Annotated in this window: 108 protein-coding genes, 1 pseudogene and 1 riboswitch (2 of these 110 cut by a window edge); of the genes and pseudogenes, 44 read left to right on the forward strand and 65 right to left on the reverse strand. The window is 37.6% G+C overall.

The annotated features are described in order from the left end of the window. Positions 1 to 340, forward strand: the 3' end of a protein-coding gene (locus tag FHY47_RS07490; protein ID WP_066104608.1) for a YkvI family membrane protein. The gene continues 758 nt to the left of window position 1, outside the view; 340 of the gene's 1,098 nt are visible here — the last part of the coding sequence; its start codon lies off the left edge, out of view; it ends in the stop codon at positions 338 to 340. A 71-nt stretch (positions 341 to 411) separates the two neighbouring features. On the opposite strand, the gene FHY47_RS07495 is transcribed toward FHY47_RS07490, so the two are convergent. Continuing rightward, a complete protein-coding gene (locus tag FHY47_RS07495) occupies positions 412 to 765 on the reverse strand; it encodes a DUF3221 domain-containing protein (protein WP_187393454.1) in 354 nt (117 codons plus the stop codon). Between the two features lie 109 nt (positions 766 to 874). On the opposite strand from FHY47_RS07495, the gene FHY47_RS07500 reads away from it, so the two are divergent. The 3 genes from FHY47_RS07500 to FHY47_RS07510 all read left to right on the forward strand — a co-directional run bounded on the left by FHY47_RS07500 (position 875) and on the right by FHY47_RS07510 (position 3,127). Then, a complete protein-coding gene (locus FHY47_RS07500) occupies positions 875 to 1,300 on the forward strand; it encodes an HIT family protein (RefSeq protein WP_066104612.1) in 426 nt (141 codons plus the stop codon). A 262-nt stretch (positions 1,301 to 1,562) separates the two neighbouring features. Then, a complete protein-coding gene (locus FHY47_RS07505; RefSeq protein ID WP_148630050.1) occupies positions 1,563 to 2,423 on the forward strand; it encodes a transporter substrate-binding domain-containing protein in 861 nt (286 codons plus the stop codon). A gap of 20 nt (positions 2,424 to 2,443) precedes the next feature. Continuing rightward, positions 2,444 to 3,127 (forward strand): amino acid ABC transporter permease, encoded by a 684-nt coding sequence (locus FHY47_RS07510; protein WP_066104616.1) that lies wholly within the window; start codon positions 2,444 to 2,446, stop codon positions 3,125 to 3,127. Between the two features lie 158 nt (positions 3,128 to 3,285). On the opposite strand, the gene FHY47_RS07515 is transcribed toward FHY47_RS07510, so the two are convergent. From FHY47_RS07515 to FHY47_RS07540, 6 genes are all read right to left on the reverse strand, one after another. Further along, positions 3,286 to 3,636, reverse strand: coding sequence for a VOC family protein (locus FHY47_RS07515; protein ID WP_066104619.1), 351 nt, complete (start codon positions 3,634 to 3,636; stop codon positions 3,286 to 3,288). A gap of 171 nt (positions 3,637 to 3,807) precedes the next feature. Next, positions 3,808 to 4,275 (reverse strand): inner membrane protein YiaA, encoded by a 468-nt coding sequence (gene yiaA / locus FHY47_RS07520; RefSeq protein WP_066104623.1) that lies wholly within the window; start codon positions 4,273 to 4,275, stop codon positions 3,808 to 3,810. Positions 4,276 to 4,588: 313 nt separating this feature from the next. Beyond that, positions 4,589 to 5,092 (reverse strand): DUF2798 domain-containing protein, encoded by a 504-nt coding sequence (locus FHY47_RS07525; RefSeq protein ID WP_066104627.1) that lies wholly within the window; start codon positions 5,090 to 5,092, stop codon positions 4,589 to 4,591. A 240-nt stretch (positions 5,093 to 5,332) separates the two neighbouring features. Then, positions 5,333 to 5,962, reverse strand: a complete 630-nt coding sequence (locus FHY47_RS07530) for a YkyA family protein (RefSeq protein WP_066104630.1) — start codon at positions 5,960 to 5,962, stop codon at positions 5,333 to 5,335. Positions 5,963 to 5,976: 14 nt separating this feature from the next. Next, positions 5,977 to 6,759: a polysaccharide deacetylase family protein gene (locus FHY47_RS07535; RefSeq protein ID WP_066104633.1), complete on the reverse strand. Its 783-nt coding sequence runs from the start codon at positions 6,757 to 6,759 to the stop codon at positions 5,977 to 5,979. A gap of 142 nt (positions 6,760 to 6,901) precedes the next feature. Continuing rightward, a complete protein-coding gene (locus FHY47_RS07540; RefSeq protein ID WP_066104637.1) occupies positions 6,902 to 7,876 on the reverse strand; it encodes a proline dehydrogenase family protein in 975 nt (324 codons plus the stop codon). Between the two features lie 532 nt (positions 7,877 to 8,408). Between FHY47_RS07540 and FHY47_RS07545 the strand changes: the two genes are divergently transcribed. Then, the gene (locus FHY47_RS07545; protein WP_148630052.1) at positions 8,409 to 9,563 is read left to right on the forward strand and encodes an endo-1,4-beta-xylanase; all 1,155 of its coding nucleotides are present in this window, start codon (positions 8,409 to 8,411) and stop codon (positions 9,561 to 9,563) included. Positions 9,564 to 9,731: 168 nt separating this feature from the next. Here FHY47_RS07545 and FHY47_RS07550 read toward each other — a convergent pair whose 3' ends face one another. Both FHY47_RS07550 and FHY47_RS07555 read right to left on the reverse strand, forming a co-directional pair. Next, positions 9,732 to 11,774: an ABC transporter ATP-binding protein gene (locus FHY47_RS07550; RefSeq protein WP_148630054.1), complete on the reverse strand. Its 2,043-nt coding sequence runs from the start codon at positions 11,772 to 11,774 to the stop codon at positions 9,732 to 9,734. Then, entirely contained in the window at positions 11,774 to 13,525 is a 1,752-nt protein-coding gene (locus FHY47_RS07555) for an ABC transporter ATP-binding protein (RefSeq protein ID WP_066104653.1), read from the reverse strand. The genes FHY47_RS07550 and FHY47_RS07555 overlap by 1 nt, the downstream gene beginning before the upstream one ends. A 593-nt stretch (positions 13,526 to 14,118) precedes the next feature. Here FHY47_RS07555 and FHY47_RS07560 point away from each other — a divergent pair. The 3 genes from FHY47_RS07560 to FHY47_RS07570 are packed head-to-tail and all read left to right on the forward strand — an operon-like array spanning position 14,119 to position 15,783. Further along, a complete protein-coding gene (locus FHY47_RS07560; protein WP_066104658.1) occupies positions 14,119 to 14,439 on the forward strand; it encodes a PadR family transcriptional regulator in 321 nt (106 codons plus the stop codon). Next, a complete protein-coding gene (locus tag FHY47_RS07565) occupies positions 14,436 to 14,996 on the forward strand; it encodes an HAAS signaling domain-containing protein (RefSeq protein ID WP_066104661.1) in 561 nt (186 codons plus the stop codon). The genes FHY47_RS07560 and FHY47_RS07565 overlap by 4 nt, the downstream gene beginning before the upstream one ends. Beyond that, positions 14,989 to 15,783 (forward strand): DUF4097 family beta strand repeat-containing protein, encoded by a 795-nt coding sequence (locus FHY47_RS07570; protein WP_139892417.1) that lies wholly within the window; start codon positions 14,989 to 14,991, stop codon positions 15,781 to 15,783. Before FHY47_RS07565 ends, FHY47_RS07570 begins: the two co-directional genes overlap by 8 nt. 53 nt (positions 15,784 to 15,836) lie before the next feature. Here FHY47_RS07570 and FHY47_RS07575 read toward each other — a convergent pair whose 3' ends face one another. Next, complete coding sequence (locus tag FHY47_RS07575; protein ID WP_225983600.1) at positions 15,837 to 16,145, reverse strand: hypothetical protein; 309 nt, start codon at positions 16,143 to 16,145, stop codon at positions 15,837 to 15,839. 319 nt (positions 16,146 to 16,464) lie between these two features. On the opposite strand from FHY47_RS07575, the gene FHY47_RS07580 reads away from it, so the two are divergent. Both FHY47_RS07580 and FHY47_RS19500 read left to right on the forward strand, forming a co-directional pair. Then, the gene (locus tag FHY47_RS07580) at positions 16,465 to 16,713 is read left to right on the forward strand and encodes a hypothetical protein (protein ID WP_066104667.1); all 249 of its coding nucleotides are present in this window, start codon (positions 16,465 to 16,467) and stop codon (positions 16,711 to 16,713) included. A 3-nt stretch (positions 16,714 to 16,716) separates the two neighbouring features. Next, positions 16,717 to 16,893 carry a 3-oxoacyl-[acyl-carrier-protein] synthase III C-terminal domain-containing protein gene (locus FHY47_RS19500; RefSeq protein WP_077248084.1) on the forward strand — a complete coding sequence of 59 codons (177 nt, stop codon included), beginning with the start codon at positions 16,717 to 16,719 and terminating at the stop codon, positions 16,891 to 16,893. 87 nt (positions 16,894 to 16,980) lie between these two features. On the opposite strand, the gene FHY47_RS07590 is transcribed toward FHY47_RS19500, so the two are convergent. Both FHY47_RS07590 and FHY47_RS07595 read right to left on the reverse strand, forming a co-directional pair. Beyond that, complete coding sequence (locus FHY47_RS07590; protein WP_066104670.1) at positions 16,981 to 17,775, reverse strand: SDR family NAD(P)-dependent oxidoreductase; 795 nt, start codon at positions 17,773 to 17,775, stop codon at positions 16,981 to 16,983. Positions 17,776 to 17,802: 27 nt separating this feature from the next. After that, entirely contained in the window at positions 17,803 to 18,762 is a 960-nt protein-coding gene (locus FHY47_RS07595; protein WP_066104672.1) for an MBL fold metallo-hydrolase, read from the reverse strand. A 403-nt stretch (positions 18,763 to 19,165) separates the two neighbouring features. On the opposite strand from FHY47_RS07595, the gene proC reads away from it, so the two are divergent. Then, the gene (gene proC, locus FHY47_RS07600; RefSeq protein ID WP_066104675.1) at positions 19,166 to 20,014 is read left to right on the forward strand and encodes a pyrroline-5-carboxylate reductase; all 849 of its coding nucleotides are present in this window, start codon (positions 19,166 to 19,168) and stop codon (positions 20,012 to 20,014) included. A 176-nt stretch (positions 20,015 to 20,190) separates the two neighbouring features. On the opposite strand, the gene FHY47_RS07605 is transcribed toward proC, so the two are convergent. After that, positions 20,191 to 20,577 carry an NUDIX hydrolase gene (locus tag FHY47_RS07605; protein ID WP_316245996.1) on the reverse strand — a complete coding sequence of 129 codons (387 nt, stop codon included), beginning with the start codon at positions 20,575 to 20,577 and terminating at the stop codon, positions 20,191 to 20,193. Between the two features lie 309 nt (positions 20,578 to 20,886). Here FHY47_RS07605 and FHY47_RS07610 point away from each other — a divergent pair, with 309 nt between their 5' ends. From FHY47_RS07610 to FHY47_RS07620, 3 genes are all read left to right on the forward strand, one after another. After that, a complete protein-coding gene (locus FHY47_RS07610; protein WP_077248053.1) occupies positions 20,887 to 21,003 on the forward strand; it encodes a YjcZ family sporulation protein in 117 nt (38 codons plus the stop codon). 126 nt (positions 21,004 to 21,129) lie between these two features. Continuing rightward, a complete protein-coding gene (gene namA / locus FHY47_RS07615) occupies positions 21,130 to 22,149 on the forward strand; it encodes an NADPH dehydrogenase NamA (RefSeq protein WP_148630056.1) in 1,020 nt (339 codons plus the stop codon). A gap of 412 nt (positions 22,150 to 22,561) precedes the next feature. Then, positions 22,562 to 24,235, forward strand: a complete 1,674-nt coding sequence (locus FHY47_RS07620) for a methyl-accepting chemotaxis protein (protein WP_395940466.1) — start codon at positions 22,562 to 22,564, stop codon at positions 24,233 to 24,235. Positions 24,236 to 24,561: 326 nt separating this feature from the next. On the opposite strand, the gene FHY47_RS18905 is transcribed toward FHY47_RS07620, so the two are convergent. After that, the gene (locus FHY47_RS18905) at positions 24,562 to 24,714 is read right to left on the reverse strand and encodes a hypothetical protein (protein ID WP_187393455.1); all 153 of its coding nucleotides are present in this window, start codon (positions 24,712 to 24,714) and stop codon (positions 24,562 to 24,564) included. Positions 24,715 to 24,836: 122 nt separating this feature from the next. On the opposite strand from FHY47_RS18905, the gene FHY47_RS07625 reads away from it, so the two are divergent. Continuing rightward, positions 24,837 to 25,271 carry a ferritin-like domain-containing protein gene (locus FHY47_RS07625; RefSeq protein ID WP_148630059.1) on the forward strand — a complete coding sequence of 145 codons (435 nt, stop codon included), beginning with the start codon at positions 24,837 to 24,839 and terminating at the stop codon, positions 25,269 to 25,271. Between the two features lie 191 nt (positions 25,272 to 25,462). Here the strand turns inward: FHY47_RS07625 and FHY47_RS07630 are convergent, their stop codons facing one another. From FHY47_RS07630 to rnz, 3 genes are all read right to left on the reverse strand, one after another. Continuing rightward, positions 25,463 to 25,939, reverse strand: coding sequence for a bifunctional (p)ppGpp synthetase/guanosine-3',5'-bis(diphosphate) 3'-pyrophosphohydrolase (locus FHY47_RS07630; RefSeq protein WP_139892422.1), 477 nt, complete (start codon positions 25,937 to 25,939; stop codon positions 25,463 to 25,465). 220 nt (positions 25,940 to 26,159) lie between these two features. Further along, on the reverse strand, positions 26,160 to 27,074 hold the full coding sequence (locus FHY47_RS07635) for a DUF4240 domain-containing protein (protein WP_139892423.1): 915 nt from the start codon (positions 27,072 to 27,074) through the stop codon (positions 26,160 to 26,162). A gap of 159 nt (positions 27,075 to 27,233) precedes the next feature. After that, a complete protein-coding gene (gene rnz, locus FHY47_RS07640; RefSeq protein ID WP_148630061.1) occupies positions 27,234 to 28,151 on the reverse strand; it encodes a ribonuclease Z in 918 nt (305 codons plus the stop codon). 232 nt (positions 28,152 to 28,383) lie between these two features. Between rnz and zwf the strand changes: the two genes are divergently transcribed. Together zwf and FHY47_RS07650 are read left to right on the forward strand one after the other, a co-directional pair. Beyond that, the gene (zwf, locus tag FHY47_RS07645) at positions 28,384 to 29,868 is read left to right on the forward strand and encodes a glucose-6-phosphate dehydrogenase (RefSeq protein ID WP_066104691.1); all 1,485 of its coding nucleotides are present in this window, start codon (positions 28,384 to 28,386) and stop codon (positions 29,866 to 29,868) included. Positions 29,869 to 29,899: 31 nt separating this feature from the next. Further along, on the forward strand, positions 29,900 to 30,517 hold the full coding sequence (locus tag FHY47_RS07650; protein ID WP_066104694.1) for a cyclase family protein: 618 nt from the start codon (positions 29,900 to 29,902) through the stop codon (positions 30,515 to 30,517). Between the two features lie 56 nt (positions 30,518 to 30,573). Here FHY47_RS07650 and FHY47_RS07655 read toward each other — a convergent pair whose 3' ends face one another. Continuing rightward, a complete protein-coding gene (locus tag FHY47_RS07655) occupies positions 30,574 to 30,963 on the reverse strand; it encodes a thiol-disulfide oxidoreductase DCC family protein (protein ID WP_139892425.1) in 390 nt (129 codons plus the stop codon). Positions 30,964 to 31,256: 293 nt separating this feature from the next. On the opposite strand from FHY47_RS07655, the gene FHY47_RS07660 reads away from it, so the two are divergent. From FHY47_RS07660 to FHY47_RS07685, 6 genes are all read left to right on the forward strand, one after another. Further along, positions 31,257 to 32,009, forward strand: coding sequence for a DeoR/GlpR family DNA-binding transcription regulator (locus tag FHY47_RS07660; protein ID WP_139892426.1), 753 nt, complete (start codon positions 31,257 to 31,259; stop codon positions 32,007 to 32,009). Next, positions 32,006 to 32,917, forward strand: a complete 912-nt coding sequence (pfkB, locus tag FHY47_RS07665; RefSeq protein ID WP_139892427.1) for a 1-phosphofructokinase — start codon at positions 32,006 to 32,008, stop codon at positions 32,915 to 32,917. The genes FHY47_RS07660 and pfkB overlap by 4 nt, the downstream gene beginning before the upstream one ends. 12 nt (positions 32,918 to 32,929) lie before the next feature. After that, entirely contained in the window at positions 32,930 to 34,849 is a 1,920-nt protein-coding gene (locus tag FHY47_RS07670) for a PTS fructose transporter subunit IIABC (protein ID WP_139892428.1), read from the forward strand. 434 nt (positions 34,850 to 35,283) lie between these two features. Continuing rightward, complete coding sequence (locus FHY47_RS07675) at positions 35,284 to 36,729, forward strand: peptidoglycan endopeptidase (protein WP_140462059.1); 1,446 nt, start codon at positions 35,284 to 35,286, stop codon at positions 36,727 to 36,729. A gap of 126 nt (positions 36,730 to 36,855) precedes the next feature. After that, positions 36,856 to 37,878, forward strand: coding sequence for a DUF2804 domain-containing protein (locus tag FHY47_RS07680; protein ID WP_148630063.1), 1,023 nt, complete (start codon positions 36,856 to 36,858; stop codon positions 37,876 to 37,878). 213 nt (positions 37,879 to 38,091) lie between these two features. Then, a complete protein-coding gene (locus FHY47_RS07685; RefSeq protein WP_066104710.1) occupies positions 38,092 to 38,721 on the forward strand; it encodes a nitroreductase family protein in 630 nt (209 codons plus the stop codon). A gap of 50 nt (positions 38,722 to 38,771) precedes the next feature. Here FHY47_RS07685 and FHY47_RS07690 read toward each other — a convergent pair whose 3' ends face one another. Further along, positions 38,772 to 39,581, reverse strand: a complete 810-nt coding sequence (locus FHY47_RS07690) for a class I SAM-dependent methyltransferase (protein WP_066104713.1) — start codon at positions 39,579 to 39,581, stop codon at positions 38,772 to 38,774. Positions 39,582 to 39,959: 378 nt separating this feature from the next. Continuing rightward, the gene (locus FHY47_RS07695) at positions 39,960 to 42,662 is read right to left on the reverse strand and encodes an ATP-binding protein (protein ID WP_187393456.1); all 2,703 of its coding nucleotides are present in this window, start codon (positions 42,660 to 42,662) and stop codon (positions 39,960 to 39,962) included. Positions 42,663 to 43,132: 470 nt separating this feature from the next. Here FHY47_RS07695 and FHY47_RS19505 point away from each other — a divergent pair. After that, a pseudogene (locus FHY47_RS19505) lies at positions 43,133 to 43,357 on the forward strand (ester cyclase); the annotation flags it as partial. Positions 43,358 to 43,528: 171 nt separating this feature from the next. Here the strand turns inward: FHY47_RS19505 and FHY47_RS07705 are convergent. The 3 genes from FHY47_RS07705 to FHY47_RS07715 form a co-directional block, all read right to left on the reverse strand. Further along, positions 43,529 to 43,924 carry a GNAT family N-acetyltransferase gene (locus tag FHY47_RS07705; protein WP_148630067.1) on the reverse strand — a complete coding sequence of 132 codons (396 nt, stop codon included), beginning with the start codon at positions 43,922 to 43,924 and terminating at the stop codon, positions 43,529 to 43,531. Between the two features lie 18 nt (positions 43,925 to 43,942). Further along, positions 43,943 to 44,422 carry a GNAT family N-acetyltransferase gene (locus FHY47_RS07710; RefSeq protein ID WP_148630069.1) on the reverse strand — a complete coding sequence of 160 codons (480 nt, stop codon included), beginning with the start codon at positions 44,420 to 44,422 and terminating at the stop codon, positions 43,943 to 43,945. A gap of 131 nt (positions 44,423 to 44,553) precedes the next feature. Continuing rightward, a complete protein-coding gene (locus tag FHY47_RS07715; protein WP_066104724.1) occupies positions 44,554 to 46,347 on the reverse strand; it encodes a M3 family oligoendopeptidase in 1,794 nt (597 codons plus the stop codon). 209 nt (positions 46,348 to 46,556) lie between these two features. On the opposite strand from FHY47_RS07715, the gene FHY47_RS07720 reads away from it, so the two are divergent. The 5 genes from FHY47_RS07720 (at position 46,557) to cydC (ending at position 53,643) form a co-directional block, all read left to right on the forward strand. Beyond that, a complete protein-coding gene (locus FHY47_RS07720) occupies positions 46,557 to 47,330 on the forward strand; it encodes a hypothetical protein (RefSeq protein ID WP_066104727.1) in 774 nt (257 codons plus the stop codon). 398 nt (positions 47,331 to 47,728) lie between these two features. After that, positions 47,729 to 49,120, forward strand: a complete 1,392-nt coding sequence (locus FHY47_RS07725) for a cytochrome ubiquinol oxidase subunit I (protein ID WP_066104730.1) — start codon at positions 47,729 to 47,731, stop codon at positions 49,118 to 49,120. Further along, the gene (gene cydB, locus FHY47_RS07730) at positions 49,117 to 50,127 is read left to right on the forward strand and encodes a cytochrome d ubiquinol oxidase subunit II (RefSeq protein WP_066104733.1); all 1,011 of its coding nucleotides are present in this window, start codon (positions 49,117 to 49,119) and stop codon (positions 50,125 to 50,127) included. Before FHY47_RS07725 ends, cydB begins: the two co-directional genes overlap by 4 nt. A gap of 2 nt (positions 50,128 to 50,129) precedes the next feature. Next, positions 50,130 to 51,869, forward strand: a complete 1,740-nt coding sequence (gene cydD / locus FHY47_RS07735) for a thiol reductant ABC exporter subunit CydD (RefSeq protein ID WP_217491082.1) — start codon at positions 50,130 to 50,132, stop codon at positions 51,867 to 51,869. Beyond that, positions 51,862 to 53,643: a thiol reductant ABC exporter subunit CydC gene (cydC, locus tag FHY47_RS07740; protein ID WP_148630071.1), complete on the forward strand. Its 1,782-nt coding sequence runs from the start codon at positions 51,862 to 51,864 to the stop codon at positions 53,641 to 53,643. The genes cydD and cydC overlap by 8 nt, the downstream gene beginning before the upstream one ends. A gap of 46 nt (positions 53,644 to 53,689) precedes the next feature. Here the strand turns inward: cydC and FHY47_RS07745 are convergent, their stop codons facing one another. After that, positions 53,690 to 54,664 (reverse strand): cation diffusion facilitator family transporter, encoded by a 975-nt coding sequence (locus tag FHY47_RS07745; RefSeq protein ID WP_066104742.1) that lies wholly within the window; start codon positions 54,662 to 54,664, stop codon positions 53,690 to 53,692. Between the two features lie 362 nt (positions 54,665 to 55,026). Between FHY47_RS07745 and FHY47_RS07750 the strand changes: the two genes are divergently transcribed. Beyond that, on the forward strand, positions 55,027 to 55,455 hold the full coding sequence (locus tag FHY47_RS07750; RefSeq protein ID WP_175354269.1) for a MarR family winged helix-turn-helix transcriptional regulator: 429 nt from the start codon (positions 55,027 to 55,029) through the stop codon (positions 55,453 to 55,455). A 14-nt stretch (positions 55,456 to 55,469) separates the two neighbouring features. Then, entirely contained in the window at positions 55,470 to 56,663 is a 1,194-nt protein-coding gene (locus FHY47_RS07755; RefSeq protein ID WP_066104746.1) for an MFS transporter, read from the forward strand. A 392-nt stretch (positions 56,664 to 57,055) separates the two neighbouring features. Here the strand turns inward: FHY47_RS07755 and FHY47_RS07760 are convergent, their stop codons facing one another. The 16 genes from FHY47_RS07760 to FHY47_RS07820 form a co-directional block, all read right to left on the reverse strand. Next, entirely contained in the window at positions 57,056 to 58,078 is a 1,023-nt protein-coding gene (locus FHY47_RS07760; protein WP_066104749.1) for a LacI family DNA-binding transcriptional regulator, read from the reverse strand. Positions 58,079 to 58,104: 26 nt separating this feature from the next. Further along, positions 58,105 to 58,920, reverse strand: a complete 816-nt coding sequence (locus FHY47_RS07765) for a carbohydrate ABC transporter permease (protein ID WP_139892441.1) — start codon at positions 58,918 to 58,920, stop codon at positions 58,105 to 58,107. Continuing rightward, positions 58,920 to 59,780: a carbohydrate ABC transporter permease gene (locus FHY47_RS07770; RefSeq protein WP_139892442.1), complete on the reverse strand. Its 861-nt coding sequence runs from the start codon at positions 59,778 to 59,780 to the stop codon at positions 58,920 to 58,922. The genes FHY47_RS07765 and FHY47_RS07770 overlap by 1 nt, the downstream gene beginning before the upstream one ends. 116 nt (positions 59,781 to 59,896) lie before the next feature. Beyond that, on the reverse strand, positions 59,897 to 61,186 hold the full coding sequence (locus FHY47_RS07775; protein WP_066104760.1) for an ABC transporter substrate-binding protein: 1,290 nt from the start codon (positions 61,184 to 61,186) through the stop codon (positions 59,897 to 59,899). 399 nt (positions 61,187 to 61,585) lie between these two features. Next, positions 61,586 to 61,696: a DUF6440 family protein gene (locus FHY47_RS19220; RefSeq protein ID WP_257469147.1), complete on the reverse strand. Its 111-nt coding sequence runs from the start codon at positions 61,694 to 61,696 to the stop codon at positions 61,586 to 61,588. Positions 61,697 to 62,219: 523 nt separating this feature from the next. Continuing rightward, the gene (locus tag FHY47_RS19565; protein ID WP_483861449.1) at positions 62,220 to 62,294 is read right to left on the reverse strand and encodes an alpha-helical endospore appendage domain-containing protein; all 75 of its coding nucleotides are present in this window, start codon (positions 62,292 to 62,294) and stop codon (positions 62,220 to 62,222) included. A 203-nt stretch (positions 62,295 to 62,497) separates the two neighbouring features. Beyond that, complete coding sequence (locus tag FHY47_RS18910; RefSeq protein WP_187393457.1) at positions 62,498 to 62,638, reverse strand: hypothetical protein; 141 nt, start codon at positions 62,636 to 62,638, stop codon at positions 62,498 to 62,500. A 23-nt stretch (positions 62,639 to 62,661) separates the two neighbouring features. Then, positions 62,662 to 63,579, reverse strand: coding sequence for a hypothetical protein (locus tag FHY47_RS07785; RefSeq protein WP_066104763.1), 918 nt, complete (start codon positions 63,577 to 63,579; stop codon positions 62,662 to 62,664). Between the two features lie 415 nt (positions 63,580 to 63,994). Next, on the reverse strand, positions 63,995 to 65,248 hold the full coding sequence (locus tag FHY47_RS07790) for a S8 family peptidase (RefSeq protein ID WP_066104766.1): 1,254 nt from the start codon (positions 65,246 to 65,248) through the stop codon (positions 63,995 to 63,997). A gap of 472 nt (positions 65,249 to 65,720) precedes the next feature. Beyond that, positions 65,721 to 66,947 (reverse strand): helix-turn-helix domain-containing protein, encoded by a 1,227-nt coding sequence (locus FHY47_RS07795; protein WP_066104769.1) that lies wholly within the window; start codon positions 66,945 to 66,947, stop codon positions 65,721 to 65,723. Positions 66,948 to 67,139: 192 nt separating this feature from the next. Then, positions 67,140 to 67,265 (reverse strand): hypothetical protein, encoded by a 126-nt coding sequence (locus FHY47_RS19225; protein ID WP_257469149.1) that lies wholly within the window; start codon positions 67,263 to 67,265, stop codon positions 67,140 to 67,142. A gap of 77 nt (positions 67,266 to 67,342) precedes the next feature. Then, the gene (locus tag FHY47_RS07800) at positions 67,343 to 68,824 is read right to left on the reverse strand and encodes a nicotinate phosphoribosyltransferase (protein WP_066104773.1); all 1,482 of its coding nucleotides are present in this window, start codon (positions 68,822 to 68,824) and stop codon (positions 67,343 to 67,345) included. 17 nt (positions 68,825 to 68,841) lie between these two features. Continuing rightward, on the reverse strand, positions 68,842 to 69,387 hold the full coding sequence (locus FHY47_RS07805) for a cysteine hydrolase family protein (RefSeq protein WP_140462051.1): 546 nt from the start codon (positions 69,385 to 69,387) through the stop codon (positions 68,842 to 68,844). Positions 69,388 to 69,545: 158 nt separating this feature from the next. After that, on the reverse strand, positions 69,546 to 71,177 hold the full coding sequence (locus FHY47_RS07810; RefSeq protein ID WP_148630073.1) for an ABC-2 family transporter permease: 1,632 nt from the start codon (positions 71,175 to 71,177) through the stop codon (positions 69,546 to 69,548). Positions 71,178 to 71,180: 3 nt separating this feature from the next. Next, complete coding sequence (locus tag FHY47_RS07815) at positions 71,181 to 71,966, reverse strand: ABC transporter ATP-binding protein (RefSeq protein ID WP_066104780.1); 786 nt, start codon at positions 71,964 to 71,966, stop codon at positions 71,181 to 71,183. 142 nt (positions 71,967 to 72,108) lie between these two features. Further along, positions 72,109 to 73,209, reverse strand: coding sequence for a methionine biosynthesis PLP-dependent protein (locus FHY47_RS07820; protein WP_066104782.1), 1,101 nt, complete (start codon positions 73,207 to 73,209; stop codon positions 72,109 to 72,111). 183 nt (positions 73,210 to 73,392) lie between these two features. Continuing rightward, positions 73,393 to 73,497: riboswitch (SAM riboswitch) on the reverse strand. A 133-nt stretch (positions 73,498 to 73,630) separates the two neighbouring features. Here FHY47_RS07820 and FHY47_RS07825 point away from each other — a divergent pair. After that, complete coding sequence (locus FHY47_RS07825; RefSeq protein WP_148630075.1) at positions 73,631 to 74,674, forward strand: M42 family metallopeptidase; 1,044 nt, start codon at positions 73,631 to 73,633, stop codon at positions 74,672 to 74,674. Between the two features lie 47 nt (positions 74,675 to 74,721). Here the strand turns inward: FHY47_RS07825 and FHY47_RS07830 are convergent, their stop codons facing one another. After that, the gene (locus FHY47_RS07830; protein WP_066104791.1) at positions 74,722 to 75,564 is read right to left on the reverse strand and encodes a patatin-like phospholipase family protein; all 843 of its coding nucleotides are present in this window, start codon (positions 75,562 to 75,564) and stop codon (positions 74,722 to 74,724) included. A gap of 205 nt (positions 75,565 to 75,769) precedes the next feature. Here FHY47_RS07830 and FHY47_RS07835 point away from each other — a divergent pair, with 205 nt between their 5' ends. From FHY47_RS07835 to FHY47_RS07855, 5 genes are all read left to right on the forward strand, one after another. Next, positions 75,770 to 76,141 carry a GntR family transcriptional regulator gene (locus tag FHY47_RS07835; RefSeq protein WP_066104793.1) on the forward strand — a complete coding sequence of 124 codons (372 nt, stop codon included), beginning with the start codon at positions 75,770 to 75,772 and terminating at the stop codon, positions 76,139 to 76,141. 12 nt (positions 76,142 to 76,153) lie between these two features. Further along, positions 76,154 to 76,843, forward strand: coding sequence for an ABC transporter ATP-binding protein (locus FHY47_RS07840; RefSeq protein WP_066104796.1), 690 nt, complete (start codon positions 76,154 to 76,156; stop codon positions 76,841 to 76,843). Then, positions 76,840 to 77,673, forward strand: a complete 834-nt coding sequence (locus FHY47_RS07845; RefSeq protein ID WP_066104800.1) for a hypothetical protein — start codon at positions 76,840 to 76,842, stop codon at positions 77,671 to 77,673. The genes FHY47_RS07840 and FHY47_RS07845 overlap by 4 nt, the downstream gene beginning before the upstream one ends. 13 nt (positions 77,674 to 77,686) lie before the next feature. Beyond that, positions 77,687 to 78,910 (forward strand): hypothetical protein, encoded by a 1,224-nt coding sequence (locus tag FHY47_RS07850; RefSeq protein ID WP_139892450.1) that lies wholly within the window; start codon positions 77,687 to 77,689, stop codon positions 78,908 to 78,910. A gap of 69 nt (positions 78,911 to 78,979) precedes the next feature. Next, positions 78,980 to 79,183 (forward strand): hypothetical protein, encoded by a 204-nt coding sequence (locus tag FHY47_RS07855; protein WP_066104806.1) that lies wholly within the window; start codon positions 78,980 to 78,982, stop codon positions 79,181 to 79,183. Between the two features lie 65 nt (positions 79,184 to 79,248). On the opposite strand, the gene lepB is transcribed toward FHY47_RS07855, so the two are convergent. Beyond that, a complete protein-coding gene (lepB, locus tag FHY47_RS07860; protein WP_254654709.1) occupies positions 79,249 to 79,797 on the reverse strand; it encodes a signal peptidase I in 549 nt (182 codons plus the stop codon). Between the two features lie 186 nt (positions 79,798 to 79,983). On the opposite strand from lepB, the gene FHY47_RS07865 reads away from it, so the two are divergent. Then, positions 79,984 to 81,633, forward strand: a complete 1,650-nt coding sequence (locus FHY47_RS07865) for a glycosyl hydrolase family 28-related protein (protein WP_139892452.1) — start codon at positions 79,984 to 79,986, stop codon at positions 81,631 to 81,633. Between the two features lie 84 nt (positions 81,634 to 81,717). After that, entirely contained in the window at positions 81,718 to 82,587 is an 870-nt protein-coding gene (locus tag FHY47_RS07870; RefSeq protein ID WP_066104814.1) for a hypothetical protein, read from the forward strand. 72 nt (positions 82,588 to 82,659) lie between these two features. Here FHY47_RS07870 and FHY47_RS07875 read toward each other — a convergent pair whose 3' ends face one another. Next, complete coding sequence (locus tag FHY47_RS07875) at positions 82,660 to 82,848, reverse strand: hypothetical protein (RefSeq protein WP_066104817.1); 189 nt, start codon at positions 82,846 to 82,848, stop codon at positions 82,660 to 82,662. A gap of 316 nt (positions 82,849 to 83,164) precedes the next feature. On the opposite strand from FHY47_RS07875, the gene FHY47_RS07880 reads away from it, so the two are divergent. From FHY47_RS07880 to FHY47_RS07890, 3 genes are read left to right on the forward strand one after another with little or no spacing between them, the layout of a single operon-like run. Continuing rightward, positions 83,165 to 84,478, forward strand: coding sequence for a TrkH family potassium uptake protein (locus tag FHY47_RS07880; protein ID WP_066104823.1), 1,314 nt, complete (start codon positions 83,165 to 83,167; stop codon positions 84,476 to 84,478). 16 nt (positions 84,479 to 84,494) lie between these two features. Further along, positions 84,495 to 85,148 carry a potassium channel family protein gene (locus FHY47_RS07885; protein ID WP_066104829.1) on the forward strand — a complete coding sequence of 218 codons (654 nt, stop codon included), beginning with the start codon at positions 84,495 to 84,497 and terminating at the stop codon, positions 85,146 to 85,148. A gap of 12 nt (positions 85,149 to 85,160) precedes the next feature. Next, positions 85,161 to 85,883, forward strand: a complete 723-nt coding sequence (locus FHY47_RS07890; RefSeq protein ID WP_066104834.1) for an MOSC domain-containing protein — start codon at positions 85,161 to 85,163, stop codon at positions 85,881 to 85,883. Between the two features lie 479 nt (positions 85,884 to 86,362). Here the strand turns inward: FHY47_RS07890 and FHY47_RS07895 are convergent, their stop codons facing one another. Beyond that, positions 86,363 to 87,124, reverse strand: a complete 762-nt coding sequence (locus FHY47_RS07895; RefSeq protein WP_140462046.1) for a glucose 1-dehydrogenase — start codon at positions 87,122 to 87,124, stop codon at positions 86,363 to 86,365. A gap of 706 nt (positions 87,125 to 87,830) precedes the next feature. Between FHY47_RS07895 and FHY47_RS07900 the strand changes: the two genes are divergently transcribed. Next, entirely contained in the window at positions 87,831 to 88,589 is a 759-nt protein-coding gene (locus FHY47_RS07900; RefSeq protein ID WP_148630076.1) for a hypothetical protein, read from the forward strand. A 1,410-nt stretch (positions 88,590 to 89,999) separates the two neighbouring features. On the opposite strand, the gene abc-f is transcribed toward FHY47_RS07900, so the two are convergent. From abc-f to mce, 6 genes are all read right to left on the reverse strand, one after another. After that, on the reverse strand, positions 90,000 to 91,727 hold the full coding sequence (gene abc-f / locus FHY47_RS07905; protein ID WP_148630078.1) for a ribosomal protection-like ABC-F family protein: 1,728 nt from the start codon (positions 91,725 to 91,727) through the stop codon (positions 90,000 to 90,002). A 421-nt stretch (positions 91,728 to 92,148) separates the two neighbouring features. After that, on the reverse strand, positions 92,149 to 93,564 hold the full coding sequence (gndA, locus tag FHY47_RS07910; protein WP_066104849.1) for an NADP-dependent phosphogluconate dehydrogenase: 1,416 nt from the start codon (positions 93,562 to 93,564) through the stop codon (positions 92,149 to 92,151). A gap of 87 nt (positions 93,565 to 93,651) precedes the next feature. Beyond that, complete coding sequence (locus FHY47_RS07915; protein WP_148630079.1) at positions 93,652 to 94,923, reverse strand: DNA polymerase IV; 1,272 nt, start codon at positions 94,921 to 94,923, stop codon at positions 93,652 to 93,654. A gap of 105 nt (positions 94,924 to 95,028) precedes the next feature. Continuing rightward, positions 95,029 to 96,156 (reverse strand): M20/M25/M40 family metallo-hydrolase, encoded by a 1,128-nt coding sequence (locus FHY47_RS07920; protein WP_148630081.1) that lies wholly within the window; start codon positions 96,154 to 96,156, stop codon positions 95,029 to 95,031. Between the two features lie 271 nt (positions 96,157 to 96,427). Then, positions 96,428 to 97,969: an acyl-CoA carboxylase subunit beta gene (locus FHY47_RS07925; RefSeq protein WP_375138418.1), complete on the reverse strand. Its 1,542-nt coding sequence runs from the start codon at positions 97,967 to 97,969 to the stop codon at positions 96,428 to 96,430. Between the two features lie 10 nt (positions 97,970 to 97,979). After that, entirely contained in the window at positions 97,980 to 98,393 is a 414-nt protein-coding gene (gene mce / locus FHY47_RS07930; RefSeq protein WP_066104864.1) for a methylmalonyl-CoA epimerase, read from the reverse strand. 157 nt (positions 98,394 to 98,550) lie between these two features. Between mce and prli42 the strand changes: the two genes are divergently transcribed. Beyond that, entirely contained in the window at positions 98,551 to 98,646 is a 96-nt protein-coding gene (gene prli42, locus FHY47_RS07935; protein ID WP_139063836.1) for a stressosome-associated protein Prli42, read from the forward strand. A 24-nt stretch (positions 98,647 to 98,670) separates the two neighbouring features. Here prli42 and FHY47_RS07940 read toward each other — a convergent pair whose 3' ends face one another. The 15 genes from FHY47_RS07940 to bcd all read right to left on the reverse strand — a co-directional run. Further along, positions 98,671 to 99,204, reverse strand: a complete 534-nt coding sequence (locus tag FHY47_RS07940; RefSeq protein WP_066105640.1) for a L,D-transpeptidase — start codon at positions 99,202 to 99,204, stop codon at positions 98,671 to 98,673. Positions 99,205 to 99,257: 53 nt separating this feature from the next. Then, on the reverse strand, positions 99,258 to 100,229 hold the full coding sequence (locus FHY47_RS07945) for an aromatic acid exporter family protein (protein ID WP_148630082.1): 972 nt from the start codon (positions 100,227 to 100,229) through the stop codon (positions 99,258 to 99,260). Between the two features lie 84 nt (positions 100,230 to 100,313). Then, positions 100,314 to 101,036: an amino acid ABC transporter ATP-binding protein gene (locus FHY47_RS07950; RefSeq protein WP_066104869.1), complete on the reverse strand. Its 723-nt coding sequence runs from the start codon at positions 101,034 to 101,036 to the stop codon at positions 100,314 to 100,316. Further along, positions 101,036 to 101,689: an amino acid ABC transporter permease gene (locus FHY47_RS07955; RefSeq protein ID WP_148630084.1), complete on the reverse strand. Its 654-nt coding sequence runs from the start codon at positions 101,687 to 101,689 to the stop codon at positions 101,036 to 101,038. Before FHY47_RS07955 ends, FHY47_RS07950 begins: the two co-directional genes overlap by 1 nt. Before the next feature lie 66 nt (positions 101,690 to 101,755). Further along, the gene (locus tag FHY47_RS07960; protein ID WP_139892466.1) at positions 101,756 to 102,541 is read right to left on the reverse strand and encodes a transporter substrate-binding domain-containing protein; all 786 of its coding nucleotides are present in this window, start codon (positions 102,539 to 102,541) and stop codon (positions 101,756 to 101,758) included. A gap of 342 nt (positions 102,542 to 102,883) precedes the next feature. Beyond that, positions 102,884 to 103,321: a BrxA/BrxB family bacilliredoxin gene (locus FHY47_RS07965; protein ID WP_139892467.1), complete on the reverse strand. Its 438-nt coding sequence runs from the start codon at positions 103,319 to 103,321 to the stop codon at positions 102,884 to 102,886. 191 nt (positions 103,322 to 103,512) lie between these two features. Further along, on the reverse strand, positions 103,513 to 104,556 hold the full coding sequence (meaB, locus tag FHY47_RS07970; RefSeq protein ID WP_148630086.1) for a methylmalonyl Co-A mutase-associated GTPase MeaB: 1,044 nt from the start codon (positions 104,554 to 104,556) through the stop codon (positions 103,513 to 103,515). Next, positions 104,543 to 106,723 carry a methylmalonyl-CoA mutase gene (gene scpA / locus FHY47_RS07975; RefSeq protein ID WP_148630088.1) on the reverse strand — a complete coding sequence of 727 codons (2,181 nt, stop codon included), beginning with the start codon at positions 106,721 to 106,723 and terminating at the stop codon, positions 104,543 to 104,545. The genes meaB and scpA overlap by 14 nt, the downstream gene beginning before the upstream one ends. After that, a complete protein-coding gene (locus FHY47_RS07980; RefSeq protein WP_148630090.1) occupies positions 106,720 to 108,549 on the reverse strand; it encodes a methylmalonyl-CoA mutase family protein in 1,830 nt (609 codons plus the stop codon). Before FHY47_RS07980 ends, scpA begins: the two co-directional genes overlap by 4 nt. Before the next feature lie 142 nt (positions 108,550 to 108,691). Beyond that, positions 108,692 to 109,147 (reverse strand): SAM-dependent methyltransferase, encoded by a 456-nt coding sequence (locus tag FHY47_RS07985; RefSeq protein WP_148630093.1) that lies wholly within the window; start codon positions 109,145 to 109,147, stop codon positions 108,692 to 108,694. A 233-nt stretch (positions 109,148 to 109,380) separates the two neighbouring features. Continuing rightward, the gene (locus tag FHY47_RS07990; protein ID WP_148630096.1) at positions 109,381 to 110,664 is read right to left on the reverse strand and encodes a dihydrolipoamide acetyltransferase family protein; all 1,284 of its coding nucleotides are present in this window, start codon (positions 110,662 to 110,664) and stop codon (positions 109,381 to 109,383) included. A gap of 28 nt (positions 110,665 to 110,692) precedes the next feature. Further along, positions 110,693 to 111,676, reverse strand: coding sequence for an alpha-ketoacid dehydrogenase subunit beta (locus tag FHY47_RS07995; RefSeq protein ID WP_066104899.1), 984 nt, complete (start codon positions 111,674 to 111,676; stop codon positions 110,693 to 110,695). A 3-nt stretch (positions 111,677 to 111,679) separates the two neighbouring features. Continuing rightward, positions 111,680 to 112,684 carry a thiamine pyrophosphate-dependent dehydrogenase E1 component subunit alpha gene (locus tag FHY47_RS08000; protein WP_139892477.1) on the reverse strand — a complete coding sequence of 335 codons (1,005 nt, stop codon included), beginning with the start codon at positions 112,682 to 112,684 and terminating at the stop codon, positions 111,680 to 111,682. Positions 112,685 to 112,718: 34 nt separating this feature from the next. Then, the gene (gene lpdA, locus FHY47_RS08005; protein ID WP_066104904.1) at positions 112,719 to 114,140 is read right to left on the reverse strand and encodes a dihydrolipoyl dehydrogenase; all 1,422 of its coding nucleotides are present in this window, start codon (positions 114,138 to 114,140) and stop codon (positions 112,719 to 112,721) included. A gap of 208 nt (positions 114,141 to 114,348) precedes the next feature. After that, positions 114,349 to 115,343: the 3' portion of a branched-chain amino acid dehydrogenase gene (gene bcd, locus FHY47_RS08010; protein WP_148630098.1), read on the reverse strand. Its footprint extends 103 nt past the window's final position; 995 of the gene's 1,098 nt are visible here — the last part of the coding sequence; its start codon lies off the right edge, out of view — the gene reads right to left on this strand; the stop codon is at positions 114,349 to 114,351.

The raw sequence follows: 115,343 nt of genomic DNA on the forward strand, positions 1-115,343 counted from the left end.
TTTAGCTAATAGTATCTCACCTTTAATCGGGAACCTGCTATCTATTATTCTATTGGCTATGATTTACAATACATGCGTGGGAATGTTTTATGCATTCACAGTGCGAATCATTCCTCAAGGACGCTTCTTTCATCCTTCAGTTGTGATATTCGGAGCAATTGGTTTTGGTCTTAGCTTTGCTGGTTTTACTACATTGGTAAACACCGTGTATCCAATCATGGGCTATGTGGGATTTATTTTACTGGCAGCAATTGGCTGGTCCTGGATTAAATCTAAGCACCATGCTCCTGAAATCAATCGCATAAACCCCGTAGCTGAAAAAGAAAAGAAAATAGTCTAGAACTTCAAAGGATTCTATCCCCGTACTATTTATGGCACGGGGCTTTTTTAATGTAATAAATGAAAATACTGCTACAATCTTTCCAGTTTTATCGCTTTAAAGATAGGGGGAGAGGATTCCATTGTTTGGCTCATCCATACTTTCACCCTTTGTCCGGTTTTTAGTTCACCTCTATAATCACTTTGATGGATGGATAGACGCCCGACATTTTTATATTTGGCTTGCAGCTCCTCAATCGGCAAATCCACGTCCTCATTCTCAAAATTTGAATCGAGCACAATGAATACAGCATCGGCTTCGCTAATGATAATTGTTCCTTCGATTCCAGGTGAGTCGATTTGTCGTTCAAGTTCATACAGATAAATAACGATGAGAAGCAATAAGGATAACCCGATATATAGGGAAACTTTAGTCGTAATCTTCAAGATTCCACCTCCCTTACCCACCTTTATCAATACCTTCATTCTGTCATTCCTAAAATTCCCCTCTGCACTTTTTTAATTACGTATATAATTTAATAAAGGGGGAGCTGTAATGAATTGTTTAGGCTGTAATTTAGCACATAAAAAAGAAAATGTTTATGTAGTTTTTGAAGATGATTATGTTTGTTGTATTTTAGATATTGATCCTTATAACGAAGGACACGTTTTGATTTTACCTAAAAAACATGTTCGATACTTTAATGAATTTGACGATAATACGGCAAGCTCCGTAATGATGGCAGCAAAGAGGCTATCAAAAGTGATAAAAATTTTGTTTAATCCGGATGGCATTACAGTCTGTCAGAACGGTGGAGCATTTGATGAATTAACACATTTTCATATGCATGTAGTTCCGCGGTATGAAGGACAAAATTTTGCAGATTTCTATTCTGAAGATGGAGAAACACTTGGAGAAAAGGAATACGACTTGGAAGAGACGAAAAGAAAGATCACCGAAATGCTAAAGGTTTTGGATTAATTTCCACTACCTTTTTTTATTCATTCCATTATACTACACCCGTTTATTTCTTTTTTATTGCTTTGTATACCAGACTAAACTTATTAAATTTAGTAAACTAGCATCACTCCTGCTATCCCCTTCATCTGTGCCCTCCCATTCATTAGTAATTTTGTTCCCTTTTGCATTTCTTCTACGCTCTATTTCGCGCGATACCCTTTCAAGTTTATTCCCAAATGACATATACATTTTTTTCAAATATAATGGTAGGCGAGGTGAAAATATGATAACCACAAATAGCTTTAAAAGACTTGTATCAATTCTAGCAATTGCAATGCTAGCTTTGGTTACTGCTGCATGCAGTAATAACAAAGGGGAAGAAAGCAAAAAAGAGGAAAAAACCGGCTGGGAAGCCATTAAAGAATCCGGCAAATTAAAAGTTGCAACTTCCGGAACCTTATATCCCGCTTCCTATCATGATTCTGAAACAAATGAATTAACCGGATACGATGTGGAAGTAACACGTGAAGTAGCTAAACGATTAAACCTAGAAGCTGAATTTACTGAAATGGCCTTTGATGGAATGCTAGCCTCCATCAACAATGGACAAACTGACATCGCTGTCAATGATATTACAGCTACTGAGGAAAGGAGAGAAAAATTTTCTTTTTCTGAACCCTATAAATATTCCTTCGGCGCTGCCATCGTTAGAAAATCAGATTTATCCGGCATTAAAGATCTTGATAGTTTAAAAGGGAAAAAAGCAGCTGGAGAAGCAACAACTACATATATGGAAGTGGCACGTGAACATGGAGCTGAAGAAGTCATCTATGACAATGCAACAAATGATCAATATTTGCGAGATGTTTCTACTGGCAGAACTGACATTATTCTAAATGATTATTATACCCAGCGTTTAGCTGTAGCCGCATTTCCAGAATTCGATATTACCGTACATCCTAATATAAAATACAATCCAAGCAATCAAGCCATATTGATGAAAAAGGATAACAGTGACTTGTTGAAAGAAATAAACAAGGTATTGGAAGAAATAAAAACGGATGGAACGATGGCTGAGCTCTCTAAAAAATTCTATGACAGCGCAGACGTTACAAAAGAAGTTCAGTTGGACTCAGTTAAATAAGTGATTGAAAGGGAATTTATATGGCAGATATTCAGTGGCAATATATATTTAACCCAGAATTAGCAATCGATTCATTGCCATATGTTCTTGAAGGCTTATCGAATACCCTCTTGATTTCATTTATCAGTATGGCTTTGGGATTGATCATTGGTTTCTTTTTGGCTCTTGGACGGAGTTCAAAAAGTAAATGGCTGCGCTGGCCAGCCAGCATGTACATCTCTTTTATGCGCGGTGTACCCATTCTTGTGATTATTTTTATTCTTTATTTTGGCTTTCCGATTATCGGAATTGAATTTACTGCCATGCAAGCGGCTATTATTGGATTCAGTTTTAACAGTGCAGCTTATATTGCTGAAATCAACCGTTCTGCTCTTGGTTCTGTCGATAAAGGACAATGGGAATCCTCACAATCATTGGGTTTATCCTATTGGCAAACCATGGGAGGGATTATCCTTCCGCAGGCTGTCCGAATTGCGCTACCACCTCTCTCTAATGTGTTGCTGGATTTAATCAAAGCTTCTTCATTGGCAGCGATGATAACGGTCCCTGAAATATTTCAGCATGCCAAAATCGTCGGAGGACGGGAATTTGATTATATGACGATGTACATACTTGTAGCGATGATCTATTGGTGCATATGTGCGGCTGTTTCTCTTCTGCAGCGCTATTTAGAAAAAAGAGCTGAGGTGTATTTGCAGAAATAGAATGGCTGCTAAAGCCACTCCTCACTCAATTTCTATTGTTCGGAGACATTTATATGAAATTCCGTAGGGCACAGTTTATTGGATAAAAAGGATAGAGAATCTATCCTTTTTTCATATTGATAGAAAATAAGCAGGGAACAAACCCTGCTATCAAGTCGTTATTCGTTAAATTGACAGAAGTTAAGAATATGACCATCCGGATCTTTAAAATCGAAGGTTCGTATATCCGGGTAATCAGCTATTTCGTCGGCATCTACTTCATTTTCTATAAAGAACTTATGTACTTCATCTATGTTAGTTGTAAAGAAATTAAATGGGTAGTGTTTTGCAGGTTTTGCGTCTGTTGATTGAACAAGGGTTAACGAGGTTTCTCCTATTGTGAAGGCAGCATACCCATTTCGATTCCATCTCATATTTAATCTTAATTTTTCTGAATACCATTTAATCGAGTAGTCTAAATCGCTTACCTCTAAAAATACGGTATCAATTCTCTTTACCAGTCCTTCCATTCTTCTACTCCTTCTAATTATTTTCCATAATTAAATTCCATCAAAGAAAGTGTATTTCCTATAGAAATTGAAATAACCCCCGAAAGTTAGAATTGATATCCGACTTTTGGGGGCCACTTCTGATAGCCCTTGAAACAAAAAGGAGTATCTGCTTTTGATTTCATAAATGACTCAATCTTTTTCTTTAGCCTTCTGTGTATCCCTAATATTTTTTTGAACAGTTATGGCAGCGAATACACTTAATACAAAGGACATACCATAAAATCCTTTCTCACTTAAATCAATACTTCCCGCATTATAAAGACCGATGCCCATCAAGGCGATTGCAACAATAAGAGCAAACCAGCTAATTCCATAATAGATGGCTGTCACAGGTATATCCTCATCTCGATCTCTAACCGCCTTTTGTAATGATACTGCTGAATAAAGTCCAAATACTAATACTGCGAAATAATACCCTTTTTCGTTTAATTCCATTGAAGCATTAAATAATCCTATTAGATAAGCAGCAACCCCTACCAATAAAGCCGCCCAGGTAGCACCTTTAAAAGCAGTCGTTGGTTCCCCAGGATGTCTTTCGACCTTCTTTTTTGGAACACTTTGTTCGTTATCTAATAAATATTCATTCTCATTCGACACTGAGTCTTTTCACCTCTCCTCTATATAAATAGTAATTATGTAAAGCGGAATTCCGCCTCTATATCTATTGTATAGAATATTCTTACAAATTAGTACATATTATCCTTTTTTCGTTATTCAATTGTCTTCACAAGGGCCTATTATAGCATGCGACTAATCAAGATTGTGGTGAATATCCTAGCCTTTTAACACCCAACATAAGTACCGACACAAAAAATATAATGAGCAAAATAAAAAGTTCAACCAGTCTTGTTCTGGTTGAACTTTATTATTTTGCAGATTGATCTCACAATCTCTGAGAATCTAACAGATCTTATACGTTAACTGTCTCTGCTCTATTCGCTTTTCTCTTATGGATTTTCTTCATTACAAATCTGGCAATTGGCTGTGCTACTATTAATTCAATCCAAAATGCCACACCGAAATTCCTAAACCAGCTCAAAAAGAAATTTTGAAAAGGTTCTAAGCTGATTTGTTTTGAGCCAACCCAGGTACCGATAATGGTTAAAAGGACGGATAGAACGGTTACATTGAAAAATGTATTCATTAAAACTCTTGCATTGAATCCATCTGTTTTACCTATGAATTTAGGCATTATTTTACCAACCACAGGTCCAGCAACAAATCTCACCAATAAAACAACAATGATCCACATAATTGGAATAATCTTTAAGGTTTCGATATAATTTTCTTTACTGAAACCACGTTCCAATCCCATAATAATTGGTGCAATCGTATTTACTGAGATGATTGAAATGATGAGCATAAATAATATGCCTTCTCTTGCGTTTTGTGGCAACCTATCTTCTCTATGCATATATACCCTCCGAAAAATGAAAAATTCAGATGGCAGACGTATCATCAAGACATATATTTTTGGCATATCAACTATACCAATATCTCTACACACTGATTTAAACATATTACCATGTTAGGAGAAAAATTTTCAATCACCAATTTTCTACTTATTAAAAGACTATTTGCTCTTTAATAGATTCCAATTTTACAAGTGAACCATTTCAAGAGTTTAACTGCAAATCAATGGAAGATGTCTGAATTAGATTTGTAGCTTATTGTAGGATACTATATAGCCGTTTAAATCCTTGATTGTACCAGATAATTCACCGGATGATTGATTTGCTTCATCTATAATAGCGGTTATTTCTTTTAAATCCTTTTCCGCTTTTAACGCTGAGTATATCTTTTGCTCCAAGTTAAGTACTTCTTCATATTGATCAAGGGCTTGATTATATGTTTGTAACAGGTTAATCAGTGAGTCATGGAGGCTCAACAATGTTTCCTTATGTACTTTTTTCTGATCTATTTTACTCAGTAATTCTTCTGATTCTTTCATTTGTATTAATTGGTTTTCTACCAATGATTTGTCCTCGTCAACCATTAGTTTACACTGATTGATTGTCTCTTCAGCCTTACTTATTTGGTTTTCAGCCTTTTTTAGGTTATCTGCTCCATCTTTTACTGTCATTTCGTATAGGGATTGCAGCTTATTATTTTCGGTATTAAAAAGCTCCCCATAATTCATATTAGACTTAAAATCCCATGCCACTTGATTATGAACCTTCAAATATTTTTCATCATACTTTTGTATAACTGGTAGAATTAAAACAGCCATTAACATACTGGTTACAATTAAAGCTAGATATATACCTATTTTCTTTCTAATCATACGATTCCTCGTCCTTATAATCTCTTATCTTTATGGAAGTTTGCCGGAAAATGTTTTGATTCTTCGTATCTTTCAAATTCATAGCCCGCTTCCTTTATACTTTTAATTATTCCTGGCAATGCCTCAATGGTACCTTTCTTTTCATGAATTAAGATAATTTCCTCAGATCCATTTAATTGCTTCAGAATTTCTCCTTCAATTTTTGAAGGATTCTCTTGCAGCTTCCAATCTTTTGAATCGATTGTCCAATCCCACATTTTCAATCCTGCGTGTGCAGCTTGATCTCGCAATTTCGTATTTAACCCTGGAGATGATCCATATGGACATCTGAATAAAATCGGCAAAATATTTACCTGTTCTTTGATTAATTGCTGTGTTTCCATCACTTCTTCTACAATTTTTCCCTTTTTGTACAATCTATTATAATCATGGCTCATTGAGTGCATTCCGATATAATCTCCACGGTTGACATATTCCTTGGCCATATCCGGGTATTTCTTCATATTATTTCCGATCAGAAAATGAGTAGCCGGTATTTCAAATTGATCGAGTATAGCAATTAACTCCTTTGTATAAAGACTTGGACCATCATCAATTGTTAAATAAACTACTTTTCTTTCTTTACCATTTAATTTTTCAGGCACTTTTTTTACGGTCCTTTCATATGTAACCATGTTCAGTTCTGGATGCCCTGATTGATCATTGGTTTTGTCAGCCAAACTGGAAGTCGGCTTGATCCAGCTCATTACTGTTATGGATACTATAATAGTAACCAAGATAATTGCAAAATTACGCATTCTTTAATCTTCCTTTATAAATCTCTATTTAACTCCTATTATATTACAATTCTTTTTCTATTGTAATATTTTAGTAATATTTCAGAAAAATAGATTAACTAAAAAGCCACTATCCTCTTGTAGGGTAGTGGCTCTTGCATATCTATTTTTTTCTCTTAGATAATCTGCCAAGTAAAAAGGCACCGGCTGCTATCGCAAGAGCCGTGTTTGTTTTTTTGGTGAATACTTGTTTCGTTACAAGGCTTATGTTTTGAGGTCTTTCAGCCAAACGTCTCATAAAGTATCCATACCAATCCGTCCCAAAAGGAACATACGTACAAAACTGGTAGCCCTCTTTAGCCAATTCCATTTGCATATCGAAGCGGAAACCATAGAGCATTTGGAATTCAAATTTTTCATTAGGAATTTGATGATCTTTTACAAATTGCTTCACATGGTTTATGACTTTATGATCGTGTGTTGCAATGGAGGTGAACTTACCATTTAACAGATGATATTCTATCAAATTGATATAATTTTTATCAATTTCTGCTTTTGTTTGATAGGCTAATTCAGCAGGTTCCTTATAGGCACCTTTTACAATACGAAGGCGGTAATTTTTATATTTTTGTATATCATTTTCGGCTCGATGAAAATATGCTTGTATAACTGTACCAATATTATCGTATTTTTCCGATATCTGATCTACTAAATCAAAAGAAGGCTGTAATCTGGAATGGTTCTCCATATCAATATTTATAAAAATATCATACTTTGCAGCTGCTTCAAAAATTTCCAACAGATTGTCTCTGCAGAAATCCAAATCTATATCCAACCCTAATTGAGAGGGTTTTAATGATATATGAGCATCGACTTTATTTTCATAAATGGCCTCAATAACCTGAAGGATTTGATTCTTCGCCTTTACAGCTTCATCTTTATCACTCACAAATTCTCCAAGATTATCCACGGTACAAGAAATTCCATACTTATTTAACTCTTTTATACTCTCAATTGTTTCGTCTATATTTGTACCGGCAACTACAGTTTGGGCACCCATTTTTAACCCATATTTTTGAGCTGTGCGGTTTAAAAGCTGATTTTCTGAAAGAGCAATGAAGAAATCTTTAACAATCATTAAGAACACCCCTTATGTTAGTTAAATAACATGAAATCAATAAATACAGAATAAATACTTGTAATCTTACACTATGGGTAGGCTAAAACTTATATGTTCATATAACCTCATTTGAAGCGCTTACTTATTTCAATATATTCATAATATAGTAAATTCCGAAAGATTTCTATAAGGAATATCTTTTTTTACTTCCGTAATAATAAGCCGGCTCCCCAATAGAGCAACAGCCTTAAATAATAGGCAATTAATCGATTTAATGACCTTTTCTATATCTTTAATTGAGACATAAGCAACTATAGTGATTGTTCTTTTAACAAGTGCAGGTATTGGCTTTAATCTATATACCGCACTCCATTTCTTTTATGCATTTAGCCCTATATTAACTAGTCAGCTAGTTTTCTCCCCGTGATTTATGGCCTATTTTTCTCACAACTTAGTTTGTTTCCTAGACTTACTAAGTAGATACCTTCTATAATAATGTTCAAATGCCCATGTAAACGCTTTCTATTTTAAATGAAAAGGAGATTAGGACATGTCACAAAAATTAGTACGTAAGTTTCTAAGTTTCGGATTAGCTATTGCCCTTGTAACTCCTGTCTTTTCCACTGATATTGCGAGTGCTAAGCCATTAAGTGCTTTAAAAGCTTCCCCTTTATATGAAAGGTACGAAGATTCTTTCACAATTGGGGCTGCTGTCGAACCCGATCAATTAATGGGTAAGAGCGGTCATGTATTAAAGCGTCACTATAACAGTATTGTTGCAGAGAACGTAATGAAGCCTATATCCATCCAACCCGAAGAGGGGAAATTCAATTTTAAAGAAGCAGATAAAATTGTGAAATTCGCCAAGAAAAATGATATGGATGTTCGTTTTCATACCCTTGTATGGCATAGCCAGGTTCCTGATTGGTTCTTTATTGATAAGAACGGGAATAAAATGACCGAAGAAACCAATCCAAAACAGCGGGAGAAAAATAAAAAGCTATTATTACAGCGTTTAGAAAAACACATAAAAACGATTGTCAAACGGTATAAAAATGATGTCGACTCATGGGATGTTGTAAACGAAGTGATTGACGAATATGCATCAAATGAGCAGAAGCTACGTGAATCTCCTTGGTATCAAATAACTGGTACTGATTATATTAAGGTAGCATTTAAAACAGCTAAAAAATATGCAAAAAAGAATGCAAAACTGTACATTAATGACTACAACACAGAGGTAGAACCTAAAAAAACCCATTTATATAACTTAGTTGTTGAATTGCTTGAACAAAAAGTCCCTATTGACGGTGTCGGTCATCAAGCTCATATTCAATTAGGCTGGCCATCCATTACTGAAACGGAGGAATCTATTAATCGTTTTGCTAGTCTTGGTTTAGATAATCAAGTAACCGAGTTAGATGTGAGCTTATACGGCTGGCCACCAAGACCTGCTTATCCTTCATATGAGGATATTCCAGAAGAAGAGTTCCAGCGTCAAGCTGCCAGGTATAATGAGTTATTTGAAATGTATGAGAGATTAGGAGATAAGATTAGTAACGTGACATTCTGGGGAATTGCAGATAATCATACATGGCTAGACGACCGTGCCAAGGAATATAATAATGGCGTTGGAAAGGATGCTCCATTTGTCTTTGATCCGGATTATAATCTTAAGCCTGCTTATTGGGCAATAATGGACTAGAATAGATACCAAGAATAATTTAGTATAAGAATACTTAGATATCTGCTTATACTATAGTAAAAGAGGAAGCTAATTGCTTCCTCTTTACCTTTTAGTTACAGGGTATACATTCTTTTAATTAATCTGGTCATTGTTTTAACTTAGATTGCTATTTGTTAACTTATAGTATTAACCTGCAAGTTTTCCAATCTGAAGCTCATACATTTGATAATATTTTCCTTTTAATTCCATAAGTTCATCATGGTTTCCTCTCTCCACAATTCTTCCTTTATCGAGAACAAGGATTTGGTCAGCACTTTTAATAGTAGAAAGACGGTGTGCAATAATAAAAGTGGTTCTACCTTTCTTTAGCACCTCCATTGCTTCCTGAATCAAGCTTTCTGTTTCTGTATCGATACTGGATGTAGCTTCATCAAGAATCAGGATGGCCGGATTAAAAGCCAAAGCTCGGGCAAAGGATATTAATTGGCGCTGCCCTGATGAAAGAGTACTCCCCTTTTCAACAACCGGTTCATCAAACCCATGTTCAAGATGGGCCAACACACGGTCAGCTCCCACATCACGTAACGCTTTTTCAGCTACTTCTCTCGAAATTTTTGGATCATCAAGTGTGATATTCGAAAGAATGGTTCCAGTAAACAAATATGGATCCTGTAGAACAATTCCCATATGCTCACGCAAGGTTTGATGTGGGATATCTTTCAAGTCTATCCCATCAATGCGGATAGCCCCCTCCTGATAGTCATAAAATCTGAATAACAGATTCATAATGGAACTTTTCCCAGAGCCTGTATGCCCCACTAGGGCTATTGTTTCGCCCTGACTAGCCTCAAACTGAATATCCTTTAATACTTTTTCTCCTTCTTTATAGCTAAAAGATACATGATCAAATTCAACATGCCCTTTAAAACGTGGCTTACGTTGATCCTCAACATCAATACCTTCCTCATCCAGAAGTGCAAATACGCGTTCACCGGCTACCATCGCCTGTTCAAAATTTGCAAACTGATTGACAATTCCTGATATTGGGTGGAACAGACGATTTAAATAATTCACCATCGCGTATAAAACGCCTAGACTGACGACTGATTCACCAGATGCTGCCATACCTCCGAAATACCAAATAAATAGCGTTAATGTAATAACACGCAAAGCACCTACAAGATTTCCATTTAACAAGGAATTTAATTTTTGCATTTTACTTTGGTATACATAATGCTCTGTGTTCAGTTTTTCAAATTCCTCTGTTGTTTCTTTCTCCCGCTTGAATGCCTGAATGATATTCATCCCATTTATGGATTCGTTAATCATGGCATTAATATCACTTATACGTGCCCGAATGACCCTATTATACTTTGTAGCAAATTTACGAAATAATAATGTCCATCCAACGAGCAGCGGCAGAATAATCAATGTCACCATTCCAAGCTTTACATTAAGCAAAAATAGGGCAATGATAATTCCGATAATATTAACCGTACTCGAGAAAAAATTAGCTAAAACCCTTACATACAGCTCCCGAATTGCTTCGGTATCATTTGTAATCCGTGCCACTACCTTTCCTGCCGGTAAATTATCAAAGTAGCGAATCGGCAGTCTTTGAATTTGAGCAAAAACGTCCTTTCGCATTGTTTGAATAATTCGATTCGCTGCTTTTTGTAAATAATAGCTCTGCCCATATTGAAAGAAGAATGCCACAACCATAATTCCGAAATACAGAGCAAGTAATTGCATTATACGGCTGATCTCTGGCTGATAAAACGCCATGATTTGTGCTCCTGACAATTTCTGAGCCTCATAGGTTGCTCTTTTTTCTCCACTAGTAATCACCAGCTGCCCATCTTTATAGGATCTCTTCCCATCAAACTCTATCGGTTGGTTTAGGAATAAAAACGTCGTCCCAACCTGTTGGATGGCAACCTCACTTCCGGTCCATTCCCCATCCTCTACATAGGCCTCACGTTTATATGTGCTCCCCTGATAGTGAACGGCATCCTTTGTATTCTTCGTTTCCACCCATGGAGATTCAATCCCCATGATATGGTTGTCTATCATGTTTTTCCCGATATAGGGTCCGATTAAGTCCGCCCCTACTGAGATGGATAACATCATTAGTGCTAGGATAATGGTTCCTTTACACTTCACTGCATATTGATATAAACGTTTTCCCGTCTTCCAACCGGATTCCGTTTGTTCCAAATGTTCGTTCATTAGGCGCTCACCTCCTTGTTCGCTTCAATTTGCTGGCGATCAAATTGTTCTTTATACCAGCCCTTCTTATTGAGCAGCATTTCATGTGTGCCTTCCTCAATCACCACTCCATCATCTAGTACAATAATCCAGTCTGCATGCTGTACTGCTGATAATCTGTGAGTAGTGATTATCGTCGTTTTGTCGCTTCGTTCATTCCGAATATTTTCGATAATCGTTGTTTCTGTCTTGGCGTCCACTGCAGAGAGGGAGTCATCGAGAATCAGAATCTCCGGATCTTTAATTAACGCCCTGGCTATTGAAATCCTTTGCTTTTGTCCGCCAGATAAAGCAATACCTTTTTCCCCAACCAGCGTCTCCAGTCTGTTCGGCAGTCTCTCTATATCTTTTTCAAAATCAGCGAGGCGAACTGCTTTCCAAAACTCTTCATCAGTTGCTTCCATTTTTCCAAATAAAATATTCTCCCGAACTGTTTTAGAAAATAAAACATGATCCTGCGGTACATATCCAATCCATTCCCGGACATCCTCAAGATTTTGTTTTTCAATCGGTACATCGGATAGGGAAAGAATTCCGTTTCCAGCAGGATATTCACGGAGCAATTGTTTCACAAATGTGGTTTTTCCGCTTCCTGTTTTTCCGACGATTCCAATGGTATCCCCGCTATCGATTTTGACATTGATATCGGCTAGATTATCCACCTTTGAAGAAGGATAACGGAATACTACTTGATCAAATATAACGTTCTCTAATTCCGGGACATCCACTGGATTCGGATCATTTTTTACATCCTCCTGAGAAGATAATGTTTCGTTCATGCGATCGAGAGAGGCATTTCCTCTTTGCATGACATTAATTAATTCCCCAATGGCGATCATCGGCCAAATCAGCATCGATAGATATACGTTAAAGGTCACAAGCTGCCCAATTGAAATGGCTTGAGCGAATACTAGATTGGCTCCATATCCAAGACTGATTAAATAACTGATACCAATAACGAATGTGATAACCGGATCAAACATGGCATCTACTTTCGTTACTTTCATGTTTTTCTCATATACATCTTCTGTCATCTCTTCAAAGCGTTTTTCATCCGCTCGTTCCTGTACATAAGCACGAATGACACGGACACCCGCGACTGATTCAAGGACCTTGTCATTTAGTTCACCAAAAGCATCCTGTGCTACTGTGAAGTGCTCATGAATTCGCTCTCCGCCCTTTTTGACTGCCCATGCCATAATCGGCAAAGGTAAGATGGCGGCAAGCGTAAGTTCCCAACTAATTGTAATGGCCATTGTTGCTAAAATCGCAATCATATATAAGGTAGAATCCATTAACGTTAAAATACCGAATCCTGCTGTAACGGATATAGATTTAAGATCATTGGTTGCTCTTGCCATTAAATCGCCTGTACGATTCTTTTCATAGAAGGTTGGTGTCATTTTTAATAAATGACCTATAAATCCTGAGCGCAGCTTCCGCTCTAAAACATACGCTCCACTAAATAACTGGTAATTCCATATATAGGTTAGTATATAGAGGGTGACCATTAACCCGATCATCCACCAAACATAGGTCATGAGTGTCTCCTGATTCATTTCACCTATACTCATGTCATCTATGGCCATCCCAACAATCATCGGTGGCAAAACCTCCAGCACATTTACGATATTCAATAACGCGATTGCGACTGTATACCGAATCCAGTGCTCTTTAAAAAACCAACCTAATTTCTTTAAAACCGAAAACATTCCATCTCCTCCTTTGTCTTAACCGAAGAACATTTTAATTGCTACGTACTGTTTGCCTGTATGTCCCTTGAGATTTTTACATTGACCACATTTGATTCCATTTTTCTTCCTCCTTTTTTGAATGCAACTTAAAATTACCAACAAAAAAAGACTGCAACGATTACGTGTTGATACTTCCTCCAATCAAAAGAAGATTCGAACGTAAAAACGTCCAATCTTTACATTTGAGTTAGACAAAAGTACTCACGGCAACGTGCAGTCTTTTCGTTTAAAACGAGTTAAATCATATTTAAACGGGAGGACTGCACAAATCTCATATCGACTCGATGATACGCTACAACAATCACTGATTTTTTCATCATACAGTCCTCCTTTCATTGATAAGTAAATTGGTAAGTCTTTACACAGATTACTACTATTTGAATTGTTAGTCAATTACAAATTTAAAATATTTTCAAAAATTTAATTGCATGTTCGCTCATTGAATTATTTTTACAAAAACATCCATACTACCTTGCATTAAACAGTACCTTGTGTAATACTATAGTTACTACTATACAATGTATAATAGCGAAGGAAAGGAGGCTTTACGATTGAATGTCCAATTCAAAAAGGGCGTTTTAGAGCTTTGCGTACTTGTTATGTTAAATAACAAGGATCGTTATGGATATGAGCTCGTTCAGGGGATTTCCGATAAATTTGAAATTTCCGAAGGAGCCGTCTATCCGCTTCTCAGACGACTTACCAAAGAAGAATATTTCACGACCTATTTACAGGAATCTACAGAGGGGCCCTCTCGTAAATACTATCATCTAACAGAAAAAGGCCGGGATTACCTGAAGCAGCTGGTAAGAGAATGGCAAGCATTTTCCACAGGTGTTAATCAAATTATTGAGGAAGGTGAAGTACAGTGAATCGGGAACAATTTTTGCAACAATTATCTAACCATCTTAGCGCCCTGCCTAAAGAGGAACGCAATGACATCTTAAATGATTATAATGAGTATTTTGAAAATGGTTTATTAGAGGGAAAGTCCGAGAGTGAAATATCAGATAATCTTGGTTCTCCTGAATTAATCGCAAAGGAATTAAATATATCGAATACATTTGCCGAGATAGACAGGAAGATGACCTTCTCAAACGTCTTTGGTGCGATTGGATTAACAATTGGACTGAGCTTTCTGAATCTAATTTTTGTCCTTGGTCCTGCCATAGCTCTTGGAGGTATATTGTTAGGCGGTTGGGGGGCAAGTATCGGTCTCATATTATCACCATTCCTCCACCTGATTGGTATTATATTGGGTTTCAATCAGGCCTATGCATTTGAAGTTTTTCTTTCAATCGGGTTCAGCGGTTTAGGAATTCTCCTCTTGTTTGGCATGTATTATGTAACCATCTTTAGTTCTAAAGTGTTTATTAAATATTGCAAATGGAATGTTTCAGTTGTAAAGGGAGGTATGAAGCATGTATAAAAAGTGGCTGATTGTAGCTGGAATACTCATCGTTATTGGCTTTTCAGGAGCATTGCTGACTGCAAAATCGTTTTTTTCACTTCAAAATGAGAATGACAAACAAACGAAGCAGTTTCAAAGTTCAGAGATACAATCGATTGATGTCAATAATACCGTAGGGACAATCAAGCTGGCAGAAACATCTGGAGATGAAATTATTGTTGAGACAATTGGGTCTAAAATGTCCAATCCCATAAAAATAGAAGAGAACGGTGAAACCCTGTCCATTACAAACGAGGCGGATCATACTATTTCTCTAGGTGTTAATTTTAAAAAATCATCAGAGAATATTACAGTCTATTTGCCAAAAAAACAGTATGACAGAATCTCAGCATCAAATGAAGTCGGTGAAATTACAATCTCTCAGATTAATGCAGCCCACTTAAATGCAGAATCAGAAGTTGGAAGCATTCATATAAGCGATGTATCCTCCACTTCAATAATCGCTTCTTCAGAGCTAGGGAACATTAAGATACAAAAATACAGCGGCAAGCTCCAGGTCGATAATGAAGTTGGCTCGATTGATATTTCGACCGATGAAATCACTGAACCGCTTATCGCCAAAAATGAACTTGGAGAAATCGACTTAACAATTAATCAGGATCCAAATAACATCTTAATTACAGCAGACTCTGAGATTGGCAGTAAACGAATCTTTGGCAAAAAAACCGGAAGTTATATGAGTGGGGATGGAAGCATTACAGTTCAACTGAGCACGGAGACCGGCAGTATTCGTGTTACTGATTAATGAAAAACCCGATAAAACCTTCAAGGGCTTTATCGGGTTTATTTTCAATTCTATCAAACAGCTGTTTTAGCCTGATTTTGAGCAGCATCCACAAGGATGAATACCGCTGACAACAAGTGCATAATCATTCCAATACCAGGAATGAAGCCAACAACGGACGTTACAATTCCCAGTATATTTCCGTTAGCTTTTATTCCGGCTTTATACGAAAAGACTACAATGATGATATGGAAAGCAAGCATAATAAATAAGGGTACCCATGCCATGCTTAGGATAATTGTTCCTCCAAGAACAGGTATACCTAATAATGCTTCCATACCGCCTGATACCCATTTTAAAATATTAATCATTTGACGACTCATTACTAGCCACCCTCTCTCTTATATATTTTTTAAAATATTATTCTATAATAACTATATTTACTATATACCCATTAATCTAAATATTATTAACTATATTTTTCAATAAATATGTATTATGTTTATATAATTTTGTCTTTCTTATCTTTATGTACATCCATTTTTCCAGTAACCATCTAACACGTTGCTGCTATTATAAACCTCCTCCTGCCCTACTTCATCAATAGAACTACTCCCCATCAATTAAAATTCCAAAAAAGATAACAGCACAAGCGGTATCGCCATACATAAAGAATACCTTTTAATCGTAGATTGCAAAGATATGAAAGTAATCAATCAAGATGTAGATAAGATTATTTATCAAAAGGAAGGATTAAGTAAATCCATAAATGCAAATGCTGACAGCCAATACATTCAATTTACCCCTTTCGATGCGAGTTTTTCTGCTCAGATTATTTTTGATCTATTTGACCGTATTTTGGAGCCGAATAGCTTGAGGATATCCGATATTGCTGCATTTTGTATTTCACAATTTGCATATGGAGATAAGTTAACCATTGAACAACACTAGGATATCCAAAGCCAAAAGGTCATTTATATTGGAGATCAATATGGCTATACAGGTTCGAGCAGTCCGTTCCTCGCTTTCCATGAAGGGATACAGGATGGGCGTATTAAGCGCGGAGATTATGTTATGTTTTGGACAGTTGGTGCAGGACATCAGTTCATCGCTATGTTATGGAAATACTAATCTCTTTATATAAAATGAAACGGATCTAGCATCAAGTCGTTGCAGGAACAAAAAATCCACCTTGTTTTTTAGGTGGATTTTCTCTTATCATTTTTTATTAAACTGACTTCGCCCGAGCGTTTCAACCGTCCTCGGAATTAAACTGTAAATCTTACTTCCCGCATTCATCCAGCCTGGTGCATTAATTTCCCGCTTATTTTTTAGCATGATATTCGTGATTTTTTCTGCCAGCTTGACCGGATCAATCATCAAGCGTTCAATGTTTTTGATATACGTACCTTCTTTATCTGCGATATTAAAGAAATTGGTTTTAATCGGTCCAGGATTGACGGATGTAACAAAAACATTCTCTGTATGCATTTCCATACGTAAGGCATTTGTAAATCCAAGTACCGCATGCTTCGTTGCTGAGTAAACACTTGATTTCGGCGTCGCCATTTTCCCAGCCTGGGATGCAATATTGATAATGTGGCCTGATTTCTTTTCTGCCATCGCAGGCAGTACCATTTTCGTACAGGCAATGAGTCCAACCACATTTGTATTGATCATGGATTCTGTATCATCTAAACTTGCGTCCAACACTTTCTCGAAAATTCCAAAGCCAGCATTGTTCACCAGAACATCGGTATCTCCCACTTCATTCTTGATGTGGGCAAATGTCTGTTCAACAGCATTCCGATCGGATACATCCAATGTATATACATAAACCTCGCAATTAAAATCAGTCATTAATTCTTTACGGATTTTTTCTAATTTGTCCAAACTCCGTGCGATTAAAACCAATTTTGCTCCACTTTTAGCAGCATGTCTGGCAATTTGTTCACCTAACCCGCCTGAGGCACCCGTAATCGTAACAATTTTCCCACGAATTCGTTCATTCATGTACTTCACTTCCTCATTAATGGTCCATTATTTATTATAATACCATACGACACCATCAACCATTTCACTTTCAATTTCATGAAGACTATCTAGATAATCGAGCTGGCCCAATGTCTCAAACAATGCCAGTGCTGGATCTCTCTTAACAGCCTTCGGAAATAATTGTATAGCTAATTCCAAGACGTTCCGACGGTCTTCCCCAATGAGGCTTTTAACATGAAATGCCCGCTCATGCTGATTTTTTAAACGTTTCTCTATTAGCTGGTATGGTTCAGTAATGTCCTTTCCATGCCCTGGATATACGATTGTCAGTCTTTCATTTTGCAATCGACGCAAGCTATCATTCAGTTGCAGTTGCGGCTTCAATCTCTCCTGCTCTGCCCTTTTCGGTACCTCCAGAATCGGGTTAGGTGAAATTTTACCCAATAATAAATCTCCGCCAATCAGTGTACCTGACTCTTCATGATAGAAGGATAAGTGACCCTGTGAATGGCCAAAGGTTTCCATTGCTCTCCAACCAGGATGGCCGGGAATCCAGTCTCCTTCTTTCAAAAAATGTGTGAGGGGTTTTGAACCCGAATACGTATATAGGGACTCTACATCATTGGCATATTTCATCAATTGCGGAGGTACGCCAAATTGCTTTGCCATACTTGTAAAATAATCTTTTTGTTCCTTCATAAATGCTGGATCCCTTTTAAGATACCGCTGGTTATCTTCATGTCCATACAATGGATCTTCTTGAAATACATCAATTAATCCACAGTGGTCAGAGTGGTGGTGGGTTAATATTACCTGTTCAATATCAGATAGCCTATATCCCAGTTCCTTTAACTGCCGTTCAAGTGCCTCTTTTGCTTCCTGTGTTTTAATTCCGGCATCTACCAGAGTTAAAGCATCTCCTTTTAGAAGATACGTATTTACATCTCCGACAGCAAACGGAGTCGGTATAATAATTTTTTCAGCTACCCTTGTAATCGAACTCATCTCATTACTCCCTGTTATGTATTTTAGTAATTATTTTTACATAATTTGTATGAAAATTCCATCATAAAGTTTGAATATTCTTGACACATGAGCTATTTTTTTGCATAATTTCTATTAATATCAAATAAATATACTTATACAAGCGTTCGAGAAAGAATAGTAAATCATGTATGGCGTAAGAGAGTGAAACCCGTTGGCTGTAAGGTTTCGCCGCCCACTGATGATTGAACCTGCCTTTCGAGCTGTCAGGAAAACCTGGCCGTCCGACCGGGCGTTATCCGGTATAAAGATGCAAGCATTCTAGAGCCGAATGCTCGTAAATTAAGGTGGTACCACGGAAGAATAGCCTTTCGTCCTTTACAGGATGAAGGGCTTTTTTTATTTTTACAAAGGAGGCAGGAGCATGAATAAAAAAATTGCTTTTCTTGGAGCCGGTTCTATGGCTGAAGCATTGATTGCAGGCATTGTAAAAAAAGGGGCAACTTCACCCGGAGATCTTTGGGTCTGTAATCGGAACAATGATCCTCAACTAGAACGCTTGAAAAAAAACTATGGCGTTATTCCATGCCGCAACATGTCCTCCCTTCTATCTGACGCAGATATCATCCTGATAGCCGTTAAGCCGAAGGATGTTTATACAGTCTTACAACAAGCCAAACCTTATCTAACCAGTAAGATGGTACTTATATCTGTTGCCGCAGGAATTTCTACTCAAAGCATTGAAGCCATTTTAGAGAATACTATGCCGATTATTCGGGCTATGCCAAATACATCTGCGGCAGTTGGAAAATCCGCCACTGCTATTTCAGGGAACATCTATATGAAACCAGAGCATCTTACACTGGCTAAAGACATTTTCAATACGGTAGGAATGGTCGTTTTTACAGAAGAAGAGAAAATGGATGCCGTCACAGGCCTCTCTGGAAGCGGACCAGCATATATTTATTACTTAATTGAAGCCATGCATCAATCAGCCCAACAAATTGGTCTTAATCATCAAGAAGCTCAAACTCTGATTATCCAAACGTTAATGGGAGCTGCCGAAATGGTCCACTCCTCCGATAAATCTCCTCAAATGCTGCGTTACGAGGTAACAAGTCCAGGAGGAACTACTGAAGCAGGTATCCAAATCCTTGAACAACATGGCGTTAAGGAAGCCTTTATTAAATGCATTCAAGAGGCTACCCTCCAATCAGAGCGTATGGGTAAGGAATTAGGAAGTAAAATCAAAGAAAAAATTCTATATGAGTAAAATAAATAGTTATATGATGCGCGTATCAATTACAGCACTTCTCTAAGCGCATTCAGAAAAATGGTCAATCATTAATCATCTAACGGGAGGATTATACTATCCTCTCTTTTTTTACTATCCCACTCCAGTAGGCTTTCAACATTCAGCCCAGCAAATGTTAGAATCCCGCTCTCCCCTCATACATGATGAAATAATGATTGAACTTTTAAGGCCACCTCCATTGGTCTTACGTCAATAGATGTTAACTTTTCAAGACCCCCCCATATTGGCAGGTACGTTCCTCTTCCCCTTGTTTTGTTTGTATATTCATCACCTTGCCCGGTGCCTATAGTTCCAGATAAAATTTTTGCCTTGTAGAAGTATTGGTTATTTCCGTTATATTTTACTTTTGAAATACATTCATTAACATTTACACCTACCCCCAATTCCTCGATGGCTTCCCTTTTAGCTGCAGCTTCAGGTGTTTCACCATTCTCTATGCCTCCTCCAGGAAAAACATAATAAACAGAAGCATTCAAACTTCTTTTAATGAGTACTATCTGATTGTTTTCTATAATTACCACGGAGCTCCGATCTCTCATAGCCATTCTCCTCCCTGTTTACGAGTATTGTTCTTGATATTTTTTATATAAAACCATGACTTATAGCAAAATAGCTGACCTTTTAACATTCGTAACATATTAATAAGGTAAATAGGAATTTTCATAAGCTAATTTTAAATCCATTAATTCTCGAGAGTAATGATTGCTGCAGAAATTTAGGCTGTCCCAACTTTAAATATTGTCCAATCCATCTATCACTTTAAACCATATGATGGCTATGTAATGGGAATTCGCTCCCATTATTGCAGCAATGAACAGGAGGTGTCTGTATTGAGTGATTCTTATGGTGGTAAAGGTGTAGGAAGCTTTGCTTTCGTTGTTGTTCTTTTCATCTTGTTAATTATTGTCGGTGCTTCTTATGTTGGAGGCGGCTACGGCGGTTACTAAGTAAGATAGGGGGCATGTACTCGGGGATTCCCGGGCCACATGCTCTCTTCCTTTTATTTGAAGCATTTGATTAGTCACCCCTTAATCCCAACTGTTATACTTGGTTACTGAAAGGAGTTGTCATCAATGACTAAATCATTATTATTTGAACCATATACAATTAAAAATATAACTCTTAAAAATCGGATTGTCATGTCACCGATGTGCATGTACTCCAGCTACGAACGTGATGGAAAAATACAGAACTGGCATATGACTCACTATACAAGCCGGGCTGTCGGCCAGGTTGGTTTAATCATCGTGGAAGCAACCGCAGTTACTCCGCAAGGTAGAATTTCTGATCAAGATTTAGGCATTTGGAGTGACGATCACATTGAAGGTTTACATACGCTAACTGCTATGATGAAGGAATATGGCACAGTTCCCGGGATTCAGCTCGCTCATGCAGGGCGAAAAGCTGAGCTTGAAGGTGAAATTATCGCACCTGTTTCTGTGCCTTTTAATGAAAAAATGAAAACTCCTAGAGAAATGACCAAAAAGGATATTGCCGATACAGTTGAAGCCTTCAAACAAGCCGCTATTCGTGCCAAAAAGGCAGGATTTGAGGTTATGGAGATTCATGGCGCACACGGATACTTAATCAATGAATTCCTAACTCCTGCCGTTAATACTCGTACCGATGAATATGGCGGATCGCCGGAAAATCGTTATCGATTCCTAAAAGAAATCATTACTGCTATTAAATCTGTTTTTGACGGCCCATTATTCGTCCGAATCTCCGCTAAAGATTATCACGAAGACGGATATGAACTGGAAGATTATATTCAATATGCCCGTTGGATGAAAGAAGACGGAATCGATCTTATTGATGTAAGCTCCGGTGGTGTAATGTCAGTACCGGTACCAAGCTTCCCAGGCTATCAGGTCCCAATGAGTGAGACAATCAAGCATGAAGCCAACATTGCAACTGGTGCCGTCGGATTAATCACATCTGGCGTACAAGCGGAGGAAATCTTACAAAACAACCGTGCTGATCTAATTTTTATCGGTAGAGAATTATTACGTGATCCATATTGGCCTAAAAATGCTGCCAAGGAACTGCGTGCTTCTGTTGAAGCTCCTGTGCAATACGGTCGCGGTTGGTAATTTCCTTCGATTAAATCATTGTTTTGATTTAATAAAGTACAGGAAACAAATTAAGAAAAAAGTATCGTTTCTATAGAAACGGTGCTTTTTCTTTTTTTGAACCTTAAAATTCGACAGGAGAATACAAAATAATAATGACGAGATCTTAAACTAAAATTAAATAATTACATATTGGAACAATTCGATGTAGCTGTAGATTAGTATTTTTCCTTCACATCCGTACCAAAGGGACAAACATTTCTTCAGTTTCTCTTATCAGAATTTATTTTTCACAACAATTACATTATTTTCATGTTAAGACAAAAAAATGAATGCCGATAGTTAATTGAAGACCATTGTGACTTTCCTAATTGATAGGAGGAAAAATATATTGAAAAAGAAAAAAGCTCGTTCAATCAAGATTAAATTATTGATGTTAACTTTAATAACGTTAATCATTCCTGTAATCGTTATCGGTATCAGCGTATTTTTTATCTCAAAAGATCAATTGATTGAAACAGAGAAAGAAAATCTCCAAACAAACACTGATATGACAATTGGAATGATCGGACTCTTACACCAACAAGTGAGTGCTGGTTATATTTCCTTAGAGGATGCACAGCAACAATTAAATGAAGAGATTCTGGGAGAAGAAGAGCAAGTTTATCAAGGTTATGATTTTGGAGAAGATGGAGAACTATCTGCAATCGACAAAGATGGCACTCTTACCTTACATACTAAAAACGCAGATACAAATTATAAAGACCTTAAAACAAACGGAGACAAAACAGTGGATCAGCTGATTCTTGAGAAAGGTGAGAACGGGGCTTTCATATCGTATTCTTCCAAAAAAGGTGATGTTGAAAAAATAGCTTATGTTAAAAGGGAACCTTATTGGGAATGGACGATTATATCCAGCAAACCCGTCGCAAAAATTACATCTAAATCATCTGAGCTTGCCTGGTTAGTAGCTGTAATATCAATTGGCTCTGTCATCATTGCCAGTTGTACTGCTTACTTCTTTTCTGCAAAAATAGCCAAACCGATTTCACAGGTTAGTAAAGGCCTAAATCGGATTGCGACCGGTGACTTTTCAATCTCTCCATTAAAGAATAAAAGCAAGGATGAATTAGGACAGTTGGCAAGTGATTTTAATACAATGGTGGACAATACGAAGATACTGATCACCCAGGTTAACCATTCAACTGAACAAGTTGCAAGAGCATCCGAAGAATTGACTGCAAGCTCGGAGGAAACAACTCACAGCACAGAAGAAGTATCCAATTCCATTAACCATGTTGCCGATGTGTCTGATTCTGCTAATACTCGACTTCAGGAAAGTGTACACGCTCTTGAGGAAGTGACAACCTCTATCCAGCGTCTGGCAGGTGTATCAAACGAAATCTCCGAAACAGGCAGCAAGGTCGTATCAAAAGCAAATCATGGGAATGAATTATTATCCAGGACCATTCAGCAAATAGAGTTTATTTACAAGAAAGCCACTGAAAGCGAAGAAATCCTGAAAATGCTGGATACCAGTTCCAGTGAAATCAGCAAGATTTCAGGAACTATTTCAGCCATTGCCGATCAAACAAACCTTTTAGCATTAAATGCAGCTATTGAAGCAGCCAGAGCTGGAGAACATGGAAGAGGCTTTGCTGTTGTCGCAGATGAGGTACGAAAGCTTGCTGAGCAATCTCAATCCTCGTCCAGCCAAATCGTCAACCTTATTAAAGAAATCCAGTCAAATATGGAAGGATCGATTTCATCCATGTATGAGGTAAAGGTCGAGGTTGAGGAAGGGATGTCTGTTATCAATAATACGGAAGAGGCTTTCAAGGAAATTGTGGCTTACATGGTTCAAATGGAACAAGAAGTGAATAGCATGGCCGCTTCAGTCCAACAGATTTCGGCCAGCTCCAACCTTGTATCGGATTCCATTAATCAAGTAGCAGAGGATATATCAAGTGTGTCAGTGCATACAACTAATATAGCTGCCTCTACTGAAGAACAGCTTGCAGCCACCGAAGAAATCAGCCTGTCCTCAAGCTCTCTATCCAAGCTCTCATCAGAGTTACAGGAGCAAATGGCGAAATTTAAGCTATAAAAATCTCTTATTACAATTGAAAACTTGGAGAAAATCCAATTTAAAGAAAGACCTTCAGAGAATTTCGCGTGCTGGCAACATTCTTTATGGAAGGTCTTTCTTTTTTCTATTTTATAAGGTTTGTTTCTGAGCCTTAAAGATATCTTTTTTGCTGTCTCCGTTATTCAACTAAATCCCCTTTTTTAAGTACATTTATTCACATATAAATTCTATATATTTTTTCTATGTTAAACTTTAATATTGTTTTTCCCACTTTAAATTGTTTTTTTATTGAAGCATCCCTCACCAATAAAACAACTTTAATTTCATTATTTCTTTATTGCAGATTAAGCATTTAGGTTTTTACGGAATACTTTTTCGGCTCTTGATAAATGATCCAGACGAGTCTTTCTAATCAACACTTCCCCGTCTGCCGTCTGTCGGTTTCTCCAAGCCAAATAGCAAGTGGTTGAGGTCTCAGTGTTATTATTGGTTTTCATCTAATAAAATCGTTTCACTATTTTCAACAGCTGCTAACATTTGAGCTGTATCGATACCGCAATCTAATGATTTTCACTTTACATGGACATAGTAAAATTATTATTTTAAGGAAGTGATATGATTGGACCAACAACAAGCGATTAAGACGCTTAACACATTCTTACGGGGTTCATATATGGCCATTAACGCCTATGAACACTTTATAAAAAAGCTACAACATTCCTCATTAAAAGACTCGTTTATTTCGATCCAGAAAGACCTAAAAAATCACGCAATCCTTATTTCAGAGAGAATTCAAAATCTAGGTGGTACACCTATAACGAGTGAAGGAATATTTGGAAGGATTGAAGCGAAAGTTGTAAATTTGATTGAAAACTACAATTCAGAGGAAGAGATTATAAAACATGCTATTAAGGGGGAAAATATATATGGGATAAAAATGAGTGAGGACCTAGTAAGGGGGAAGTTAGATGAAGAAAGTCTTAGTCTAGTCCATAAAATCCTGGATAAAGACCAGGAACATGTGGATTATCTAAAATCTCTTCTACATTCTTAAAAGTGAATTTCTCATTCAAATTAATTTTAGTACATTTCATTTCTTCCAAGCCTAACATATATATTTAATAAAAAAATCACCTCAAATCAAGAGGTGTTTTTTTATCAATTAAAATTTTTGCTTTCATATTTATTAATATCATTTTTCCTAATATGATTAAATAAGTTGGTTTGATATCATTGATTCCTTATTCACTTCTCTTCCAAAATCTCTATCCATTCATCATCGCTATAAATCCAATTATCTTCTGTTAGAATTCTAATTTCTCTTTCATACTTTTCTGCACGTTGATAATCTTTTTCCTGTGGGTTAGGAATTCTGGATAAGTCTCTGTTTTCTTTTAAATCCGCTATTTTAACTGTTCGACCAAGCTCATTTAATTTGGCGCGATATATAAATGCTTCCCTCTCTTCTCCTTCCCTTCTAGTCACAGAATCAATTCCAGCTATAATTTTTTCTGAAAAGCCATATTCTCGTAAATCATCAAAGGTAAGCTCTGTATCCTCGATGATATCATGCAACACTCCGACAATTTTCTCTTCTGCCGTGTCTAACCTATTCATTACAGCTAATGGATGATTAATGTAAGGGTTACCGCCCTTATCAAATTGATCCTTATGATACTTTTTAGCTAATTCAATAGCTAAGTCTAATAACTCCTCAGACATACTAATCCGTCCCCCATTCTTTTTTAAATATTATATTAATATTATAACTTCATTTGGAATGAAATAAGAAATGGGTCGCTTTCATTTAATCGCAGATAAAAAAACATCTCAAACAACAGAGAATTTTTAATAACAGGTAGAAAATCTTCTCTCTCAAACGGAAGTCAATAGCACTCTTATGCATTAATACCTTTCCTAAAGAATCACCTCAAACGGCTGTTTAGCCCTTCCATCCAGCAATATTTGAGAAAGTTTCATAGCTGCAGCCGGATGTATACTCAAAATCCTTTTTCATTCTTGTTGCATAAGCATAGGAGGCTATTGATAATAAAGGTTCAAATGTTCGATTTTTATTCATCATCTCGGGATTTTTTAATGTACGCTCAAAATTTTGCTGCCCCTCTGCAACCACTGCACAACGGATATACAAAAATAAATCAACAGAAAAATTGATTGGATTATCTTCTATATATGAATATTCTCCGATGTTTTTGGCATGCTCTCTAGTGTCTAATAGGTAGAGTTTGTAAGATAATGCTTCCTCAAATTCTTTTATATCTTTTACACTCATTTTTGATAAAGCAATAACGGCCGGTTCTAGTATATCTTCTCTCCCATTACCATTTGAATTCAGCAAGGAAATAATAGACCAAAATTCTTCATCATGCATCATCTTTTTAGGTACTTGAGCTATATTTCGATTTTCTTCCTCATCATTTTTTTGTTCCTCTTGAACTTCTTTAATAAAATTCTCCTGATCATTCTCCCATCTCCATTCATGATAAACCTCTATTCCAATACGATCCCATTGTTCACAGAATGAATTGCATATTATAGCTTTTTCCTTTTCCGCCAAAGGAAGATTTCCTATATATATTAAATCCCGAGGAGGCTCTCCATCAACCCATACAAGGGCTCGATTATTCTTATAAAAAAAATGATTTTGACGAAGGATATAAGTTAAACAATTATTCTCAATAACAGGCAGTTCCTCACCTATATATGGAGTTGTGATAACCAGGTATGAGCCTAATTCTTGATGGTGCTTAGCAATTCTTATCGCACCAAACCGTCCATCAGGCAGTTTTACAGCAAACACATCTCCAATTAATACTTCAAACTTTTGTTTATCCAAATCGTATTCCCCCTATATATGTATACATCAATTGTATTACATTTTCTTACAAAAGGGTTTTTAATTAAAACTAATAAAACTATGCTTATCCCAGAAATAAAAAAAGATAGCAGGACATACGCTTCCTGCTATCTCTACTATTAGTTTATCGATTTATTTTTAAAGCTTAAAAACCGAAAAATCTCTCGCTAATTCAGTATTTGCAAAAACAGCTTTGGCCTCATTAACAAGCTCTATTTCATCATCCATAGTAAATCTGGAACTGATGTGAGTGAGGATTAAACGCTTGGCACCCGCTTTTACAGCGCATTCGGCTGCCTGAATGGTAGTCGAATGAAAATAGTCAGCGGCCATCTCTTCCTGTCCCTTTTGGAAAGTAGCTTCATGAACGATGCATTCAGCGTGCAATGCCAGATTGACAGTATTTTCACACGGGCGGGTATCACCCAATATAGCAATCACTCTCCCCGGCTTAGGTGTTCCGATATAATCTCTGCCATCTATTATGCGGCCATCCTCCAATTGGACCATTTCACCTTTTTTCAGCTTGCTGTATAACGGACCGGGCGGAATTCCAGCTTCTTTTAATAAATCAGCCCGTAGTTCTCCGGGTTTATCTTTTTCGACGATTCGATACCCATAGCTTAAAATAGCATGATCTAAAGGCAATACCTCCACTCTGAATGTCTCATCCTCGAATAGCAGACCATCTTCTACTATTTCCACGAATGACAGATCATATTTTAAATGAGTTTGGCTCAAACGCAAGGACGTTTCCACATACTCTTTGATTCCTACCGGTCCGTAAATGGTCAGCGGTTCTGTCCCCCCCTGAAATGAACGGCTGCCAAGTAAGCCAGGTAGCCCATATATATGATCACCATGCAGATGCGTGATGAATATTTTCTCTATTTTTCTCGTTTTTACAGGCGTGCGTAATATTTGATGCTGAGTCGCTTCTCCACAATCAAACATCCAGCTTGCCCCTCTCTCTTCATTCATCTGCAGGATAAGCGAAGATACGTTTCGCTGCTTAGCCGGTATGCCGGCTCCTGTTCCTAAAAATACAAATTCCAATCTAATTCCTCCAGCCTATTTGAATACATCTATTTTACAGCACTCTTCCTTTTTTTTCAGCATTTGAGAAAATCCGAATACTTCCACATTTTTAATATAGCGATAAAATATTTTATTTTCTCCCTCTTTATCTGTAAACTAAGTATAGATGAAAAAAATTCAATCCATTGATAAAGAGTTGAATAAGAGATAAAATAAACTATCGTAATTACCATATAAGGAGAGGTTCTGAATGCCCACTATTGACAAACAATCAGGATTAATATTGATATTTGGGGCTACTGGAGATTTAGCGCAACGGAAACTTTTCCCTTCATTATTCCGTCTATACACGAAAGGCAGATTATCTTCAAACTTCGCCTGTATAGGAATTGGCAGACGCGAATGGACAACAGATCGTCTTAAACAACATATTCAGGAAGCGGTTGCCGATGAACATGGCACTGATTCAGAAAAGCTTGAATTTGCCGGTCATTTCTACTATCAATCACTGGATGTCAGCCAAGCGAGTGTATCATATGAAGAACTGCGTCTCTTGGCAGACCAATTGGATGAAAAATATGAGTTAAATGGAAATCGACTATTTTATCTTGCGATGGCACCGGAGTATTTTGGACCGATTGCCACAAGATTAAAAGAAGATGGATTGACCAATACAGCCGGTTATAAACGCTTAGTTATCGAAAAGCCATTCGGCCATGATTTTAAATCAGCTGAAGAGCTCAATAATCAGCTTCGTCAATCATTCTCCGAAAATGAAATTTATCGAATCGATCATTATTTAGGGAAAGAAATGGTTCAAAATATTGAAGTGATTCGCTTTGCAAATGCTTTTTTTGAACCGCTTTGGAATAATCACTACATAGCCAATGTTCAGATTACCTCTACAGAAACTCTCGGAGTTGAAGATAGAGGCAGATATTATGAGAACAGCGGTGCCTTGCGTGATATGGTTCAAAACCATATTATGCAAATTGTTTCACTGCTTGCGATGGAGGCTCCGATTAAATTAACGACTGACGAGATCCGCAGTGAAAAAGTTAAAGTACTTCGCTCCCTTCGCCCTATAAAGGAAGATGAAGTAGATCAATACTTTGTGCGCGGTCAATATGGTGAAGGTCAAGTCGGTGACAAACTTTTACCAGCATACCGTTCTGAAAATATGGTTGACCCAGAGTCCAATACAGAAACTTATGTAGCCGGAAAATTGTTATTTGAAAATTTCAGATGGGCCGGTGTACCGTTCTATATCCGTACCGGCAAGCGGCTTGCGGCGAAGTCTACTCAGATTGTCGTACAATTTAAGGACGTGCCGATGAATCTGTTTTATAGAACTGAAGAGCAGCTAAACCCTAATTTACTAGTTATTAATATCCAGCCTAAAGAAGGAATCACGCTTCACCTCAATGCTAAAAAAGGCGGAAAAACACCAGTTAAATTAAGCTTTAGGACTTCCAAATACGACCGATTCAATACCCCTGAAGCCTATGAACGCCTGCTTTTCGATGCGATGCGCGGAGATGCAACAAACTTTTCCCATTGGGATGAAGTAGCCTTGTCCTGGAAGTTCACAGATGTAATTTCTCGTGCATGGGAAAGCCAACCTGCTGGATGTTTCCCTAATTATTCATCCGGTTCAATGGGGCCAGAGAGCGCAGATGAACTGCTCTCAAAAGATGGCTTCCATTGGTGGGCAATTGAAGAAGAAGACGAGTAAATTAAAATAAAGTTGTGGAGGAGAAACCAATATGAAAATTTATGATGTTTCTATGCCAATTTACACTGGAATGCCCGTTTATAAAAATATTGAGGACAAACAGCCAGTTTTCAACACTGTAACAAACGGACATGTTACCGAATCCCGCATTACTCTTGATGCCCATGTCGGAACTCATACAGATGCCCCGCTTCATATGATGAATGATGGTGCTACTATTGAAACAATTGGACTTGAACGTCTCGTTGGTAAGTGTAAAGTATTTGATTTAACTCATGTAACAGGGTTAGTTGAAAAAGAAGATCTTGAGTCTTTACCTATTGAAAAAGGTGACTTCATTCTTTTAAAAACAAAAAACTCTTTCGATGAAGAATTTAACTTTGAATTTATCGCGCTAGGTGAGTCTGGTGCGAAGCATGTGTCTGAGATTGGCATTAATGGTGTTGGTATCGATGGGCTTGGTGTTGAACGTGCTCAACCTGGACACCCTACTCACCGAACCCTGTTTGCAAACGATGTAATTGTTATTGAAGGTTTGCGCTTGAAAGATGTCCCTGCCGGTGAATACTTTATGGTCGCAGCACCGCTTAAATTGGTAGGCATTGATGCTGCTCCGTCTCGTGTATTATTGCTGGATGGTATGCTTTAATAAATGATTAAATCCACTTTCGCCTGCGAAAGTGGATTTTTTTGATGTAGAACCCATCATAAAAACCTTTTTCGAATTTCCGGTGAAGGCAACATACACTGATCTTTACTACCGAACCATTTAATTCTGTTTCTCGCAATTAAATCATACACTCTATCTCTAATAGTTCTTGGAACCAGCTTAAAGACATACAACATACTCCATAAACCCGATAAATGTTTACATATCCTTAAGGCAGCCGAAGACTTCATATAGTATTTGTGATTATCTGGTTCAAGTAAAATTAAGCTGTCTATTCCTTCAGGAACATGGTATTCCTTTAATAACTGCTGGCCTGCTTCACTCTGCAGGGAGGCAAAAACAAAAATTCCTTTCGGGTCTCTTTTAATGATAAATTGAACACTCTTATCGCAAAAATTGCATTCCCCATCAAATAATACAATCATCTTCTACTAACCCCCTTCTCAAGTTGCCCCTTCTGTTTCTATTGATAAAGTTACCCTCTTTATTGTGATATAGACAATTTTGTTACCCCAAAATATAAATTCTTCTATTTGATTATACTAAACCCATCTTATTAAATAATGGATTTTATCTAAAAACCATCTCAGGTGCTATAAAGAATTAACCCTATGATAGTTTTTAAAAACTTCATGAATCTTTTTGATTGATTTTGAATGAATTTGATTGATTTTTATTTATAAACACATTATATTTAAACGGTAGGGAGGTGATTGGATTGCTGACTTCAGAAAGACAGCAATATATCATCGAAAAAATCAACCAAAATGGCTTCATCAAAATACAGGAGCTAGTAAAAGAATTACATACATCAGAATCCACAATTCGCAGAGACTTAAGCCAATTGGAAGACATGTCTATTTTAAAGAGAGTACATGGCGGAGCTGAACTTGTGAAAAAACGCAGCATTGAACCAACGATTCTGGAGAAATCCACTTCCAGAACAAGCGAAAAAAAAGCAATCGCCAAAGAAGCTGTAAGTATGATTGATGATGGTGATTGTATTTATCTTGATGCTGGTACAACAACCCTTGCTATGATTCCCTTCATTCAAAATAAACCCGTTACAGTCGTCACAAATGGGATTATGCAGGCAGCTGCACTTCAGAAAAGCAATATTATTACGTATTTAATTGGTGGCCGCATCAAGAAATCTACAAATGCAATAATTGGCAGTCAGGCTATCAATAATATAAACAACTACCGGTTTGATAAAGTTTTTCTCGGAATAAACGGCATTCATCCAGATTGGGGCTTCAGTACACCTGACCCAGAGGAAGCTATATTAAAAAGATCAGCCATCGATTTATCGAAAGAAGCTTTTATATTAGCCGATTTCAGTAAATTTGATGAAACATCCTTTGCCAGAGTGGCTGAACTGAATCAAGCAACTATAATTACCAGCGGGATGGATTCAGCCAAATTGGCTAAGTATAAGATGAATACAAAAATAAAGGTAGTGAAATCATGATCTATACCGTAACACTAAATCCATCGGTGGATTTCATCGTAGAGGTTGATCATTTTCAACTTGGCGGCTTAAATCGAATGCGCAAAGAAGCTAAATATCCAGGAGGAAAAGGAATAAATGTTTCACGTATCCTCTCCCGAATTGGTTCAAAAACAACCGCACTTGGTTTTAGCGGTGGATTTCCGGGTGGATTCATTCTCGATGCTTTGAGAAAAGAGAACGTACCTGAAGATTTTATCAATGTCGATGAAGATTCCCGAATCAATATAAAGCTAAAAACTGGGCAAGAAACTGAAATTAATGGATTAGGGCCATACATAAGCGCCGAAAAAATGGATGAACTCCGTCAAAAGCTTTCAAAGATGACTAAGGAGGATATTCTCGTTTTGTCAGGCAGCATCCCTCCTTCCATTTCGCCAGATTTGTATCAGCAGTTAACAAGGGAATATGCAGCACAAGGTATACAAGTAGTCGTAGATGCAAGCGGAAAAACCTTACTCGATGTTGTAAAAGAACATCCTTTTCTTGTGAAACCAAATCATCATGAACTTGGGGAACTATTTGATACGAAAATAGAAACAACCAAAGAGGCCATTCAGTACGGTAGCATTCTTGTTGAGCAAGGTGCTAAAAACGTAATTGTTTCTATGGCAGGCGAAGGAGCTTTACTTATTAATCACGATGGAGTTTATACAGCTACGATTCCAAAAGGAGATGTAAAAAACTCTACTGGTGCAGGCGATTCTTTAGTAGCTGGATTTATCGGGAAGTGGGATCAAACGAAGGATATACAAAAAGCATTTCAATATGGAGTTGCCTCTGGAAGTGCAACAGCATTCAACTACGACCTTGCCGAAAAAGAACATATCGAAGCTCTTCTCCCGCAAGTTGAAATTCAAAAACTATAAGGAAGTGAAACCATGAGAATCACAGACCTGTTAAAGAAAGATACTATTATCCTGAATCTTTCATCCAGTAACAAAAAAGAAGTTATTGCTGAACTTGTCAGCAAACTAGATCAAGCAGGCAAACTGAAAGATCGTAAAGGATATCATGAAGCAATCATGAAACGTGAAGAGCAAAGCACAACCGGTATCGGTGAAGGGATTGCAATCCCCCATGCTAAATCGGCAGCTGTTAAAGAAGCGGCCCTATGTTTCGGTCGTTCCATTAACGGAATTGATTATGAATCATTGGATGGGCAGCCTGCTCGCCTGTTCTTTATGATAGCCGCGCCTGACGGAGCAAACGATACTCATCTTGATACATTATCAAAGCTTTCCTCTATGCTAATGTATGATGATTTCCGTCAGGCTATTTTGAAAGCTTCTTCAGAGGATGAAATCCTCTCTATTATTGATGCCAAACAGAATGAGCTTGAAAATGAAGATTCAAAAGATCAACCTGCACCGGATACTGCAGAGGCAAATGAAGAAGGTTATGTGTTAGCCGTCACTGCCTGTCCAACTGGAATTGCGCACACCTATATGGCAGCGGATGCCTTAAAAGCAAAAGCGAAAGAAATGAATGTAAATATTAAAGTAGAAACAAATGGTTCCACCGGAATCAAAAACCCTCTCACTGCTGAAGATATTCAAAAAGCAAGTGCAATCATTGTTGCTGCAGACAAAAACGTTGAAATGAATCGTTTCAATGGCAAACATGTGATTCAAGTTCCTGTAGCACAAGGAATCCGCAAGCCCGAAGAACTAATTAACCGTGCTTTAAAACAGGATGCCCCAATTTACGAAGCCAAAGGCGGATCCACTAATCAGGATAGCGGGAATCAGGAGAAAAAAGGGATAGGCGCTCAAATATATAAACATCTCATGAGCGGTGTAAGTAATATGCTTCCATTCGTTGTCGGCGGCGGTCTCTTAATTGCCCTTTCCTTCTTATTTGGCGGAATTAACCCAACCGATCCAACGACACCGGGCTACAATGAATTTGCTGCAGCACTCAATACCATTGGCGGCGGAGACAAGGGTGCGTTCTTCTTATTAGTACCTGTACTTGCTGGTTTCATTGCCAGCTCGATTGCAGATCGCCCAGGTTTCATGCCCGGTATGGTCGGCGGCTTATTAGCTGCAACGGCAGGCGCAGGCTTCCTTGGCGGATTAATCGCTGGTTTCCTTGCAGGGTATGTAACTCTTGGTGTGAAAAGAGCTTTCAATTGGCTGCCAACTTCTTTGGAAGGTATCAAACCAGTACTGCTATATCCTTTATTTGGCCTATTAATTACCGGTCTAATTATGATATTCATCATTAATGACCCGGTTGTGGCCATGAATAAAGGGCTGACTAATTGGCTTGAAAACTTAAGCGGTACAAACGCAGTGTTCCTTGGTTTAATCGTCGGCGGTATGATGGCTGTCGATATGGGAGGTCCTATCAATAAGGCTGCTTTCACATTTGGTATAGCAGCAATTGCTGCCGGCAATGGTGTCCCCCATGCTGCTGTTATGGCTGGAGGAATGGTCCCACCGCTTGGTATCGCACTATCCACTACATTCTTTAAACATAAATACACTGACTCGGAACGTAAGTCTGGTCTTACAAACTATGTTATGGGTGCTTCCTTCATCACGGAAGGAGCAATCCCCTTTGCAGCAGCAGATCCAATTCGAGTCATCGTCAGTTCTGTAATAGGCGCTGCCACGGCTGGAGCCTTATCTGCAGCATTTGGCTGTTCGACTCCAGCTCCACACGGTGGTATCTTCGTTGTTGGATTAATAGATAATCCTTTTATGTACCTTTTAGCCATACTAATTGGTTCACTAGTAACAGCTGTTCTTTTAGGCTTTTGGAAAAAGAATGCAACTATTAAGGATGTTGCGTAAGCAAAAAGAAAGAATGACCTTGTTTCTGGTCATTCTTTTTTATATGCACAAAATCCGCATATAACTTACTGTTAAAGCTAATATCTAATTTCTTTGGATAACTGCTGAGCTTAATTCTTTGTTTTTTCTAACACGTTTATATATAACTGCCTAATGGTTCACTATAATATAATTTACATCGATTATACACTTCCCTAAATTTGTACGTCTGCAACCAGAATATTCACTCACCCCCTACCCAGGTATTAAATTCCTCCTATTGTTAATTATTCTAAAAAAATAAAAAATAGTAAGTTTTATTTCTAAATTTTATTAATCTCATATTCTTACAACAGCGAAAATTAATACTTATAACTTTAATCTAAAATTTTACTATGCTAATATAATAACGATATTGTATTTTTATCAAATAGCTAGTAAAGGAGTTGATTCAAATGAAGCATATAAAAGTTGTGACCCTCACTGCAGCTGCAATCATGTCGACTGCTTTTGCTCAAGAAGCCTCTGCAGCATCGACATATACAGTTAAAAAGGGGGATACACTTTCTTTTATTGCCTCAAAATTCAAAACAACGGTTTCGAATTTAAAGAAGTTGAATGATTTGACAGGTGACATTATTTATCCAAACCAAGTCATCACAGTATCTAGTAGTACATCATCATCCGGTATTACCGAACGTTCTATCAGTTCTAAAACTTACACCATTAAATCAGGAGATACTTTATCAGCAATAGCTGCTAAGCACTCTACGACTGTAAGTAAACTAAAGAGCTGGAATGATTTAAAGAATGATCTCATTTACCCTGGTCAAATTATTAAAGTGGCCGAAGGTGCTTCCGGATCCTCATCAAGCACCAATCATTCTTCTTCCGGAAGTACATCAGTGTCTACCAATCAGACATATACGGTAAAGTCAGGAGACACATTAAGTAAAATCGCCCGTAAATATTCAACTACGGTCAGTCAGCTTATGAGCTGGAACAACCTATCGAGTACAGTTATTTATCCGAATCAAACGTTAAAGGTGACTAAGTCTTCAACTACTACTGGATCTAGCAGTTCAAGTTCTACAAGTTCTTCCAGCAGTAGTTCATCCGCTACTACTTATACGGTGAAATCTGGCGATACGTTAAGTAAAATTGCCAACAAGCATTCAATTACAGTCAGTCAACTTAAGAGCTGGAATAACCTATCCAGTACAATTATTTACCCTAACCAAGTGTTAAAGGTGTCTAAGCCTTCTACTACTACAGGGTCAAGCAGCTCTTCAAGCTCTTCCGGCAGTACTGCTACTTCAACGACCTATACAGTTAAGTCGGGGGATACGCTAAGTAAGATTGCTAAAACCTATTCCTTGACCGTTTCACAAATCAAATCGATGAATGGGTTAAAATCTGATGTGATTTATGTGGGGCAAAAGCTGAAAATTTCAAAGGCAGCAAGTGATTTGCCTTCTGTTTCCGAACCTTCAAGCGGGTCTTCTTCCGCTCAGGAAACAATAGGAAACTCAGCTTTTACATCTAATCTGATTTCCATCAGTAAAAGCTTGATCGGCACAAAATATGTGTGGGGAGGAACAACACCATCTGGGTTCGATTGCAGCGGTTTTCTTTATTATGTCTTTAATAAAGCGGGACATTCTATGCCAAGATACACGGCTGAAGGTTTCTTTAATCGTTCCTATTATGTAAGTTCTCCTCAGCCTGGAGATCTCATTTTCTTTTCCGGTACATATAAGAAAGGAATCTCCCATTTAGGCATCTATCTAGGAAATAATGAATTTATTCATGCTGATAACAGCGGAGTACGTATTACTAGTACAAACAACAGCTATTATAAAAAACATTTTGATAGTTATAAGCGATTATACGCTAATTAAGATTCAGCGAGCGGGTTCTATTACCCGCTCGCTGTTTTTTCACCAATAGACTCACCTTCCCTCTAATGATAAATTAATAATAAATCTGTACTACAAATAGTAATTCTAATAGAAAGGTTGTTAAGGATGAGTCATATATATAATGAAAGAGAAATAATAGAACCAGTTCATTTATGCGATGAAAAAGGTAATTTAATACCTGATAGCATAGGCTGGTCGAGAAAGCCTCTTATCAGCGGAAATGTCACTGGACGCTTTCTTCGTAAAAAGAAATGGAACTATTGGTGTATAACAAATAAAGATGTTCTTTTTTCGGCTACAATCAGCCATTTAGATTTCGCAATGGTTTGCTTTGTTTATTATCTCGATTTAAACACCAAGACATTTTTTGAGAAAACAGCCTTATTTCCTTTTAAAAGTAATAAAGCGCTCCCTAATGATGTATTGGCGAGTACTAAACTCACCTCCAAACAAATGGACATCGCTATATTATGGGAAAATAATCGTTTTCAGCTGAACGTAGAGATTCCTAATTTCAACAAAAAACCGTTGCTGGCAAACTTTGAAATTAGCTATCCTGAAACGGATTCGTTGAGTGTTGTCATACCCTGGAGTGATCAAACATTTCAATTAACAACGAAAATGCACTGTCTTCCTACTAAAGGGACGCTGACTATTGGGTCTAAAACCTATCAATTTACTCCTGATGAAAGCTATGCCAGCTTAGATTACGGACGAGGTATCTGGCCAAGAAACTGTACCTGGAATTGGGGAATGGCATCTGGTAAACAAGGAAATGATGTAATTGGTCTAAATTTTGGCGGACAATGGACTGATGGGACAGGCTTTAATGAAAATGCCGTATTAGTTAATGGACGGCTGACAAAAATCAGTGAAGATATGAAATTTCACTATAATAAACATGATTTCATGCAGCCATGGAAGATTGACTCTTTGGCGACTGATTGTGTAAGGCTCACCTTTACACCTCTATATGAACGGATCGCCAAGACTGATGCTATTATAGTGAAATCAGAAGTACATCAAATGGTAGGCTATTATAACGGAGAAATACGCTTACCGGACAGCACTATCCTGACAATCAAGCAAATGCTTGGCTGTATTGAAGACCATATAGCAAAATGGTAGATTGATGTTCACTTATTCGAATATAGATATACGGAGTTGCCTAAAAAAAAGTTAGTTTTCTTCATGTTTTTTCACAATCCATATCGTTTGCGTTCCTAACTGGCGATTGAGTTGACAAATGTAAGTTGCAACATTACAATTTACTTGTTACTTACTAAAAATAAGCAAAGCATATAATAATAACTTTATTTATGGAACTGTGGGGGATTTACTTTGTCAAATGTACATAAAGATTTATCAACGATTATTAAGGAACGTCATTCGATCAGACAGTATGATGCTTCTTTTAAAATTTCCGAAGAAGAATTAAAAAGCATCCTTGAGGAAGCTACTTTAGCTCCATCTTCTAGCAATATGCAGGCTTGGAGCTTCATCGTAGTTAAAGATGAGGATAGAAAGAAAGATCTTGCCTTATATGGTAACAATGCAAAGGTGGCTGAAAATGCATCTGCTGTTATTGCTGTCCTTGGGGATACTGAAATGTATAAAAAAGCAGATCAAATCTACGATATGATGTTTGAAGCAGGCTATGTTGACGAAGAAAATAGACAAAGGCTCGTGAATGATGTTAAACGGGTCTATCCAGGTGCACCTTTAGAAACAAGAGCTAATATGGCAAGCTTTGATGCCGGTCTTGTTTCCATGCAATTAATGCTGATAGCGAAAAATCGTGGGCTGGATACCATTACGATGGGCGGCTTCGATAAAACTGCTTTTGCTAAAAATTTCAATGTGGACGAAAGATATATTCCATTAGTATTAATCGCAATTGGTAAAGCAGAGGGAGATCATTACTTTAAAACCGTACGCTTACCTGTAGAAGATATTACTACATTTATCTAATCGAGATGATATAAGGATAGAGCTGTCACACTAGTTGGCAGCTCTATTCTTCATTTTTTCAGACCAATATAAAGTAAATGTGATGATGTACCGAGCAGAGATGGTTCCTTTGCATACTCAATCAACAGGTCTACTATTTTTCCCATTTCGCCTTCACCCTTCTCTCTCCAATAATTCCACTGATGATTTGTAACCATAGAACCTATATTAGATCCTATTAAAGCTACTTTTTCAAATCCACTTGATTTCATAAATGGATCTATATCTTCTACACGATAATAGTATGCACCCGTAAATCTCCCACTATCTGCATGATTAAAACAGCCGGTTTCGGTAAACTGTCGAATGGCATCCACCGTGTTGTTTGGCCGCCAATGTTCAGGACAGATGAGTGAATTTAACATGTGCTTTACTCTTGGCATAAATGCTATGAAAACAAGGCCGTTTTTCTTGGTTACACGATATAATTCTTTTACCGCCATCAATCGATCCTCTTCCTGCTGCAAATGGTATAGTGGCCCTAGCATTAATGAAGCATCGAATTGTTCATCTTCTATTGCAGACAGGTCTCTTGCATCTATGTTATAAAACCCATCAAATTGGGCAAACAGTCCCAATTCCCGCGCTTTATCTTCAGCAATATCAACCAAGCTCGGTGTCAGATCCGACAGGGTAACGCGATACCCCTCTTCAGCCAGCTTAAGCGAATATTTCCCTGGGCCTGCTCCATTGTCCAAAACAGTACCTGATGGAGTTAAATATTTTTTAATATAATGCCAATTCACCTGAAACTCAATTGGTTCCCTGTCTAATCTGCCCCACTCATCAAATTCACTATAGTAATCAACAATCTCATTCATACCGATCCCCCTTTAAACTATAAAACGATTTGACTACTTATGTTCAAGAAAGAGAGCTTAAAACCCTCCTAATTGTTAAAAATATTATTCGTGAAGCAGGAAAACAACCATTCCCTCTATGCTTGTGATTTATGATAAAGAACTAAAATAGATTAGAAAATTAAAATCCTTCAAAGAGGAATTAGTGCCATAGAAGCACAAATTAACAATCAATGATTTGACTCCAAGTCTACTGAATGAACCTACTACTAGTAGAGAATAAACCTATATTACAGAAGATTTCTTTTCTGTCCTTCCATAAAAAAAGCCGCTCAAATTGACTCCAATTGAGCGGCAAAAACATTAACTTTTTGAAATGAATCCTGATCTATTTTCCTTTTAATTCATCCATACTCTCATCACGGATATTAATTGCTCCAGGTTAATTGGTTTACTGATATAGTCTGATGCACCAGCCGCTAAGCATTTTTCACGATCGCCCTTCATTCCTTTTGCTGTTAAGGCAATAATCGGTAGTGATGCAAACTCTGAATTCTGACGGATACGTTTCATCGTCTCATATCCGTTCAATTCAGGCATCATAATATCCATCAGGATCATATCAATCTGGCAATCCTTTTTTAGAATCTCCAAGCATTCGATTCCATTATGAGCTACTAAGACTTCCATTTTCTTTTTTTCAAGAATTGCTTTTAGTGAGTATATGTTACGCTGATCATCATCTGTAATAAGCACTCTTTTTCCATGGAGTATGTCCAATTGGATATCATTTGGTTCTTTAGCCGCAGCCACTTCTGCTATCATCTGATGATATTGATCCCCTTGATTTACATTAATATTTTCCTGATTCTGTAGATACGGTATATAAAGAGTAAACGTACTACCTTTCCCTACTTCACTTTCAACAAATATATGACCGTTAAGCAAATAGGATAATTTTTTGCAGATTGATAAACCTAAGCCTGTTCCACCATATTTTTGTACAGTAGATCCGTCTCCCTGTTGAAAGGCCTCAAAAATGGTTTGTTGCTTATCTTTATGGATTCCTATACCTGTATCCATGACAACAATTTTTATCCACTCGTCAGTTTGAGTGGTATTATGGTTATCTTTTTCATCACATGTATGGATTATTTTTTCCACCTTCACAGACACTTTTCCTCGTTCTGTGAACTTAATAGCATTGGATAGTAAGTTTTTTACGATCTGCTGAATTTTTTGTACATCTGTATAGAAATAGGAAGGTAGATTTTCATCTATTTCAATTGTGAATCCAAGTTGTTTTCTTTCGGCTTGTGGCGAAAATATATTTAAGGTTTCAACTAACTCACTGATGTTCATTTTGCTATATGTGATTTCAGACTTTCCAGCTTCTATTTTTGAAAGGTCAAGTATATCGTTAATTAAAGATGTTAAACTGTTTGCAGCCGAATAAATATATTCAATATACTCTTTTTCCTCTGCTGAAAAACAATCACTATCTACGTCTATTAACATCTCGGCAAGAATTAAAATACTATTTAAAGGAGTACGAAGTTCATGGCTTATATTCGCAAGAAATTCAGATTTATAATTTGAACTTTGCATTAATTGTTCATTCTTAATTCTTAATTCTTCCTGAGACTGTTCGAGTTCCTTCGTTTTCTGTATAGCTTCTTGCTCACGTTCTTCCAGAAGTTCATTTATCGTCATTAATTCTTCTGACTGTGAATGAAGCTCTTCCGTCTGAACCTGCAATTCTTCAGTCATTGCTTTTGACTCATTTAGCAAGCATTCAATTTCCATTCTATTCAGAACACTGTGTATGGCCAAACCAAGAGATTCATTTACCTGCTGAATGGCTTGGTATTGTATATCTGAAAAGCCTGTTATACTTGCAAATTCAAGGATCCCAATCGTGTTATTTTCATAAATGATTGGGACAATTAAGAAAGCTTTAGGTTTTGCCTCACATAAGCCCGTTGAAAGTAGTTGGTAATCTTCCGGGATATCTTCTAATAGAACTATTTTTTGATCAATAGCAGCCTGCCCAATAATCCCCTCACCAACTTTAAATTGATCTTTTCCACCATCACCATAGGATGCTGCACGATAAAAACATGTTTCATCAGCTTGACCCCTCAAATAGAGCGCCCCAATCGAAGCTCCTACTAATGGAGACAACTTACCTTGAAGACGATCTGCAAATTCATTTATATCAAAGACGCTTTGTGTTAAGCTTATTATTTCATTAATTTTTGATAGTACCCAGTTCTGTATCTTGATATCTTTCAAATACGCTTTCTCATTTTTATTGTAGATTTCTAAAGACACGGACATATTATTAAAAGCTTCAGCAATCAGACCTATTTCATCATCCGTTTTTACTTCAAGCCTGTGGAGGGTCGATGGATCATTTAAATCAATTTCTTTCAATACAGTTGTTATTTGGTTTAAGTCCTTTGTTGTTGAACGAATAACCCAGTATCCAATTAACCCAATTAACCCGCAGGAAGTTATTGTTAACAAGAAAACAACCTGACACAAATGATTGTACTTTTCACTTGCCCGTTTAAATGCGCCCTCCATCATCTCCTCTTGATAGCTAATAAACTCTTCTATTGATTCTGTTAGCTTAGAACTTGATTCTTCCATTATCTCCCAATTTTTGCTAACGTACTCATTGTCTTGTATTAGTTCCATTATGATTATTCGTTCGTTTTCTTTGTATATTCGATATAGGGATGCGCAATCCATTAATATTTCCCTAGCTTTCTCATTTAGTGTCATACCATGGATTTTTGCAAAATGTTCTTCAATCTTGACATGATTTTTAGCAAGTTTATCTTGTATAGTAGCTGATGTTACTCCTGATAGATCATTCGCAATACTCCCAACCAACATTTTTGATGAACTGACGTTCTTTTCTATCTCATAAGTATAATTCACTTTTTTATATCGATTTTCTACAATTTCTAATAAGTCCTCACGGGAGCTATTTAAATTCTGGATGGTCATTACCGAAACGAGTACGATTACCACCATAATCAGGACTATAGCAATTTGGAATCTCCTTCCAAATCCTAATTTACTGCTAATCATCATCCTCATCCTCATCCTTAGTATTCAACCTAACTATTTTATAATCCTAAGTTTTCTATTCATACCGGTATTATTAGCCAGTTCATCCAAAATACTGTATGACTGATTGAACAACAATCAACAAGCTATATATAAGAAAATAGTAATCAAAAAAAGTGAGCAACTTATCTGAATTCCAATATTCCAGCTTTTATTTAGATAGGAAATACAGGTTTTTTTTGGCGATGTGTCGAATTTGGATAATAAGATGAAATGGAGGTGTTTGCTTTGCGAAACGTCGATAAAAAAGAAATCGTTAAAGTATGGTTTCGGGAAGTATTTACGGGGGGGGGAATACAGATATTTTAAAAGATATTGCATCAGAGGATATGATTACTCATTCCCAAGGAAATGACGAGGGATATTTCGGTATAGAGCACTTTATAACTTGGTTATCCTGATATTGCACCTCTTTTGTTGAGCGCAAATGGAGCGTTCATGACACGATTGAAGAAGGTGATAAAGTCGTTGCACGCTATAGCGGATATAGCATTTATAAAGGCGGATTACTGGACATTCCTTCTGAAAATCAACAGGTTAAAGAAACGGGTATCATTATATTTCGAATCGAGTATGGTAAAATCGCTGAACAATGGTGTGAAATGAGTGATTTACAGCTTATTCAGCAGTTAGGAGTTAAATTTGCTACAAACTAAACTATGTAGAGAAAGTTTCGCTACTGAATGGCTTTTAATCCATTTTTTCCGATTTATTCCATATAAAAACAGCGGATTTTAACCGCATCCACTGTAATATAGTAATATTTTAGTAGTAGAATTTAATAATCAATTAGATGAATTAACACTTCAGATTCTTTTTTGTAAAAATTATTGATGATGTCCTTCTGGATGATTTTCAATCACTCCAAATACGGAAAATCCGTTTTTCTTATAGAAATCTGGTGCTTGAAAGCTGAATGTATCCAACATCAGAAGTGTACATCCTTTTTCTATTGCATAGTGTTCAACTCTTGCCAGAAGCTCTTTCCCTACCCCTTTTTGTCGCAATTGATCGTCAATCCACAGGAAATCAATCTGCATTCTTCCCCAGCTGTAATGAGCTGCGATTCCGCCCTGTATATGATTGTGGTCGTCCTTTACCACATAGGTGACTTTCCCATAAGCTGTATTATTATGCTCCGGCAGTTTTTGGCGATTAAAATCAATTAAATGTTCCCGGATAAACACTTGATCTCCTTCGGTGCCGAGCTCTATTTTAATCACTCAAACAACCTCTCCTTCTTAATCAACGAGTTCTTTATACATTAGTATATCATCCACATACTGACCATTCAGAAAAAATTCTCCCTTTAATACCCCTTGCTCAATATAGCCATTCCTCTTATAGAAAGAAATAGCTGGTGTATTTGTGGACAATACTCTTAAAGAAATTTTTCGAATCCCACGCTTCTTCCCCTCTTCATCTAAAAACTGCAGTAATTTACTGCCTATACTCTTTCCCTGAAAGTCAGGATGGACACCAATCGCCATTTCCCATACATGACAATTGCTCTCCAACGGAGTAGGATATTTAACAGACATATAGCCCGCAACTCTCCCGTTCTCAATTGCGACAAACATGCTTCCCGGCGGAAAATGCTGAGCATAATCGGCTACTGATTCCCAAACGATCGGCATCGGTGTATTTGTATAATTCCAAATCAAATTTTCAAGTTCTATTAATTGTTCGTAGTCCTCAATTCTTGATGAACGTATGACCATTTAATATCTAATCCCCTTTTCAACCATCTATCCTATAGTTTACTCTTTACATGCTTGAATGATCTATCAAAGTCAAAAAGCATTGCCACCCTCTAAGGAATGACAATGCCATGAAAAGGATGTTATCCTCTCTATTTCGTTAATTCTAGGAATTCATTTACATCTGCAATTGCAAGATCCACACCAGCCTGCCAGAAATCTGGTTTCGTTAGGTCTACACCTAAATGTTTCATCGCAAGCTCCTCTGTTGTCATAGCAGCTGTATCCTGCAATAATGCAATATATTTCTTTTCAAATGACTTACCTTCTTTTAAAGATAAGTGATAAATCCCTAAGCTAAACAAATATCCAAACGTGTACGGGAAATTATAAAATGGCACTTCTGCAATATAGAAATGCAATTTACTTGCCCAGAAGGTTGGATGATATTCACTCAGAGAATTTTGATATGCCTCTTTTTGTGCAGATGCCATCATTTCGTTCAAGCGCTCAACGGAAACCAATCCATTTTTGCGTTCTGTATAATAATTTTTTTCAAAAATAAAACGGGCATGAATGTTCATGAACATAGCAATTGCATTTAGTATTTTGTTATCGAGCAATGTGATTTTTTCTGCATCCGATACAGCAGCACGGACACTGGCATCAGAGCAAATTTGTTCAGCAAATGTAGATGCTGTTTCAGCGACATTCATCGCGTAATCTGTATTAAAGAATGGCTTATCATTTAATACATGGCTGTGGAAAGCATGACCTAGTTCATGAGCAAGCGTTGCTACACCGCTTGGTGAGCCTGAATAGGTCATAAAGATACGTGATTCATTTGTTTCAGGAAAGCTAGTACAGAATCCTCCAGGACGCTTGCCAGTACGATCCTCTGCTTCAATCCACGCCTTTTCAAATGCTTCCTGGGCAAATTTAGGCAATTCATCACCGAATTTCGCAAAATTATCGATGATAAACTTTGCTCCCTCATCAAATGTGTAATGCATCGGTTCCGTTGTTACGATCGGTGCATCAACATCTACCCAGCTCAATTTCTCTTTACCTAAAAGCTTTGCCTTACGGTTAAGAAACTCTACAAAAGGCTGCTTATTTTTTGCAATGACATCCCACATTACATCCAATGTTTCTTTCTTCATTCGGTTATACTGCAATGGCTCTTTCATAAAATCTTCAACACCATGCATTTTATAATTAGCCAAACGGAAGCCGCCTAAATGATTAATCGTGTCAGCAAACAAAGGGGCTTTTTCTCCCCAGGCTTTTTCCCATTTCTTGAAAATTTCCGCTCGGACTTCTGGATTAGGATCGTCGTGCATCTTATTAAAAGCTTGGCCAGCTGATAAATGAACAGTCTCGCCATCTTCATTTGTATAAGGAATCTCAATCATTTTTACAAGTGAATCGTAATGGGTACTCCACCCGACATATCCATCTACGCGCAATGCATTAATTAGTGCTTCTTCAGCTTCCGATAATTGTTCCTTACCATGTTCCCTTTGCTCATTAATATAGAAAGCTATTTCACTAATTTCTGGTTGTTCGATGATTTCTTGCCAGACAGCATCATTTATTTGGACAAGTTTAATTGTAAATCCTGTAAAAACTGTTTCGAATTCACTTATTAATGTGTATACTTCTCCATTTAATTGATCCGCCTTTGTATCATGGACATTTTGGGCAGTAGCACATTCAAGAAATGCCGATACCTGATAGATTGCTTTTTGCAGTACCTCTGTTTGTTTTAATATAGAAACAATCTCTTTGGTACCGCTAACGTCTGAAGGAGCCTGCCAAGCTTTTACTTCCCCTTTGTATGTATTTAACAGCTCTTTGATTTCAGCTAATTTTGATAGTAATTCAGGTGACTCAGAGCCATTTGGAAATATGTTATCCAAATTCCATGTTAGAGAGTAATTCATTCAAAAACCTCCTGTCTTTTCACAATTTTCAGTATACAACTTTTATTACCAGTTGGATATATATTTTCCTCAATAATAGTACTGTCTCCCATATGCTATCTACTCATCCTCTTGAACCTCTTGATTGGTTACCCTTTTTAATATATAAATCCAATATTATTCCGTATAATGAGAGTTAATACAGCACGAAGAAAATAAGGAGACAGGTTATGGGATATTTTCAATCAGAGGAGACTTATCAATTATTAAATGCAGTAGGAGAAAATATTTTTATTTGTGATGATCAATTAACCATCATATTTATCAATCGTTACGCTGACAAATTAATTCAATGTCTAAGTCCTTTTACCGGTTTATCAAGTAAGGAAGAATATATCGGGAGAAACATAGCAGAATTTGATCAAGGGGGGAACTGCAAGAGGACAATACTCGAAAACGATTCCTTCCCCAATACCAGCAGAATTATATTTTTCAATAAATACACAGCTAAGATTGCAATAAGTCCCTTTACATTCAACAATGGTTTAACAGGTTATATGCTCACTTGGAAGGATGTAACCGATTATGAAGAAGAAATACATAAAGGGCATTCGATGATGGAAGAAATGTATGCTCCTATCATCAAAACAATTCTGGATGATGTACTTTTAATGCCCATTACTGGATTTTTGTCTGAAGATCGTCTTCATAAGATCAAAGAGAAGGCTTTATATGAAAGCTCTGATAAACAGGCTTCCTATATGGTGATTGATTTTACTAGCGTAACTTCACTGGATGACGAATATATTGTGGCAGAGCTGGAGGTCATCTCTCAATCCCTTGCTTTATTGGGTACAGAAGCTATATATACAGGCCTGTCCACTACTCTTGTCCGCCAAATCGTAAACCAGGGAACAAAAATAAAGAATGAAACATTTGCTACGTTTAATCAGGCTATGAATCATATCTGCAAAATAAAAGGCTACAAGTTGGTAAAATATTAATCTTGATCTTCCTCTTCAGCTTGATTTATTAAAATCAAGCTGTTCTTTTTGTCAACTGATTTGCAAATGAATGACAATTCGTTTGCGCAGCTTTTGTGACAATATTGTTTCATAAATTTGAATTAATTATAGTAATTTTAGTTTAGTTATAGATATTTGCAAATTATAGGACTATTATATCTAATATAAACAAGGTCATTGTAAATTTAACTAATTATTAATATATACATAGGGATAACCTACTAAACAATTTAAACTATTTAAGCCAACTCTTCATTCACGCAAAAATAATTAGTTACTTTTATAATAGAGGTGACAGCACTTTATAAATGGTTTTTTTTCGTCTGTTTTGTGAATGAATGAACAATGCATAAGAATTGAAAGGTGTGAACAGTTAAATGGAAGTATTGGATCTCGCTAGGTTTCAGTATGCAGCAACTACAATCTATCACTTCTTCTTTGTACCACTATCCATTGGATTGGTATTTTTAGTTGCTATTATGGAAACATTGTATTTTTTTAAGAAAAAAGAAATTTATTTGGACATGGCAAAGTTTTGGGGAAATATCTTTCTCATCTCTTTTGCTGTCGGAGTAGTTACAGGAATTATCCAAGAATTCCAGTTTGGAATGAACTGGTCAGAATACTCCCGCTTTGTCGGAGATGTATTTGGTGTTCCATTGGCTATTGAAGCCTTACTGGCTTTCTTTTTAGAATCCACATTCATTGGTGTATGGATGTTTGGGCGTGACCGATTGCCAAGATGGGTTCATTTACTATCTATATGGCTTGTATCAATCGGTACCATTTTTTCTGCCTTGTTTATTCTCGCTGCGAACTCTTTTATGCAGGAACCAGTTGGGATTGCGATTGAGAATGGCAAAGCTGTATTAAATGATTTCGGGGCATTTATCACAAATCCTCAGCTGCTTGTTGAATTTCCACATACGGTCTTTGGGGCTTTTGCAACCGGAGCCTTCGTAGTAGCTGGGATCAGTGCATTTAAAATATTGAAAAAGCAAAACTTAGATGTATTTAAGAAATCATTTACAATCGCTATGATTGTGGCGATGATCTCAGGACTTGGAATCGCATTTACTGGTCACTGGCAGGCACAGCATTTAATGTCCTCACAGCCTATGAAAATGGCAGCCAGTGAAGGTTTATGGGAAGATAGCGGTGACCCGGCAAGCTGGTCGCTAATTGCTAATATTGATGAAGAAACCCGTGAAAACAAGTGGTCTGTTGAAATCCCTTATGCTTTAAGTATCTTAGCCTATAATAGCTTTGAGGGATCTGTAGAAGGAATGAATACACTCCAGGAGAAATACACAGAGCTTTATGGTGAAGGCGATTATATCCCGCCGGTAGGAGCTGTTTATTGGAGCTTCCGCATTATGGTTTTCGCTGGTGCTATTATTATGGGCTTAGCAGCCTTAGGACTATTATTTATCAAGAAAAATAACCTAATAAATCAATCACTCTATTTAAAAGCAATGGTTGGAGCAATAGCCCTTCCTTTTATCGCCAATACAGCTGGCTGGATTATGACTGAAATTGGCCGGCAGCCTTGGACAGTCTTTGGATTATATACGACTGCACAGTCCGTATCCCCTAATGTTACTGCAGGACAGCTGTTAACATCGATTATTGTATTTTTGGGGGCCTATACTGTTCTTGCTGTCGTATTAATCACTCTTATTGTGAAACAAATTAAAAAAGGACCATACCAAACCACTGATACAAAACCAGATGTAGATTTATTTGACAAGGAGGCCTTTGGAGCATGAGTCTAAATGAGTTATGGTTTATCCTTGTAGCTGTTTTATTTATTGGTTTCTTTATTCTTGAAGGCTTTGACTTTGGCGTGGGAATGTCCACTCGTTTTCTCGCGCGTAATCAAAAAGAGCGGGATCAGTTGGTTTCTACCATCGGGCCTTTCTGGGATGCAAACGAAGTATGGTTGATTACTGCAGGCGGTGCTATTTTTGCGGCATTCCCTGAATGGTACGCAACCATGTTCAGTGGGTACTATCTACCATTTGTTTTATTCCTGCTGGCCTTAATTGTACGAGGAGTTGCTTTTGAATTCAGACATAAAGTCCATGAAAAGTGGATCAGTTTCTGGGATTGGATGATATTTGTCGGCAGTATAATACCTGCTTTTGTATTGGGTGTTCTTTTTACTAGCCTTGTACGTGGAATGCCAATTGATGCATCCAAAAATATGTATGCTAGCTTTGGAGATTACTTTGACCCCTACTCCATTGTTGGCGGAATCGCGATGATTGTGTTATGCCTTGTGCATGGTTTAACATTCATCGGCATTCGGACAGAGGGGCAGATTCGTGATCGTGCACGTTCTTTAGTATCAAAAATATATTTAATTCTATTAGCAGGTCTTATAGTTTTCGCCGTACTAACCTATACAATGACAGACTTATTTGAAGTACGGCCGCTCGCTACACCATTATTCCTGCTCGGTGCAGTTGTAACAACCGTATTAGGTTATGTATTCTCAGCAAAGAAAAGGGAAGCTTTAGCCTTCACTATGACGGCTTCAACTATGCTATTTACTGTTACGATGTTATTTGTTGGTCTGTTCCCAAGAGTAATGGTCAGTTCAATTAGTTCCGAATATAACTTAACTATATTGAATGCTTCCAGTGGACCATATACCCTTAAGGTGATGACCATCGTAGCATTAATATTACTTCCCTTCGTTCTTGGCTATCAAATATGGAGCTACTATGTATTCAGAAAGCGTATTTCTGATAAGGAACCGGTGAGTCATTAATGATAAACAAAGAGATTTTAACTATAAAAGGAATAAAGAGCACCATGACATTCCTATTCGTGATTTCTTTATTACAGGGGATTGCCATTATTATTCAGGCCATCTACCTTGCTGAAGGGATTACAAACTTATTTAATGGGGAAAAGCTGTCTGAACAGCTTATCCCCTTCCTTTTATTCGTATTAGCTTTTTTGGTACGCCACCTTTTGACTTTTATTCGTGATAAATGGATGGATCGCTTTGCCTCCGAATCAGGGACAGCGATGCGAAAAGAATTATTGAAGAAATTATTTGAATTGGGTCCTCGATTCACCCAATCCGAAGGGACAGGAAGCTTAGTAACAATGGCTTTAGAAGGTGTTTCCCAGGTTGAAACGTATTTAAAGCTTTTCTTGCCCAAGATGATGAGTATGTTCCTGATTCCTCTGTTAATTGTAGGGTTTATGCTGACGCTTGATTTGACTTCTGCGGGAATTGTAATCATTGTACTCCCTATTCTTTTATTCTTTATGGCTATGCTTGGGATTGCAGCAAAGCGTAAGGCTGATAAACAATATGAATCCTATCAAGTCCTTTCCAACCATTTTGTTGATTCCTTACGTGGCTTGGAAACTTTACGACTTCTGGGCTTAAGTAAAAAGTACGATCGAAATATCAAAAACGTAAGTGAACGTTACCGAAAAGCAACGATGGGGACACTGCGAATTGCATTCCTTTCAACATTCGCGCTCGATTTCTTCACCTCCCTTTCAGTCGCTATTGTCGCCTTATTCCTGGGTGTTCGGCTTATGGAAGGTGCAATTTTATTAGGACCGGCACTTACGGTATTAATCCTTGCTCCTGAATACTTTTTACCGATTCGGGACTTCGGAACAGATTACCACGCTACTTTAGACGGAAAAAACAGTATGTCTGCTATTCAACGGATTATTAATTGGCCGCTTGATCTAAAACAAAAACAAAATACAACATTCTCTACTTGGTCAAATCAGGATTCCTTAACCATTAGCAACTTGACAGTCCAACACATGGAATCCAATCAATCCGCTCTGAATGATCTATCATTTTCATGGAAGGGATACGGAAAAATCGGTATTATTGGCGCAAGCGGTGCCGGAAAATCTACCTTAATTGATGTACTGGGCGGATTTTTAAACCCTACATCCTGCACAGTTACTATTAACAATCATTCCTATTCCTCTTTTAAAGAAATGAGCTGGCAGGATCAATTGCTATATATTCCACAGCATCCTTATCTATTTAATGATACTGTGCGAAACAATATTACATTTTACACTCCAAACGCCAGTGAAGAGGAAATTCAGTTGGCTATTGATCGAGCAGGATTAAAAGAAGTTGTTGATTCCCTACCAAATGGATTGGATGAACAGATTGGAGAAAGCGGTCGTATGCTGAGTGGCGGTCAGGAACAACGAGTTGCTTTAGCACGGGCATTCCTTGATAAAAATAGAAAAATTCTCTTGTTTGATGAGCCAACTGCTCACCTTGATATAGAGACGGAATATGAATTAAAGCAAAATATCGTTCCTTTATTTGACGATCATCTTGTATTCTTTGCGACTCATCGACTTCATTGGATGACAGACATGGACCAAATTATTGTTTTAGATCAAGGGCGTATCGTTGAAATCGGAAGTCATGAGGAGCTATTAAAAAAAGAAGGCCATTATTATCAATTAATTAAAGAACACATAGGGGGAAATGAGGTGCACCATGGCTAAGAAAAAAGACTCTATCTCCATTCTCAATAACTCTTGGGTTGGTCCTTATTTATCCCAAAATAAGTGGCTCTTAACTATCGTAATTGTACTTGGTGTTGGCACGTTCTTTAGCGCAGGTGCTTTAATGTTTACATCTGGCTATTTAATATCCAAATCTGCCACTTTACCAGAAAACATCCTCCTTGTGTATGTACCGATTGTCTTGGTAAGGCTGTTTGGAGTATCAAGGCCAGCCTTTCGTTATGCTGAACGCTTAAGCAGCCATAGCCTTGTTTTAAAAATACTATCGAGTATGCGGGTCCGTTTATATAGGGCACTTGAACCAGATGCTTTAGATTTCAAATCCCGATATAAAACCGGCGATTTGCTTGGTGTGATGGCTGATGATATTGAGCATCTTCAAGATTTATATATTAAGACAATCTTTCCGTCTATCATAAGCATCGGTTTATATATGTTAATTGTCTTGGCATTAGGATTCTTTTCTATTCCTTTTGCGCTTCTAATGTTTCTATTGTTATTCGTCCTGATTATTTTGTTCCCTCTCGTATCACTATTAGTGACGCGTGCAAGACATGCACAAATGAAAAATGCAAGAAACGGACTATATCAATCTCTGACAGATGCTGTTATGGGAATTGGTGATTGGATGATTAGTGGCAGACAGTCCGATTTTATCGAATGTTATGAAAAAGATGAAAAAAAGGTTGATGTACTTGAAGCAAAGATCAATCTATTTCAACGAAAACGTAATTTTCTCTTTCAAGCTGTCATATTGGTTATTATTGTGGCACTTGCCTGCTGGATTACCTTACAGGTAGAAGCCGAACAATTCTCTCCTATTTGGATTGCAGCTTTTATTCTAGTAGTGTTCCCATTAGTCGATGCTTTCGCCCCATTATCCGATGCTGTTAGCCAGGTCTCCAGTTATAAAAGTTCATTGGAGCGAATGAATGGCTTACAGGAAGAAAAAGAATTAATAGGATTAACAAACAATGAAAACACGAGCGAATTTAATGATTTGAAGGCACAAACTGCATTGCCTATCACCTTTAATCAGATTAGTTTTTCTTATTCTTCTACTGACGAGAAGGTATTGAATAATTTAAACTTTACCATTCAGCCTGGCGAAAAAATTGCGATGCTGGGTAAAAGCGGAGCGGGGAAAAGTACAATCGTAAAGCTTTTATTAGGTGCATATAAACCTAATCAAGGAAAAATCAGTATAGGAAATAAAGATATTTCTCTTTTAGATTCTCAAATTACAAGCTTCATTTCTGTACTCCATCAGAAACCACATTTATTTGATACAACCGTTATGAATAATATACGGCTGGGCAATCCAAATGCTTGCGATGAAGAGGTATATGAAGCTGCTAAATTAGTTAGGATGCATGATTATATTGAATCTCTTCCAAATGGGTATCAAACGCGTATGCATGAATTGGGAGGGCGTTTTTCAGGCGGAGAACGTCAGCGTATTGCGCTTGCGAGAATACTTTTACAAAAAAATCCGATTGTTATTCTAGATGAACCAACTGTCGGTCTTGATTCGCAAACCGAACGCAGCCTCCTTGAAACCATATTTAAGACGTTAAATGGTAAAACAATGATCTGGATTACCCATCACTTAATGGGTGTGGAAAAAATGGATAGAGTTCTGTTTCTTCAAGACGGGGAAATCAGTATGAACGGTTCTCATGAAGAACTTCTTCAAATGATGCCCCATTATACAAAACTATATAAATTGGATATGCCACAGCTAAATAATTAAAAACAAAAGCGCTTGAGACATATACCCGTCATCAAGCGCTTTGTTTTTATTCTGCTGGCAATTTCTCAGCTTGGTTCCAATTTACCAGGCCATCGTCTTCATCGAATTCGATCATGACATCAACAACGCCCTTTTCCGCTAAGATTTGCTTTTTAAGACGATCTTTAATATCGTCCATATCGGCAACCGTTAAAGACAGGTCAATTTCGACACAGACTTCTACATGAAAATCCTCGCCCTCTTTAATTACGACTACCTTCTGAACATCCTTGATATCTTTATCAAGAAGAACCAGATCGCCAATATATTGCTCCATCAGTTCATCAGCTTCACCAAGGGCACCTGCTGCATTGTCGAAGAATACTTTACCAACTACAAATAACATCATCATGCCGATAAGAATGGAGGCAATTCCTTCAGCTGCGTGTAGGTTTGTTAAATGTGATATGACAATCGCGATGATCGCTAAAACCCCACCTGAAGTAGCAACTAGGTCTTCCAAAAACACTAGCCTAGTTGCAGGCTTCGCTTTACCAAAATAGGTGAAGCTTTTATATAAGAAAGACAAGCCTTTCGCTTCCACTCCGACTTCATGCATAATTTCCTTCATTGCTTTAACTAAAACAAAAACTTCGAGAATTACACTGATGGCTAAAACACCGATACTCACCCAAAAATAACTAGATTCACTAGGGTGTAAAATATGCATATATCCTTCTTTTATCGTTTCATAAGACATGATTCCTACTATTAATACCGCTCCCAAAAGAACCAAATTTACCAAGCGGCCAAATCCATTGGGAAAACGTTCGGTCGGTGCTTTTTTACTTAACGCTGACCCAATAAACACAAAGAATTGGTTAGCTGAATCTCCCAAACTATGAAGTGTCTCCGCGAATAATGCCACATTACCAGTAAACATATAAGCTGCACCTTTAATAATAGATATCACTAAGTTGACGATTGCTGCTGTAATTGCGCTTGTATTTCCTTTTTTTAGTAACTGAAATAATTCACCCATAGACCCTACTCCTTCAATTCAAAATAGATACATGCAGATAGAAAAACTAGATATGTAAAGATTAGGCTAGCCTCTGTAATGAAAACTAGTAAGCTATTCCATTAAGACGAGGATTTTAAAAAAATATAAAACATTTTGGATCACACTTCATTTAATTCCTATGTTTGAATTTTCTTCTTCACCTCCTAATCCCTTATCTGTTAATCTCAATTATCTCATCATTTTATTCCCCATCTCTAGTGTATTTACACTAATTTTGAAGAAACAATAATCCAAATGAATTTATTGGTGCTTTTTACTGGATTTATGATCAACACCGGCGTATAGTTACCTAGGTAACTATATTCGAGGTGGTGGTACAATTGTCTATTTCCGGGCACCAGTATTTTTTTCATCAATATTTGCAGACAGCTCGATTATTTACAAAACGATTGAATGATCAATTAGCCAAGCATGATTTATTCCACTCACAATGGGCTATTATTTATTATTTAAAGCACTATGGACCTTCCACCCTCGTGGATATTAGTAATTATTTGAATGTGGAAAAACCCACTATTACAAGAACCGTTACCAGACTGCAAGAGCGGGATATTATCGAGCAGATTCCAAGCGATAATAAACGGGAAAAAAGAATTCAATTAACAGAGGCAGGAAGAGAAATTTATATCACCTGCATACACCATGTCAGTGAATTTGAAGAAAAAGTAATGTCAAGTGTATCAGAGGATGAAATAAAAATTATGATGAAGATATTTGGCAAAATGCAGCATCAATTACAGCATGAATAAGGACGTGACTACAAATGGAGAAACCAAGACTTTGGACAAAAAACTTCCTATTAATCTCTTCAGCTAATTTATTTATCTTTTTAACATTTTACAGCTTAATGGTTACTTTAACACTTTATACAATTACTACTTTTCATACGAGCCAAAGTATAGCCGGACTCGCTTCAAGTATATTTGTTATCGGAGCTGTGCTAGTTAGGCCTATTGCTGGCAAAAGAATTGCCCTGGTCGGTGCAAAAAAAATGCTTACGATCAGTCTAGCCTTATTTTTAGCAGCAACTATTCTCTATTTTATGGCGTCGAGCCTTGCACTCTTACTAATCGTTCGATTAATCCACGGTATTTCATTTGGTTTCGCATCAACCGCTACAGGAACACTTGTGGCTGAAATATTACCTTTATCCAGAAGAGGGGAAGGTATGGGATATTTCGCGATGAGTACAAACCTGGCAATGGCTATTGGACCATTTCTAGGCTTAATGATCAGCAATTCCTTTTCTTATACAATTGTCTTTTCGGTTGCCGTTGTCTTTGCTTCGTTAAGTTTCATCTTCACGCTCTTCTTGAATGTTCCAAAGATGCAATTTACAGCTGAGCAAGTCAAGTCGATGAAAGGTCATAAAATAAGTGACTACTTTGAGCTGGCCGCACTGCCTATTGCTATTACAGCTGGGGTCATTGGATTTACATATTCCAGTATATTATCTTATTTAACTTCCTATTCTCAGGAGCTTAATTTAGTATCGACAGCAGGCTTCTTCTTTGTCATGTATTCTATTTGTCTAATACTGACGCGTCCATTTACGGGAAAATGGTTTGATATATACGGTGAAAATACAGTAATCTACCCCTCTCTAATTTTATACACAATCGGGTTGATCGTTTTAAGTCAGACAAGCCACAGTATTACATTGCTTTTAGCAGGCGCTATAATCGGTGTAGGGCTTGGCACTTTTCAATCCAGTGCACAAACTGTAGCAATCAAAATGACGTCTCCCCACCGGATTGGGCTCGCCACCTCCACATTCTTTGTCATGTATGACATTGGGATCGGGATCGGACCATTTGTTCAAGGATTTTATATTCCGGTTTCCGGTTATAGTGGGCTTTATTTAACAATGGCTGTTATCTCGTTTATAGCTATAGGCCTTTATTATGTAGCTCATGGTAAAAAAGCTACTCAAGCTTCAAGAGTTACTCAATATTAATTGAAAAAGTATCGATTCAGCTTATTCATAGCTTGCTTGAATCGATTTTTTCTATAAATGATGTTATTAACCATTCATCTGTATTCAATCAAGTCTTTTACATGCTTATTTCAATAAAAAAAGCTCAAAACAGCCATTTATTAGCCAAACAGATAAGAAATAATCTTATTCTATAGCTTTCCTTGAATATAATTGAGCGATTTTCCATAATAATTGAGCGAAAACAGCACTTAATTGAGGCGATTTCCCCTTTCCATATTTTTTAGTTATATAGCATACATCTCCCTAACTATTAAAATAGGATAAGCGCCTAAACGTATTGTATTTCTTTATCTCCATAACAAAAGCTGTCCAATCAGTTACTCGGTTGAATGATTGGACAGCTTTAAAATTCACTTTATGTTTCTGCAAGATTCCCGTTCAATAAATTGTGTTGGAACCGTCACTCTCTTTGGAAATGTGTTTGGATCCTTTATCTTTTCAATTAAACTTTTTGTTGCTTCAATACCAAGGCGAGATATATGTATTTCTATTGATGTCAGTGGCGGTCTCGAATGCTGAGAAAGAATTTGGTTATTAAAGCCGATAATGGAAAGGTCTCTTGGTACATGGATATTGAGTTTTTCCAAATAACTTAATATTTCATATCCGGTCAAATCATCTTGGGCAATGATAGCTGTTGGCATGGGATTGTAGTTAATTAGATTCTTTAGTGATTCAAAACCTTTATCATTAAATTGATGTTCGTCAATCAGATAATCCCTGCAAAATGGTAGTCCACTCTCTTCCAGCGCCTCCCTGTATCCTTTTAAACGATCAATCGTAACAGCAAAGTTTTCATTTCCTCCAATAAATGCAATATTCTTGTGTCCCATCTCTATCAAATACTTTGTAACATCTTTAGCAACTGTCACATTATCATTATCCACATAGGTAATACTTTTTTCATGCATCAAGGGTCTTCCAATTACGATGAATGGGAAATTAACTTGCTTTAAAAACTCAATCACTTCATCATTTTTACGTGAATACAAGAGTATTAACCCGTCGACCCTTTTTCCTTGAACCATGGAAACAACTTCTTCATAGATACCTTCTTGAGTAAAACTGGTTGATAAATACAAACCATATTTTTGTTCATTCGCACTTCGGCTAATGCCACGTAGAACGACTGAGAAGAAAGGATTTTTAAATGCTTGATAGGCAGTGTCAGGCATAATTACTCCTATAGCCTGTGTACTTTTCCCAGCTAAGCTTTGAGCCTGAAAATTAGGGGTATACCCCATCAGATTCATGATTTCCCGGACTCTCCGTTTTGTTTGAAGACTGATATGCGGGCTATCTTTCAGGACTCTTGACACAGTTGACGGTGCTACATTCGCTTCTCGAGCAACATCTTTAATTGTTACATCCATCAGAGCCACCCCTCAATTCGTAAATCCTATTTCACTGCACCTTCAGCTACCCCTTTAATAATTTGTTTTTGTGCAAAGAAATATCCAATGATGACAGGAATAATGGCTAAAGTTAACCCGGCTAGAGCAAGATGCCATTGTTTTGTATATTCCCCAAAGAAGAAGAACATTTTCAATGGAAGAGTCTGCATTCCTTCCTGGTTGATGACAAGGGACGGCAATAGATAGTCATTCCAAATCCAGATCGTATTTAAAATACCGACTGTAATAGAAATTGGTTTTAGCATTGGGAAGATAATATGCCAGAAGATTTGCCATTTGTTAGCTCCATCTATAGTAGCCGCTTCATCAAGCGATTGGGATATACTTTTTAATGTTCCATGATACAAGAAAATCGACAAGCTGCAACCAAAGCCAATATACATAAAGATTAAGCCAGCACGATTCAGCATTTCAAATTTCCCAAATACCGTAATTAATGGAATCATGACGGATTGGAAAGGAATCAGCATAGCTGCCACGAAAATAAAGAATAAAAACGTACTCATCTTACTTTTATTCCGTGAGAGAGCATATGCAGCCATTGAAGAAAAGATAATAATCAGACCTACACTTACAACTGTAATTAACACGGAATTAAATAGTGTTTTCAAGAAATCCAGTTGTTCGTACGCCTCCACATAGTTGTCAAAATTAAATGCTTCCGGAAGGCTTAAGACATTCGTAAACATTTCTTTTTTTGTTTTAAGCGAATTAACAATCATGATATAGAAAGGGGAGAGCCAAATTAAGGCTAATACAATCCCAGTTATTTCTAAGGGCCAGTTATGCTTTCTGCGCATTACAATTCAACCTCCCTTTTCTTGTTGATATATACTTGTGTCAAGCTGATAGATGCGACAATCAAGAAAAAGATAACTGCTTTTGCAGAGGCATAAGCCATATCGCTTTCCTTAAATGCAGTCTGGAATATTTCCATGGCGACCATTTGTGTGGAGTTATAAGGTCCCCCAGCTGTTAAGCTTAAGTTTTGATCATATAATTTAAACGTATTGGACAGCGTCAAGAACATACTAACGGTAAATGCCGGTGCTACGAGCGGGAATATGATTGCGCGTAGTTTTTGGAAATAGCTCGCCCCGTCAATCTCGGCAGCTTCAGTTAATTCTTCTGGAACACCCTCAAGATACGAAATATAGATAATCATGATATAACCGGCCATTTGCCAGCTCATCAGGATGACTAATCCCCAGAATCCAGTATTTGTAGTCGACAACCAGCCTTGTAAACCTTCATAGCCAAGGGCCACACCAACTGCGTCAAATGCTTTCGTGAAAATAAACTGCCAAATGAACCCTAAAATCAGTCCACCAATCAAGTTTGGCATAAAGAAGATTGTACGTAAGATATTATTTGATTTAATTTTTGAGGTTACAATTAAGGCTAAAACTAAACCGATCACATTGATTAAAATAATCGATACGATAGAAAACTTAACTGTGAACCACAAAGCGTCCATGAATTCTTTTTCTTGGAATATACCAATATAGTTTTGAAAACCAACAAAAGCGGTTGTTTGAATTCCATTCCAGTCCGTAAATGAGTAAAATACACCAAGTGCCAGTGGCACGAGTACGACAAGAAATAGCGATACTAGAACCGGTGTAAGGAATAACCAGTAGGAAAAACTGCGAGTACGCATTATTACCCCTCCAAAATTGTGACAAAATTTATGACCTCATCCATTATCTATGTAGCAAAACAAAGTAGCCCAACACTACTTTGTTTTGCAGTTCTATCACATATACGTAAAGGATATTAGCGTGATTCAGACCAAGATTTTTGAGATTCTTTGACTAGCTCATCCCAAGACATTTCATCACTTAAATATTTTTGTATGTTTACACCCAATTTATCTTCGCCCCAACCAGTTGGATAGCCCATAAATACCCATCCAATTGTTTTTCCTTCAGTCGCATAATCATATACTTCTCTAGATATTGGGTCTGCGATTTTACTAGAATCATATCCTTTGTAAGCAGGAATGAAGCTGAAATCTTCAAGAACTGTCTTTTTACCTTCTTCAGATGTATATAACCAATCCAAGAAGTCTTTAGATGCTTCAATAACTTTCTCATCATTGTTGCTGTTTACTCCCCAGTACATTGGAATACCAACTGGTAGAGAATCTTCTTTATAACTTTCTACAGGAATTGGTAGAATACCAACTTTTTCTTGAGCAAATTCTTCATCAATTCCGGCGATGGAACCATATACCCAGTTACCTTGTTGAATCATAGCTACCTTTCCAAGTGAGAAGTTTTCTTCTACTTGCTGTGAGTAATCAAGGCTAACAGTTGGCTGAATAGAATATTTATTGGATAAATCAATGTATGTTTTATATTGATCTCCATATTTAAAATCAACCTTGTCAGATTTGTAAGCATTCATAATATTTTCTTCAAATTCTGGAGAGATAAAGACGTTGGAAGCATGCAACCCGGTAATCCATTTTTCTTTTCCTGGTAAAGCAAATACTGCTTTAATACCAAGATCGTCTTTTTTGGTATCGATTGTTTTAACCGCCTCTTCAAGCGCTTTCATTGTTCTGATTTCTTCTGCTTTAATACCAGCTTTTTCAAAGACTTCTTTGTTATAAAGCAAGCCGTATCCTTCCTGGTTATATGGAAGACCAAGGATTTTATCATCTGTAGTTACACCATCTAGAGTTCCATCTAGTGCTTCTTTGGATGCTTTTGTATCGGATAAATCAGCTAGTTTATCTTTCCAATCTGCAACATCCTGCGGTCCGCCAACATTATAGATAGCAGGTTCCTTGCCTGAAGCAAATTTAGATTTTAAAGAAGCACCATAATCTTCCCCGCCACCAACTGTAGTAATATTAATTTCTACACCTGGATTTTCTTTTTCATATTGTTCGGCTACATCTTCAAATTGATCCTTGAATTCCACTTTAAACTGAAATACATCAATTGTTACCTTATCTTTGCTATCGGAGGAAGAGCTCTCAGATGAGCATCCCGTTAAGACAGCTGCTGCCAATAGTGAAGCTGATAAAGCACCCGCATACCATTTTTTTTGTTTCATTCTTTTACCTCGCTTCTCTCTTTATGTTTGGTTCAAGTAAACGTTTTCTATAAATATGTAAAAGACCAGTGACCTTATTCTTAAAAACTATTAATTTTCCACTTTACGAAAACGTTTGCACAAACCTTTCTTTTCCAATTTAACATATGAATGTAATATCTCAAACCTTTTTTTACTCATTTACCTATTTAATCATATAAATTATCCTGAAAAGTCAAATAATATTCACTTTTTGCGCAAACGATTTCATCTATGACTTGTCAATATTGTGAGACCAAAAAATGATTAAACTCTTTGCAACCAAAGAACGAGTGAATCAAATGGTTTTAAGTACATTTTAGATTAACGGTTAAATATATGTGTAAAAAAAGCCACCTCCATAAGGAAGTGGCCGACGCATTATTCCACTGAAGTACCAGACTCAGGTATAAAATCTTTATTAACTAAAGGTTTTCCATCTTTATCAACCATAACAGTTAATCCAGAAATAAGGCCGTTATAATGAAACATATATAGGACTCCTGTCTCATTATCACGAATTATTTTAGTAACCTCCATTTTCCTTGAGTATAAACATCCTCAAAACGTTTATTTATCACTATAACGCACTCCTTTTTTCGGTTTGTTGAAGCAGCTATCTCTATCTATAACTACTACAAAATGGTAATTGAGTCTTTTGTATTGAGCAACATACGAAAACAGCCATTGAAAAAGAACATCTTTGAAAAGCACGTTCTTTTATTACTATTTATACTAATCTTACAATCGATATGTTAGCCCCTGTCCCCTGTTTCCACAGAGACCGTACCTACTAATTGGAGAGAAATAGTCGAACCTTTCAGTTAAAGGGAGGCTTACCTCATTGGCACGTTGAAAAGATACTACTACTGACAAGGTAGATGGAACCTAGCCCAAAATGATATCTTCCAATTTCAGTTGCAGCATAATTTATGATATTACAGTTGTCCTAAGTGTTTGATTAACGCTATCATCCATCATAATAGAGTCTTCTGAATGTTATGGACAGCTTTTACTACAGTTTCTCTCCCCTTGCATTCAATATATGTGATAAACCCATAACTTCCATCGCTATGGAAGGCAGTAACATTTTAATGGCATCTTCCCGGTCAATTATTATACAAGGGTAATGTTTGGGTTGTTAGGTAAGGACATACTAGTCCCCTCTCTGTTTATAAATAAATTTCCCTTACGTTACTCTCTTTGGGATAAATGTGCAGGTATACGTTAGCCTCTTTTTGGCAAATAAAAAAATAGACCATCCAGTCAATAATAAAGATTGAGCGGAATGGACTACTTTTTAAACACCTTTTTCTCAATTGCATAACCATATTCGGCTCTCGGCTTTATTTCAATAACTTTACACTCTTTAGTGATACTCAACATTTTTGGCGATTGTCTATATTTTTCAGCACGATATTTGGCTTTGTCCATAATATAATCAGTCAATCCAATACTCACCTCTCCATAATTTCACAATCAGTTTCATAAAAATGACCACAGGCTGCTTTTTTTTCAATCCAGATGGCATATTCTATGTTTTCCAGACGATCAGATAAGGCATGATGAAGTATATACATGCATTGCTGGTCAATAGCATCAAACTCATGAGTATAACTCCAAAGAACCGTTACAAGGACGGTGTCAAAATGCTGATACGTATAAATCATGGAGTTTTTTGATGGTCCATATACAGTCGTTTGTTTATTCTTTATACAAGGCTTATCTTTATCTGCTGATATATAAGCCTGGTGTTTCCATTCTTCCGGTAAAGCCTGCCACTCATATACCCCCCAATTGATTCCTATCCTAACCTGCTCCCAGTATTCCTCCGCCATTATTTCCAGATAGAAAGCCAGTGCCTCTTTATAATCTGCCCAACCGGCTTGTTCATTATAGAAACGGTAGAGACTCATTTTATTGTTTTCGGCATAGATATTAGAAATGATTTTTAACCGTGCATATTGAAAAATTTCGACAGGGACTTGTTCCTCCAAAGGATCTTCATCCTCCAGCTCTATCTCAAACTGAAATAATCTGAAGCTCTTTAAACTCCTCGTTGCTAAAGGCACAAATAGAAATAGTAGTATCCAAATAATCAGCAACAACAGCCCTCTTCCAATAATCCGATTTGCATCTGATGTTACTATATTGGTCATCAATGCTACGAACCAACCTTTATCAAGGTTAGACAATTCTGTTACCATGAGCAGTTGTATCGGATTCATCAAGACTTCCTGATATGCCATCACTAAACTTGCCAATGTCCAGCCGGCAATACTAACTAACCCCAATTGATAAAAATAAAGCATTCCTTTCTTGGCTATCGAGCGAAATAACTCTACGCATCCTTTCATTCGAAACCATTTTTTCATTATCATCAATTCCTTTATAAGGATTTTGCTAATGGCAACTACCTAAAGGGGGATAGTAATGAATAATTAAATAGTGTAATTGTTTCGTTGTATCTGATATATCAGTCGGCTTTCAGACTCAGTTGGCTGGATTTCCGTCCAGTTCGGCTGGATTCTGTTCCATTTTGGCTGGATTCTGCTATTTATATACTCGCTTTGGCTAATTTCAGCTCCACGTCAGCAGATTTTCCTCTGCTTAAGATGAATTCCCCACAAGTTTTGTTGTTTTACATCATTTTTTTATACTTCATCTGGAAACACCTCCTAGTTTTGCAGATTCCATTGAATTCCAGATCAGATTAATCCACTCTCTCAATTAATCCTATTATCAATCAGCCTCCCAAAAATCGGGAGGCTGATTCGTAAGTTTCAATTATTATTGTACTCTTGCAAAACCGAAACCCGATGCGTAATCATCACCTGTAGCGGCTCCATATCCACCTTTAATATCAACTAACTTCGCACGTCTTTGTAATTCCGCGCGTAGCTGTGTATGAGAGTATCCTGTATTGGAAGCCCATATTTTTGCTGCCAATCCGGATACATGCGGTGTTGCCATTGAGGTTCCACTGATTGTATTATATCCACCCGTATGCCAGGTTGATTCAACTGCAGAACCTGGAGCAGAGATTTCAACATCCTTTAAGCCAATTACATAATCACCATCTGTGGATGGGTTACCTCTGGAAGAATAGTTAGCCACACGGTATGTTCCATTTTGCTGAACATTCTCAAGAGCTGCCACAGCCACTACATTCGCCAAAGCACCCGGATATCCGATTGTATTGGCAGAATAGCCGCTATTACCAGCTGCCGCAATAATTAGAACACCTTTTCCATAAGCATATGTTACAGCACTGCTAATGAGAGAGTTATTAGAGCTGGAACCAAGTGACATTGAAATAATTACTTTTGAACCTGTAGAGGATGCTTGGTCTGCCGCATGTCTAATTGCTGCTGCTATATCATCTGAATAACCAGATCCATCGTCACCCAAAACTTTATAGGCCCATACTTTGGATTGAGGGGCAACCCCATATACGCCAGTACCATTGCCAGCCACTGTTCCGGCTACATGGGTACCATGACCATTCCCATCAGCACAGGAGCCATTCACAACCGTGCTGCTTGTTTGAGTGAAATCCTTACATTGTTCAATATTGGATGAAAGACTCGCATGCGTTTTTAACACGCCTGTGTCTAAAACTGCTACTTTAATTCCACTGCCGCCTGATGTAGAAGTAAGAGAGCTATTATTATAGATTGCTTTAATTCCCCATGGCACTCGGGTTGTAGGTGCAGAAGTAGCTTTTTCTATAGCAGTTGCAGCAATTTTAAATTCAGGTACTTTTTCTACTTCGATATTTTTATTTTCCAATAGTTTCTGATATTCTTTTTCAGAAACATCTGTCGTAAATCCTTGGTTGCTGAAGTCTCGGTGTGTCCCCATATTTTTCTTTACTTTTGTTTTTTCTGACTGAGATCCCTGAATCAGAACACGATAGGTTTTCTCTGAGCTGACATCCTTTGCCTTTGCAGTCGACCTCTCCTCAGCATTTGTTCCTGAGCCAAAAGATAAAGCCATTGATACACTTAGGACAACTCCAGCAAATATCTTCCTTTTTTTCATCTTTCAGTCTCCTCTCGTTTTTTGAATTTTCTGTGAACTTTTCTTGTTGTATCGTTATTATAGTGGCTATTTTTTTCTTTGAACACGGAACAAATTAACTATTAATTCAGAATTATTATTTTCTATTTTGTCAAATAAAAAAACTTTCCCAAGTTATCAGATTAGTTTTTGTGACAAATTACTATATTTTTTGCGCTTTTTCTTACCTATCGACATTTTTCTATCCTATTTGCGACCTATTTGGCGATTAATACAAACAGGTGTTTGTACCTAGTAGAATTATATTTTCCCAATAAAATTTATGTAAATTTTCAGATAATTTAATAATCCACTAAATTAATTATGCAAAAATGAAAACAAAAAAGAACTGATTGATTGGACAATCAGTCCTTTTGACCCTCTCTAAAATGACACCATTTATACGATTGGCGGCAAAATGGGAGCTTTTCTTTTCATCTATTCTCCTCCTTAACTAGTAGTCTGTATAAATATATTGCAAGGCTTTCTGAAACTTTCCTGATTTCTTATAATAATCTGCCAAAATTTTACTAACACTGCGAATATCATTATAATGAGATTCCCCATTATATAGATAAGGAAGAGTATACTCTTCTAAATAGCTAATCGCTCTTTCTTCTTCCCCCTGAATCATATATAAATAATAATTGGGCAGCATTTGATATATTTTAGACCCGGTTTCTTGAGCTTTCTTCTTTAAGTGATGTAAATACTCTTTCGCCTGTTCCCATTCTCCCAAATAATAAGAGGTTTCTGCCAAAGCATAAAGGCTCACCATAGAAGATTGGGCATTCTCCGCTTCACAATTTACAGCTTTATAATAATAGTCTCTTGCTTCACTCAGCTCTCCTTTTTTCTGCTTTAAATAGCCAATATTATGATAGGCAATCGATAAAGTTGCCGATTCATTTAGGATCTCAGCATTTCTTTTCAAATGTTTATAGCACTCTGCTGCCACCTCATAAATGCCTGTATCGGTATAACTAATGCCGAGAATCACAAGCGTGTGCATAATTCGCTTTATATTATATTGGGCAGTAAAGGCATTTAGTGCCTCGTTAGCATAGAAGATAGCATGCCCATGCTGTTCCATATGACATTTAGCAAGTGCCAAATGATAATAAACATCCGCAGAAACACTCATCCCATCCCTGCTTGCAGAAACTAATTCCTCTAAAACTTCATTGGCCTGTCTGTACTTATTTTGGATGAGCAGACAAATAGCATGATAATAATGAAGCAAATATAGCTCCTGATAATTTAAATTCTTCTTATGTTTATCAAGCCATTTATAGTGTTGAATGGCTTTTTTAGTATCCTTAATAAATAATAAATATCTCATTTTATACAATTCATATAAAAATAAATGTGGTGTATAGGCAATGAAATCTACCAAACTATCTAACTTCCGATCAATCTCTTTTGCCTCTTCAATCTGAAAATAATTGATGCATTCAATCCATTCATCCAGCAATCTTTTCACCGTATTATTTTGTTCATAAACATTCGTTAAGTCTGCTCCTAAACGTTGTAATAATAAATGGATAGTTTGGTCATTTGCTTCCTTCTCATTATGTTCAATCTTACTTAGATGAGGTACAGAACATATGCCTTCGACCAGCTCACTTTGAGTTAATCCCTGCTTAGTCCGATAATATTTAATCAACGAACCTACTTTCATGCACCCACCCTCTTCCATTTGTTTCCAATATTATATATTTAAAAGTCAAGTTCTAACATACATCCTGAAACCTATTTTTATAATTTTCGTTCCCCTCATTTCATCATTTACCGACATTCAGTCTGATATTATAGCGGATTTTAGTCAGTAAAAATAAAAACCTGGCTATATGCCAGGTTCATTAAATATTTCTTAGCCACATTCATTCTTTTTCAGCATGGTTCGCCGTTTGCGTAATCTTATCCCTTTAATTCTAACTTGTTCTAAATCATTCGGAAGGATATTACGATACTCACGAAATAATTGTCTCCATTTCAAGGTATAAGCACTCCCTTCCTAAAATTTATTTTGAAAGCAAAAAATCCACCTTGTCTATTGGCAAGGTGGATTGCTGATTATCTCCAGTTTTTCACTTCAGCTTCTGTTTTTCTCACGTGTTCCATTATTTCCTGAATACGAACCCGTTTATTTTCCCAGCATTTTGGACTTAGATCAACCGGATATTTTTCCGGATTAAGGAACCGTTTATATTCATCCCAAAGCAAGTCCAGGTTATCCTTGGCAAATTGTTGAATAACCGTCAAGTCTGGTGTTTTATACACTAATTGCCCATCCACAAAGATGTTTTCATGCAGTGGTACTGCATCAAAATTTGTTACTTCCTTGCTAATGAAGGTATGTACAGGATGGAACATAGTCAATATTTTCTCAGAAGCAGGATTTTCATATTCGAGTGTAATATAATCCCCTTCCGATTTATTTGTTTCCTTATTAATAATCCGATACACATTCTTCATGCCAGGAGTAGTCACTTTTTCAGGATTTGCACTGATTTTGATTGTATCAACCATATCGCCGTTTTCATCTTCAATGCTGACCATTTTATATACAGCTCCTAAAGCTGGCTGGTCATAGGCCGTGATCAGTTTGGTTCCGACACCCCACATATCAATTTTGGCGCCCTGTGCTTTCAGGTTCAGGATTGTTGCTTCATCTAAATCATTGGAAGCCGTAATTAATGTATCTGTGAAGCCTGCTTCATCAAGCATTTTGCGTGCTTTCTTAGACAAGTAAGCTAAATCCCCACTATCCAAACGAATGGCTTTAAAATTAATTTTATCGCCCATTTCCTTCGCTACTCGTATGGCAGTTGGCACACCTGATTTTAATGTATCAAAGGTGTCAACAAGGAAGGTGCAATCATAATGTGATTCTGCATATTTTCGGAAGGCTGTATATTCATCCCGATAAGCCTGAACAAGCGCGTGCGCATGAGTTCCTACTACCGGAATGCCGAATTTCTTGCCAGCTCTGACATTACTGCTTGCCTGAAAACCGCCGATATAAGCGGCTCTTGTTCCCCAAATTGCCGCTTCCGTTTCCTGTGCTCTCCTTGTACCGAATTCAAACAAGGATTCACCACCAGTTACTACACTCAGACGTGATGCTTTTGTTGCAATAAGAGTTTGGTAATTAATAATATTCAATATTGCTGTTTCAACCAGCTGAGCTTCTGCAAGCGGAGCCTCAATTCGCATTAAAGGCTCATTTTCGAAAACGAGCTCGCCTTCTTTCATGCTTCTGATGGTGCCTGTAAAACGCAGTTCTTTTAAATATTCAAGGAATACTTCGTCATACTTAAGCTCTTCCCTTAAATATTGAATATCACTCTCTGTAAATTTTAAGTCTTTAATATATGTAATCACCCGTTCAAGTCCGGCAAATATGGCATAACCGTTCTTAAATGGGTTGCGCCTGAAATACACATCAAATACCGCTTTTTTATTATGAATCCCATCTTTAAAATAGGTTTCCATCATATTAATTTGGTATAGGTCTGTATGCAAAGCAAAGCTGTCGTCCGGATAATGTGTCATCAAACTTCCTCCTTCAATTACAAAACACTGGCTCCCAGCGTATTTTCAAAATGGGATAAGGCCCACTCATGACCTGCTTCATTAAAGCTCGCCACTCCATTTTTATGTATTACTATTTTAAACCCTTTATTATAGGCATCCACTGCTGTATGCAAAATACAGATATCTGTACAAACTCCTACTAAATGTAATTCCGTGATTCCGCGTTCACGCAATTTAATTTCCAAATCAGTACCAGCAAAGGCAGAGTATCGTGTTTTATCAATCCATAGCAGGTTCTCTTGTCCAATATTAGTATTATACACATTTTGAAGATTTCCAAATAATAAACGACCTTCGGTACCACGTATATTATGCGGTGGGAATAATTTACTTTCAGGGTGAAATGGATCATTCTCATCGTGTACATCAATAGCAAATACAACAAAATCTTTGTCCTCAATGAATCTTTTTGTTAAAGAAACAATGTACTCTTCAATTTCCTTTCCAGGTTTACCGCATGTTAATTTGCCAGCATCTGCTACAAAGTCATTTGTATAATCTATATTGATTAAAGCTTTCATCTCTCCACTCCCCTATCCATTTTCCATCAAATCCGCTTATCGTACGTATAGAATATCAAATTGTATTACAAAATGCCTACTTTGATTTTAAAGAAAGTCAACCACCAATAAAATAAACAGCGCTTTTTGATACGAACACAGTGGTTATTAAAATCGTATCAATCCTTTAAATCTTTAAAGTCGACCCTAAATCCATATCGCCATACAAGAATAGCTGTGATCAGCAAGACTCCCCCATATCCATATAAACCATACTCAACCTTGCTTATAAGAAAGTGAAAACCTGCAAATACGCCAAGAATGAAAAGCAGGAAAACGGTCTTAATCCCCTCATTCTCCTGTGTTGCAGAAGTTGGTTTAGAAAATGGCAATATAATTGTATATGTCCTGAACGACAGGACTGCCATTATAAATAACGTAAAGAGACCAATCAATAGATCCCAAAAGATAGCACTTCCATATATAAGAATAAATAGAAAGCTATATGCCAAATAGATGGGAAGAACATACTTGGCCATAACCGCATTCCATGTACCTATAAAGATAGACTTAGCACTCTGTAATGGAGAGGCCCTGTATATCCATGCTCCTTTATATGAATCGGTATATCGGAGTGCAATAGCAATAGTTGGAATCATAAGCGCACTGAAATAAATTGTATAATAACCGCTGCCATTTTGAATACCTTTCCATCCATTTTCCCCGAATTGATTGAGTAGTGTAATAAACGGAAAAATAATAACCATTCCAATAGATGGATATACCTTCAGTTTAAACGCCTGTTCGTTTTTCATGAGGTTTTTTGCGAAATGATAAAAGACTCGTTCTTCTTTATTTCGTAATAGGAACATTGAAAAATGACTGCGTTTCTTTTTCGATAAGGCTCCTGTATGATTAGTTAACTTTTGTAAATACTGCTCAAAGTTTTGAACATTTTTAATATAAATAATGACAGAAACAAGCGGTACAATTACAGCCAAGCTGATTAAGAGAATATATTGCCATGCAAAATTCCCATTTAGTATTACCTCAAAGGGAGCGGCATACCAAATAGGCGCAAGAATATAGCTCCACCAAGTTGGTGTAAATTCTACTTGCCTATCTACAAGGTCAAATATCCTTACCGTTAGTTGATAGCCAACAATCATTAAAATAGACAAGGAGATTTGTACATAACTGATAAAATCCTTTAATTTCTCTCCATCAAAATACTTTAAAATAACCAAGTAGATTAAAACAGTAAGCAAGACTATCCATATATCAATCAATATAATGACCAGCAAAAATAACAGACTAAAGCCAATTCCTTGAGTAACAATAGCAGCAATGAACGCAGGCGCAATAAAAATAAGGGTTATTGTGCCAAGGTAAATAATAATATGTATCAGCTTTGCCACCGAGACCGTTCTCCCATCAACCGGTCTAGACAATAAAATAGACTGATCCCGTATATCAAGCATCACATGGGAAAAATCAGATATTAAAGATGTAATGATAAAAAACATAAATACCGCAAACAACATACTCATTTGGAAAAAATAATTTTCACCCATAATAATAAAAGGAATCAGTATTAGACCCATAAGCGCATAAACCCATAAGGATTTTAAAAATTGATTTGAATCCTTACCTGTATTTCCAGACCCATCATTCATCAAAGTTGGAACTCTTCTGGCATCCATTGTAAGCTTAACCTGAAGAATTCTTCTCATAACCGGATAATCAATTCCCATCCACTGAAAGAGCTTTTGTCCTCTATCCAACACACGCAAACTCATAAATTTTTTCATCTATTAATCCTCTTTAACAACAGATACAATATCTTCGGCAATTGAACGATGCTGTGTAAAACCAGTTAATTGGTTAAAAATTTCTTCAAGAGTTCCTTCCTTGCCAACATCCTGTAATTCTGCAAAGCTTCCATCTGCAACAATCCTGCCTTCATGCAGTAAAATAATTCGATTGCTAATTTTCTCGACGACATCCATGATATGTGAGGAATAAAAAATAGTTTTTCCCTCGCTTGCCAGCAGTCCAAGCAATTCTTTAATGACCATAACGCTATTCGCGTCGAGACCGCTTAAAGGTTCATCTAAAAATAAAATATCCGGATTATGAAGAAGGCTTGAAATTAATAGAACCTTTTGCTTCATCCCTTTTGAATAACTATTTATTCGTGAATCATACATTTCTTCAATATTTAATAGCCTCATTAGTTTAAAAGCCTTTTGGTCAGCCTGCTCATAAGATAAGCCATAAAGCTCACCTATAAAAGTCAAATATTCACGTGCAGTCAATACATCATATAAATCTGCCAATTCAGGCACATAGCCAATTCTATTTTTATAGGTAATCCTATCCTCAGAAAGCTCTTTATCAAAGACCTTCACTGAGCCTGTATAGTCTGTAAGGAGTCCAAGCAATATTTTAACTGTGGTAGTTTTCCCCGCCCCATTGGGACCTATATAGCCAATAATTTGTCCCTTGTTTACATCAAGATTAATTCCTCGAAGTACTTCTTTCGATCCATAATGCATTTGAAGATTGCTAATAGAAATCACCAGTTCAGCCATTTTCATTCTCCCCAAAGACCCATTTTGGTATAGTATATCAAAACGGGTCGTTAATTTGCATAATTTTCTAATTTATCCTTTTTAGGTATTACTTCTGGAATCCTTCATGATGCACCTAAATGCCTGTAAAGTTCAAATTTCTAATAACCTAAACCGATAATGATTCAAAAGCTTGAATAAGATCATCAATCAAATCATTCGCATGCTCTATCCCAACAGAATAGCGCAGCAAACAATTACAGACTCCATTTTGTGTACGCACTTCCTCAGGGATATCCGCATGTGTTTGTGTAGCAGGGTACGTCATTAAACTTTCTACTCCACCCAGACTTTCAGCAAAAGATATGATGCGAAGGCTTTTTAAAAATGGATTGATCCATTCCTCTGATTTCAGCCGGAACGATATCATCCCCCCTTTACCAGGATAAAGGACATCTGTCACTTCTTCTCTTTCTCTTAAAAATCGGCTGATTATCTTAGCATTTTCCTCATGCTGCCTCATCCTTAGGCTCAATGTTTTCATTCCCCTCATCACAAGCCAGGAGTCAAATGGCGGCAGTACAGCGCCTGTTGCATTTTGATATTCTTCTAGGCGCGCACCAACCTCTTTACTCTTTGAGACAATTAATCCAGCCAATACATCATTATGTCCTGCTAAATATTTGGTGGCACTGTGGACAACAATATCTGCTCCCTGCTCAATCGGTCTTTGCAAAATGGGTGTATAAAACGTATTATCCACAAGGAGCAGTAGATTGTTAGATTGGGTCAGTTGAGCAATTTCTTTAATATCCATTTCCTGCATAAGCGGATTTGTCGGTGTTTCTATAAAGAAGGCCTTCGTATTTTCCGTAATGGATTCAGCGAAATCTTCATATGTATGGCAATAGTTAAACTTGATGCCATACGTCTTCCATATTTGCTCAAATAACCGATATGTCCCTCCATACAGATCGGCAGAGACGGCTATTTCATCACCTGGAGAAAATAAACATAGCAATGAGTGAATGGCAGCCATACCTGAACTAAAGGCAAATCCCTGTTTACCACCCTCTAGCTCGGCAATTGCTTCCTCTAATAATTTTCTGGTTGGGTTTCCTGTTCTTATGTAATCAAACCCTGTTGATTCCCCTATTCCGTTATGGCGATAGGCTGTGGAAAAATAAACTGGCGGATTAACAGTACCTGTTTGTGTTTCACTTCGATTGCCTATTTGAGCTAAGAGTGTTTCGATTTTAACTGTTGTCATATGTATGACCCCTCTCTCTTTATTAATCCCCGAAATACAGTTACTCTGATTTACCTTCATCCGGCTCTAATTTGCCATCAAAGTTACGAATTACTTACATCCACTCATTTTCCCAGTGAATAAAAATATGCTTAAAAACGAAAAAAGTCTTCAAGAAGAAGACTTTTCATTAGAGTGAGTCCCTTCTTATCGGCCAGGAATGATTGTTCCTGCAGGAATTAGCACCTTTCCATATTGGCGGTTGCTGAGACTTCACAGGGCCTGTCCCTCCATCTCTCTTGATAAGATTTTTCAGAATATTTATTTAACTATAAATTTACAGTCCTACTGCTAAAAAAGCAAGTTATTTCTGCCTTTATTGTCCAACTTTTTAACAAAGGTATATAATAAATCTATACATAAAAAGGAGTGATTCGGAACCATGAAAGCCAATGGCCAGGAAATTTTCCAGTACATAAAAGACCTTGTATCCATTCCAAGTCCGAGCGGCTATACAACGGAAGTAATTGATCATGTAGCACAGTTTTTACAATCTCAAGGAATACCTGCAGTAAAAACAAATAAAGGTGCCCTATTGGCAACAATCAAGGGACAGGATGATTCAAAGCACCGTTTTCTAACAGCCCATGTAGATACATTAGGTGCTATGGTGAAAGAAATCAAACCAAGCGGGCGTTTAAAATTATCGATGATCGGCGGATTTCGTTGGAATTCTGTTGAAGGCGAATATTGTAAAATCCATACAGCTGAAGGTAAAACGTTTACAGGGACGATTCTTTTAAATCAAACTTCTGTCCATGTTTATCAGAAAATGGGAGATATTAAACGCGAGGATGCAACGATTGAAGTTCGAATTGATGCTGTGACAAAAAGCAAGACGGATACAGAAGGTCTAGGTATTTCTGTAGGTGATTTTGTTTCCTTCGAGCCCCGTGTTGAACTGACAGACAATGGATTTATTAAATCCCGTCATTTAGATGATAAAGCGAGTGTCGGCATACTGATGTATATCATTAAACAGTTAAAAGAAGAAGGCATCACTCTCCCCTATACGACCCACTTCTTAATTTCAAATAATGAAGAAATAGGCTATGGCGGAAACTCCAACATTCCTGCTGAAACTGTTGAATACCTGGCTGTAGATATGGGAGCAATTGGAGAAGGACAATCTACGGATGAATACAGTGTTTCCATTTGTGCAAAAGATTCTAGCGGACCCTATCATTATGGCCTGCGTCAGCATTTAGTCGAATTGGCAAAGCAACACAAGATTGATTACCGTGTAGATATATATCCTTTTTACGGATCTGATGCTTCTGCTGCCATCCGTGCCGGCTATGATATCATACACGGATTAATTGGACCCGGCATTGATGCTTCACATGCTTTTGAAAGAACCCATATCAGCTCTATTGAATATACTGCCCAGTTAATCTGGAATTACTTACAATCAGAATTAGCCTAATTTCATACTAAACGTTAACCCATCACCATTTAAGTGATGGGTTTTTATTATAATAACCGTTTGATTTTTCCATAAGCAGCCTTGGCTTCAGCATATCCTTGATTGTACAGCTTTTTCAGCTTTTTAGGGTTACGCTCAACACGGCTGACATCTGATTTCACTAATGGACGAATAATGACGACAAGTCCCTTTTCTTCTTGTTCCTCCAAATAGCGGATCGTGTCATTGTAAACGATATGCCGTTTGCGAAGAGCCTTTAGCAGCCCTTGATAGTTCTTATATTTTCTTTTTCCAAGCCAATCAAGCGACGATGCTTTCATATAGCCTTTATTCCCAGTAAGCACAACGATATTTTTCGTATTCCCGTCTGCTTGAGATTTTTGTATCGGTATTGGATCGGCAACACCGCCATCCAGCAGCATTCTTCCATCATAAGAGATTTCCGGAGCAAAAAAAGGAATCGAACTGGATGCGCGCAGAATCGTTGTAATATCTTTTATTAGGTGCTCTTTTCTATAGTATACAGGTTCGCCTGTTACGCAATCTGTAACACCCACGACAAACTGTTCCTTTGCTTCACAAAAAGCCTTTATATCAAATGGGACCAGTTCATTTGGAATTTTATCAAAAATAAAGTCCATTCCAAATAATTCACGTTTCTTCAGAAAACGTTTATAGGATAGGTATTCCGGGTGTGAGACATAATCGATATTCGCCGCATAATTACGGTCTATTTGCCGTGCAATATAAGAAGAGCCATTACATGCACCAGCTGAAACACCAATTGTATATGGCACATATATATCCTGTTCCATCAAATACCTCAGAACTCCAGCTGTATATAGCCCTCTCATTCCGCCACCCTCTAGAACCAGGCCTGTATTATGCATAACAAGTAAACTCCTTCCCCAGAGAATCCTTATTATTTTGCCATGACCCTTCTTAAATAATTACACGTTTTAAAACTATTTCAGGGAATTTTTTACTATCCTATTGACAGTTTTAGTGTATTAACTGTATAGTACACATATCAAGTGTATGAACTACATAGTACACACACTAATAATTGGTTAAAAAGCCATAGGAGATGAATTAATGAACATCATCTTTAATAACCGGGATCCTGTATATTTACAAGTTGTCCGTTACTTCAAAGAACAAATAGCGACCGGTCGGCTTGCAAGCGGAGAGGAGATTCCTTCTCGACGTGAGCTTGCCAATCTTCTAAAAATAAACCCCAATACTGCTCAAAAAGCGTATAAGGAAATGGAGGAACAGGGATTGATTCACACAGAAAGAAATTTCCCAAGCCGGGTCACAACCGACAAGGTCATATTGTCAAGCGTTCGTCAGGAACTCATTGTTGAAGCCGTTGATACCTTTGTTCAGGCAATTAAACCGATTCAATTACCAGTAGATGAACTGTTGAGTATTGTCAAAGAAAAATATAATGCGGAACAAGAGTAAGGAGGGGATTTCATGTTAGAAGTAAAAAATGTAACGAAAAAATTTGGAAGAAAAAACGTATTGGATGATGTATCATTCACAGCCAACAAAGGGGAAATCACGTGTTTAATCGGTATAAACGGTGTAGGTAAAACAACGATTATGAAATCCATCATGGGCCTTACTCCTATTGATGGTGGAGAAATTCTTATAAACGGAACTAAAAGAACGAAGGATACGTATGAGAAAATCACATTTATTCCAGATACGTTCACGATGCTTTCGAACTTCACCATTATGCAGGCAATGGATTTTATGAATGATTTTTATGAGAGTTGGAACCAAGATCGCGCCGATGAATTATTGAGCTTTTTCAAATTGGATGAAAACATACGGATTTCAACATTATCTAAAGGAAATACCGCGAAAGTGAATTTGTTATTGGGATTGGCTCTGGATGTTGATTATGTTCTTATGGATGAACCATTCTCCGGTATCGATATTTTCAGCCGTGAACAAATAGCAGATGTCTTTACAAGCCACCTGATTGAAGACCGCGGTGTTATCATCACAACCCATGAAATCAACGATATTGAGCACCTCATTGATAAAGTTGTTTTGTTAAATGACGGAGTCGTTTATAAAGAATTTAATGCAGAAGAAGTTCGAAATAACGAAGGTAAGTCTGTCGTAGATGTAATGAGAGAGGTGTATAGAGGATGAATCGCTTTTTTAAGCTTGTGAATATGGAGTTAAATCGATTTACAAAAATTTTATTTGGATTGATTATTGCTGTTTTTATTATACAAGTTGCCGGGTTAATCATTGAAGCTAACATCTACATGAGTGACGCTAATAAATCATTAACGAATGGTGTCCCTATAGAAGTCTTTATTGAAGAATTTGGTTATTATGGCATGGACAATTATGTGAATTCTATTTGGTTTAATGGTCCGATTGCCTTATGTGCAGGTGCCATCTTCTTATATATCTTTCTAATTTGGTACCGTGACTGGTCAGGTAAAGGATCCTTTATCTATCGTTTATTAATGATTCCTACATCAAGAATGAATATTTATTTTTCGAAATTAACAGCTATAATGCTACTTGTACTCTCACTAGTATCTATCCAATTGATACTCCTTCTAATTGAATCAAAAATTTTGAAATGGTTTATATCAGCGGATTATTTACATGAGGTATCGATTGGCAGCTTAATCAAGGGATCTCAATTTATTACGGTTATTCTCCCATCTACCTTCACAGAATTCGTTTTATATTATGGTGCAGGATTTATTGCTTTGAGCATCCTATTCACGGCCATATTGCTTGAGCGCAGCTTTAAATGGAAAGGAATCATTCTTGCCATCCTATACTGTGTAGGTGTTATAGCTGTATTATCAGCACCTATTATATTAATCGAATTATTAGAAATAGGTAATTACATTTATACATCTGAGCAAATCATCATTGTAAGCGTTACAGCCAGTATTTTAGGCATTATCTCCATTTTATTAAGCCGCTATTTATTAAATAAGAAAATAACTGTGTAAGGAGAGGAAACATATGAAAAAATATCGAAATTCTATTCTGATCCTGCTTGTTGCTGTGCTATCCATATCAGTATTTTATATAAATCAGGCCTTTTCTTCCTCCACCCTCCCTGATTTTTACGTCAAACAAATAAATGGAGATGCTAAAATCTTAGACACCTTATCATTGGAAGCAGATTATCAAGTAGGTGGATTCACAGAAACGTTTAATGTAACGAAAGAGGGGGCCACTTATCGATCTGAATTACCTTTTTTTGAGCAGGTGGACTACGGGGAAAAATATTTAGAAACAGCGGAATTGAAAGATTTAGCAAATCAGTATTCTTCCTTTATGAGAGGAAAAATTTATAGTAACCAGTTGTACAATGACACAAATCAAGTCATTTTTGTCGACTCCAAGTATGATTTTTCTACCAGACATGGAATGCATAATTTCAGTTTAAAAATTGATCAGCTCAATAAGAAAACAGAGGATACAACCTCTTTTGAAGTAAACCTGCCCAATCAGGAATATTCATCTTTTATTGAAATCCTTGATGTCCAAATCTCCACGAATGAATTATTTGTCATGACACGCAGTAATTCGAAAGATGGGACAGAAATACTTCAGGAATATACGATTAACCTTAAAAAGGAAAAACTAATTGACGATAATTCGATTTTGACAACTGAACAATCAACGGATCAGCAAGATATTTATATAACCAGTTTAACAGATACTAACCCGACGCAAGCTCGTACTCATTTTACATTTCAGATAGATAAGACTATCCATACAGATGAAAACAGTCAAACTGTTAGCCGTGACTTATATGTGTACAACTATAAAACAAAGAAATTAGATAGGTTGACCCTTCCGAGTGATTTAACGAAACAGCTATTACAAGAAGATGGTTCTAGTTTTAATATAGCTTATGATCAAACTTCATTATATGTTTCCGCTATTAAAGATGAGAACGGAAAGAAAATAGTCGCTATGGTTACGTATGATTTTGAGAAACAAAAAATCACAAAGGATCATAAAATCCAAGTGAACTCAGAAATGTTTGATCACAATATAAATGTATATCACAACAAAATGATTCTCACTTATAGAGGGGAAAAAAACAAACCTTATATAAGCATCTTTAATTTCGAAGACGGAAAATCCATTTTCGAAGGAACGATTGAGACAAAAAGCAACGATCAAAAGATAGACTATATGGATCTATATTTATATCAGATTATTGGTCTATAATGTAAAAATTGTTTTGTTAACTTCAAAAAGGGAATACAATAACCAAATGATAATTTGGAGGAATTTCCCATGTACTATGTTTATTTTGAAACGGAGCCAAGGCTTTTGCATGAAGGTACTAAATACAACGTGGAGGTTCCGACCAGAGAGTTGCAGGATCAAATAGCCAATGAACTTGAGAAATATGGAGAGGTTTTCAATATACAAAAACTCGATGCTCCTGTGGATCAATTCCCGGTGCTGACAAAAGAAACCTATAAACGCAATATTTAAAAACGGAAAGGTGAATGGCTCGAGAGCCATTCACCTTTTCCACACCATGTGGAGATGCAATTTTATCAATCTGTTTTACGTGCGTGTTCAAATGGGAGAATGACATATTCACATGTACCGACTATATCATCTTCATCTATGTAGCCCAATCCATTACGGCTATCCCTGCTGTTCAACCGATTATCTCCCATCACAAAATAATGATCATTAGGAACTTTCAATGGATCAAAGTCACCTGTTTTATTCATTTTCAGTAAATCAACTTCTCCTTGTTCATCAGGCAGATATGGCTCATCTTTTTGCTTGCCGTTTATATAAAGCGAGTCATTCTTATATTCAACCTTTTCTCCAGGTAACCCTATAATCCGCTTTATATAGTATTTATCTTTTCCATCATCTCGAATGACTACTATATCCTGACGATCAACAGAACCGCTATACGCCGCTAACTTATTGACCAAGACTTTTTCATTATTATAAAGTGTTGGTTCCATTGAGGCTCCTTCAACTATAAAAAAGGAAATGATAAATGTTTTTACAAGATAAGCTAAGACGATTGCAAATGCGATAGAGATAATCCAACTTCCTACTTCAGTTTTAAATAACTTCCTCAATCGCAGTCTCCTTCTTTCAAGCATGATTCCTCTAGTTGTTTCTACATATGATTCTTATATTTTATACCCATATAATATGCTAAGATACCTACAAACGATATTACATTTTCATTACGATTAATTTACATCTAGTAAGGGAATACAATAACATCCATTTTTCATTCACGTGAGGAGTGAAACTCCAGTATGTTGTACTTATCGAAAAATCATGATCCAAATAAAAATGAAATTCTCTTATCTAGATGGCTTCCCTCAAACCAAACTCCAGCAAGTCTGGTAAAAGAGACGTTTTCATTGCTTAATGAAAAATTAAATAAGTTTTCCCCTCTTTCCATGCCTAATCGGAAGCCACTAAGGGATTTAAAATATGCATTTCCCCGTCTCTTATTGACAACAAGCAGACAGCCTGAGCTAAAAAATCCAGCTGATTTCACAATCTTGAACGGTCACCCTTTTCCAGCATGGAAAAAGAAATTAGATGAAGAGTATCAGCATTTAAATCAAAAGATCCAGGAACAGATCAATGTAACCGACTATGGTGCTGTTGGTGATGGGATAACAGACAATACTAAAGCGTTTGAGGCTGCTCTTGGTAAAGGTAAGCGAATGGTTTATATTCCGGAAGGTGTTTTTATTGTTAAGGGACTAAAGCTCCCCTCCTACACATGTCTGATAGGAGAAGGTAAAGATAAAACGGTTCTTAAATTAGCCAATGAAACACCAAAGAAAGCTATTCTTATTACAAACTCTAGTCCAATCCGTGGTAATCATCATATTCTCGTACAGGGGATGACACTTGACTGGAATGTAGAAAGGCTTCCACAGAGCGATCGAACTAGTTCCGGTAATAACCGTTCGAGCTGTTTAACATATGCTCATGTTACTTATGGATGGGTGAAGGATGTTGTAGCCCGTAATGCAGGTTTACACTGTTTTGATGTTTCAGCTGCCTACTATACATATTTGGGCGATGGCACACGTTCGAGATGGCCGAGCCAATATATATGGTTAGATCATCTTTCTGGCTATGGATTTGGAGATGATGGAATAACAACACATCATAGCAGCCATATTCTGATTACAAACAGCCATATGTGTGATCCAAGCGGCAGAGCTCACATGAAGGGATTCTCCAATTCAAATGGGTTTGAGGTAGATGACGGATCTGACGATGTTTGGCTGATTAATAATTCTTCAACCAGGTGCTTTGGAGGGGTTGAAATAAAGGCGCATGGTACTGCATCAGCTGCTTCCAATGTTCATATTATCGGACATATATCTATCCATGATAATCGTTCCTATAACTTTCGGCACATAGGCCACCATCTCGAATCAGAGCCACAGTCTAAATCTGCCTTTAATATAACAGCGACGAATATCGTTGCAATTGCACCCATTTTCACAGATCTTTATGAAGGCTCGACTCCAAGGTGTCTAGTCGTATCAGCCTATCAAAATGTGGTTATTAACCATTTCACTCTGCTCGGAGATTCGAATTATGATTATCAAAGGAATCCAATGGTTTCCATTCAATATAAATCTCGTCATATCACACTGGCAAATATAACAATAGAAAATTTCCAAACTGCGGGTACGGATATAAAAATAGTTGGCGGCAGGCAGCATACCGATGACATTCGTTTAAGTACTATTTCCATAAAAAACTCAGCTCCAACTGCCATCGATATTGGTAAAGGTGTAGCAAAAGCAACTATATCAAATGTACAGGCTGAATCAAAGATTGGAGATATCGCAATTAAAAATGCCAACCATAAAGTCAAGCTGAATAATATTCATACGGTTGGATATAAGACACCCATTTTAAAAATGGATTAAAACTTAATTACCTATTCTATTTCTCCACCTCTTCGCATATACATTTATGGTCTTTCCTGTAAAATGTGAAGAGGTGACTATTTCGTGAGTCGGATTGCAGAAGTCCTCAAACAGTTCCTTTCATCAATCAAAGACCTAATAAACGATATACTGACTTTTATTTATTATAGCGGGCTGCTCTTCATCATCGGCTGGACACTATATCAATTGTTATGGGGTGATGTGAAACCGCTTCCTATTTCAACTGCTGTTCCTCCTACATGGTGGACGGAATATGTAATTAAACCACTGATTTCCTCCACCTTTCTGCTTACCATATTGAAGGGAATCTTCTTATTATCAGTCTGGATCATTTTATTTTTAATTATTCCTAGTACAACGAGGCAGCTCAAACGTTTCAAGCTATTTCAAATGGAATTTGAGGTGGAGGATAAAGAAACGGCTGCAGTTGCCTTTATAGAATTGCAAAGCTCAAAAGCAACCCTTCTGTCAGCCATGTATTCAGATGCAAGCATCGGAAAGTTGTTCACATTCCTTGATGAAGAAACGATGGAGGTGAATTATTTTTCCGCACTTGATTACTTTTTGGAGGACTTTAAAATCAGTTATAAACAACGATATAATATTGCCTTTGAATGCGAAACCAAGGATTTACATCAGCTTATCGGAGTCGAACGGGAATATGCCATACTTTCAAAAGAAACCGGCGATCCAGAAGTGTTAAACTGGGAGGCTCCCCTTGTGAAAATAAAGAAAAACAGACTTGTTTTCCATTTCAACTATCGCGGAACTGATAAGGTGACCATATTGTCCAGCTACTCTTCTCAATTTGATGTTATTGATAAACAAAATATCTTATTTTTACATTATGCCCTAATGTATCAAGCTGAAAATATTGAGTATGCACTTATGGTTGAAAAAGAAGAATGGCCCTTTGCCAAAACCCCTAATTAAAGGGGTTTTATTTGTTTACAAAAAAAATGCCCTTATTCATATAGTAATAAGGTCAAAGTTTAATACAGATGCTCATATAAAATGTCTATTATTTTGGAACTGTTGTGAATACTTCTTTAGCATATCCTGAACCACTTTGTTATTGGATGCCAGTTCTGTTGGATCTTTTGCACTTAGCTTCCCCACTTGCTTTTGGCTAAAGGGCTTAGCAAATTTCTCGCCTTTTTTATAACGCTCATATAAATTTTGGATATTGTCCATAATGGTTCCCCTCCCATTAAGTCCTCACTTATTTATATTCAGTTCTTTAGAAAAATCGCCATCTATTTGTCTAGTTAACTAGTATTTTTTTTTACGGGTTGATTTTCTGTCATAAACGTAATCCTATAAGTTTAATTTACTGTTTTAAATTCGTATAAATTGTGATAGGATAAAAAACTGTTTAGTGAACACGAAAAAATGTTATTTGGTGTTTTATTATGAGATATAGTACGATGATATTGGCTTTTACAGCAAACGGGTTATATTATGAATCAATACACTAACTTTACAAAGAAGAAATGGAGATTAAATAAATATGCAGCAGAGCAAATCTTCAATCCACTCATTCCGGCAAATATTCTTCCTATACATAGGTTTTATCATTTTATTTGCCTTTTTGTTATGGATACCCCAGTCCAATTCCATCGGGTTTTCTATAATGGATTCTCTATTTCTGTCCACAAGCGCCTTAAGCGTAACAGGACTTACTACAATAGACGTAGGAACAGAATTAACCAGGGTGGGACAATCCATCTTAATGGTGGAAATGCAGCTTGGCGGAATCGGGATTGTTGTATTAATCAGTTACCTGTTTGTCGTGATGGACAAGAAGATTACGGTATCAAGTATGCTTCTTTTATCCAAGGACCAAAACCAGTCAAAACTAAGTTCCATTACATCTCTTGGAATTTCGGTTTTAGTCATTGCCTTATTAGTAGAAACGATTTGTTTCTTTATATTATTAGGGGAGATACGACCCCGATATGATGATTTTTGGGATGCGGCATTCGTGTCTGCCTTTCATGCAGTAGCAAGCTTCACTAATTCCGGATTTGATTTATTCGGTGATAGCCTGATTTCATTTAAACATAATCATCTTTTCCTAATAACAACGGCTATAACAATCTTCTTAGGAAGTCTTGGCTATCCGACATTGGTAGAGTACTTCTTATCTTTTAGAAGGAAGAAAAGTTTGTTTACAAAGATTAATATAAGACTTCATTTTCTCCTACTATTTATCGGTATGGCTATATTTTTCTTTTTGGAAACAAATAATACGTTTAGCGGACTTTCCATTTGGGAAAAACTATCGAATTCATTGTTTTTTTCGGCGACAGCAAGAAATGGTGGGCTTTCAACGATTGATGTCTCACAAGTAACAATCACTACCTTTTTATGTTTGACCCTATTTATGTTTATAGGGGGAGCTTCCTCCAGTACAGGAGGCGGTATACGATTGACCACCTTTGCAGTACTATTATCAAAGGTATTATCTGTAGCGAAATCACAAAAAGAGGTTGTTATCTATAAAAAAACCATTGCTCAGGAAGCAGTTGATAAATCCTTTATGGTTTTCTTTACTTTTATGGCATTGTTTTTTGGTTCTACGATTTTATTAACCATGTTACAAACGCAGCCATTGGAGCCATTGATGTTTGAGGTGTTATCTGCCCTGACAAATACAGGCTTATCATTTGGAATTACATCTGAATTAACACCTGTTTCAAAATCCATTTTAATCATGCTGATGATTATCGGCCGAATAGGTGTATTCAGTTTCATTTATACTATTTTTAAAGTAGAAAAAGTTAAAACAAGATATTTAAAAGAAGACTTAGCAGTAGGCTAAAAAGGGGACATTTTTCATGAAATCATATCTAGTCATTGGAGCAGGAAGATTTGGTACTGGCATCGTAAAAGAATTATACAAACAACATTGTGAAGTAATCGTTACAGATCGCAGTGAAAAAAATCTCGAGTCCTTAGATGAATATTCGACTCATGCGATTGTCGGTGACTTTCGTGATCCGCTTGTACTCGATGAACTGAAAATCGATCAATTCAATGCGGTCTTTGTTGCAATTGGCTCTGATGCCTTTTCGGCCATTTTAATTACAAAAAAACTGAAAGAAAGAAAAGCAAAAAAAATCATCGCCAAGGCTAACAATCGAGAAATCGGGGAAATTTTAAAAAGCCTTGGTGCCGATCGTATTATCCTTCCAGAGGAAGAAGCTGGTCGGAAAGTGGCACGTCAGGAATTATTAACAGGTGTCATTGAATATATTGAAATCACGAAGGATATTTCTGCAATTGAAATGCAAGTACCTGAAACGATGCATGGAAAGTCATTGAACGAATTGAATTTTTCAAGAAAATTCGATATTACGGTGTCCTTAGTCCTTCGTAATGGACAGCCAATATTATCGCATTTTGCGGATCTCAAATTACAAGAAGGAGACGACTTTTTACTGATTGGTTCAAATACCAGTATCGAGAAGTTCAAAAAGAAATATAAATAAAGGCGGGTTGCTATGTTAATCGGGCACGTGAAAGCAATTATGCGCCACCCTGTTAAATCCTTTACAGGTGAACATGTTCAGGAATCTAATGTAATGCCCTATGGTCTTTATGGGGATCGCAGTCATGCTTATATAGACAATAGCCGTACAAATAAATTTCTGACCATCACTCAGGCTCCAATCATGGCAAGTTACCAAGCATCCTTTATGGGTCCTGACAGCTTGGATACCTATCCACCCATCGAAGTAGTCACGCCATCAGGAAAAAGAGTAACGTGGAATCACCCTGGATTGATTAAGGACCTAGAAACGGCAGCAAACAGGAGTATTACTCCTGTACAATTCACCCCGAATGATGTGCCACTAGGCGCAATTGAGGTGGAACATTTATTGCTCGTAACAGATGCTTCTCTTCTAGAATTAAAAAAGCAGTATGGAAGTCTGATAGACTATAAACGGTTTCGCCCTAACTTGGTCCTCGATCTAACTGAAAAGCAACCATATATAGAAGATACCTGGTTCGGAAGACGTCTTTTGATTGGTGAATCGGTTGAAATACAAGTTAACCGACATTGTGAAAGATGCATGATTATTACCATTAATCCCGAAAACAGCGAAAAGGATCCTTCTCTATTAAAATTTATTAATAGAACTCGTCAGAATTGTTTCGGTGTATATGCCTCCGTTCTTAAAACCGGAAAAATCCGGATAGGTGATGAGGTACAATTAGTTTAAGATTTCTTATTTTATGCTAGTTGTTAGTTCAAGACTCATAGTAATAAGCATAAACAAGGGAATCCATTTGGTTCCCTTGTTTTCTTATGATTTATAGGAATGCAAAAGTATAATAGAGGATGGGACATAACTTATAAACGATCCTGAAAAAACGAACGATATCTAATTTATCGACTTTGTTGTTTATTAAAGAGCCAATTTGGAAAAAAGTCCGTTCCATTGCGCGCTTACGCCACTCGCTTTCCGTGGGGAGGAAGGCTTTAGCCTCCGTTATTTCCCGCAGGAGTCGGTGGCTTCCGCTCCATTCCACTAAGTTTAATAATGGTATACAGAAGTAACCAATCTATTGAAAACAAATAAAAATCCGACCTATTAGGTGAAATATTTATTGAAATATCACCTAATAGGTCGGATTTATCATTGACTGAAATACTTATATCCCAGCCTCTTTTTCATACCCATTCATTTTTTGAATCTGATTAGTAAGCAGACCAGCCTGCGTCAGCTGCCAATACGACACCATTGATATAGGAAGATTCATTACTTGCCAAGAACAAGGCAATGTCTGCGATTTCTTGCGGCTTAGCAGCACGAGGCATTAAACTAACACCACGCGTTGCATATTGTAATCCTTCCATATCCATACCATCCACCGAACTGGTTAACCCAGTCTCAACTTGTGCCGGTGCGATTCCATTGCAACGAATACCTTGCGGGCCATAATGAGAAGCAATATTTTTAGTCATGCCCGTAACTGCATGTTTAGCCGCAGTATACGTAAATCCGCCACGTCCACCAGTTAAACCTGCAATGGAGGAAAGATTCACGATCACGCCGCTGCCCTGAGCCTGGAAGTATGGCAATACTTTACGTGTACCGCGCATTACACCGCCAACATTAATATCCATTACGCGGCTCCAAACTGAATCTTCTACATTATGAGCGGCCTGCATTTTATCTAATACACCTGCACAGTTAACTAAAATATCTACGCGGCCAAATGTGGCTACGGTTTCTTCTACCATTTTTTGAACATCTTCTTCAACTGCCACATTTACTTTTACACCCATTATCTCAACATCTTGCGATTTAAATTCATTGACAGTAGCCTGCAATGCTTCTTCATTGAAATCGGCAATTACCAGCTTTGCCCCTTCTTCCGCATAGCGTGTCGCAATTGATTTACCAATACCATTCGCTCCACCTGTAATAATGGCTACTTGGTCTTGCAATCTTCCCATTGTTCATCCTCCTAATCATCGTTAAATTAATTGGCAGATTCATGTATGGATCATAAATCAGGGCGATGAATTCTATAACTTACTGTTATGATAGATTAAAGTTCCAGTTTTATTTATAGAAACACAGCATTTGATATTCCAATATATCAAATCTGAAAAGTAACTTTTAAGAGATTCATCGTTCAGATACCAATCTTGACTTGTTAAAAACTCCAACATTTCCTCTGCCTTATCAACTTTTGTTTAGCATTATGTATCTTTCTATTACAATTAAACTATACATGATACTTTTTTTAATTTCAAAAGATTCTTGATATATCATAATAATTTGCACTGAAGGGTAACCCTCGAGCTTCTCGATCATAAACATACCCACCTTCATATAAGGAAAGGAAATAGTTTTTATTTACTATTCTCTTTTTTAGATAAAATACCCAGCTAAAAATAAAACCCACAACAAGACCATAGTTAAATATTTCTCCGATATTTTTCCACTGATTATTATCTCTTTAATTAAGTTATATAGAATATAAAAAAGAAGAGGATGATTATAAATTATTAATGAATCCTTATTCTTACAACAAAGTAAACTCTCTTTGTAAATCTTTACATATCTAAAAAATAACCATTTATCTATATATTTTCATAATATTCTAATATAATATTATCTATAACATGCTTAATTTTTTTTTTTGGAGGAAGAGAAATGGCAAAAAAAATAATTTCATTGTTATTTATTGCATGTATGCTGTTTTGTCTATCCGCGTGCAGAATAACACAGCTTTTTCACACTCATGATTATTCTGATGCCACATGTACAGAACCTAAAATCTGCACTATATGCGAAAAGATTGAAGGTGAAGCATTGGGTCATGAACGCGGAGCCTGGAGCGAGTGGGATATAGATTATGACGAGGCAGTTAGTGTCAGAGAAGTATCTTGCACAAGGTGTGAAACTGTTTTGGATACTGAATCAGAAGATGTGACCTCGTTTGTTGATGGCAATCATTTATCGATTTACCCTTCTGCCTTTGCAGATCGATTTGATGATGCTTTTGACGGTATAAATGGATATTCTTTTGAATCAGAAGAGGAACATGATGAAAATAAATTGTTCTATGATGAAGATAATATCCTTTTTTATAGAATAAAAGACGATAGTCGTTCGGTCGGAATGTATTCGTTCTCCAAAGGAACTGACATATCTGTTCCTGTTAGTCAAGGTTACTCGGAAGGCGTTGCAATCGGCATTACCTTCCTCATTGAAGAAACGACTGATGTATCGCCGATTGTAGCTGCAACGGTATTAGCACTTGATCCAGGTTTAGGGTATTCTGAAGCTTTTGATTTTGGACAAAGCATTCTTGATAATGTTGGCAAACCAGAGGGTGTTACCATGAACTCGATAAATTATATCTTATATAAGAGTGGTTTGTATCATTATCTTCAAGTTACAGTTGTTTAGATGCCGTTATACTTTACCGAAACAAGGCAGAGAATGAGAGTCCTCACTAATCTCTCCCCGGAGCTTACCGTATAGGTCGGCTCTTTTTTGTTGTATGGTTGTATCATAATACAATCATAGCAGCTGCGGCTGCAGGATGGGTTGACCGTCTGTGGACGGTCTCTCAACCGCAGTCCACCTTCTGAATATTAACAAAAATTAACAGTGTTATTATAATACAAGAAAAAGGCATCTCTTATTCTAATATAACAATTTGTTTTTCTAGTATAATTAAATCGGATTATTTTAGCTGTTAATAGGGTATTAGATAGTTGTAGCATTTATGTAGTATAAACATAGGAAAGATGAGGTGTCAGGTGTCATGTATAAAGAGTTAGCGGATATTTTTTCTCTCATTGAGGACGATATGCTATTAACGCGATGAGTACAGAAATCTCACCGGGCAAACTGGCGGACTGTGTACTTACGATCTCAGAGTATGAAGGATATACATTCCCTGCATTAGAAAAAACCTTGAGATGACACTGCATATTTTCTCTTGGGATGAATATAATTTTGAACTAGGTCATCCGGTTTATGTAGCATTCATAGGTGTACATATGTTGTTATAGAGTTTCAGAATATAAGTCTGTGGAAAATTAATTTTATCATGTAAAGGAGACTGCCTTATGGGTTTCTGGTCAACTGTTTTCGCAATCATAGTCGCATTGGTTCTCTTCTCAATATGCGGTTAAATAAGAGACAAAAGAAGGATTTGTTATTTTTCATTGTGCCGCTGATCCTTTTTCAAATGAATGAATTAATTAAAGCGGATGTACAAATTCCTGTCCTCGGATATCTGCTGCGATGTCATTTCAATGACTACCTAGGAGGCATCTCCTTTGCAGCATACCTGAACTTTGTTCTGTCTCTAAGTAACTGGACTTCGTTTCAGCTAACCAAGATCCATCACTTCCTCGTTGCCGGTTTATTTTGTGGAATCTGTTGGGAGGTCATAACTCCTCTATTTATAAAAACGAGTACCGGTGATGCTTGGGATATTATTGCGTATATCTTGGGGATGCTGACATACTGGTATTATGGTAGAAAATTGGCATCTAAAAACAAATAAATAAGTACGATGATAAATATAAAAGAGACGACCAAATGGTAATGACTCCTAAAATTTAGAGTGAAAAACTAAATTTTGGGTCGATACAAATGATCGTCTCTTTGTAGTTCTTTTATTTTTTACTAATATCAAATTATAGCTTCATGAGTAGGAACGTCTCGCAAATGATACTATAAAAAAATGATGGCCCACAGAAAATGATGGCGGGTTCTTCTTACTTATCGGGCGTGAAATTCACCAATAGTGAACACCATAATAATTTCAATCATATCTGCAGAGCACTTCTTTAAGATAAATGGCTAATTTCCGGTTCTATTCAGCATAGTCTTCTGCTCAATTAATTGTTTAAACTCTTCATCCAATGCACTGTACTTAGAATCGCCGGGTGTTAATAAACTCAATTGACTTAAGACTGCAGCTAGTTTTGTCTCTACGACCATAAGTTCTTCTTCGATATTCTTATTCATTGCATTTATTTTTCTGACTGGCTTTCGATTGTTGCTTTCAACGCGGTTAATAATCTTTTCATCAATAACCAGCAGCTTGTTACACAAACGTTCAATTAAATATTGATCATGCGATATAATTAACAAGGTCCCGGCAAAGGTAGAGAGAGTCTCCTCCAATTGTTCTCTGCTCGGCAAATCAAGATGATTAGTCGGTTCATCCAGTATCAACAAATCATAGCCTTCCATCAGCATTTGAACTAGCTTGATTTTTGTACGCTGCCCCATCGATAAAGAGGAAATCGGTTCGTCTACTTGTCTTGCTGTAATTCCGATATTAGCCAAATACGTTTTCGCCCTAAATATCGAATCCCTGTCATAAAGTCCAAGAGCTTCAATTGGTTTCTTATGAACCGGCAGATCACCAACATCCTGACTTAAATAGCCGATTTTCAGAGTCGGACTTTTCCATAACTCTCCCCCGCTGATTGGCTCTTGATCTAGAATCATCCGAATTAGCGTTGTTTTCCCCGCGCCATTAGGACCAACGACACCAATTGACTCCCCATGTTTTATATAAAAATAACTACTTTGGAAAACTGTATGATCCCTATATTGCTTTTTTAAATCTTTTGCCTCCACTATCCGTTTACCGCGCTTGTCCGCTGCCTGAAAATCAAATTCAATCTTTACTTCATCAGCAGGCTTTTCTATTCTTTTTTTTGTAAGTTCTGCTTCCAGCCTTTTTTGCTTAGACTTAACCTGTATATCCATCTTCTTGGCCTTAACTCGGTAATATTCTTTTTTACCCATTAACTTTCTTTCAGAGGCTGTTCCATGCTTCGTTGAATCACGGTGTGCCTTTTCTGACCAATTTTTCAATTGATCCATTTGCGCTTCTACTCGTTTGATTTCTTTCTGTTGTTGATCATATTGATGTTTATGAATTCTTCTGTTTTCTTCTTTTTGTTTCTTATAAGCACTGTAGTTACCAGTAAACTCAAGCGCCATGCCATCCTCGATTTCGTATATACGTCTGACAGCCTGGTCCAGAAAGTATCGATCATGGGAGATGATAATTGCCGCACCTTTATAGGATGCAAGCTCCTCTACCAGCCAAAGAATCCCATCCAAGTCTAAATGATTGGTTGGTTCATCCAGAATTAATAAATCAGGTTTGGTTGACCAAATATGCGCGAGTGCAAGTTTTAGCCTTTCTCCCCCGCTTAAATGGTCCAAACGTTCTTGATTCCATAGCTGTGATCCTTCCAATCCAAGCTGACTCGTCAGCTCAAACATTCCTGCCTCAGCCCCAGACTCCATCATGGATTGAAAGATACTGGCTGAATAGTCAATTGACTGCCGCAGATATCCTATACTGACATGATCTTTCCCAAAACTAATACTCCCTTTATCCGCTTGAATTGCTCCTGTCATAATATTGGCTAATGTTGTTTTCCCTGTCCCGTTATAGCCAATCAGCCCAATTCTATCCCCAGATTCTATAATCATATTTATATTCTTTAAAATCGTTCTTTCACCATAGCTTTTTTGTATTTCCTTCAGACTTAGCATATTCATTCTCACCTCTTAAAATTGACAACTAAAAACCCCAACAGAAGCCTATTGGGGTGTGAACATCGTTTATCAACAGAGGTATACAAATATGAATACAGCTATGGCAGCTGAATCCTTTATTTATACTCTATTCAATGAAAGAACGTGTTATGGGCACACTAATCCAATTTTCAGGCTTCTGTTTTATTTAAAAACATCGCAGAAAACAAGATTAGATTCTCATCGTCCCAATATCATTCCTTTACCTTTTATTGTTTACAGTATATGCCAGCCACTTAAGTGGTGTCAAATAATTCTAAAACTATTATGACTTTTCTGTCACCTAGATATACTAAAATCTATTAACTAGTATGGATTTCATTCCCATGATTATACAAAAAAAAAGCAGCTTAAAGTACAAGGTCTTTAAGCTGCTTTATTGATATTATTTAGATTCCATCCATTCAGTATGGAAAATACCTTCTTTATCTACACGCTCGTATGTGTGAGCTCCAAAGTAGTCACGTTGTGCCTGTAATAGATTTGCAGGCAATGTTTCTGCACGGTAGCTGTCATAGTAGGACAATGCTGCTGTAAAGCATGGTACCGGAATACCAGCTTGAACAGCTGCTACGATTACTTCACGCAACGCTTCCTGATAGCTTAATGCAATTTCTTTGAAATAATCGTCCAAAAGAAGATTCTTAAGGTTAGGATTGCGATCATAAGCATCTTTAATCTTTTGAAGGAATTGCGCACGAATGATACATCCGCCACGGAAGATCATCGCAATATCACCATACTGAAGATCCCAATTGTATTCGTCAGATGCAGCTTTCATTTGTGCAAAGCCTTGAGCATATGAACAAATTTTGCTCAAATATAAAGCTTTTCGAATTGATTCGATAAACGCTGCTTTATCTCCGGCAAATGGTTTAACCTCAGGACCTGTTAAAACTTTAGAGGCTTCCACACGTTCTTCTTTCAACGCAGATAAGAAACGCGCAAATACAGACTCAGTAATGATTGGCAGTGGAACACCAAGATCCAGCGCACTTTGACTTGTCCACTTTCCAGTTCCTTTTTGGCCTGCTTTATCAAGGATTACATCTACCATCGGCTTACCGGTCTCGTCATCTTTTTTCGTAAAGATGTCAGCAGTGATTTCGATTAGGTAGCTATCAAGTTCACCTTTATTCCATTCTGAGAATACACCATGAAGTTCATCAGCATTAAGCCCTAGAATATGGCGTAATAAAGCATAGGATTCGGAAATCAATTGCATATCTCCGTATTCTATTCCATTGTGAACCATTTTCACATAATGGCCAGCTCCATCCGGCCCAATATATGTACAACAAGCATCATCGCCAACTTTAGCGGAAATAGCTTTTAAAATTGGAGCTACAAGCTCGTATGCTTCCTTTTGTCCTCCAGGCATAATAGAAGGGCCTTTCAGTGCTCCCTCTTCACCGCCGGATACACCTGTCCCAATAAAATGGAATCCTTGCTTGCTTAGTTCTTCATTACGGCGTTGCGTATCTTTAAAGAACGTGTTACCGCCATCAATCAGGATATCCCCTTTATCAAGATAAGGAGTTAATTGGGCAATAGTTGCATCAGTTGCTGCACCCGCTTTAACCATGATTAAGATTTTACGCGGCGTTTCCAATGAGTTTACAAATTCTTCGATTGAATAGGTAGGATGAACATTTCTGCCTTCTGCCTCTTTCATCATAGCATCTGTTTTTTCGGATGAACGATTATATACTGAAACGGAATATCCACGGCTTTCAATATTAAATGCTAAATTCTTACCCATTACGGCAAGACCGATTACACCGATTTGTTGTTTTTCCATCTGTAAACATTCCTTTCATTGATTTATTCGCTATATTAAATCGTATTAACTTTAGCAATTTTACACTATTTTCGCAAGTGCTACGAATTAGTTTCCCTTGTCATTCCTAGGTTTGGGACGTTTTAAGAAGTCCTTGCTAAAACTGGTATTAGCATCCACTTTATTGTTATCTATTTCTATCCCTTTTCGGATAATTTTATCCCCAAACTTTTTAGTTAGCTTTTCCACAGTCGTATCCAATTTCACTTCTTTTTCATCCTGATCAAAAGAAAAAATGTCCAATTGCTTAATTGCTTCCTGCTGTTCAACTACTTCATTTGCTGTTACCCCTAATAGCCTAACTGGATTTCCATTCCAATGCTTTGAAAAAAGATCTCGTGCATGGCTATATAGATCTTCAGCCTTATGAATAGGATTTTGAAGGGTTTTACCTCGTGTTACTGTTTTTCGATCCTTATAACGAATCATGATTTGAACTTTTATAGTCAGTAGTTCCTTTTTCTTTAACCGAGCAGAAACTTTTTCACTCAAACGATGAAGGACTTCGAACAATTCCTGCTGGTTTGTTACATCTCTTGGTAATGTGGTTGAATTCCCGACACTTTTAAAATCATATATCGACTCAGGATCTACCACACGTCTGTCAATGCCATTAGCTCTTTCTCTTAATCGAACCCCATTAATTCCAAGCAGCTTTTTAAGCGAAACCTCATGTGCATTAGCCAAATCACCAATTGTTTTAATGTTTATTGATGACAGTTTTTCAGCTGTTTTCTGGCCCACTCCATGCATCTCTCCAACCGGCAGATGCCAAAGTTTAGCCTGAACTTCACGCTTTCTAAGAATCGTAATTCCCATTGGTTTTTTCATATCTGAAGCCGTTTTCGCCAAAAACTTATTTGGAGCTATACCTATACTGCAAGGTAAATCCATCGTTTCCATAATCCTTTTTTGAATGGTCTGGGCTATTTCAACTGGTGAATTATCTCCGCAATAATCGGTAATATCCAAATACCCTTCATCTATCGAAACTGGTTCTACAAGCGGTGTATACATCCGCAACAAATCAAAAATACCTTGCGAGGCAGCACGGTACCGGTCAAAATTAGGTTCCATCAGGATAAGGCCGGGACAAAGCTTCTGCGCCTGCCAAATAGGCATGGTCGTTTTCACTCCATGTTTACGCGCTGCATAGCTGCATGTCACGATAATCCCTCTTCTTTCTTTTGCATTCCCGGCAATTGCCAATGGCTTGCCTTTCAATTCAGGATTATGTGCCATTTCAACTGAGGCGTAGAAGCTATTCATATCCACATGTAAAATGACTCTTCCGCCTTTTTTTACTTGACGTTGTTCCATCTCTTAAACCCTCTTATTCCCTTATATTCACTGTTTATCCGGCACTAAACAATTTTATGTAAAATGGCCACCGGAATAATCCAGTGGCACCTTGAACGAACACTATTATTTAGATGGATTTGCTACTTCTTCAATAATTGCAAGTACCATTTCACCAAGCTTATTAAGCTCAGCAATTGGCATTTTTTCACTTGTAGTATGGATATCCTCATATCCTACCGCAAGATTAACTGTAGGAATGCCATGTCCAGCAATGACATTTGCATCACTGCCTCCTCCGCTGTGCTGAAGTTTTGGTTCACGTCCGATTTTAACGGCTGCTTTTTTAGCAACTTCCACTACATGATCACCATGATCATATTTAAAACCAGGATACATAACCGTTACTTCTACTTCAGCAGAACCGCCCATTTCTGCAGCTGTTGTTTCAAAGGCATCTTTCATTTTCGCAACCTGAGCTTCCATTTTCTCAGGGATTAGGGAGCGCGCCTCCGCCAGAATTTCTACGTGATCACAAACGATATTTGTTTGAGTACCACCCTCAAAGCGACCGATATTAGCAGTTGTTTCTTCGTCAATTCGTCCAAGCGGCATTTTGGCAATAGCTTTAGCCGCAATCGTAATTGCAGAAACACCTTTTTCCGGCGCAACTCCTGCATGCGCTGTTTTACCTTTAATAACAGCCTGTACTTTAGCTTGTGTCGGTGCTGCAACAATAATGTTACCAACCGCTTCATCACTATCCAATGCAAAACCATATGTAGCTTTAATAAGAGAACGATCCAATACCTTTGCACCAACTAAGCCGGATTCTTCACCAACTGTGATGATGAATTGGATTGGGCCATGCTCAATATTGTTTTCTTTTAATACACGGATAACTTCCAGCATTACGGAAAGACCAGTTTTATCATCTGCCCCAAGAATAGTTGTACCATCAGTTACTACATAACCATCTTTAATGGAAGGTTTGACACCGTTACCAGGAACAACCGTATCCATATGGGATGTAAAATAAATCGTATCAACACCTTCTTTAGTGCCAGGCAGCGTACAGATTAAGTTGCCTGCTCCAAAGCCAGTAAGTTCCTTTGCATTGTCCTCGTAAACGTCTACTCCGAGAAGACTGAATTTATCTTTTAAGATTTTTGCTATTTGTCCTTCATTTTTTGTTTCAGAATCAATTTGTACTAATTCTAAGAATTCTTGTAATAATCTCTCTTCATTAATCAATTGTCTTCCTCCTATCAGGAATAAGTTACTTTATAAGTATACCGATGTTTTTGTCATAAGAAAAGAGCAGGCACTTGACATATGGCAGACAGTTTTTCCCTTTGCAAATAATAATTTTGAGCCATTCTCTTTTTCAGGGAATGTGGTGTACGGTTAGTATCATTTAGGAATTACAAGTCTTTTATTGAGCTGTTTAATAATCAGATACAATTAATCCTTATTAAAAAAATAGATTACAAGAAAAGAGCCCTTTATAGGACTCTTCAATAGATTAAAGCGGAATATTTCCATGTTTTTTTGACGGCCTTGATTCTTTTTTTGTTCGAAGCATCTCTAAGGCCTGTGCCAATTTAATTCGGGTTTCTCTTGGATCGATAACATCATCGACCATCCCTTGACTTGCCGCTATATATGGATTGGCAAATTTTACGCGGTATTCTTCAATTTTTTGTTGGCGTACAGCTTCAGGATCAGAGCTATTGTTAATTTCTTTAGCAAAAATGATATTAGCTGCACCCTGTGGCCCCATTACAGCGATTTCAGCATTCGGCCAAGCATAGACAAGATCAGCCCCAATCGATTTACTGTTTAAGGCTACATATGCTCCCCCATATGCTTTTCTTAAAATCACCGTTAATTTTGGAACGGTTGCTTCCGAATAAGCATACAAAATTTTTGCACCATGCCGAATAATTCCTCCATGCTCCTGTTTAATTCCTGGAAAAAATCCAGTTACATCCTCAAATGTAATAATCGGGATATTAAATGAATCACAGAAACGGATAAATCTTGCCGCCTTATCAGAAGAATTGATATCGAGTCCTCCCGCCATATATTTCGGTTGATTACATACCAAACCGACTGTCTCACCTTTAATTCTAGCTAAACCAATCACTAGGTTTCGAGCAAAACTCTCTTGAATTTCAAAGAAGGAATCCTGATCGACTACTGCATTTACAACCTTTCTTACATCATAAGGACGGATACCGTCATAAGGTACTAATTCAGCAATATCAGGACAATAATCATTTTGCTCAGTCCATTCACTTACTGGTGGTTTTTCTTCATTATTTAAAGGCAGATAGGAAAGCAATTTCCTTACCAAACGTAATGTTTCTTCCTCAGTTTTTCCTTCAAAATGTGCATTTCCACTAATAGAATTATGGACTTTCGCTCCACCTAAATCTTCTGAACTAATTTTTTCTCCGGTCACGGTTTCTATCACTTTTGGACCGGTGATAAACATTTGGCTTGTTTGATCCACCATAAAAACGAAATCCGTAATGGCTGGAGAATATACGGCACCACCTGCACATGGGCCCATGATAACTGATATTTGCGGTACAACGCCCGAGTAGATAACATTGCGGTAAAAAACCTGGCCATATCCATCCAGCGAGGTGACACCCTCCTGAATTCTCGCTCCGCCGGAATCATTTAATCCTATTATTGGAGCTCCGTTTTTAGCAGCCAAATCCATAATGGATGATATTTTCTTGGCATGCATCTCACCCAACGCTCCGCCAAATACGGTAAAATCCTGAGAAAAAATATAAACTGGCCTTCCATCAATTTTGCCATAGCCGGTTACAACCCCATCGCCAGGCCCTTTTATTTGATCCAAACCAAAGTCTCTGTTGCGATGTTCAACAAAAGCATTCAGTTCAACAAAGCTATTATCATCCATCAAAATATCGATTCTCTCTCTAGCTGTCAATTTTCCTTTTTCGTGTTGTTTTTCAATCTTATCCCATCCGCCACCAAGCTCGATATCATTTTTTCTATCATACAGTTCGGTTATTCTTTCATACATATCCACTATTTTATTCCTCCCGTTCCGGTTTCTCTAGAACCTCTACTAAAACTCCCTGTACCGACTTAGGATGTATAAAAGCTACTTGTGTATGATGTGCTCCGGGTCTGGGTTCTTCATCAATCAATTGAATGCCATTATCCTTTATTTCTTTAATTCTTTCTTTAATATCACTCACTTCAAGCGCAATATGGTGTATGCCTTCCCCTCTTTTTGCAATAAATTTTGCAACAGCACTTGATTCATTCAAGGGCTCCAATAACTCTATTCGTGTATTACCAGTGGATAAAAAAGCTACCCTAACTCCCTGGCTCTCGACTATTTCTTCCCCTTCATTTACCATACCAAAAATCCCCTCATATAAAGGAAGCGCTTTCGAAATGGAACGAACAGCAATGCCGATATGGTCAATTCCCTTTTGCATACAAATCCCCCTTTATTTTCCTACCTTAAATAATAGAGCATTCTTAAAATTCTATAAAGATATTTTGCTCAAATAGTGAATGAAATTTTTTTAGACTTGAGGAGTTTTGCTAAACATAGTAGTATCAAATAGAAGAATGTAAAAGGAGTGTAGCTCTATGTCTAAAAAGCGTACACAGAAGATAATCGTTTATATTATGATTTTTACGATGGTCGCGGTGACCTTATTATCCGGTTTGTCAGCTTTCCTATAAAAAATAAACCTCATCTTTTTCTCTTCACGGAGAGTCAGATGAGGTTTTTTCGTTTATGGCATGAAATAGTCTCGCATAAAAAGAAGCAGGCTCTGAATTATCATAGATGTACACCTTTGTACCAAGCGGAACTAATTCAAACAGTACCTGGACTTCTTGATTTTTCATCCGGATACATCCAGCAGACACCTTTTTTCCAATCGAATCCTCCTGATTCGTTCCATGAATCCCGTAATTTCTACCATTCGTTTTACGTGCATCAAACCCCATCCATCTAGAGCCGAGTGGGTTTCTTTCATCATTACCGGGAATCGACTTTCTGGAGTATTCAGGATCCTCGAATTTTGTAATAATCGTAAATAGACCCTCTGGTGTATCTTCATCATTCTTTCCAGTAGCAATCGAAAATTGATATCTTTCCTGATTATCAACATAAAATACTAGCTGATTGGTTTGTTTATTAATCACGATAAACGGATCCCCGGGAATTGGGTTGGGTCCTAAAGGCCATATTGGAGACATTACTTGCAGTAATAACCAGAGTGACATCCATTTCATAAAAAACACCCATCCTTTTTTTGTTTAGGATGGGCTCTGAACTGTGTTTTCATTCATTTCTTTTCTTTAGAATTTGGCAGTGGTTTCACTGTACTTTTGATTATTAGATAGTCTTTCAATTCTTTGATCAGCTGGAAAAGTGCGGCCCGTTTCTCAAAATCATCGAAGGATGTTGGAATTTCTTTCTTTTTTACTTCCTTCACTAACTTCTCAAGCATCTCGATGTATTCATTAGCGGTATTATGATGATGAACATTATCACTTAAAAATCCAATGTATTCACCAAGTTCATGACTGACCTCATCACCCGATAAATCCATCTTAGCAACTAAAGGCAGTATTCTCTTTAAGATACTCAACTGTTTTTCACGGAGTTTAAAATAGTGATAGTACGAGGCATCATCGACTATTTTATGATTTTCTTCCTCCAAAGCTGCATAGTAAACCGCTTTTCGAATTAAATTTTCTGCATCTATAATCTCTTTACCGCTCCAGGCACTGTTCCCTGTCACCAAATAATTACTTAATTCCTTAAAAATAATACTATAGAGCTTTTCAATATCCATTCGGTATTTTTTTAGCTCCCGCTCCATGTTCGGCATATAAAAGTTAACCAGAAAGGCAACTGTAATCCCAATGACAACTAGTAAAAATTCATTAAGTAAGCTTGACAATGTAATCGAATTAGAAGCGTATAAGTGCAAAATAATTACACTGCTTGTCACAATACCGCCAGAAATATTTAATGCAACAGTTGTCGGAATAAAAAACAACAGCATTAATCCAATGACAGGAGGTGTATATCCGAGAAGTTCAAAAAATGCAAAGGAATAAAGCATGGCCAATGAACAGGCAAAGAAACGCTCACCGGCAGCCCTGAACGATCGCTTTTTTGTTCTTTGAATACACAATATAGTAATGATTCCAGCAGAGGCAAAACTCTGAAGCCCAATTATTTGGGCTATGTATATAGCAATTGGAGTCCCTATAGCCGTTTTAACGGTTCGATATCCGATTTTAAACATAGTTTATGTAGTCCCTCTCATGCAATTTAATGCAAAAAAGACGCTCTGAAATCAGACCATCTTTTTACTAATAGCATAAACTTTTTAGAGTACCTTTTGCAAGAAGTCTTTAGCACGTTCAGATTTAGGATTCGAGAAAAACTCTGCCGGAGGGGCATCCTCCACAATCACTCCTCCATCTAAAAATAAAACTCGATCGGCTACTTCCTTAGCAAATCCCATTTCATGCGTCACAATCGCCATTGTCATTCCTGAAGTTGCCAGTGATTTCATAACTTCAAGTACTTCTTTCACCATCTCAGGGTCAAGTGCTGATGTAGGTTCATCAAATAGCATAATTTCAGGCTTCATGGCTAACGCTCGCGCTATGGCTACCCTTTGTTTTTGACCGCCGGAGAGGCGTTCAGGATACACATTCGCTTTATCTTCCATTCCTACTTTTGCCAATAGTTCCATTGCTTCCTTTTTGGCTTGCTCTTTCTTGACTTTGCGGACTTTCATTGGTGCGTACATGATGTTTTCTAAAACCGTCTTATGAGGAAACAGATAAAAGTGCTGGAATACCATTCCTACATTCTGACGCATCGCTAACACATCTGTTTTCGGTGCAGTAATCTCCTCACCCTTTATCCAAATCTGTCCGCCAGTTGGTTTTTCCATTAGGTTCATACAACGAAGAAATGTTGATTTACCGGAACCGGATGGTCCAATTACAGCAATCACTTCTCCTTCTTTTATCTCTGTGGAAATCCCCTTTAAAACTTCCAGCTTTCCATAGCTTTTATATAGCTCTTTTACTTTTATCATCAGTGCTGCAACCTCTTTTCAAGCATTTTTCCGATTAGCGTTAAAATCATAACTAATACGTAATAGATTAAACCTGCAAACAGAAGCGGCTCTAAATATTGGAAGGTTTGTCCCCCAACTTGGTATGCGCGTCTCATGATATCCATTACCCCAATAGTTGTAACGATCGCAGATTCCTTTGTAAGCGTGATGAATTCATTCATTAAGGCAGGTAAAATATTTTTATATGCCTGCGGAAGGATGATATTGGCCATCATGCTGCTGTATGGAACACCAAGTGCCATGGCTGCTTCCCTTTGACCCTTATCTACCGCAAGAACTCCCCCACGGATAATTTCGGAAATATATGCAGCCGAGTTTAGAGAAAACGCTAGAACTGCTGCCCAATACCCTTCAATTTGAAAACCAAATAATTGCGGTGAAGCAAAATAAATAATCATTAATTGAAGAACTAATGGAGTACCCCTAAATATAGATGTATAAAAATCTGATAACCAAATGAGCGGCTTAATTGTAGTGATTTTGCATAAAGCTATAATGGTTCCAAGCAAGAAACCAAACAATGCAGCCAATGCTGCTATTTGCAATGTCGTATATACACCTTCCAGTATATAGGGCATGGAAGGGATAATATCTGTAAAATCAAGATTCATGTACTTTCTCCTATCACTGTTAATAAAAAGAAAATTTCAGAAAGGGGTTCTCCCTTTCTGAAATTATTATTCAGCGTCTCCGCCAAACCATTTTAGAACTAACTCTTCAAGTTCACCATTTTCTTTCATCTTTTTCAACTCTTCATTAAATTGATCGCGCAATTCACTGCCTTTTTTGAAAGCAATGGCAGATCCAACTTCTTCTGCATCTCCTTCAAGAAGGAATCCTGTTAAATCTTCATTCTTATCAAGATACCCTTGTGCCACTAAATCTTCAATAATAGCCGCATCAAAACGTTCAGATTTTATTTCCTGTACCAATTCAGGAATTTTGTCACGGTTTTCAACTGTCATTTTTGTTATTTTAGCTAATTCCTGAGCTTTTTCTTCTTGAATAGAACCCATTTGTACCCCGACAGTTTTATTTTCCAGATCTTTAACTGATTCGATTTTGTTATCTTTTGAAGTGACAATCATATGGTTCGCTGTGTAATAAATATCAGAGAAATCCACATTCTTTTCACGCTCCTCAGTTGGAGTCATCCCAGCCATAACAAAATCAGCTTGTCCATTTTTCACAGCCGTTACTAAACCGCCAAAATCCATATCGACAACTTCTACTTTATAACCAAGTTTCCCAGCAATCGCTTTTGCCAAATCTACATCAAATCCGATAATTTCATCACTTTTCGCTGTATCAATGTATTCGAATGGTTTATAATCAGCCGATGTAGCCATTTTTAAAACTTTTTCATCTTCAGAACCATTTCCTGACTCGTCAGAACTTCCACAAGCCGTTAATACCGAAACTGCTAATACTGCTGTCAATAAACTAAGCAACCATTTTTTCATTGTCCTTTACCCCCACTATAATGTGTTTTTCATGATGATAGTTTTCATTTCCTTACACAATTAAACTATCAAACTATATTTTAAGATTTAATAAATATTATATATATGCAACAAAATGTATTTTAACACATAAAATCTGTTTTGCAAAATATTTAATTATTATGTATATATAATTAATTTTTCTTGAGTTTTCACGCGTTAAACTAAAAAAGAAGTATCAAAAAATGATACTTCTCCCATAACATTATAATAAAATTATATACAGAATTTTATTATATTTAGACATTTTCATTCTTATCTTTTTTGAGCTTATTTTCCTCTTTTCACCTGAGGTAAGATCAATTAGACTTCTTCACAATATTCATCAAACATTTTTTGCAGATTTTCAATTACTTCTACAGGTTCATGCCCTTCAATCTCATGACGCTCAACCATTTTAATGATTTTTCCATCTTTTAAAAGAGCGAATGATGGAGAGGAAGGCGGATAGCCCGTAAAGTATTCTCTTGCTCTGGCAGTAGCTTCTTTATCCTGACCGGCAAAGACCGTTACCAATTGGTCTGGTCTTTTATCATAATTCACTGCATGATAAGCAGCAGGACGAGCAATACCACCTGCACATCCACAAACAGAGTTAACCATAACAAGCGTTGTTCCCTTTTTGCTTAGAGTCTCATCTACTTCTTCTGCAGTTGTTAATTCTTTGTAACCTGCATTTTGTATTTCCTGACGAGCCTGGCGAACCACGTCGTTCATAAATAAATTAAAATTCATGCTCACTTAAACATCTTCCTTTCTATCGGAGCTACCCTTATAGTATCAGAGCAGCCGTTTTTTATAAAATATTCCAGATGACAGGTTTAGTTTACTTACACAGGGGAATAGTACCTTTAATTAAGATGACCCCCTATACTCCTAAACTTTTGGATAGCCATAAGGCTATCCATCTTTTTTATGTACTACTCTACATTTTACTTATCCTTCGAAAAAAAATACAGATGAAATAATTCAGCAGCTGCTTTTGAAACTATTTTCTCTCCATCTCTGACACTTGCTTCGATAATCGGTAATAGTTTCTTAACAGCTTTATCGGTATAAAAATGATCAATGATTTGCTGTTCTACTTCACTCTCAAACCATTTTGTGACCTGCCGTTTTCGCCTATTCGAAAATTCACCTGTTTCCTTTGTGAAAACGGAAAATTCTATAATGGCCTCCCAAATTTCATTCAGACCCTGTTTATGCAAGGCTGAACAAGCAAACGTCCTGACAGTCCAATCCTTTGTAGCCGGTATATGATCACGGAGGATTTGACGGTATTCCTCTTTCGCTCGCATTGCTAGCTTTTCATTTTCCCCATCAGCTTTATTAACAGCTATTCCATCGACAAGCTCAAGGATGCCTTTTTTCATTCCTTGCAGTTCGTCTCCTGCACCCGTAAGAGTCAGCAGCAGAAAAAAATCTACCATATCCCTGACTTCAGCTTCACTTTGTCCCACTCCAACCGTTTCTACTAAGATCACTGAATATCCGGCAGCCTCACAAATCATCATGCTTTCTCTTGTTTTACGGTGCACACCGCCTAATTTACCTCCTGATGGGGTCGGGCGGATAAAGGCATTTGGATGTTTCGAAAGTTCTTCCATCCTAGTCTTATCTCCAAGTATACTGCCTCCGCTGATGGAAGAGCTGGGGTCAATGGCAAGTACGGCCACTTTATACCCAAGCTCACATAAAAATAGCCCCATATTCTCAATAAATGTACTCTTTCCTGCCCCTGGAACCCCACTAATACCGATGCGAATTGAATTCCCTGTAAAGGGGAGGATAGATTGCAAAATCTCTTCAGCATGCGGACGATAAACGTCCCCTTTGCTTTCAACGAAAGTAATGGCTTTTGATAATGCTTGTAATTGCCCGGCTTTTAAGTTCCGGACAATTTCCTCTGTATCAACGGGCTTCGTATGGACTCTCTTATATCTTTTTCTTTCGTATTGCTGATTATGGTCTGTCATGACTGGACACTTCCTCATACCCTAGCCTTTTATAAATTTCATTTACTATTTTGATAGCCGCTTCCGGTATGACGGTTCCAGGACCAAATATAGCTGAAGCTCCATGCTCGTATAAATAGTCATAGTCCTGCTCCGGTATGACACCTCCTGCAATAATGACGATATCCTCCCGGCCAAGTTTTTTTAGTTCACTGGCCAACTGAGGCAACAATGTTTTATGCCCTCCGGCTAAAGAACTCATCCCTATGACATGCACATCATTTTCAACTGCCTGTTTAGCAGACTCCTCCGGTGTTTGAAATAAAGGACCCATATCGACATCAAATCCAAGATCTGCATAAGCTGAGGCAACTATTTTAGCCCCTCGGTCATGACCGTCCTGACCCATTTTGGCAATTAATATTCGGGGACGGCGACCCTCATTTAGCAAAAATCCCTCTGTTAATTCTCTAACTTCTTTGATTTTATCCAACTCCCGATAATGGGAACCATAGACTCCGCTGATTGTTCGGATAACAGCGCGGTGGCGACCCGAAACCGCTTCTATCGCATCCGAGATTTCACCAAGAGTTGCTCTTGCAATTGCTGCCTCAACAGCCAATTCCAACAAATTTCCTTCGCCAGACTGTGCCGCTTTGGTCAATGCATTCAGTGTTTTTGTAACTTGTTCCTGATTACGCGTATCCTTAATCGTTTCGAGTCGTTTAATCTGCTGTTCGCGGACCTTTGAATTATCAATTTCAAGGATATCAAATTCTTCTTTTTCTTCTGTCCTGTATTGATTGATTCCAATCATGATTTCTTCACCGGAATCAATCTTTGCTTGCCGGCGTGCAGAAGCTTCCTCAATCCTCATCTTTGGAATACCGGATTCAATTGCTTTCGCCATGCCTCCAAGCTGTTCAATCTCTTCCAAATGTGCCCATGCTTTCTCAATTAAACGATTCGTTAAGGACTCGACATAATAGGAACCACCCCATGGATCAATAACATTTGTAATTCCGGTTTCCTCCTGTAAGAATAACTGCGTATTCCTGGCGATACTGGCTGAAAACTCTGTCGGCAGCGCAATCGCTTCATCGAAAGCATTTGTATGTAAGGATTGAGTATGCCCGAGTGCCGCTGCATGTGCCTCTATTAAAGTTCTGGCGATATTATTGAATGGATCTTGTTCAGCAAGGCTCCAACCAGATGTTTGCGAATGTGTTCTAAGTGCAAGCGATTTTTCATTTTTCGGATCAAATTGTTTCATAAGTTTTGACCATAAAAAGCGAGCCGCTCTTAGCTTAGCAACTTCCATAAAATAGTTCATACCGATACCCCAAAAAAACGATAAACGTGGGGCAAACGTATCAATAGGTATGCCCGCTTTCAATCCTGTTTTCACATACTCAATTCCATCAGCCAGTGTATAGGCAAGCTCCAAATCTGCAGGTGCTCCTGCCTCCTGCATATGATAGCCAGAGATTGATATACTATTAAATTTCGGCATATGAGCGGAGGTATACTCAAAGATATCGGCAATAATTTTCATAGACATAGCTGGTGGATAAATATACGTATTACGTACCATATATTCTTTTAAAATATCATTCTGTATCGTTCCGGTAAGCCGTGATGAATCTACTCCCTGTTCTTTTGCTGTAGCAATATAAAATGCCATTATCGGCAATACGGCCCCATTCATTGTCATCGAAACAGACATTTTCTCTAGTGGTATACCGGAGAATAGTATTTTCATGTCTTCTATCGAATCAATCGCAACTCCCGCTTTCCCAACATCCCCAACCACACGTGGGTGATCAGAATCATAGCCTCGATGAGTCGCTAAATCAAATGCAACCGATAGCCCTTTTTGTCCCATCTCCAAATTCCGTCTGTAAAAAGCATTTGATTCTTCAGCAGTAGAAAAGCCAGCATATTGGCGAACTGTCCATGGACGGTTTACATACATCGCTGCATATGGTCCCCGTGTAAAGGGAGCAATCCCCGGGAAGGACGGTACATGCTCCACCAGTTCTAAATCATCCCGATTATATAGAGGCTTTAACGGTATTTGCTCATTTGTTTCAAAGTCAGGAATATCCGAACGTATATCTGCTGAATCTGAAACGAAATCCTCATGGACAGACTGCCAATCTATTTGTGAAAAATCCGTTTTTTTCATACTTTTACCCCCTGCCTTGATGACAATACGGTTAATAGGTCAATCATATTTGTATGTCGGTCAATTTTCTTCCAATTAAATTCCTTAATAGCCAAATCAAAATTCCCCACTGCATAAATATGCATATTGCTGTCTACTTTTAAATTGGATAATGGCGTATTCAAGTGATTCTCATCACCGCATATCAGGATATAGCTTCCCTGGCAACCTCTTATTATCTCTTCCAGCATTTCTTGATTTACTATTCCGGTTCGCTCTGTATAACTCAGCCCCCCTGCCGCCAATACTTCTTTTGAAAGATCAATATATGGCTTAGATTGAGAGACGCTGCCCAGCCCAATCACTATGATTCTTTGCTGTTGCTCCATCTCATTTCCCCAGGTCAAATTCATCGATCGAATAGCTTCAAATTCTGATGCTAAACGGATTGGTTTAAGCGGGAATATTTCTTTTTCACTCTTTTGAATGCTTTGCGTATCTATTAAATTCTGCGTGAGATCCGGTCGTTCTTCTTTTGGATTTGCATACACATTTGTACCCACCATCTTTTCCTTCCTAATAGCTACCGCTGATAATCTGTTTTTAGCTAGCTCTGCTAACTCTCCTTGTATTTGCCCCTTCTTTAACTCTGAAAGAATGCCGCCTTTTTTCTCCAGTTTAATAAACTGATCCCATGCCTGTTGACACAGTTCATCTGTTAAAGCCTCCAAATAGTAAGAACCCCCGCCTGGATCAGCTGTTTTCATTAACATGCTCTCTTCCCTAAGAATATGTGGAATGTTTCTTGCCAGGCGTTTTCCAAGAGAACTCTTTTCTCTTTGCAATTGATCGAATGGAATGACCGTGAGATACTGACAGTTCCCAATTACAGCTGCCAATGCTTCATTTGTTGTACGAAGGAGATTTACATAATGATCAAACCCGGTTTTATTTCTTAATGAGGTCTGTGCATGGATGTCCATTTTAAAGATGTTTTCCTGATCATATGCCTTACCAACCGCAAACCAAAGCTTTCGCGCAGCTCGAAGTTTGGCAATTTGCATGAAAAAGGAGGAATCAATCGAGAATGAAAAAATTATTTTTTCTGCCGTTTCTTGTGCTGATAACCCTGCCTGCATGCCTTCAAATACATAATGTGCACCAAGTGATAATGAATACGCAATCTCTTTGACGGCATCTGCACCTGCTTCATGATAAGGCCTACTATTGACTAGAATTGTTTTTATTGTTGAGGAAGATAGATTCCAGTTCTTTATATAGTGAAACCAATCAGATAAGGCATTGTTTTCTTTAGTAGGTATAGACCCTCTTTCAGCCCATTCAGTAATTAAATCTCGTACCACTGCTCCTTGTTGATCAGATAGCCCGTTAACCTCAGCTAACTTTTCCATAATGATTTCCTGCCGGTTACCAGAACCAGCCTCTAGAAATAAAGGATAGTCCTCAATCGGCAAATCATTCAATAGTATGATAAGTTCTTCACTGCCCATTTTGTTTACATCAAAGGAAATCGTATTTTGCCCATTCTCCAATGCCTCGAGTATAGTTCCCTTAATATTGCTTCCTGTTGCCACTTGGCAAATTTTTAGCGGGTGATGCTGATAGCCATTTTCATAGATTCCTCTTGTATAAGGAGGTTTACCGGGTACGGGTACTTCATCTTTTTCTGAATCCAAATTGTAAAGCGGTTTCAAAATGATTTTTTCAAACGTTTGAGTGTGTAATGTGTCCAGTTCTTTTCCCTTTAAAGATTTTAGAACTGCTTTTTCCCACTCCTCCACTGTTGTCTGTTGAAACCTATCATTCTTCGCATCCTTTATCTTCATAGCTTGCTTTCTACTAAAAGAAAGCTCCCTCCCCTCGCCAATTAACGAAATAGTATGTTAATTAATCTTATCATGCAAACGACCTTTTTCTCCAACAAAAGGAAAAATAGTCCAAATCTTCTTAAATCATTATTCAATCAATTCACCAATACTTCTCCATTAAAGTATTTGACCAGGTGGGTTGAAGAACTCTTTCTTTTGGCAAAAATTCTTTCATTACAAGCTTAATATCTATGATAGGGGTACCATCCAGAGCATCTAGCCCTTTAACAGTTAATACTCTCTGTTCAACTCCCACCAATTCAACGATTGTAACCCCAAGCTTATTCGGCCGATTCTTCCCTCTTTGTGCAAAGATGCCTACCTCGGGAAATTCTTTATTTCTGGGATGTCTTGCTTCATACTGAATATTTCTATCATCTACTTTGTCAAAATAAAAAATAATTTCTAAATGAGAGAATTCGTGTATACCTTTTAAAGACGATTGACTTATATTCTCAGCCAGTTCAATGGACGATACAATAGCACCCCAATCATCATCCACTATTTCTTTCCTGCTATTCTTCACAAATGCTATTGGTTCTATCAAATAGTACATAGCTACATCCATCCCCTTAATCAGACGGCAGTCACTCTATCATTTCTTCAACTCCGAGAAAAATTCCTTTAAAATAAAATGAAAAGAAAAACGTCGATGAATTCACAGGTGTATACAATGTCCATTCTTCAGAGGAACTTCATTGTTTTCATTTAATCCAGTAAATTATTTCTTGGGAAATGATTCAAGTAGATAAAAGAAGACACACATACTGTGTGCCCTCATGTTTTCTATTAATATAGCGGTGTATTTTCGCTTGTGATATGTTCCAGGATATCTTTCACTCGAGCCAAAAACCTTCCGCATACCAATCCATCAAGAATACGGTGATCTAGTGATAGACATAAATTGACCCGATCCCGGATAGCAATCATATTGCCGTGCATGACAACTGGTTTCTTGACAATTGACTCCACTTGCAAGATAGCGGCCTGTGGATGGTTTATAATTCCCATCGATTGGATGGATCCAAATGAACCAGTATTATTTACCGTAAAGGTACCGCCCTGCATATCCTCGGACTTTAATTTACCGGAACGGACCTTTTCAGCCAATTCATTAATTTCACGCGCGATCCCTTTAATTGTTTTTTCATCTGCATATTTAATAACCGGAACATACAACGCTTCATCCGTCGACACAGCAATCGAGATATTAATATCTTTTTTCCTGACAATTTTATCTCCAGCCCACATTGAATTCATTTCTGGAAACTCTTTTAATGCTTGAGCAACCGCTTTAACAAAAAAGGCAAAATAAGTTAGATTATAGCCTTCCTTTTGCCTAAATTCCTTCTTAAGTGAATCACGGTATTGAACGAGATTGGTTACATCCGCTTCCACCATTGTCCATGCATGCGGAATCTCATGTTTAGAACGCATCATATTTTGTGCAATAGCTTTCCTTATACCAGTTACAGGTATTTCTCGATCTCCACTTTCTATCTTCATATCACTGCCTGATGATTTTTGCTTTACACCCAAATCAGGCTCATACATCTGAGTATCCGCTTTCGGTTCAGCATTTTCAATGTTAACTTGGGCCTTAGCAGCAGTGCCGCCCTCCACAGCTTTCAAAATGTCTTTACGAGTAATTCGACCGCCGGCTCCGCTTCCAGCCACGTTTTCGAGGTTAATCCCATGTTCCTGGGATAATTTTAATACGGCCGGAGAATAACGTGCCTTATTAGATTGGTCGGTCTGAATTAGCGATTCACTTTTTTCCTCAGAACGATTCTTTTCTTCCTTTGGTGCCTCTTCAGAACTATCAGGCTCTCCTGCTAGTTGGATACTGCACATGACTTCCCCGACAGGAAGTGTCTCTCCCTCTGCTGCAATCAAATCTTTAATTACTCCAGTAAAGGAAGATGGAACTTCGGCATTCACTTTATCCGTCATTACTTCAGCTATCGGGTCATATTTATTCACTCGGTCACCGGGCTTTACAAGCCAGCTCGAGATCGTCCCTTCTGTTACACTCTCCCCAAGCTGCGGCATTTTCATCTGTTCTATTGGCATTCGCTATTTATCTCCTTTCGCAATCAGTTTAAAATTCTGCTAATTCTCTCATGGCTTTTTCCACTTTTTCCGGGTTGACCATAAAATATTTTTCCATAGTTGGAGCATATGGCATCGCCGGAAGATCAGGACCTGCTAAACGTTTAATTGGTGCATCCAGCTCAAACAAGCAGTTCTCGGCAATGATCGCCGCCACCTCGCTTATTATGCTGCCTTCCTTCGTATCTTCCGTTATCAATAGCACTTTACCAGTTTTGGAGGAAGCCTCGATAATTGCTTCCTTATCGAGGGGATACACTGTCCTTAAATCTAAAACATGCACTGAGATTCCATCCTGAGCTAATTTTTCAGCAGCCTGAAGCGCAAAGTGAACACAAAGTCCATAAGTGATAACCGTAATATCATCTCCATCTCTTTTTACATCCGCTTTGCCTATCGGCAATACATAATCATCATTGGAGACTTCCCCTTTGATCAGACGGTACGCACGTTTATGCTCAAAGAAAAGTACAGGATCTTCATCACGTATTGCTGCTTTTAAAAGCCCTTTTGCGTCGTATGGTGTAGATGGCATAACAATTTTTAAACCAGGCTGGTTGGCAAAAATGGCCTCTACTGATTGTGAATGATATAAGGCACCGTGTACCCCACCACCGTAAGGAGCACGTATGACCATCGGACAATGCCAATCATTATTGGACCGATAGCGGATTTTGGCAGCCTCAGAAATGATTTGGTTTATTGCCGGCATAATAAAATCCGCAAATTGTATTTCTGCAATCGGTCGCATTCCATACATTGCAGCTCCGATTCCTACCCCCGCAATAGCAGATTCAGCCAAAGGCGTATCAATTACTCGATCTTCACCAAATTGCTCGTACAGCCCGTTTGTAGCCTTAAACACTCCTCCTTTTCTGCCAACATCTTCACCAAGGATAAAAACTTTTTCATCTCGTTCCATTTCTTCTTTCATCGCCATGGTTATTGCATCAATATATGAAATGACAGGCATGGTTTACTCTCCTTCCGTCTCAGCATATACAAACTTCAAAGCATCTTCTGCTTTTGCATACGGAGCATTTTCAGCGTAATCTGTTGCTTCATTTACGATTTTCATGACCCTTTTATTGATTTCTGTTTCTTTCTCTTCATCCAGAAGGTCAATTTCCTTTAAATACGCCCCAAATGTGAGAATCGGATCCTCCGTTTTTGCCTTTTCCACTTCATCTCGAGCACGGTAGCTTCGATCATCATCATCACTTGAGTGCGGAGTAAGCCGGTAGGATACAGTTTCAACCAAAGAAGGGCCTTCCCCGCGTCGGGCACGGTCAGCAGCCTCTTTAACAGCTTTATACACTTCGAGCGGATCATTGCCATCTACTGTGACACCAGGCATCCCATATCCAATAGCTCGGTCTGACACTTTTTCACAGGCTAATTGTTTTTCAATTGGTACCGAAATCGCATATTTATTATTTTCAACCATAAAAATAACAGGGAGTTTATGTACACCAGCAAAATTGGCACCTTCATGAAAATCTCCCTGATTTGATGAACCTTCACCAAAAGTTACAAATGTAACCAAATCTTTCTTTTCCATTTTTCCAGCCAATGCGATTCCGACTGCATGGGGAACTTGAGTGGTAACCGGCGATGATCCTGTTACAATTCGATTTTTCTTCTGACCAAAATGACCTGGCATCTGCCTGCCGCCGGAGTTTGGATCTTCCTGCTTGGCAAATCCTGAGAGCATCAACTCAGTTGGTGTCATACCAAATGTTAGAACTACCCCCATATCGCGATAGTAAGGCAGTACATAATCCTTTTCCCTATCAAGGGCAAAAGCTGCTCCAACCTGAGCTGCCTCCTGACCCTGACAGGAAATCACAAACGGAATTTTCCCAGAGCGATTTAACAGCCACATTCTTTCATCTATACGCCTTGCCATCAGCATTGTTTCATACATTTCCAATACCATTTCGTCCGTTAATCCCAGGACTTCATGCCTGTTTTTTGTCATTTAGTAAACCTCCTCTAAAGCCTTGCTCAAATTTTTACGAATGAATCGCTTTTCCATCAACAGCCAGAGCTGCTTCTCCAATCACTTCAGACAATGAAGGATGCGGATGAATAGTATGAGCAACCTCCCAAGCTGAAGCATTTAATACAAGGGCCAAGCCTGCCTCAGAAATCATATCTGTTACATGCGGGCCAATCATATGTACACCTAATAAATCATCCGTTTCTTCATCAGAAATCATTTTCACAAAACCGTCTGACTCTCCGAAGACCAATGCCTTTCCAATTGCTTTGAACGGGAATTTTCCGACCTTGACCTTATGACCGCGCTGAATAGCTTCATCTTCTGTGATTCCTACACTTGCTGCCTCAGGACTACTATATATGCATCTGGAAATAAAATCGTATTGGATAGGATGTGGACTTTGGTTAGCTATATGCTCCACTGCAGTGATTCCTTCATGGCTTGCGACATGAGCCAGTTGCATGCCTCCAATCACATCACCAATGGCATAGATATGCGATTCCTTTGTTTGATAAAACTCATTAACAGCTATTACGCCGTTATCAATTTGTATATCGGTGTTTTGAAGACCAATCCCTTCAACATTAGCCTGGCGACCAACCGATACAAGAATTTTTTCAGCCTTATATTCCTTCTTTTCTCCGTTTAATTCTGCGGATATGGATACGCCCTGTCCAGTTTGCAGCGTTTCTGGCATTACTTTTGCTCTAGTAACGATCCTAATACCTTTTTTCTTTAAGATCCTTTGCATCTCTTTCGAAATATCTCGGTCTTCTGTTGGTATAAGACGATCTGCGTATTCCAGTATAGTTACCTCTACTCCAAAATCAGCCATCATGGATGCCCATTCTACTCCAATAACTCCTCCTCCGATAACAAGCAAAGAAGATGGTAATTCGGATAGCTGTAAAGCTTCATCTGATGTCATTACGAATTCACCGTCAATTTTTAAACCCGGCAAGGATTTTGGTCTTGAACCTGTTGCAATAATGACATTTTTCGGAATTAACATTTCATTTTCCATTCCATTATTCATCTCAACTGAAATGGTCCCTGGCATTGGCGAAAATATGGATGGTCCAAGAATGCGTCCATACCCTTCATATAAATCGATTTTTCCTTGTTTGATTAGATGTTGCACACCTTTATGGAGCTGTTCAACGATTCTTTCTTTTCTTTCCTGTGCCTTTAGAAAATTTAGACGAGGTTCGGATACTTCCACACCAAACTCTTCTGCATGTTTGATAGTTTGGTAGACCTCAGCACTGCGTAAAAGTGCTTTTGACGGTATGCATCCAGCATGGAGACAGGTTCCGCCTAGCTTGCCCTTTTCAACAATAGCTGTTCTCAAACCTAACTGGGAGCCTCTTATGGCTGCTACATAGCCGCCTGTGCCACCGCCCAAAATGACCAAATCATAATCAGTTGCCATTTAAAATCCACATCCTAACATCTATATTCAGTACTTAATATTTAAGGGATACACACTTTCTCATATAACTCCATCCTAATTCTACTGGTCTTACCACATGGTCAGAGGTTATTAAGTTAACCCTCATTCACAAACCAAAAATGAGCCTTATTAGAGAACAAGAATCCGCAAGTTTACACGTATACGGACTCTTGATTCTCAGGTGACTCTAACGGCGACGATTTAGTATATGGCGGCCGTTTAATAAAAACTGGCTTCTGGATTGTTTTAATTTTTCAATTCTCTCCTCAGCCATTCGGTCCGCTGCAACATAGGTCGGAATTCCGTCTCTTTTAGCAATCTCTATGACTCTTTCAATATTGCTATATATACCCTCTACTTTTTTCAACGCCCGATCCTTGTTATAGCCATATAATTCATCCGCGACATTAATTACCCCACCGGCATTAATTACATAATCAGGTGCGTAAACGATACCCATTTCATGAATGGCATCTCCATGACGAGTTTCCTTTAATTGATTATTAGCTGCACCCGCAATTACTCTTGCTTTGATTCGCGTAATAGTTTCATCATTTATAGTTGCACCAAGCGCACAAGGTGCATAGATATCACAATCGACACTATATATATCTTCAGGATCCACTGCTTTTGCTCCAAAATCCTCCACAGCACGATTCACTGATTCTTTATTAATATCTGTAACTATTAATTGTGCACCCTCTTCATGTAGATGCTTACAAAGATTATAGGCTACGTTTCCTACTCCCTGGATAGCGATTACTTTTCCTTCCAGCGAATCTGTGCCAAATGCTTCTTTTGCTGCTGCTTTCATTCCTCTGTACACGCCATAAGCAGTGACAGGGGATGGATTTCCTGATGAACCAAAAGCAGGTGAAATACCCGTTACATAGTCCGTTTCCTCATGGATAATATCCATATCAGCCACTGTTGTTCCTACATCCTCAGCCGTAATATATCTTCCATTCAACCCTTGAATATAACGACCAAAGGCACGGAACATTTCTTCATTTTTATCTTTACGCGGATCACCGATAATAACGGTTTTACCTCCGCCGAGATTCAGGCCGGCAGCTGCATTTTTATACGTCATTCCCTTCGCTAATCGAAGAGCGTCCTCTATTGCAGCATCCTCTGTATCATATGTCCACATTCTTGTGCCGCCAAGCGCAGGTCCGAGGC

This window comes from Bacillus sp. E214 (assembly GCF_008087365.1).
Classification (GTDB): Bacteria; Bacillota; Bacilli; order Bacillales; family Pradoshiaceae; genus Pradoshia.

What these genes read in the sequence shown, in the direction of transcription:
- FHY47_RS07500 (WP_066104612.1), top strand. Translation starts at nt 875, where the DNA reads ATGAATTGTTTAGGCTGTAATTTAGCACATAAAAAAGAAAATGTTTAT.
- FHY47_RS07505 (WP_148630050.1), top strand. Translation starts at nt 1,563, where the DNA reads ATGATAACCACAAATAGCTTTAAAAGACTTGTATCAATTCTAGCAATT.
- FHY47_RS07510 (WP_066104616.1), top strand. Translation starts at nt 2,444, where the DNA reads ATGGCAGATATTCAGTGGCAATATATATTTAACCCAGAATTAGCAATC.
- FHY47_RS07515 (WP_066104619.1), bottom strand. Translation starts at nt 3,636, where the DNA reads ATGGAAGGACTGGTAAAGAGAATTGATACCGTATTTTTAGAGGTAAGC.
- FHY47_RS07525 (WP_066104627.1), bottom strand. Translation starts at nt 5,092, where the DNA reads ATGCATAGAGAAGATAGGTTGCCACAAAACGCAAGAGAAGGCATATTA.
- FHY47_RS07530 (WP_066104630.1), bottom strand. Translation starts at nt 5,962, where the DNA reads ATGATTAGAAAGAAAATAGGTATATATCTAGCTTTAATTGTAACCAGT.
- FHY47_RS07535 (WP_066104633.1), bottom strand. Translation starts at nt 6,759, where the DNA reads ATGCGTAATTTTGCAATTATCTTGGTTACTATTATAGTATCCATAACA.
- FHY47_RS07540 (WP_066104637.1), bottom strand. Translation starts at nt 7,876, where the DNA reads ATGATTGTTAAAGATTTCTTCATTGCTCTTTCAGAAAATCAGCTTTTA.
- FHY47_RS07545 (WP_148630052.1), top strand. Translation starts at nt 8,409, where the DNA reads ATGTCACAAAAATTAGTACGTAAGTTTCTAAGTTTCGGATTAGCTATT.
- FHY47_RS07550 (WP_148630054.1), bottom strand. Translation starts at nt 11,774, where the DNA reads ATGAACGAACATTTGGAACAAACGGAATCCGGTTGGAAGACGGGAAAA.
- FHY47_RS07555 (WP_066104653.1), bottom strand. Translation starts at nt 13,525, where the DNA reads ATGTTTTCGGTTTTAAAGAAATTAGGTTGGTTTTTTAAAGAGCACTGG.
- FHY47_RS07570 (WP_139892417.1), top strand. Translation starts at nt 14,989, where the DNA reads ATGTATAAAAAGTGGCTGATTGTAGCTGGAATACTCATCGTTATTGGC.
- FHY47_RS07575 (WP_225983600.1), bottom strand. Translation starts at nt 16,145, where the DNA reads ATGAGTCGTCAAATGATTAATATTTTAAAATGGGTATCAGGCGGTATG.
- FHY47_RS07580 (WP_066104667.1), top strand. Translation starts at nt 16,465, where the DNA reads ATGAAAGTAATCAATCAAGATGTAGATAAGATTATTTATCAAAAGGAA.
- FHY47_RS07590 (WP_066104670.1), bottom strand. Translation starts at nt 17,775, where the DNA reads ATGAATGAACGAATTCGTGGGAAAATTGTTACGATTACGGGTGCCTCA.
- FHY47_RS07595 (WP_066104672.1), bottom strand. Translation starts at nt 18,762, where the DNA reads ATGAGTTCGATTACAAGGGTAGCTGAAAAAATTATTATACCGACTCCG.
- proC (WP_066104675.1), top strand. Translation starts at nt 19,166, where the DNA reads ATGAATAAAAAAATTGCTTTTCTTGGAGCCGGTTCTATGGCTGAAGCA.
- namA (WP_148630056.1), top strand. Translation starts at nt 21,130, where the DNA reads ATGACTAAATCATTATTATTTGAACCATATACAATTAAAAATATAACT.
- FHY47_RS07620 (WP_395940466.1), top strand. Translation starts at nt 22,562, where the DNA reads ATGTTAACTTTAATAACGTTAATCATTCCTGTAATCGTTATCGGTATC.
- FHY47_RS18905 (WP_187393455.1), bottom strand. Translation starts at nt 24,714, where the DNA reads ATGAAAACCAATAATAACACTGAGACCTCAACCACTTGCTATTTGGCT.
- FHY47_RS07630 (WP_139892422.1), bottom strand. Translation starts at nt 25,939, where the DNA reads ATGTCTGAGGAGTTATTAGACTTAGCTATTGAATTAGCTAAAAAGTAT.
- zwf (WP_066104691.1), top strand. Translation starts at nt 28,384, where the DNA reads ATGCCCACTATTGACAAACAATCAGGATTAATATTGATATTTGGGGCT.
- FHY47_RS07650 (WP_066104694.1), top strand. Translation starts at nt 29,900, where the DNA reads ATGAAAATTTATGATGTTTCTATGCCAATTTACACTGGAATGCCCGTT.
- FHY47_RS07655 (WP_139892425.1), bottom strand. Translation starts at nt 30,963, where the DNA reads ATGATTGTATTATTTGATGGGGAATGCAATTTTTGCGATAAGAGTGTT.
- pfkB (WP_139892427.1), top strand. Translation starts at nt 32,006, where the DNA reads ATGATCTATACCGTAACACTAAATCCATCGGTGGATTTCATCGTAGAG.
- FHY47_RS07670 (WP_139892428.1), top strand. Translation starts at nt 32,930, where the DNA reads ATGAGAATCACAGACCTGTTAAAGAAAGATACTATTATCCTGAATCTT.
- FHY47_RS07675 (WP_140462059.1), top strand. Translation starts at nt 35,284, where the DNA reads ATGAAGCATATAAAAGTTGTGACCCTCACTGCAGCTGCAATCATGTCG.
- FHY47_RS07680 (WP_148630063.1), top strand. Translation starts at nt 36,856, where the DNA reads ATGAGTCATATATATAATGAAAGAGAAATAATAGAACCAGTTCATTTA.
- FHY47_RS07690 (WP_066104713.1), bottom strand. Translation starts at nt 39,581, where the DNA reads ATGAATGAGATTGTTGATTACTATAGTGAATTTGATGAGTGGGGCAGA.
- FHY47_RS07695 (WP_187393456.1), bottom strand. Translation starts at nt 42,662, where the DNA reads ATGATTAGCAGTAAATTAGGATTTGGAAGGAGATTCCAAATTGCTATA.
- FHY47_RS07710 (WP_148630069.1), bottom strand. Translation starts at nt 44,422, where the DNA reads ATGGTCATACGTTCATCAAGAATTGAGGACTACGAACAATTAATAGAA.
- FHY47_RS07715 (WP_066104724.1), bottom strand. Translation starts at nt 46,347, where the DNA reads ATGAATTACTCTCTAACATGGAATTTGGATAACATATTTCCAAATGGC.
- FHY47_RS07720 (WP_066104727.1), top strand. Translation starts at nt 46,557, where the DNA reads ATGGGATATTTTCAATCAGAGGAGACTTATCAATTATTAAATGCAGTA.
- FHY47_RS07725 (WP_066104730.1), top strand. Translation starts at nt 47,729, where the DNA reads ATGGAAGTATTGGATCTCGCTAGGTTTCAGTATGCAGCAACTACAATC.
- cydB (WP_066104733.1), top strand. Translation starts at nt 49,117, where the DNA reads ATGAGTCTAAATGAGTTATGGTTTATCCTTGTAGCTGTTTTATTTATT.
- cydC (WP_148630071.1), top strand. Translation starts at nt 51,862, where the DNA reads ATGGCTAAGAAAAAAGACTCTATCTCCATTCTCAATAACTCTTGGGTT.
- FHY47_RS07745 (WP_066104742.1), bottom strand. Translation starts at nt 54,664, where the DNA reads ATGGGTGAATTATTTCAGTTACTAAAAAAAGGAAATACAAGCGCAATT.
- FHY47_RS07755 (WP_066104746.1), top strand. Translation starts at nt 55,470, where the DNA reads ATGGAGAAACCAAGACTTTGGACAAAAAACTTCCTATTAATCTCTTCA.
- FHY47_RS07760 (WP_066104749.1), bottom strand. Translation starts at nt 58,078, where the DNA reads ATGGATGTAACAATTAAAGATGTTGCTCGAGAAGCGAATGTAGCACCG.
- FHY47_RS07765 (WP_139892441.1), bottom strand. Translation starts at nt 58,920, where the DNA reads ATGCGCAGAAAGCATAACTGGCCCTTAGAAATAACTGGGATTGTATTA.
- FHY47_RS07770 (WP_139892442.1), bottom strand. Translation starts at nt 59,780, where the DNA reads ATGCGTACTCGCAGTTTTTCCTACTGGTTATTCCTTACACCGGTTCTA.
- FHY47_RS07775 (WP_066104760.1), bottom strand. Translation starts at nt 61,186, where the DNA reads ATGAAACAAAAAAAATGGTATGCGGGTGCTTTATCAGCTTCACTATTG.
- FHY47_RS19220 (WP_257469147.1), bottom strand. Translation starts at nt 61,696, where the DNA reads ATGTTTCATTATAACGGCCTTATTTCTGGATTAACTGTTATGGTTGAT.
- FHY47_RS18910 (WP_187393457.1), bottom strand. Translation starts at nt 62,638, where the DNA reads ATGGACAAAGCCAAATATCGTGCTGAAAAATATAGACAATCGCCAAAA.
- FHY47_RS07785 (WP_066104763.1), bottom strand. Translation starts at nt 63,579, where the DNA reads ATGAAAAAATGGTTTCGAATGAAAGGATGCGTAGAGTTATTTCGCTCG.
- FHY47_RS07790 (WP_066104766.1), bottom strand. Translation starts at nt 65,248, where the DNA reads ATGAAAAAAAGGAAGATATTTGCTGGAGTTGTCCTAAGTGTATCAATG.
- FHY47_RS07795 (WP_066104769.1), bottom strand. Translation starts at nt 66,947, where the DNA reads ATGAAAGTAGGTTCGTTGATTAAATATTATCGGACTAAGCAGGGATTA.
- FHY47_RS07800 (WP_066104773.1), bottom strand. Translation starts at nt 68,824, where the DNA reads ATGACACATTATCCGGACGACAGCTTTGCTTTGCATACAGACCTATAC.
- FHY47_RS07805 (WP_140462051.1), bottom strand. Translation starts at nt 69,387, where the DNA reads ATGAAAGCTTTAATCAATATAGATTATACAAATGACTTTGTAGCAGAT.
- FHY47_RS07810 (WP_148630073.1), bottom strand. Translation starts at nt 71,177, where the DNA reads ATGAAAAAATTTATGAGTTTGCGTGTGTTGGATAGAGGACAAAAGCTC.
- FHY47_RS07815 (WP_066104780.1), bottom strand. Translation starts at nt 71,966, where the DNA reads ATGAAAATGGCTGAACTGGTGATTTCTATTAGCAATCTTCAAATGCAT.
- FHY47_RS07820 (WP_066104782.1), bottom strand. Translation starts at nt 73,209, where the DNA reads ATGACAACAGTTAAAATCGAAACACTCTTAGCTCAAATAGGCAATCGA.
- FHY47_RS07825 (WP_148630075.1), top strand. Translation starts at nt 73,631, where the DNA reads ATGAAAGCCAATGGCCAGGAAATTTTCCAGTACATAAAAGACCTTGTA.
- FHY47_RS07830 (WP_066104791.1), bottom strand. Translation starts at nt 75,564, where the DNA reads ATGCATAATACAGGCCTGGTTCTAGAGGGTGGCGGAATGAGAGGGCTA.
- FHY47_RS07835 (WP_066104793.1), top strand. Translation starts at nt 75,770, where the DNA reads ATGAACATCATCTTTAATAACCGGGATCCTGTATATTTACAAGTTGTC.
- FHY47_RS07840 (WP_066104796.1), top strand. Translation starts at nt 76,154, where the DNA reads ATGTTAGAAGTAAAAAATGTAACGAAAAAATTTGGAAGAAAAAACGTA.
- FHY47_RS07845 (WP_066104800.1), top strand. Translation starts at nt 76,840, where the DNA reads ATGAATCGCTTTTTTAAGCTTGTGAATATGGAGTTAAATCGATTTACA.
- FHY47_RS07850 (WP_139892450.1), top strand. Translation starts at nt 77,687, where the DNA reads ATGAAAAAATATCGAAATTCTATTCTGATCCTGCTTGTTGCTGTGCTA.
- FHY47_RS07855 (WP_066104806.1), top strand. Translation starts at nt 78,980, where the DNA reads ATGTACTATGTTTATTTTGAAACGGAGCCAAGGCTTTTGCATGAAGGT.
- FHY47_RS07865 (WP_139892452.1), top strand. Translation starts at nt 79,984, where the DNA reads ATGTTGTACTTATCGAAAAATCATGATCCAAATAAAAATGAAATTCTC.
- FHY47_RS07875 (WP_066104817.1), bottom strand. Translation starts at nt 82,848, where the DNA reads ATGGACAATATCCAAAATTTATATGAGCGTTATAAAAAAGGCGAGAAA.
- FHY47_RS07880 (WP_066104823.1), top strand. Translation starts at nt 83,165, where the DNA reads ATGCAGCAGAGCAAATCTTCAATCCACTCATTCCGGCAAATATTCTTC.
- FHY47_RS07885 (WP_066104829.1), top strand. Translation starts at nt 84,495, where the DNA reads ATGAAATCATATCTAGTCATTGGAGCAGGAAGATTTGGTACTGGCATC.
- FHY47_RS07890 (WP_066104834.1), top strand. Translation starts at nt 85,161, where the DNA reads ATGTTAATCGGGCACGTGAAAGCAATTATGCGCCACCCTGTTAAATCC.
- FHY47_RS07895 (WP_140462046.1), bottom strand. Translation starts at nt 87,124, where the DNA reads ATGGGAAGATTGCAAGACCAAGTAGCCATTATTACAGGTGGAGCGAAT.
- FHY47_RS07900 (WP_148630076.1), top strand. Translation starts at nt 87,831, where the DNA reads ATGGCAAAAAAAATAATTTCATTGTTATTTATTGCATGTATGCTGTTT.
- abc-f (WP_148630078.1), bottom strand. Translation starts at nt 91,727, where the DNA reads ATGAATATGCTAAGTCTGAAGGAAATACAAAAAAGCTATGGTGAAAGA.
- gndA (WP_066104849.1), bottom strand. Translation starts at nt 93,564, where the DNA reads ATGGAAAAACAACAAATCGGTGTAATCGGTCTTGCCGTAATGGGTAAG.
- FHY47_RS07915 (WP_148630079.1), bottom strand. Translation starts at nt 94,923, where the DNA reads ATGGAACAACGTCAAGTAAAAAAAGGCGGAAGAGTCATTTTACATGTG.
- FHY47_RS07925 (WP_375138418.1), bottom strand. Translation starts at nt 97,969, where the DNA reads ATGTATGAAAGAATAACCGAACTGTATGATAGAAAAAATGATATCGAG.
- mce (WP_066104864.1), bottom strand. Translation starts at nt 98,393, where the DNA reads ATGCAAAAGGGAATTGACCATATCGGCATTGCTGTTCGTTCCATTTCG.
- prli42 (WP_139063836.1), top strand. Translation starts at nt 98,551, where the DNA reads ATGTCTAAAAAGCGTACACAGAAGATAATCGTTTATATTATGATTTTT.
- FHY47_RS07940 (WP_066105640.1), bottom strand. Translation starts at nt 99,204, where the DNA reads ATGAAATGGATGTCACTCTGGTTATTACTGCAAGTAATGTCTCCAATA.
- FHY47_RS07945 (WP_148630082.1), bottom strand. Translation starts at nt 100,229, where the DNA reads ATGTTTAAAATCGGATATCGAACCGTTAAAACGGCTATAGGGACTCCA.
- FHY47_RS07950 (WP_066104869.1), bottom strand. Translation starts at nt 101,036, where the DNA reads ATGATAAAAGTAAAAGAGCTATATAAAAGCTATGGAAAGCTGGAAGTT.
- FHY47_RS07955 (WP_148630084.1), bottom strand. Translation starts at nt 101,689, where the DNA reads ATGAATCTTGATTTTACAGATATTATCCCTTCCATGCCCTATATACTG.
- FHY47_RS07960 (WP_139892466.1), bottom strand. Translation starts at nt 102,541, where the DNA reads ATGAAAAAATGGTTGCTTAGTTTATTGACAGCAGTATTAGCAGTTTCG.
- meaB (WP_148630086.1), bottom strand. Translation starts at nt 104,556, where the DNA reads ATGACAGACCATAATCAGCAATACGAAAGAAAAAGATATAAGAGAGTC.
- scpA (WP_148630088.1), bottom strand. Translation starts at nt 106,723, where the DNA reads ATGAAAAAAACGGATTTTTCACAAATAGATTGGCAGTCTGTCCATGAG.
- FHY47_RS07980 (WP_148630090.1), bottom strand. Translation starts at nt 108,549, where the DNA reads ATGAAGATAAAGGATGCGAAGAATGATAGGTTTCAACAGACAACAGTG.
- FHY47_RS07985 (WP_148630093.1), bottom strand. Translation starts at nt 109,147, where the DNA reads ATGTACTATTTGATAGAACCAATAGCATTTGTGAAGAATAGCAGGAAA.
- FHY47_RS07990 (WP_148630096.1), bottom strand. Translation starts at nt 110,664, where the DNA reads ATGCCAATAGAACAGATGAAAATGCCGCAGCTTGGGGAGAGTGTAACA.
- FHY47_RS07995 (WP_066104899.1), bottom strand. Translation starts at nt 111,676, where the DNA reads ATGCCTGTCATTTCATATATTGATGCAATAACCATGGCGATGAAAGAA.
- FHY47_RS08000 (WP_139892477.1), bottom strand. Translation starts at nt 112,684, where the DNA reads ATGACAAAAAACAGGCATGAAGTCCTGGGATTAACGGACGAAATGGTA.
- lpdA (WP_066104904.1), bottom strand. Translation starts at nt 114,140, where the DNA reads ATGGCAACTGATTATGATTTGGTCATTTTGGGCGGTGGCACAGGCGGC.